The 111,297-nt window shown below is 72.3% G+C and carries 112 protein-coding genes and 2 pseudogenes (1 of these 114 only partly in view); 57 read left to right on the top strand and 57 right to left on the bottom strand.

Going from position 1 to position 111,297, the window contains the following annotated elements:
* The 4 genes and pseudogenes from AB0J69_RS25015 to AB0J69_RS25000 all read left to right on the top strand — a co-directional run.
* Positions 1-1,115, top strand: partial view of a glycoside hydrolase family 2 TIM barrel-domain containing protein gene (locus tag AB0J69_RS25015; protein ID WP_364121607.1) — the 3' portion only. The gene continues 1,300 nt to the left of window position 1, outside the view; only the last 1,115 of its 2,415 coding nucleotides appear in the window; the start codon falls outside the window, past its left edge; its stop codon occupies positions 1,113-1,115.
* A 457-nt stretch (positions 1,116-1,572) separates the two neighbouring features.
* Positions 1,573-2,829 (top strand): hypothetical protein, encoded by a 1,257-nt coding sequence (locus AB0J69_RS25010; RefSeq protein WP_364121604.1) that lies wholly within the window; start codon positions 1,573-1,575, stop codon positions 2,827-2,829.
* 4 nt (positions 2,830-2,833) lie between these two features.
* A pseudogene (locus AB0J69_RS25005) lies at positions 2,834-3,022 on the top strand (site-specific recombinase); the annotation flags it as partial.
* A 118-nt stretch (positions 3,023-3,140) separates the two neighbouring features.
* Positions 3,141-4,133 (top strand): GNAT family N-acetyltransferase, encoded by a 993-nt coding sequence (locus AB0J69_RS25000; protein WP_364121603.1) that lies wholly within the window; start codon positions 3,141-3,143, stop codon positions 4,131-4,133.
* A gap of 817 nt (positions 4,134-4,950) precedes the next feature.
* On the opposite strand, the gene AB0J69_RS24995 is transcribed toward AB0J69_RS25000, so the two are convergent.
* Both AB0J69_RS24995 and AB0J69_RS24990 read right to left on the bottom strand, forming a co-directional pair.
* Complete coding sequence (locus AB0J69_RS24995) at positions 4,951-5,310, bottom strand: hypothetical protein (RefSeq protein WP_364121600.1); 360 nt, start codon at positions 5,308-5,310, stop codon at positions 4,951-4,953.
* The gene (locus AB0J69_RS24990; protein WP_364121721.1) at positions 5,307-5,471 is read right to left on the bottom strand and encodes a hypothetical protein; all 165 of its coding nucleotides are present in this window, start codon (positions 5,469-5,471) and stop codon (positions 5,307-5,309) included. Before AB0J69_RS24990 ends, AB0J69_RS24995 begins: the two co-directional genes overlap by 4 nt.
* A 1,766-nt stretch (positions 5,472-7,237) precedes the next feature.
* Between AB0J69_RS24990 and AB0J69_RS24985 the strand changes: the two genes are divergently transcribed.
* The 6 genes from AB0J69_RS24985 (at position 7,238) to AB0J69_RS24960 (ending at position 11,992) form a co-directional block, all read left to right on the top strand.
* Complete coding sequence (locus AB0J69_RS24985) at positions 7,238-7,630, top strand: hypothetical protein (protein WP_364121597.1); 393 nt, start codon at positions 7,238-7,240, stop codon at positions 7,628-7,630.
* Between the two features lie 550 nt (positions 7,631-8,180).
* Positions 8,181-8,330, top strand: a complete 150-nt coding sequence (locus AB0J69_RS24980) for a hypothetical protein (protein WP_364121595.1) — start codon at positions 8,181-8,183, stop codon at positions 8,328-8,330.
* A gap of 104 nt (positions 8,331-8,434) precedes the next feature.
* Positions 8,435-9,112, top strand: a complete 678-nt coding sequence (locus tag AB0J69_RS24975) for a heparinase II/III family protein (RefSeq protein WP_364121592.1) — start codon at positions 8,435-8,437, stop codon at positions 9,110-9,112.
* 14 nt (positions 9,113-9,126) lie between these two features.
* A complete protein-coding gene (locus AB0J69_RS24970) occupies positions 9,127-9,864 on the top strand; it encodes an amidohydrolase family protein (protein WP_364121589.1) in 738 nt (245 codons plus the stop codon).
* On the top strand, positions 9,861-10,667 hold the full coding sequence (locus tag AB0J69_RS24965; RefSeq protein ID WP_364121586.1) for an amidohydrolase family protein: 807 nt from the start codon (positions 9,861-9,863) through the stop codon (positions 10,665-10,667). The genes AB0J69_RS24970 and AB0J69_RS24965 overlap by 4 nt, the downstream gene beginning before the upstream one ends.
* Before the next feature lie 8 nt (positions 10,668-10,675).
* The gene (locus AB0J69_RS24960; RefSeq protein WP_364121583.1) at positions 10,676-11,992 is read left to right on the top strand and encodes a transcriptional regulator; all 1,317 of its coding nucleotides are present in this window, start codon (positions 10,676-10,678) and stop codon (positions 11,990-11,992) included.
* An 18-nt stretch (positions 11,993-12,010) separates the two neighbouring features.
* Here the strand turns inward: AB0J69_RS24960 and AB0J69_RS24955 are convergent, their stop codons facing one another.
* Genes AB0J69_RS24955 through AB0J69_RS24935 form a run of 5 tightly spaced genes read right to left on the bottom strand, consistent with a single transcriptional unit; the run spans position 12,011 to position 16,896 of the window.
* The gene (locus tag AB0J69_RS24955) at positions 12,011-12,787 is read right to left on the bottom strand and encodes an SIS domain-containing protein (RefSeq protein WP_364121580.1); all 777 of its coding nucleotides are present in this window, start codon (positions 12,785-12,787) and stop codon (positions 12,011-12,013) included.
* A complete protein-coding gene (locus AB0J69_RS24950) occupies positions 12,784-14,019 on the bottom strand; it encodes a hypothetical protein (RefSeq protein ID WP_364121577.1) in 1,236 nt (411 codons plus the stop codon). The genes AB0J69_RS24955 and AB0J69_RS24950 overlap by 4 nt, the downstream gene beginning before the upstream one ends.
* Positions 14,016-14,948, bottom strand: a complete 933-nt coding sequence (locus tag AB0J69_RS24945) for a BadF/BadG/BcrA/BcrD ATPase family protein (protein WP_364121574.1) — start codon at positions 14,946-14,948, stop codon at positions 14,016-14,018. The genes AB0J69_RS24950 and AB0J69_RS24945 overlap by 4 nt, the downstream gene beginning before the upstream one ends.
* A gap of 10 nt (positions 14,949-14,958) precedes the next feature.
* Positions 14,959-16,038, bottom strand: coding sequence for an AraC family transcriptional regulator (locus AB0J69_RS24940; protein WP_364121571.1), 1,080 nt, complete (start codon positions 16,036-16,038; stop codon positions 14,959-14,961).
* Positions 16,039-16,047: 9 nt separating this feature from the next.
* On the bottom strand, positions 16,048-16,896 hold the full coding sequence (locus tag AB0J69_RS24935) for a fumarylacetoacetate hydrolase family protein (protein ID WP_364121568.1): 849 nt from the start codon (positions 16,894-16,896) through the stop codon (positions 16,048-16,050).
* Between the two features lie 115 nt (positions 16,897-17,011).
* Here AB0J69_RS24935 and AB0J69_RS24930 point away from each other — a divergent pair, with 115 nt between their 5' ends.
* A complete protein-coding gene (locus AB0J69_RS24930; RefSeq protein ID WP_364121565.1) occupies positions 17,012-17,560 on the top strand; it encodes an aminotransferase class III-fold pyridoxal phosphate-dependent enzyme in 549 nt (182 codons plus the stop codon).
* Positions 17,470-18,306 (top strand): aminotransferase class III-fold pyridoxal phosphate-dependent enzyme, encoded by an 837-nt coding sequence (locus AB0J69_RS24925; protein ID WP_364121562.1) that lies wholly within the window; start codon positions 17,470-17,472, stop codon positions 18,304-18,306. Before AB0J69_RS24930 ends, AB0J69_RS24925 begins: the two co-directional genes overlap by 91 nt.
* Positions 18,307-18,784: 478 nt before the next feature.
* On the opposite strand, the gene AB0J69_RS24920 is transcribed toward AB0J69_RS24925, so the two are convergent.
* Positions 18,785-19,708: an AEC family transporter gene (locus tag AB0J69_RS24920; RefSeq protein ID WP_364121560.1), complete on the bottom strand. Its 924-nt coding sequence runs from the start codon at positions 19,706-19,708 to the stop codon at positions 18,785-18,787.
* A gap of 349 nt (positions 19,709-20,057) precedes the next feature.
* Here AB0J69_RS24920 and ctaD point away from each other — a divergent pair, with 349 nt between their 5' ends.
* From ctaD to AB0J69_RS24895, 5 genes are all read left to right on the top strand, one after another.
* Positions 20,058-21,698 carry a cytochrome c oxidase subunit I gene (ctaD, locus tag AB0J69_RS24915; protein WP_364121718.1) on the top strand — a complete coding sequence of 547 codons (1,641 nt, stop codon included), beginning with the start codon at positions 20,058-20,060 and terminating at the stop codon, positions 21,696-21,698.
* Between the two features lie 5 nt (positions 21,699-21,703).
* A complete protein-coding gene (locus AB0J69_RS24910) occupies positions 21,704-21,961 on the top strand; it encodes a hypothetical protein (protein ID WP_364121557.1) in 258 nt (85 codons plus the stop codon).
* Between the two features lie 51 nt (positions 21,962-22,012).
* Positions 22,013-23,098: a protein kinase family protein gene (locus tag AB0J69_RS24905; RefSeq protein WP_364121554.1), complete on the top strand. Its 1,086-nt coding sequence runs from the start codon at positions 22,013-22,015 to the stop codon at positions 23,096-23,098.
* A gap of 289 nt (positions 23,099-23,387) precedes the next feature.
* Positions 23,388-23,525, top strand: coding sequence for a hypothetical protein (locus AB0J69_RS24900; protein WP_364121551.1), 138 nt, complete (start codon positions 23,388-23,390; stop codon positions 23,523-23,525).
* A 59-nt stretch (positions 23,526-23,584) separates the two neighbouring features.
* Positions 23,585-23,917 (top strand): YnfA family protein, encoded by a 333-nt coding sequence (locus AB0J69_RS24895; protein WP_364121548.1) that lies wholly within the window; start codon positions 23,585-23,587, stop codon positions 23,915-23,917.
* A gap of 33 nt (positions 23,918-23,950) precedes the next feature.
* Here the strand turns inward: AB0J69_RS24895 and AB0J69_RS24890 are convergent, their stop codons facing one another.
* Entirely contained in the window at positions 23,951-25,006 is a 1,056-nt protein-coding gene (locus tag AB0J69_RS24890; RefSeq protein ID WP_364121545.1) for a LacI family DNA-binding transcriptional regulator, read from the bottom strand.
* 150 nt (positions 25,007-25,156) lie between these two features.
* Here AB0J69_RS24890 and AB0J69_RS24885 point away from each other — a divergent pair, with 150 nt between their 5' ends.
* The 7 genes from AB0J69_RS24885 (at position 25,157) to AB0J69_RS24855 (ending at position 37,156) form a co-directional block, all read left to right on the top strand.
* Positions 25,157-26,794 carry an FAD-dependent oxidoreductase gene (locus AB0J69_RS24885; RefSeq protein ID WP_364121543.1) on the top strand — a complete coding sequence of 546 codons (1,638 nt, stop codon included), beginning with the start codon at positions 25,157-25,159 and terminating at the stop codon, positions 26,792-26,794.
* Entirely contained in the window at positions 26,791-28,308 is a 1,518-nt protein-coding gene (locus tag AB0J69_RS24880) for an FAD-dependent oxidoreductase (protein WP_364121541.1), read from the top strand. The genes AB0J69_RS24885 and AB0J69_RS24880 overlap by 4 nt, the downstream gene beginning before the upstream one ends.
* The gene (locus AB0J69_RS24875; RefSeq protein WP_364121538.1) at positions 28,305-31,592 is read left to right on the top strand and encodes a hypothetical protein; all 3,288 of its coding nucleotides are present in this window, start codon (positions 28,305-28,307) and stop codon (positions 31,590-31,592) included. The genes AB0J69_RS24880 and AB0J69_RS24875 overlap by 4 nt, the downstream gene beginning before the upstream one ends.
* Positions 31,593-31,658: 66 nt before the next feature.
* Entirely contained in the window at positions 31,659-33,257 is a 1,599-nt protein-coding gene (locus AB0J69_RS24870; protein ID WP_364121535.1) for an extracellular solute-binding protein, read from the top strand.
* Positions 33,258-33,272: 15 nt separating this feature from the next.
* Entirely contained in the window at positions 33,273-34,226 is a 954-nt protein-coding gene (locus AB0J69_RS24865) for an ABC transporter permease subunit (protein ID WP_364121533.1), read from the top strand.
* Entirely contained in the window at positions 34,223-35,077 is an 855-nt protein-coding gene (locus tag AB0J69_RS24860; protein WP_364121530.1) for a carbohydrate ABC transporter permease, read from the top strand. Before AB0J69_RS24865 ends, AB0J69_RS24860 begins: the two co-directional genes overlap by 4 nt.
* Positions 35,078-35,080: 3 nt before the next feature.
* On the top strand, positions 35,081-37,156 hold the full coding sequence (locus AB0J69_RS24855) for a hypothetical protein (RefSeq protein ID WP_364121527.1): 2,076 nt from the start codon (positions 35,081-35,083) through the stop codon (positions 37,154-37,156).
* A 52-nt stretch (positions 37,157-37,208) separates the two neighbouring features.
* On the opposite strand, the gene AB0J69_RS24850 is transcribed toward AB0J69_RS24855, so the two are convergent.
* Positions 37,209-37,973 carry a PIG-L family deacetylase gene (locus AB0J69_RS24850; RefSeq protein ID WP_364121525.1) on the bottom strand — a complete coding sequence of 255 codons (765 nt, stop codon included), beginning with the start codon at positions 37,971-37,973 and terminating at the stop codon, positions 37,209-37,211.
* Between the two features lie 70 nt (positions 37,974-38,043).
* Between AB0J69_RS24850 and AB0J69_RS24845 the strand changes: the two genes are divergently transcribed.
* A complete protein-coding gene (locus tag AB0J69_RS24845) occupies positions 38,044-38,625 on the top strand; it encodes a GNAT family N-acetyltransferase (protein ID WP_364121522.1) in 582 nt (193 codons plus the stop codon).
* A gap of 139 nt (positions 38,626-38,764) precedes the next feature.
* On the opposite strand, the gene AB0J69_RS24840 is transcribed toward AB0J69_RS24845, so the two are convergent.
* Both AB0J69_RS24840 and AB0J69_RS24835 read right to left on the bottom strand, forming a co-directional pair.
* Positions 38,765-39,994 (bottom strand): epoxide hydrolase family protein, encoded by a 1,230-nt coding sequence (locus tag AB0J69_RS24840; protein ID WP_364121520.1) that lies wholly within the window; start codon positions 39,992-39,994, stop codon positions 38,765-38,767.
* 32 nt (positions 39,995-40,026) lie between these two features.
* Positions 40,027-40,479, bottom strand: a complete 453-nt coding sequence (locus tag AB0J69_RS24835; RefSeq protein WP_364121517.1) for a MarR family transcriptional regulator — start codon at positions 40,477-40,479, stop codon at positions 40,027-40,029.
* 127 nt (positions 40,480-40,606) lie between these two features.
* On the opposite strand from AB0J69_RS24835, the gene AB0J69_RS24830 reads away from it, so the two are divergent.
* Positions 40,607-41,170, top strand: coding sequence for a dihydrofolate reductase family protein (locus tag AB0J69_RS24830; protein ID WP_364121514.1), 564 nt, complete (start codon positions 40,607-40,609; stop codon positions 41,168-41,170).
* Positions 41,171-41,174: 4 nt separating this feature from the next.
* On the opposite strand, the gene AB0J69_RS24825 is transcribed toward AB0J69_RS24830, so the two are convergent.
* Entirely contained in the window at positions 41,175-41,546 is a 372-nt protein-coding gene (locus tag AB0J69_RS24825) for a helix-turn-helix domain-containing protein (RefSeq protein ID WP_364121512.1), read from the bottom strand.
* A gap of 255 nt (positions 41,547-41,801) precedes the next feature.
* Between AB0J69_RS24825 and AB0J69_RS24820 the strand changes: the two genes are divergently transcribed.
* From AB0J69_RS24820 to AB0J69_RS24805, 4 genes are all read left to right on the top strand, one after another.
* Entirely contained in the window at positions 41,802-42,026 is a 225-nt protein-coding gene (locus tag AB0J69_RS24820) for a hypothetical protein (RefSeq protein ID WP_364121509.1), read from the top strand.
* Between the two features lie 378 nt (positions 42,027-42,404).
* On the top strand, positions 42,405-43,376 hold the full coding sequence (locus tag AB0J69_RS24815) for a hypothetical protein (RefSeq protein ID WP_364121507.1): 972 nt from the start codon (positions 42,405-42,407) through the stop codon (positions 43,374-43,376).
* Between the two features lie 40 nt (positions 43,377-43,416).
* On the top strand, positions 43,417-44,271 hold the full coding sequence (locus AB0J69_RS24810) for a sulfite exporter TauE/SafE family protein (RefSeq protein WP_364121504.1): 855 nt from the start codon (positions 43,417-43,419) through the stop codon (positions 44,269-44,271).
* A 174-nt stretch (positions 44,272-44,445) separates the two neighbouring features.
* On the top strand, positions 44,446-47,604 hold the full coding sequence (locus tag AB0J69_RS24805) for a BTAD domain-containing putative transcriptional regulator (protein WP_364121501.1): 3,159 nt from the start codon (positions 44,446-44,448) through the stop codon (positions 47,602-47,604).
* Between the two features lie 3 nt (positions 47,605-47,607).
* Here the strand turns inward: AB0J69_RS24805 and AB0J69_RS24800 are convergent, their stop codons facing one another.
* From AB0J69_RS24800 to AB0J69_RS24755, 10 genes are all read right to left on the bottom strand, one after another.
* Complete coding sequence (locus tag AB0J69_RS24800) at positions 47,608-48,057, bottom strand: SRPBCC domain-containing protein (RefSeq protein WP_364121499.1); 450 nt, start codon at positions 48,055-48,057, stop codon at positions 47,608-47,610.
* Between the two features lie 182 nt (positions 48,058-48,239).
* Positions 48,240-49,046: a LysR family transcriptional regulator gene (locus AB0J69_RS24795; RefSeq protein WP_364121716.1), complete on the bottom strand. Its 807-nt coding sequence runs from the start codon at positions 49,044-49,046 to the stop codon at positions 48,240-48,242.
* 300 nt (positions 49,047-49,346) lie between these two features.
* A complete protein-coding gene (locus AB0J69_RS24790; protein ID WP_364121496.1) occupies positions 49,347-49,607 on the bottom strand; it encodes a sigma factor in 261 nt (86 codons plus the stop codon).
* Between the two features lie 101 nt (positions 49,608-49,708).
* Entirely contained in the window at positions 49,709-50,299 is a 591-nt protein-coding gene (locus AB0J69_RS24785; protein WP_364121493.1) for a helix-turn-helix domain-containing protein, read from the bottom strand.
* Positions 50,300-50,358: 59 nt separating this feature from the next.
* Positions 50,359-51,225: an aldo/keto reductase gene (locus tag AB0J69_RS24780; protein ID WP_364121490.1), complete on the bottom strand. Its 867-nt coding sequence runs from the start codon at positions 51,223-51,225 to the stop codon at positions 50,359-50,361.
* Between the two features lie 108 nt (positions 51,226-51,333).
* Positions 51,334-53,814 (bottom strand): FtsX-like permease family protein, encoded by a 2,481-nt coding sequence (locus tag AB0J69_RS24775; RefSeq protein ID WP_364121488.1) that lies wholly within the window; start codon positions 53,812-53,814, stop codon positions 51,334-51,336.
* Positions 53,811-54,581 carry an ABC transporter ATP-binding protein gene (locus tag AB0J69_RS24770; RefSeq protein ID WP_364121486.1) on the bottom strand — a complete coding sequence of 257 codons (771 nt, stop codon included), beginning with the start codon at positions 54,579-54,581 and terminating at the stop codon, positions 53,811-53,813. Before AB0J69_RS24770 ends, AB0J69_RS24775 begins: the two co-directional genes overlap by 4 nt.
* 149 nt (positions 54,582-54,730) lie before the next feature.
* Entirely contained in the window at positions 54,731-55,396 is a 666-nt protein-coding gene (locus tag AB0J69_RS24765) for a response regulator transcription factor (protein WP_364121478.1), read from the bottom strand.
* On the bottom strand, positions 55,393-56,613 hold the full coding sequence (locus AB0J69_RS24760; RefSeq protein WP_364121475.1) for a histidine kinase: 1,221 nt from the start codon (positions 56,611-56,613) through the stop codon (positions 55,393-55,395). Before AB0J69_RS24760 ends, AB0J69_RS24765 begins: the two co-directional genes overlap by 4 nt.
* A 131-nt stretch (positions 56,614-56,744) precedes the next feature.
* Positions 56,745-57,131, bottom strand: a complete 387-nt coding sequence (locus tag AB0J69_RS24755) for a helix-turn-helix domain-containing protein (RefSeq protein WP_364121472.1) — start codon at positions 57,129-57,131, stop codon at positions 56,745-56,747.
* 158 nt (positions 57,132-57,289) lie between these two features.
* Here AB0J69_RS24755 and AB0J69_RS24750 point away from each other — a divergent pair, with 158 nt between their 5' ends.
* The 5 genes from AB0J69_RS24750 to AB0J69_RS24730 all read left to right on the top strand — a co-directional run bounded on the left by AB0J69_RS24750 (position 57,290) and on the right by AB0J69_RS24730 (position 61,568).
* On the top strand, positions 57,290-58,249 hold the full coding sequence (locus AB0J69_RS24750; RefSeq protein WP_364121469.1) for an NADP-dependent oxidoreductase: 960 nt from the start codon (positions 57,290-57,292) through the stop codon (positions 58,247-58,249).
* Between the two features lie 35 nt (positions 58,250-58,284).
* A complete protein-coding gene (locus AB0J69_RS24745; protein ID WP_364121466.1) occupies positions 58,285-59,049 on the top strand; it encodes an SDR family oxidoreductase in 765 nt (254 codons plus the stop codon).
* Between the two features lie 69 nt (positions 59,050-59,118).
* Positions 59,119-59,577, top strand: a complete 459-nt coding sequence (locus AB0J69_RS24740; RefSeq protein ID WP_364121463.1) for a nuclear transport factor 2 family protein — start codon at positions 59,119-59,121, stop codon at positions 59,575-59,577.
* A gap of 72 nt (positions 59,578-59,649) precedes the next feature.
* Complete coding sequence (locus AB0J69_RS24735; protein WP_364121460.1) at positions 59,650-60,195, top strand: PadR family transcriptional regulator; 546 nt, start codon at positions 59,650-59,652, stop codon at positions 60,193-60,195.
* 50 nt (positions 60,196-60,245) lie between these two features.
* On the top strand, positions 60,246-61,568 hold the full coding sequence (locus AB0J69_RS24730) for an NAD(P)/FAD-dependent oxidoreductase (RefSeq protein WP_364121457.1): 1,323 nt from the start codon (positions 60,246-60,248) through the stop codon (positions 61,566-61,568).
* 207 nt (positions 61,569-61,775) lie between these two features.
* On the opposite strand, the gene AB0J69_RS24725 is transcribed toward AB0J69_RS24730, so the two are convergent.
* Positions 61,776-62,597 carry an SAM-dependent methyltransferase gene (locus AB0J69_RS24725; protein WP_364121455.1) on the bottom strand — a complete coding sequence of 274 codons (822 nt, stop codon included), beginning with the start codon at positions 62,595-62,597 and terminating at the stop codon, positions 61,776-61,778.
* A gap of 99 nt (positions 62,598-62,696) precedes the next feature.
* Positions 62,697-63,215 (bottom strand): hypothetical protein, encoded by a 519-nt coding sequence (locus tag AB0J69_RS24720; RefSeq protein WP_364121452.1) that lies wholly within the window; start codon positions 63,213-63,215, stop codon positions 62,697-62,699.
* A 57-nt stretch (positions 63,216-63,272) separates the two neighbouring features.
* Here AB0J69_RS24720 and AB0J69_RS24715 point away from each other — a divergent pair, with 57 nt between their 5' ends.
* The 3 genes from AB0J69_RS24715 to AB0J69_RS24705 all read left to right on the top strand — a co-directional run bounded on the left by AB0J69_RS24715 (position 63,273) and on the right by AB0J69_RS24705 (position 64,751).
* On the top strand, positions 63,273-63,842 hold the full coding sequence (locus AB0J69_RS24715) for a TetR/AcrR family transcriptional regulator (RefSeq protein WP_364121450.1): 570 nt from the start codon (positions 63,273-63,275) through the stop codon (positions 63,840-63,842).
* A 1-nt stretch (position 63,843) separates the two neighbouring features.
* Positions 63,844-64,233, top strand: coding sequence for a tautomerase family protein (locus AB0J69_RS24710; protein WP_364121447.1), 390 nt, complete (start codon positions 63,844-63,846; stop codon positions 64,231-64,233).
* Positions 64,234-64,307: 74 nt separating this feature from the next.
* Positions 64,308-64,751, top strand: a complete 444-nt coding sequence (locus AB0J69_RS24705; protein WP_364121445.1) for a hypothetical protein — start codon at positions 64,308-64,310, stop codon at positions 64,749-64,751.
* On the opposite strand, the gene AB0J69_RS24700 is transcribed toward AB0J69_RS24705, so the two are convergent.
* The 6 genes from AB0J69_RS24700 to AB0J69_RS24675 are packed head-to-tail and all read right to left on the bottom strand — an operon-like array spanning position 64,729 to position 69,017.
* A complete protein-coding gene (locus AB0J69_RS24700; RefSeq protein WP_364121443.1) occupies positions 64,729-66,651 on the bottom strand; it encodes a S9 family peptidase in 1,923 nt (640 codons plus the stop codon). The two genes, AB0J69_RS24705 and AB0J69_RS24700, sit on opposite strands and share 23 nt — an antisense overlap.
* Entirely contained in the window at positions 66,648-67,151 is a 504-nt protein-coding gene (locus AB0J69_RS24695) for a hemerythrin domain-containing protein (protein WP_364121440.1), read from the bottom strand. Before AB0J69_RS24695 ends, AB0J69_RS24700 begins: the two co-directional genes overlap by 4 nt.
* On the bottom strand, positions 67,148-67,705 hold the full coding sequence (locus tag AB0J69_RS24690) for a hypothetical protein (protein WP_364121437.1): 558 nt from the start codon (positions 67,703-67,705) through the stop codon (positions 67,148-67,150). The genes AB0J69_RS24695 and AB0J69_RS24690 overlap by 4 nt, the downstream gene beginning before the upstream one ends.
* Entirely contained in the window at positions 67,702-68,148 is a 447-nt protein-coding gene (locus AB0J69_RS24685; RefSeq protein ID WP_364121434.1) for a DUF6010 family protein, read from the bottom strand. The genes AB0J69_RS24690 and AB0J69_RS24685 overlap by 4 nt, the downstream gene beginning before the upstream one ends.
* A 45-nt stretch (positions 68,149-68,193) precedes the next feature.
* On the bottom strand, positions 68,194-68,493 hold the full coding sequence (locus AB0J69_RS24680) for a hypothetical protein (protein WP_364121431.1): 300 nt from the start codon (positions 68,491-68,493) through the stop codon (positions 68,194-68,196).
* Between the two features lie 2 nt (positions 68,494-68,495).
* Complete coding sequence (locus AB0J69_RS24675; protein WP_364121429.1) at positions 68,496-69,017, bottom strand: hypothetical protein; 522 nt, start codon at positions 69,015-69,017, stop codon at positions 68,496-68,498.
* Between the two features lie 289 nt (positions 69,018-69,306).
* Here AB0J69_RS24675 and AB0J69_RS24670 point away from each other — a divergent pair, with 289 nt between their 5' ends.
* The gene (locus AB0J69_RS24670; RefSeq protein WP_364121427.1) at positions 69,307-70,281 is read left to right on the top strand and encodes a helix-turn-helix domain-containing protein; all 975 of its coding nucleotides are present in this window, start codon (positions 69,307-69,309) and stop codon (positions 70,279-70,281) included.
* Between the two features lie 39 nt (positions 70,282-70,320).
* On the opposite strand, the gene AB0J69_RS24665 is transcribed toward AB0J69_RS24670, so the two are convergent.
* Positions 70,321-71,040 carry a helix-turn-helix transcriptional regulator gene (locus AB0J69_RS24665; protein ID WP_364121425.1) on the bottom strand — a complete coding sequence of 240 codons (720 nt, stop codon included), beginning with the start codon at positions 71,038-71,040 and terminating at the stop codon, positions 70,321-70,323.
* A 64-nt stretch (positions 71,041-71,104) separates the two neighbouring features.
* Between AB0J69_RS24665 and AB0J69_RS24660 the strand changes: the two genes are divergently transcribed.
* The gene (locus AB0J69_RS24660) at positions 71,105-72,472 is read left to right on the top strand and encodes a DHA2 family efflux MFS transporter permease subunit (protein ID WP_364121422.1); all 1,368 of its coding nucleotides are present in this window, start codon (positions 71,105-71,107) and stop codon (positions 72,470-72,472) included.
* Between the two features lie 223 nt (positions 72,473-72,695).
* On the opposite strand, the gene AB0J69_RS24655 is transcribed toward AB0J69_RS24660, so the two are convergent.
* The 3 genes from AB0J69_RS24655 to AB0J69_RS24645 all read right to left on the bottom strand — a co-directional run bounded on the left by AB0J69_RS24655 (position 72,696) and on the right by AB0J69_RS24645 (position 75,235).
* Complete coding sequence (locus tag AB0J69_RS24655; RefSeq protein ID WP_364121419.1) at positions 72,696-73,277, bottom strand: helix-turn-helix transcriptional regulator; 582 nt, start codon at positions 73,275-73,277, stop codon at positions 72,696-72,698.
* Positions 73,278-73,331: 54 nt separating this feature from the next.
* Entirely contained in the window at positions 73,332-74,393 is a 1,062-nt protein-coding gene (gene pstS / locus AB0J69_RS24650) for a phosphate ABC transporter substrate-binding protein PstS (RefSeq protein WP_364121416.1), read from the bottom strand.
* 200 nt (positions 74,394-74,593) lie between these two features.
* Entirely contained in the window at positions 74,594-75,235 is a 642-nt protein-coding gene (locus AB0J69_RS24645; protein ID WP_364121414.1) for a TetR/AcrR family transcriptional regulator, read from the bottom strand.
* A 243-nt stretch (positions 75,236-75,478) separates the two neighbouring features.
* On the opposite strand from AB0J69_RS24645, the gene AB0J69_RS24640 reads away from it, so the two are divergent.
* The 3 genes from AB0J69_RS24640 (at position 75,479) to AB0J69_RS24630 (ending at position 77,492) form a co-directional block, all read left to right on the top strand.
* Positions 75,479-75,925: a DUF2690 domain-containing protein gene (locus tag AB0J69_RS24640; protein WP_364121411.1), complete on the top strand. Its 447-nt coding sequence runs from the start codon at positions 75,479-75,481 to the stop codon at positions 75,923-75,925.
* A 140-nt stretch (positions 75,926-76,065) separates the two neighbouring features.
* Positions 76,066-76,659: a TetR/AcrR family transcriptional regulator gene (locus AB0J69_RS24635; RefSeq protein ID WP_364121409.1), complete on the top strand. Its 594-nt coding sequence runs from the start codon at positions 76,066-76,068 to the stop codon at positions 76,657-76,659.
* Complete coding sequence (locus AB0J69_RS24630) at positions 76,656-77,492, top strand: alpha/beta hydrolase (protein ID WP_364121406.1); 837 nt, start codon at positions 76,656-76,658, stop codon at positions 77,490-77,492. The genes AB0J69_RS24635 and AB0J69_RS24630 overlap by 4 nt, the downstream gene beginning before the upstream one ends.
* 19 nt (positions 77,493-77,511) lie before the next feature.
* On the opposite strand, the gene AB0J69_RS24625 is transcribed toward AB0J69_RS24630, so the two are convergent.
* On the bottom strand, positions 77,512-78,114 hold the full coding sequence (locus AB0J69_RS24625) for a TetR family transcriptional regulator (RefSeq protein ID WP_364121403.1): 603 nt from the start codon (positions 78,112-78,114) through the stop codon (positions 77,512-77,514).
* Positions 78,115-78,224: 110 nt separating this feature from the next.
* On the opposite strand from AB0J69_RS24625, the gene AB0J69_RS24620 reads away from it, so the two are divergent.
* Positions 78,225-78,911 (top strand): SDR family oxidoreductase, encoded by a 687-nt coding sequence (locus AB0J69_RS24620; protein WP_364121400.1) that lies wholly within the window; start codon positions 78,225-78,227, stop codon positions 78,909-78,911.
* 29 nt (positions 78,912-78,940) lie between these two features.
* Here the strand turns inward: AB0J69_RS24620 and AB0J69_RS24615 are convergent, their stop codons facing one another.
* On the bottom strand, positions 78,941-79,789 hold the full coding sequence (locus tag AB0J69_RS24615; RefSeq protein ID WP_364121713.1) for a helix-turn-helix domain-containing protein: 849 nt from the start codon (positions 79,787-79,789) through the stop codon (positions 78,941-78,943).
* 27 nt (positions 79,790-79,816) lie between these two features.
* Here AB0J69_RS24615 and AB0J69_RS24610 point away from each other — a divergent pair, with 27 nt between their 5' ends.
* Entirely contained in the window at positions 79,817-80,377 is a 561-nt protein-coding gene (locus AB0J69_RS24610) for a zinc-binding dehydrogenase (protein WP_364121710.1), read from the top strand.
* On the opposite strand, the gene AB0J69_RS24605 is transcribed toward AB0J69_RS24610, so the two are convergent.
* From AB0J69_RS24605 to AB0J69_RS24595, 3 genes are all read right to left on the bottom strand, one after another.
* Positions 80,364-81,413 (bottom strand): methyltransferase, encoded by a 1,050-nt coding sequence (locus AB0J69_RS24605; protein ID WP_364121397.1) that lies wholly within the window; start codon positions 81,411-81,413, stop codon positions 80,364-80,366. The two genes, AB0J69_RS24610 and AB0J69_RS24605, sit on opposite strands and share 14 nt — an antisense overlap.
* A gap of 36 nt (positions 81,414-81,449) precedes the next feature.
* Entirely contained in the window at positions 81,450-82,586 is a 1,137-nt protein-coding gene (locus tag AB0J69_RS24600; RefSeq protein WP_364121394.1) for an FAD-dependent monooxygenase, read from the bottom strand.
* A 67-nt stretch (positions 82,587-82,653) separates the two neighbouring features.
* On the bottom strand, positions 82,654-83,661 hold the full coding sequence (locus AB0J69_RS24595) for a WYL domain-containing protein (RefSeq protein WP_364121391.1): 1,008 nt from the start codon (positions 83,659-83,661) through the stop codon (positions 82,654-82,656).
* A 112-nt stretch (positions 83,662-83,773) separates the two neighbouring features.
* Here AB0J69_RS24595 and AB0J69_RS24590 point away from each other — a divergent pair, with 112 nt between their 5' ends.
* The 3 genes from AB0J69_RS24590 to AB0J69_RS24580 all read left to right on the top strand — a co-directional run bounded on the left by AB0J69_RS24590 (position 83,774) and on the right by AB0J69_RS24580 (position 85,949).
* Entirely contained in the window at positions 83,774-84,196 is a 423-nt protein-coding gene (locus AB0J69_RS24590; protein ID WP_364121388.1) for a VOC family protein, read from the top strand.
* Between the two features lie 68 nt (positions 84,197-84,264).
* Positions 84,265-84,852 (top strand): aldo/keto reductase, encoded by a 588-nt coding sequence (locus tag AB0J69_RS24585; protein ID WP_364121707.1) that lies wholly within the window; start codon positions 84,265-84,267, stop codon positions 84,850-84,852.
* The gene (locus tag AB0J69_RS24580) at positions 84,849-85,949 is read left to right on the top strand and encodes a winged helix DNA-binding domain-containing protein (RefSeq protein WP_364121386.1); all 1,101 of its coding nucleotides are present in this window, start codon (positions 84,849-84,851) and stop codon (positions 85,947-85,949) included. The genes AB0J69_RS24585 and AB0J69_RS24580 overlap by 4 nt, the downstream gene beginning before the upstream one ends.
* A 27-nt stretch (positions 85,950-85,976) precedes the next feature.
* Here AB0J69_RS24580 and AB0J69_RS24575 read toward each other — a convergent pair whose 3' ends face one another.
* The 3 genes from AB0J69_RS24575 to AB0J69_RS24565 form a co-directional block, all read right to left on the bottom strand.
* Positions 85,977-86,600 (bottom strand): peptide deformylase, encoded by a 624-nt coding sequence (locus AB0J69_RS24575; protein ID WP_364121383.1) that lies wholly within the window; start codon positions 86,598-86,600, stop codon positions 85,977-85,979.
* A gap of 306 nt (positions 86,601-86,906) precedes the next feature.
* Positions 86,907-87,800, bottom strand: coding sequence for an alpha/beta fold hydrolase (locus tag AB0J69_RS24570; protein ID WP_364121380.1), 894 nt, complete (start codon positions 87,798-87,800; stop codon positions 86,907-86,909).
* Between the two features lie 136 nt (positions 87,801-87,936).
* Entirely contained in the window at positions 87,937-89,052 is a 1,116-nt protein-coding gene (locus tag AB0J69_RS24565) for a hypothetical protein (RefSeq protein ID WP_364121377.1), read from the bottom strand.
* Between the two features lie 155 nt (positions 89,053-89,207).
* Between AB0J69_RS24565 and AB0J69_RS24560 the strand changes: the two genes are divergently transcribed.
* Entirely contained in the window at positions 89,208-90,083 is an 876-nt protein-coding gene (locus tag AB0J69_RS24560) for an oxaloacetate decarboxylase (RefSeq protein ID WP_364121374.1), read from the top strand.
* 313 nt (positions 90,084-90,396) lie between these two features.
* A complete protein-coding gene (locus AB0J69_RS24555; protein WP_364121371.1) occupies positions 90,397-91,758 on the top strand; it encodes an FAD-linked oxidase C-terminal domain-containing protein in 1,362 nt (453 codons plus the stop codon).
* 62 nt (positions 91,759-91,820) lie between these two features.
* Here the strand turns inward: AB0J69_RS24555 and AB0J69_RS24550 are convergent, their stop codons facing one another.
* The 3 genes from AB0J69_RS24550 to AB0J69_RS24540 form a co-directional block, all read right to left on the bottom strand.
* A complete protein-coding gene (locus tag AB0J69_RS24550; protein WP_364121368.1) occupies positions 91,821-92,237 on the bottom strand; it encodes a nuclear transport factor 2 family protein in 417 nt (138 codons plus the stop codon).
* A gap of 131 nt (positions 92,238-92,368) precedes the next feature.
* On the bottom strand, positions 92,369-92,674 hold the full coding sequence (locus AB0J69_RS24545; RefSeq protein WP_364121366.1) for a hypothetical protein: 306 nt from the start codon (positions 92,672-92,674) through the stop codon (positions 92,369-92,371).
* A gap of 144 nt (positions 92,675-92,818) precedes the next feature.
* Entirely contained in the window at positions 92,819-93,889 is a 1,071-nt protein-coding gene (locus tag AB0J69_RS24540; RefSeq protein WP_364121363.1) for a helix-turn-helix transcriptional regulator, read from the bottom strand.
* Between the two features lie 172 nt (positions 93,890-94,061).
* Here AB0J69_RS24540 and AB0J69_RS24535 point away from each other — a divergent pair, with 172 nt between their 5' ends.
* Together AB0J69_RS24535 and AB0J69_RS24530 are read left to right on the top strand one after the other, a co-directional pair.
* Positions 94,062-95,483 (top strand): FAD/NAD(P)-binding protein, encoded by a 1,422-nt coding sequence (locus AB0J69_RS24535; RefSeq protein ID WP_364121360.1) that lies wholly within the window; start codon positions 94,062-94,064, stop codon positions 95,481-95,483.
* A gap of 216 nt (positions 95,484-95,699) precedes the next feature.
* Positions 95,700-97,658: a WD40 repeat domain-containing protein gene (locus tag AB0J69_RS24530; protein WP_364121357.1), complete on the top strand. Its 1,959-nt coding sequence runs from the start codon at positions 95,700-95,702 to the stop codon at positions 97,656-97,658.
* On the opposite strand, the gene AB0J69_RS24525 is transcribed toward AB0J69_RS24530, so the two are convergent.
* Positions 97,643-99,661, bottom strand: coding sequence for a hypothetical protein (locus tag AB0J69_RS24525; RefSeq protein WP_364121354.1), 2,019 nt, complete (start codon positions 99,659-99,661; stop codon positions 97,643-97,645). The two genes, AB0J69_RS24530 and AB0J69_RS24525, sit on opposite strands and share 16 nt — an antisense overlap.
* Positions 99,662-99,858: 197 nt before the next feature.
* A complete protein-coding gene (locus AB0J69_RS24520) occupies positions 99,859-100,389 on the bottom strand; it encodes a YceI family protein (protein ID WP_364121351.1) in 531 nt (176 codons plus the stop codon).
* A 163-nt stretch (positions 100,390-100,552) separates the two neighbouring features.
* Between AB0J69_RS24520 and sigJ the strand changes: the two genes are divergently transcribed.
* Positions 100,553-101,473: an RNA polymerase sigma factor SigJ gene (gene sigJ / locus AB0J69_RS24515; protein ID WP_364121348.1), complete on the top strand. Its 921-nt coding sequence runs from the start codon at positions 100,553-100,555 to the stop codon at positions 101,471-101,473.
* A 296-nt stretch (positions 101,474-101,769) separates the two neighbouring features.
* On the opposite strand, the gene AB0J69_RS24510 is transcribed toward sigJ, so the two are convergent.
* A complete protein-coding gene (locus tag AB0J69_RS24510) occupies positions 101,770-102,495 on the bottom strand; it encodes an alpha/beta hydrolase (protein ID WP_364121345.1) in 726 nt (241 codons plus the stop codon).
* A gap of 134 nt (positions 102,496-102,629) precedes the next feature.
* Between AB0J69_RS24510 and AB0J69_RS24505 the strand changes: the two genes are divergently transcribed.
* Complete coding sequence (locus tag AB0J69_RS24505) at positions 102,630-103,484, top strand: helix-turn-helix transcriptional regulator (RefSeq protein WP_364121342.1); 855 nt, start codon at positions 102,630-102,632, stop codon at positions 103,482-103,484.
* On the opposite strand, the gene AB0J69_RS24500 is transcribed toward AB0J69_RS24505, so the two are convergent.
* The 6 genes from AB0J69_RS24500 to AB0J69_RS24475 form a co-directional block, all read right to left on the bottom strand.
* Positions 103,485-103,862 (bottom strand): EamA family transporter, encoded by a 378-nt coding sequence (locus tag AB0J69_RS24500; RefSeq protein WP_364121339.1) that lies wholly within the window; start codon positions 103,860-103,862, stop codon positions 103,485-103,487.
* Positions 103,859-104,416: an EamA family transporter gene (locus AB0J69_RS24495; protein ID WP_364121336.1), complete on the bottom strand. Its 558-nt coding sequence runs from the start codon at positions 104,414-104,416 to the stop codon at positions 103,859-103,861. Before AB0J69_RS24495 ends, AB0J69_RS24500 begins: the two co-directional genes overlap by 4 nt.
* 98 nt (positions 104,417-104,514) lie before the next feature.
* The gene (locus AB0J69_RS24490; RefSeq protein ID WP_364121333.1) at positions 104,515-105,360 is read right to left on the bottom strand and encodes an ABC transporter permease; all 846 of its coding nucleotides are present in this window, start codon (positions 105,358-105,360) and stop codon (positions 104,515-104,517) included.
* Positions 105,357-106,259, bottom strand: a complete 903-nt coding sequence (locus AB0J69_RS24485; RefSeq protein WP_364121330.1) for an ABC transporter ATP-binding protein — start codon at positions 106,257-106,259, stop codon at positions 105,357-105,359. Before AB0J69_RS24485 ends, AB0J69_RS24490 begins: the two co-directional genes overlap by 4 nt.
* 145 nt (positions 106,260-106,404) lie before the next feature.
* Positions 106,405-106,884, bottom strand: coding sequence for a Clp protease N-terminal domain-containing protein (locus tag AB0J69_RS24480; protein WP_364121327.1), 480 nt, complete (start codon positions 106,882-106,884; stop codon positions 106,405-106,407).
* The gene (locus AB0J69_RS24475) at positions 106,881-107,114 is read right to left on the bottom strand and encodes a hypothetical protein (RefSeq protein WP_364121324.1); all 234 of its coding nucleotides are present in this window, start codon (positions 107,112-107,114) and stop codon (positions 106,881-106,883) included. Before AB0J69_RS24475 ends, AB0J69_RS24480 begins: the two co-directional genes overlap by 4 nt.
* Before the next feature lie 114 nt (positions 107,115-107,228).
* On the opposite strand from AB0J69_RS24475, the gene AB0J69_RS24470 reads away from it, so the two are divergent.
* Positions 107,229-107,564, top strand: coding sequence for a hypothetical protein (locus tag AB0J69_RS24470; protein WP_364121322.1), 336 nt, complete (start codon positions 107,229-107,231; stop codon positions 107,562-107,564).
* Positions 107,565-107,943: 379 nt separating this feature from the next.
* Positions 107,944-109,026 carry a beta-eliminating lyase-related protein gene (locus AB0J69_RS24465; protein WP_364121319.1) on the top strand — a complete coding sequence of 361 codons (1,083 nt, stop codon included), beginning with the start codon at positions 107,944-107,946 and terminating at the stop codon, positions 109,024-109,026.
* 90 nt (positions 109,027-109,116) lie between these two features.
* On the opposite strand, the gene AB0J69_RS24460 is transcribed toward AB0J69_RS24465, so the two are convergent.
* Positions 109,117-109,854: a peptidase E gene (locus AB0J69_RS24460; RefSeq protein WP_364121316.1), complete on the bottom strand. Its 738-nt coding sequence runs from the start codon at positions 109,852-109,854 to the stop codon at positions 109,117-109,119.
* A gap of 304 nt (positions 109,855-110,158) precedes the next feature.
* Here AB0J69_RS24460 and AB0J69_RS24455 point away from each other — a divergent pair, with 304 nt between their 5' ends.
* On the top strand, positions 110,159-111,013 hold the full coding sequence (locus AB0J69_RS24455) for an STAS domain-containing protein (RefSeq protein WP_364121314.1): 855 nt from the start codon (positions 110,159-110,161) through the stop codon (positions 111,011-111,013).
* 41 nt (positions 111,014-111,054) lie between these two features.
* Here the strand turns inward: AB0J69_RS24455 and AB0J69_RS24450 are convergent.
* Positions 111,055-111,297: pseudogene (locus AB0J69_RS24450) on the bottom strand (ATP-dependent Clp protease ATP-binding subunit ClpC); the annotation flags it as partial.

The raw sequence follows: 111,297 nt of genomic DNA, 5'->3' as shown, positions 1-111,297 counted from the left end.
AGGAAGGCGACGACACCGGGATCAACACCCTGATGGCCGACAGCGGCTTCGACGTGAACGCCGTCGCCGCCTCCGACCTGGTGACCACCCGCACCGCCGAGTCCTACAGCCTGCTCGACGTGGCCGGGATGAACTACTCCGAGATCCGCTACGAGAGCGACCGCACACTGTTCCCGAACCGGATCATCCTCGGCACCGAGACCTTCCCGACCCGCATCGACGACAACTGGCGACTGGTCGAACAGCACAACCACGTCATCGGCGATTTCACCTGGACCGGCTGGGACTACCTGGGCGAGGCCGGTATCGGCCGGCCACAGTACGTCACACCGGATACCCCCCGCCCCACGTTCACCGCGCCGTATCCGTACCTGCTGGCCGGCTGCGGGGACATCGACATCACCGGCCACCGGCTTCCCGTCTCCTACTACCGGGAGATCGTCTTCGGCCTGCGCGACCAGCCCTACCTCGCTGTCCAGCGGCCACAACACCACGGCAAGACCGTCATCAGCAGCCGATGGGCCTGGAGCGACACCATCGCCGGCTGGACCTGGCCCGGCCACGAAAGCGCCCCGATCATCGTCGAGGTGTACGGCGACGCGGACGAGGTCGAACTCCTCGTCAACGGCCGCTCCCTGGGACGCAGACCGGTCGGCGAGCACCACAGGTTCCGCGCCGAGTTCGAGACCACCTACGAACCAGGCGAGCTGCTCGCGATCGCCTACCGCGACGGCGTCGAATCCGGCCGCGACGTCCTGCGCACCGCGACCGGACCCATCGTGCTGCACGCCGAACCCGAACGACCGGTCATCACGGCCGACGTCGGCGACCTGGCCTACATCGCCTTCACCCTGGTCGACGCGGCCGGGACACCGCACCCCGCAGCCGACCGGCCCGTGCGGGTGAACGTCGCCGGTGACGGAACGCTGATCGGCTTCGGCAGCGCCGACCCGGCGAACAAGGAACGCTTCGACTCGACAGAGCACCGCACCTACCAGGGCCGCGCCCTCGCCGTGGTGAAGCCGACCGCGCCCGGCACCATCCGCCTGACCGCCGTCGCCCCAGACTGCGACCCGGTCGAAGTGCTGGTCACGGTCGGAAAGCCGGACCGGTAACGGCAGAGCAGTTCCGCGCCGCCGTCGCCCCGGCAAGACGCCCTCATCCAGGGCGGAGGTCAGCTCCTCTCGCCGCTCGACATCTGGAGGGCGGTCCAACTGAGAGCGTCGGCGAGCCGACAGTGTCGTGGGTGGCCGTCCGGCGTACAGCCGGAACAGTGTCGGCCGTCGGGGATCCCTTTCCGGCCTTCGGGCACCTCCAGCAGCATCTCCAGCCGGCTCGACGCCGACGAGCAGGACCGGCTCTTCGGCCCCGCTCCCGTCCAACCTCCGACCTCGTGGACAGGGCTCGATCCCGGGCGGATCGGATGAGGATCAGTTCCAGTGTGTCCCGGGCGGTGCGGCGGGGCGCCGCGGGCCCTCCCGGAGTGCGCCCGCGAAGGCCTGCCCGCGCATCATCCGGGAATCGGCGATGCCCCGAAGAGAACCCCGGTGCGGCCGGATGCGTCGTAGAGGTGTGATCCGCTCGAGGTGGCGTGCGCTCGGTCCGGCGATGGCGGCGGCGCTGCTGCTGATCGCCTTCGGTTGCCGGCTGCCGGCCGCGCCGCCGTACGACGCGCCACCGGATGCCGCCGCCTCGATCGAGCAGGTCGCCGACCGGCTGCGTGGCCACCTCGACGACGGCAGCCTGATCGAGGGACGGTGGGTCGCCTGGCACATGCACTCCCCGCTGTTCTGGACGTGCCGGGGAGAGGGCAGCGTGCCCCCGCTCGGCGTGCCCGCCTACGCCGCGGTGCTGCGGGTGGCCGAGCTCCCCTCGTCGCTGAGGGTGAGGTTCTGGGTCCTGACGCCGGACGGGGCGGTCGCGGCGGCGCGGGCTGCGCGGGGGGTGGCCGACCAGTGCGTGGCCGGCCCGTCCGACGCCGTCGCGCTGCCCTTCAGCCGGGCGGGCTGGTCCGGGACGCGGCTGATGAACACCGAGGTGGAGATCACCGAGGACGGGGCCGAGTTCACCACGGCCGACATCGTGGCCGCCCGCGGCCACCTCCTGGTCGAGGTGTGGTGGTCGTGGCCCGTCGAGCAGGGCGGGCAGCGGGACCCGTACTGGATCGGGCAGGGCATGGCCGCGGTCACCGGCGTGCTGACCGCGGTCGGGGGCCGGCGGGCCGACATCACGCCCGTGCCCGAGCCGCAGCCCGGCGTGAGCGTGCTGGCCGCGGCGCTGCCGCCGCCCACGGCGTACGGCGCGGACGTCAAGCTCTGGGCCGGGCTCCCGGAACAACTCGATCTGGCGTGCACGTACACGGTCGACAAGCCGTTGCCCGCCACGGTGCCCACGGTCAGCCGGATCCTCGCAGGCCGCGTCTCGGTACGCGAGGACATCCTGCACCTGCCCGGCGCCGCCACGGCGGAGCAGACCCGCCGGATGCTGATCACGGCCGACAGCGGACGCGCGAACACCCTCGGCGAGCCCGGCCGCCAGCCCTGCGACAAGTCCGACGTGGCGGAACCGGTCCGGATCCCCTACCGGAAGGAGCCCTTGACCAGGGGTGGCTGGCACGGAGAGCTGGAGAGCTTCGCGGTACGACGGGCGAGGTTGCCCGCCGTACCGACGCACTGGGACTCGGTCGCGCACGTCGCGCTGGCCGTGCGGCGCGGGGCGGTCGTCGTCCGGCTCGTATGGCAAGGGCCGGCGGAAACCGACCTGGCCGGCACCCTGCGCGCGGGCCGGGCCGCGCTGATGCGCACGCTCGACCGGCTCCCGGCCACCTGAGGGCATTGCAGTAGGTACCAGCCCGCTGGCCAACCCCGACATCACTGAACCGGAAGACCTCGCGGACGCGCCCGGGCGGACGCTGCACGACCTACGGCACTCCGCCCTCACCCACGCCGCCGAGAACGGCGCCGACACCGGCACCCTCCTGGCCTACTCGGGCCACGCCTCCGTCGCCGGCCTGGCCCGCTACACCCGCGTCTCACCCGATGCCCCCGGGGATGTCGCTCGGCCACCTCCGGAAAAACGGGTTCTTCCGGCCCGCAGGCACGGCCTACTCTGGGGGAAGACGATCACGGGGAGGCCCCGACGTGGATGCGAGCGGCGCAGGCGGCTTCGCGGAGCGGCCACTCGGGTACGTCTTCCGGCCCCACCGGCGGGGCGAGGCGGACCACGAGGCGATGGCCGCGGTACGGCTGGGGTGCGCGGAGCGGGACCGGATGGACCCCGGGTCGGTCGTGGAGGGGATTCCCACGGCGGCCGAGCTCGCGCAGTCCTGCCGGACGCTCGACGACCCCGCCGAGGACCAGCTCCTGGTGGAGCGGGACGGCCGCGTCGTCGGTCACGCGACGGTCAGGTGGTGGCAGGAACGGGACGGCACGTGGGTCTACCTGCACCGTGGTCACCTGCTGCCCGGACACCGCGCCCGGGGCGTCGGCTCGGCCATGCTCGGCTGGGCCGAGGACCGCGTCCGCCGGCTCGTCCGCCGGCACGGAACCGCCCGGTCGGCCGTGTTCGGCGCCAACGCCATGGACGGCGAGCACGACGCGACGGCGCTGCTGCTCCAGGCCGGTTACCGGCGCGTCTTCAGCCTGGTGGAGCTGGAACTGGCGGACCTGCGCCGGCTCCCCGCCGTCGAACGGCTGCCCCCCGGCATCCGCCTGGGCGCCATCGGGCCGGACGCCTTCCGCGCGGCATGGGAGACGGTCGTCGACTCGTACGCGGACGTGGCCTTCATCGAGGAGTGGCCCTTCGAGAGCTTCCTCGACGCGGCCGACCCCACCTGCTGGCGGGCGGCCCGGCAGGGCGAGCGCCTGGTCGGTGCCGTGCTGTGCGTCATCCGCCGGCGGGACCGTACCGTGGGCGAGGTCGAGGAGCTGAGCGTCCGGGCAGAGTGGAGACGCCGCGGCCTTGGCCGGGCGCTGCTGCTGGACGGGCTGCGATGCCTGCGCGAGCACGGAGCGCGGAGCGCCCGGCTCTGCACGGGCAGCGCGAACCCCTATCGGTCCTATGACCTCTACGAGAGCGTGGGGTTCCGGCGGCGGAACGAGCACGTCCGTTACCGCAAGCCGATGGACCTCTGACCGCCCGGCCGCACCAGCCGAGAGTGACGCGCACGGGCGGGACGAGACCACATCGAGGCGGCGGTCGGGTAAGACGCGGCTCGGCGCGCGGGCCGGGCAGGCGAGGTTCATCGCCCGGTTCCTCCGCGACCAGCGGCGCTCTGGTGTATCCACGCACCGGACGGATCATGAACCCGAGCCTGGCCGAGTACCACGTCCCCGTGCACGCCTGACATCCCACCGATCGACGTCCACTACCTGGAGGAGCCCGACCCGACCATGCCGCTCGGGCTGCTGGGCCTGGGCGAGATCGGCGTCACGAGTGTGGCCGCCCGCAGTCGCCAACGCCGTCCACCGCGCCACCGGCAATCGCGTCCACGATCTGCCGATCACCCTGGACAAGCGTCTTTGACCGCACCATGTCTCTCCAGAGGACGGAGCCAGCGGCTGAAGGCGCCGGCATCGGCCTGGAGATCCCTACCAGGGTGGGGCGCCACCACGCCGATGGCCTCTCGACGGCCTGCTTCTACTCGGGCAACGTCATGACGAACTTCGCCTCCGACACCACCAGCCCGATCATGCGTACCATCCGTTTCTTCGGCACCAATCCGGTGATCCGGAACATCCTGCTGTCCACGCCCGAGCGGACCAGGTCGTGCGGCTCGCCGAAGGCACACCGGGAAAGGACCGGCGGTCAGGGGCCCACTCGTCGATCGCACCCGCAGGCTGTGGGAACGCTCCGAGGAACTCCTCGCGGGGCGACTGCCCGCGTCGGCGTGACGAGCACGGCGAGGGCGCCCCTTGAGCAACTGTCGATACCTGTGGATCGGGTGGGTGGTCAGTCTCGGTAGCGGGGGTATCCGCCGTGGTCGGGGAGTTCGTCTTCATAGTCGCAGGCAGCGACTGCGTCATGGCCTGCCTGCCAGGCGTGGCCGAGGATCTTGGACACCGTCTCGATGACCTGGTGGCTGGTGGCGTTCCCTCTTTCGATCTCCATCTTGATCGGCCAGTGGAGGAAGTCGGCACCATCGAGAGTGCAGTTGTCATTGCGCCGGATTTCGATCTCCATGGTGCCGACGCACAGCAGGCAGCCATCACGTGTCGCGCCGGTGGCGCGGGCGGTCAGCTCGATCGCAGCCTCTTGGCTTGCGCCGCGTAGGTAGAGCCCGCAGTAGTCGTAGCGGTCGGGGGTGGTCATGCGGCGTCTCTCCTCGTGACGTTCCAGCAGAACACCGCGTTCCAAGCGGGCTCCCTGGCCTGCGGAATGCGTTGCAGGCCGAGGTGGACGCCTACGTCGCCGCCTTCGCCGCCGAGCGCGACGAGAACGGCCGCCGCCTGGTCGTGCGTAACGGCTACCACACCCCCGTGAGATCCTCACCGCGGACCCCGTATGTTGGCCAGCCACGGCCAGGCGATCGTGAGGGCGGTATCTGTGCGATGGAGTCACGGGTAGAGCCCATGAGCGAGATCAATTCCCGTCTGCCAGCTCCGGTGCGTAGTACTGAGGCAAGGGCTCCGGTCCGCTGTAGCGCCGACACGGACATCGATCCTCAGTCCACTCATAGGGGGTCCCAGACTTGCGCCAGGCGACAGGCTTTGTGACCACGGCATGGCACTCGCCCGTCTTGGCGTCGTGGAATGCGACGTTGTGTTTGCATCCACAGCGAGGGCGTCTTCGATGGGAAGAGCGCATCAGCCGAGAGAGCCTGCCGACCGCGATGCCCGCGGCGAAGACGGCCGCCCCAGCGAGCAAGGAGAAGGGGTCCATCAGGCGCACCTGTCCAGGTTGGAATCCGTTGCTGCCATTCTGCGCTGTTTTCAGTTGATCTGAAAAGAAGCGATCCTGATCGCTCTACAGCCGATGGTCTGAGCAGAGACGTCCGACGACAATTCCAGATCGGCCGGAGTGGAGAGCCGACGTCGATCCAAAGGGCGCTGTGGGCGCCGAAGCGGTCAGGCCCGATGCTCGGAGCGCTCCTCCTTTGCATGGCGGCCGTGGTGGCGGCCACGTGCCAGCCCACTTTCCAAGCCACGTCCGCCACGAAAGCCGGTCGGTCCAATGTCCGGTAAGTGTCCGGTTGCTGCCCTCGTCCGGTTTCTTGCCGGAGGCGAAGCTTAAGTCAGCCTGGCCTTCGGGTCAGCAGAAGCGGACATGAGTCTGCGCTGTTAGATCGGAAGAAGGAGACGACCATGCGTACGAAAATCATGCGGATTGGGCAAGTGGCCATCGCCGCAGCCGCGACGACTCTGGCCATGACCGCACCCGCACAAGCTCACACGGTCAGAGTGGGAAACAGTTGGGGCTTCGCGGAGATCAACTCCGGTCACACGGAGCTGACTGTCTGCAGGATCCTCGGCAGCTACCCCGATTCCGACGTCTGGGGCACGGTGAGGTACAGCGGCGGCACTCTCATCCGGTATGACGCGCCGACGCTCAGCGGCTTGTGCTGGGTCCACCCCCTACGGTCCAACCCCGCCGATATCAGATTCTGCTGGCGTCCTTCAGGAACGAACAACCAGTGCACGACGTGGAGATCCGTCTGACCGCTCCTGCGGTTCTCGTTCCGTAGTCCGTGAGCCTGCGGCCCTTGACCCCGCTCGCGCCACCTTGCCTCCCAGTCACCGGCCGAACATGGTCAGGACTAGCCGCGCAAACGCGAAAAGCGCCCCGCTTCTCCACAAGGGAGACACTGTTGGCGAAGTAGATGGGACAGAAGCGGCCCCGTGCTCATCAAGGTGATCACGGGGCCGTACCACATGTTGGGAGGCGTATGCCTGGTCACTTTCACTGCTGAGAACGACAACGCGCCTGCGAGGGCGGGGATGGGGACCCGGTCAGGAATGAGCGGCGGGCAGCCCCTTCTACTGGACTTTGTGGAAAATGTCGGGCCCAGCTCAAACGATACGCGCGAGTTTTGACCCCCTACCAGACAAGCAACAACAACACCCGCGATGGTCGCGGCCGCTGCCCCGATCATGCAGCAAAGCCCCTGGTATTGAGCGCGAAACCGTATTTCCGAACGGGACAGGGCCAGTGTTCCCGCCGTCGCCGACATCGTGAGGTTGCCTGTTTGCACTAGGTATCACTCCCTTCCCGGACGGTCCGATGGAGCTACGATCAAGTTGTGGACTCGGAACCGCGCGCCGTATCTGCTGCCGAAGATTGGCAACGCCAGACCCGTATCGAGAGACGCCGCACTCAGCGGAAGATGCTCTGGTATGCCGGCGTATCCGCAGGCAGCCTGTTTGTCATATACGGCCTCGCGGGTCGGCTGGAGCAGCACTTCAGTCCCGTGCTATTTCTCGCCTTGTGCGTGGGCGCCACCGCGGTGTTTTCGTTCCTGATTCACTGGATGTGGTTCCGGGACGATGCCAAGGCGAAAGAAGGGCAGCACCGTCGCCCACTTGGTGCGCACCCTCGCCAGCCGAACTGGAAGACCGTAATGTTGCTGTCTGCCCTGGTCGGGGCGATCGTTGCTTGGCCGATCAGCAAGCTGTTGGACGTGATCTTCAAGTAGCCGGCGGAATCATATGCCCGGGTCGCCGGTACAACTCGAAGTCGGCGAGACAGGGGCGCGTTCTGCACGCGTACCCCTTCTCCCGGCTGTTGTGAAGTCGATGGGCGCAACGATGCCAAGGACACCACTTAACCGCGACGGAGTGCGATCGAATCGCGAGCAGGCTTGAAGTAGTCGTTGAGCGTCCGAACCCCCGGTCAGGCGAGAGGTGCCAATGTGGCCGCCACCTGGTGGTGCCTCATTCGTGGATTGGCCTCTCAGTCCGGACCGCCGAGTGATTCGGCGGGTGTTGGGCAGGGCGCCATCGGCGCAAGCCGCCGCCTATGCCCCTAGAACTCGCCGCCGCCACACGAGTGACCCGCAGCGCAATGAACTCCCCGATGGAGTTGGTACTTGCCGGCGTGCGCAGCGCAGATGGCGTATCTGCTGTGGGGTGCCTCTCCAAGAATCCGGACAAGATCGGCTCATGGATTCCCAGCTGTAAGGCTTGTACCGCTTCAAATTCACAACGCAGGCATCAGATTTCAGGCCGTGGATTCAAGCTTGGTGAGTGCCCATCGCAAGCCGGGCGATCTCGGCCCGTGCCCGTGAGCACCTCCAGCAGGCACGGGCCGAACTCGGCGCGCATGGCGAAGACAAGTATGGGCTCGTCAAGGGCGGCCTTGAGCGGCTGCCCGAACGGTCGGGTGTGGCAGGCTGACTGCACCCGGGGAATCCTCTGCCCAACCGTTGATCTTTTTCATGGATACATCGAGCCGGGGCCGGGCCGGGATGACGGCGGCTCGGCCGCTAACGGCGGCGGGCGTGCCAGTTCAGGTCGGCGACGGAGCTCAGGTCGCCGCCGCCTGCGAGCTGCTGCACACCGCCAGGATCTTCGCCGACCTGCCCGAATCGGCCGACTGGGCCGCCGTCGCGACGGCCCGCATCCTGGAGCACCTGGAGCACGACGTACGGGCCGACGGCGGCCACCACGAGCGCTCGCCCGGCTACCACAGCATGTGCCTCGAAGGGCTCGCCCGGGCCGCGGCCGTCGAACCCGAGCTCGACGCGCACCCCCGCTACCAGGCCATGCGCCGCTGGCTGACGATCCTGTCGACGCCCGCCGGCTGGGTGCCGCACCTCCAGGACAGCGGCGTCGTCTGGCTCGACGGCGACCGGCCCGCCGAGGGCTCTCACAACCTGGCGGCCAGTGGCTACGCGACCTTCCGGCACGACCACTTCCACACGGTGATCAACTACGGTCCGTACGTCGGCCACGAGCTGGAGCCGCACAGCCACCACGCCGCGCTCGACTTCGTGTTGTCCGGCTGGGGCGTGCCGCTGGCCTGGGAAGGCGGCGGCCCGCCGTCCTACGACGACCCCGGGTACTACGACTGGTACCACCGAGTACGGCGAGATCCACTCGATCGGCCTGCGCCGCCGCGACGGCCGCTTCACGGTGGGCGTGTTCCCCTACCGCGACGAGCCGCCCACGATCCCTGACAGTTGGACGGTCCATGCTCATTGACGCTGACGCCATGCTCGGCCGCCACCCCCGCAGGGACACCGGCCCGGGCACGGTCACGCGGGCACTGGCGGGGATGGACCGCTTCGGCATCGCCGAGGCCGTGGTGAGCCACACACTGTCGTGGCTGCACGACCCCGGGACGGGCAACAGGGAACTGCTCGGCCTGGTCGCGAACGAGCCCAGGCTCCACCCGTGCTGGGTGATGCTGCCCGACACCTGCGGGGAGACGGGCACGCCCGCCCAGTTCGTCGCCGCCGCCCTCGACGGGGGCGTCCGCGCCGTCCGCGCCTATCCCGCCGACCACGGCTACGACCTGGTGGGCAAGGACGCGGCGCCGATGCTCGATGCGATCGCCGAGGCGGGGCTGCCGCTGCTGGTGGACGCGCCGCAGATCGGCTGGGCCGCCGCGGAGGCGATCGCGGCCGCGCACCCGAGCCTGCCGATCGTGGTCGGCTCGCTCGGCTACCGCCTGCTCAGGCAGGCGGCCGGCGTGCTGTCGCGCACCGGCAACGTCCACCTCGGGCTGGCCAACCTGTCCTCGCACCGCGGGCTCGAATGGCTCGCCGAGCGGTACGGCGCGTACCGCCTCGTCTTCGGCACCGGCGCCCCGCTGCGCGACCCTGCCGAGGCCGTGACCCGGCTGCTCTGGGCCGAACTCGACGACGAGGCCGTGGCCGCCATCGGCTCCGGCACCCTGCTGGGACTGCTGAAGGCGGAGGCCGCGTGAACCCGCTCGTGTCCGCGCTGCGGGAGCGGCGCCCTCAGACCGCGGTCCGGATCGTCGACGCGCACGCGCACGCCGGCCCGTACAGCCTGTTCTTCATCCCCGACGCGGGACCGGAGGCGATGGTCAGGGTCATGGACCGGTGCGGTGTGTCGCACGCCGTCCTCTCCAGTCACCTGGTGATCCAGCTCGACGCCGCCGCCGGCAACGCCGCCACCGCCGCGGCGGTGGACCTCGCGCCCGGCCGCTTCACCGGCTACCTGACCGTCAACCCCTGGCAGGACCCGGTGGGGGAGCTGGAGAAGTGGGGCGGCGACGAGCGCTTCGGCGGCATCAAGCTCCACCCCGACCTGCACGACTACCCGCTCACCGGCCCGCGCTACGCCCCCGTGTGGGAGTTCGCCCAGCGGACCGGCTGCCCCGTGCTCACCCACACCTACGACGGCTCGGCGTACAACGACCTGCCCATGGTGGACCAGGTGGCGGCGCAACACCCCGGCGCGGTGATCCTCGCCGGACATGCCGGGGCCACTCCGCTCGGCTTCGAGCACGCGATCGAGGTCGCGCTCCGGCGCCCCGGGGTGATACTGGAGATCTGCGGCTCCTTCAACACCGGCGCCGACATCTCCAGGATGGTGCGCGAGGTGGGTGCGGACCAGGTGGTGTACGGGTCCGACTTCCCGTTCATCGATCTCCGGATGTCGCTCGGCCGGGTAATCTTCAGTGACCTTGCCGAGCAGGATCGGGCGGCGGTGCTCGGCGGAACGATGACCCGTCTGCTTCGATGGCGTTCGGGAGTGGGGTGATCAGGAACATGGATCGGTTGCGTCCCGAGACACGGTCCAGGGTGGGGATCGGGGTGGTGGGCCCGCACGACCTCGTCGAGCAGATCGTGATGGTGGCCGCCGACCTGCCCGCCGCCGCCGACTGGCGGCTGGTGGGCGCCCCGCACGCCGGGGAGCACGAGACGTACGAGAAGTTCTCCCGGATCGCCGACAGCATCGACGTCGTCCTGTTCACCGGTCCGCTCCAGCACGACCTCGCCAGGCAGGCGGGGGAGCTGCCCGTGCCCGCCACGCACATCCCGATGAGCGGCGCCGCCCTCTACGCCAGCCTGCTGCGCGGGGCGCTCATCCACGGCATCGACCCGGCCAGGGTGAGCATCGACTCGCTGCCCGCCGCCGACGTGGACGAGGCCTATGGTGAGATCGGGGTCGGCACCGCGGGCGTCCACCTGTCGGAGTACGACGAGCCGGAGTCCGTCCGCGGCTTCATCGGCTTCCATGAGCAGCTCTACCGGCAGGGTGCCACCACCGCGGCGCTGACCACGATAAGGAGCGTCGCCAAGGCGCTGACCACCGCCGGGGTGCCCGCCCTGCGGATGATGCCGACCACGCACACCCTGCGCCTGGCCCTCAACACCGCCGCGCTGCTCGGCACCGGCAGCAGGCTGGAGGAGGCGCAGATCGCCATTGTCGTGGTCGAGCTCGCGACCTCCGCTCGGCCCGGCTACTCGGGGCCCGGCAACTACTGGCACCAGGAGCTCAAGCTCAAACTGCACCAGGCGCTGCTGGCCGACGCCCGGCTCATGGGGGCGACCGTGGCCCCCCGTGACGAGAACAGCTACGTCGTCACCGCCACCCTCGGCGCGCTCGGCCAGGCCACCGACGGGCTGCGGGCAGCGCCGTTCATGGACCGGATCCGCTCCGAGGCCGGCGTCGAGGTCGAGGTCGGCATCGGCCTGGGCGGCACCGCCAGGGACGCCGACGCCAACGCCATGGTGGCGGTCGAGAAGGCGCGCAACGCGGGCGGGGCGGCCGCCTACCTGGTGGGCGTCGACGGCGCCGTGCTGTCCCTGCCGGTACGCCGGCGCAGGCGTGCCGAGGCCGAGCCCGCCGTCACCACCAAGGCGGCCCAACTGCTCGAACGGCTGATCCAAGGGCTCGACGACGGGCCGGACGCGATGGTGGTGGACGCCGAGATCGTCGCCGACGTGCTGTCCATCGCGCCACGCAGCGCCCGCCGGGTGCTGCAGAGCCTCGCGGAGGAGGGGCTGGCCTGGCCGGTGCCCCCCGTCAAGGGCGCCCAGGCGGGGCGGCCGCGCCAGCCGTACCGGCTGGTGCGTGCCTGACCTCCCGGGCGGCATCCGTCACGCGTCTCCCAGCCGTACCCGGTCGCCGTACCCGGCGAGCAGTTGCTCGTTGTGCGCGTCGCCGCCGGGGGTGTTGGCGGACCTGTAGACGGGCGGTTCCTGCCCGGCGGCCAGGAACCTGCCGGCCACTTCGGCCACCAGGAGCTGGGCGATCAGGATGCCGGTCACGTTCGACACCGGGCAGACGGCGCCGCCACCGGGCAACGGCACGGCCGCGTCCCCGTACGGCGCCCCGTTGTCGATGACCACGTCGGCCAGCCCGTCCAGCCGCACCCGCCCACCGCCGGAGCCGCTGCCGGCGGCTCGCTCGCGGGCGGCGGCCTCGGCCGCGTGGGCCCGCGAGGTGATCGCGATCACCGGATGCCCGCGCTCGCCCGCCAGACGGGTCATTTCGACGATCGCCGCGTTGCCGCCGGAGTTCGAGATGATCACGAAGACGTCGGCGGGCTCGATGTGGGCCAGTTCCCAGATGCGCAGTGCCAGGCCCGGTTGCCGCTCGATCTTCGGGTCGAGGATGCCCTGGAGCGAGGCGTCGCCGTAGTAGGCGAGGTCGCGAATGCCCAGCTGGTTCGCCGGGACCAGCCCACCGGCCCGCCCGACCAGCTCCAGCGCGACCGCTCTGGAGTGCCCCGTGCCGTACGCCTGCACCACCCCACCGGCCCGCAACCCGTCGTAGATCAGCTGCCCGGCCCGTTCGATCGCCGCCCCCTCCGCGCCGAGCACTCGCTCCACGGCAGCCCTGGCGACGTTCGCGTACGTGCTCTGGTCGATCACATGTCCTCCAGCAGTTGTCGCGCGGCGCCGGCCAGCATCTCGGCGCTGCCCGGGGCCACCTGGCTCACCAGCACTTCGTACTCGGCCCGTCCGTACGCCTCGGCGGTCGGCAGGTAGCCGGGATACCCGTTGACGTAGCCCAGCACCATGACCGGTCCCTCCGAGGTGATGCTCTCGGCCACGGCAAGGAACGGCTCACCGGGCAGGCCCGCCACGGACAACTGCCCGATGCGGGCGGTGTGCACGTGCACGCCGATCGGGTTCGCGCGGGCGGAGCGCGCCCGGACGCCCTCCAGCCTGCTGCGGGCCATCCGGACGGCGACCGGATCGCCGCTCTCCTCGGCCGCACGCAGGCCGCGGACCAGCTCCGCCGGATCCGCGGCCACGGCCCCCTCACCGGGTCCTGCCGGATCGAGCACCAGCCGCCGCGCCGCCCACGCGACCCGGGAGCCCGCCGCCCACGCACGGTCGGGAGGCTCCCGCAGCAGCTCCAGGCAGCGGTCGGCGACCATCCCGGCGAGGCGGTCCAACTCGGCCGCGTCCTGACCGCGCCGGGTGTGGCGAGTGCTGATGTCCCCCGCGGCACCGGTGGCGACCACCGCCCACACGCCTGGGCCGAGCCTCGCCCGCAGCGCCCGCCGCACCGCCCCGACCAGGTCGGCACTGACCAGCCGGCTGGTGGCCGGCAACACCGTGGGATGAACGGGCAGCACCACCAGCACCCCCGCGACCCGCTCGCCCTTCTCCGATCTCTCGTGAACAGCGATCACGGTGAGCGGGACCACCGCCGGGGCGGACGGTTGGCTGCGGTCGGCGCCGACGCCGTGGAGCTCGCCACGGCGCGCCTCACCGTCGCACGGGCACTCGTTGTCGATCGCCCGTCGTACGGCCACTCCCACCACCTCACTGAGCCGGTCGAGCCACGCGCCGGGCGTGGGCCCTCCGCCGGGCACGCAGCCGGTTTCCGGCCCCGAGTGCGTGTGGGTGGCCGCCAGCCACAGCTCGCAGCCGAGCGACCGGGCCTCCGATCTGACCCGGTGGGCCAGGTCCTCGTTCACGCAGATGATGTCGGCGGTCGCGAGCGCGAAGCGGCGTTCGCCGTCGAACCAGGTGATGGCCTCCACCGACAGCGGGTCCAGCAAGCCCGCCGACGGGCCGGGACGGTCGAGGTAGCCGCCCATCGGCGTGCCGTCGGGAACGGGCAGGTCGGCGCTGCCGTGGCCCACTCTCATCGCTTTACCGTCCTGATCATCGCTTCGTAGGGTCCCGGTTCCGCGGCGGCGGCCAGCCGGGCGGCGCCCGCAAGGCTGTCGCCGTCCGGCGGACGCAGGCGGGCCTGGGGGAGGAGGCGGGTCAGCTCCGCCTCGAACGTGGCCCGCAGCGCCGGGTCGCGTAACAGCCTGCCGGTCCACGCCACGGGCACCTCCGCGTCGCCGGGCAGGGCGCGAGCGGCCGCGGCAACCGTGGCCGCCAACTCCCGTGCGGCCTCCCCGACAATGGCGCGGGCCGTGTCGTCCCCGGCCGAGTCGTCGCCGGTCCGGCCGCCGTGAGCCATTTCGAGAACGTGGAGGGCGAATCGCGCTACCTGCGCCACGCCGTCCGGGGAAAGGTAGAGCTTGGCGGGCAGTTCGGACAGGTCGCCGAAGACGTCGTGGGCGCGCCGGGTGAGCGGGCCGTTCGGGGCCCGGCCGTCGAAGCCCCGGGCGGCCGCCTCCAGCCCGCGCCGCCCGATCCAGTAGCCGCCGCCCGCGTCGCCGTACAGGAATCCCCATCCGTCCACCTGGCGGACGACGGCAGGCCGGGAACCGATGCCGGCGCTCACGCCCAGGGCGATCGCGCCCGTGCCCGCGGCCAGCACGACGCCCGGCCCGCCCGAGAACGCGCCCACGTGCGAGGTGACCACGTCCGTGGTGATCAGCACCCGCCGGGCCGTCCCGAGCAGCCGCGCGGCCAACTGCTCCGGGTCGTCGAGGATGGTGGTCAGGCCGAGGCAGACGGTGTCGAGCTCACCCCAGCCGTCGCCGATCCGTGACAGCACCGCCGCCACCGGCGAGCCCTCGGCGTAGGACAGGCCGGGCCTCTCGTGCACCTCCCGGATTCGGCCGCCGCTCGCCAGGCCGAGGCGCAGCCCCGTCTGGCCGCCGTCGATCGCCAGGTCCATGCGCCCTCCATCACGAGCCGGGCCGGAGGCCGGCCCTGCGGTATTCGGTCGGGGAACAGCCGACGTGCCGCCGGAACGCACCGCGCAGCGCTTTCGCGCTCAGGTAGCCGGTGTGGGTGGCGATGACGTCGATGGGCAGCGGTGAGGTGGTCAGCAGCCGGCGCGCGTGCTGCAGCCGCAGGCCGGTGAGGTGGCGCAGGAAGGTGGTGCGGCGCTCCTCGGCGAACAGGTGCGAGATGTAGAACGGGCTCGCGCTCACCGCCTCCGCCACCGTCGCCAGGCGCAGCCCCGGATCGGTGTAGTGCTCGGCGAGGTACGCCTCGGCCAGCGCGAGCACGTCCCGGCGCGGAGGCGGCGGCATGAGCCGGCCGAGCGTCTCGCGCAACCAGATGTGCAGGTAGGAGCGCTCGTGGATGCCGCCGACCGAGACGATGTCCTCGATCGGCAGCCGGGCGCACGCCTCCACCCAGTCGGTCGAGCCATCGGTCAGCCTGGCCCGGTTGGCCACATCCACCACGAACAGCAGTTGCCCGATGAGCCAGTTGCGCAGCGTCCGGGGGTCCACGTCCCGCTCGCGGGCGCACCGGTCCACCCATCCCGCGAGCAGGCCCGCCGCACCGTTGTGGTCGCCGGCGCGTACCCGCCTGGAGAGCTCCTGCTCGATGCGGACGGGAGGCGCGAGCGGCGCCCGCGCCGGCGACGGCGGGGCGATCACCCGGTCGCCACCGAGCACGAGTTTGTAGTCGTTGGCCAGCCTGGCGTCGTGCTCGGCCGTCCCACCGCCCGCCAGGCTCGGCGGGCCGAGGCTGACGGTGGCGGTCCACGCCGTCTCGCGCACCAGGCACGCGCGCACCTCCTCCGCCAGCGCCACCGCGTCGCTCATGAGGGCATCGGGGTCGGCTCCGGTCAGCAGGACGAGCCACTCCTCGGGCGGCTGCGGCCGGCAGGTGGCCCCGGGACGGCTGCGGGTGGCCGCCCGCACCACCTGGTCGGCGTGCTGGATCTGGCGGCGCGCCCACGGCCTTCCCCGAGCCTGCTCGGAGGCCACGTAGTCGTCGATGTCCACCAGGGCAGCCACAGCGTAGTCCATGCCTCTACTTTAGGCTGACCGAAATTTGACCGTATTTACCAGCGTGCCGACTCCCGCCACCGTCGCCCGCATGGTGTCGCCGTCCTTGAGCGGGGCGATTCCGGCCACGGTTCCGGTCGCGATCAGGTCGCCGGGCATCAGGGTCATCCCGTCGGACAGGTCCTCGATCAGCCGGGGGAGGTCGAAGACCATCTGCTTGGTGTTCGCCTGCTGCCTGACCTCGCCGTCGACCTCCAGGACCAGCTCCAGCGCCTGCGGATCCGGCACCTCGTCCACCGTCGCGAGGAACGGGCCGACCGGTGCGAAGGTGTCGAACCCCTTCGACTGGTCCCAGGGAGCGTTCCTGGCGATGTTGGCGAGCTGCAGGTCGCGGGCCGTCATGTCGTTGATCACGGTGTAGCCGGCCACGGCCTCCTGCCACCGGTCCGCGGGCAGGTCCCTGGTGACCTGACCGATGACGACCGCCAGCTCCACCTCGTGCTCCAGATGGCGGGTACGGGCGGGCGCCACGACCGGCCGGTTGTGACCGGTGAGCGCGGACGGCGGCTTGAAGAACAGCACCGGCTCGGAGGGCACCTCCATGCCGCTCTCCTCCGCGTGCGCGCGGTAGTTCAGGGCCAGACAGCAGATCTTCGTGCAGGTCGCCACCGGCGGCTCGAAGAGCACCGCGCTCTGGTCCAGCAGAGGCCCTGACGAACGCTCGTCCACCAACTCGGTGAGCCGGTCGAGTCCGTACGCGCGCAGGGCGGCCACCGGGTCGTCACCCAGGTCGGCCAGGCTGAGCAGGCCACCGTCCGAGTGCAGGGCCACCAGCTCGACCGGGCCGGAGGAGGTCCGCCGAATACGTCCAAGGAACATGACCGCAACCCCATCAAGGGCCCGCGACCACCACAAGCACCGAAAATTGCGCTGACAACCTGCTTCTTGCCCTCTTTCTTGTGGCCCGGCGACGTCTCACCGTTTGATGGTCGGCATGACCCGGACACTGGACGTCAGTCGCGGCCTGTACATCACCGCCCAGCGCCACATCGCCGGCGGCGTTTCCAGCGACGCCCGCCGCATGGCCGGCGTCCCGCTCTACGTGGACCGGGCGGCGGGCGCGCGGCTCTGGGACGTCGACGGCAACACCTACCTCGACTACGTGCTCGGCCAGGGGCCGGCGCTGCTCGGCCACTGCCCGCCCGCGGTGGTCGAGGCCGTCACCGCGCAGGTGTCCCGGGGCATCGTCTACTCCGCCCAGCACGCGGCGGAGGCCCGCGTGGCCGAACGGCTCTGCGCCATGGTGCCCTGGGCCGAGCACGTCAGGTTCAACACCGTGGGCTCGGAGGCCGTGCACGCCGCCTGGCGGCTGGCGCGCGGCTTCACCGGGCGGCCCAAGATCCTCAAGTTCGAGGGGCATTACCACGGCTGGCTGGACCCGTTTCCCACCGCGTGCATCCGCCGCTGGAGGCCGCGGGCCCCGCCGAGCGCCCGGCCGCCGTTCCCGGTACGGCGGGTCAGCCGGAGGCCGCCGACCTGGTGATCTGTCCTTGGAACGACCTCGAAGCCCTGTCCCGGCTGATGGATGAGCACGCGGGGCAGATCGCCGCCGTGGTCACCGAGCCGGTGTTGTGCAACACCGGCGCCATCGAGCCGGACCCCGGCTACCTCCAGGCCGTGCGCGAGCTCTGCGACCGTCACGGCAGCCTGCTCGTCTTCGACGAGATCATCACCGGGTTCCGGCTCGCTCCCGGCGGCGCCCAGGAGTACCTCGGCGTCTCCCCGGACCTGTCCGTGTTCGGCAAGGCGATGGCGGGCGGGATGCAGGTCTCGGCGCTCGCCGGACGCGCCTTCGTCATGGATGCCATCTCCTCCGGCAAGGTCGCGCACGCGGGCACGTTCAACTCCCAGCCCATCGGCATCGCCGCCGCCGAGGCGACCCTGTGCATCCTCGACGAGCAGCGCGACGAGGTGTACGGCACCCTGTACGCGCGCGGCCGGGAGCTGATGCGCGGCCTGTCGGAGGCGGCGGCCAAGGCGGGGGTCCCGATGCTGGTCGACGGGCCGGGACCGGTCATCCAGACCTACTTCACCGAGGCGCCCGCCGTGCGCGACTACCGCGACTTCGCGGCGACGGATCGGGCCATGATGGGCCGCCTGCACGCCGCACTGCTCGATCGCGGGGTCAACATGGTGCCGCGCGGCCTGTGGTTCCTGTCCACCGCGCACACCGAGGAGGACGTCGCCGCCACCGTCGAGGCGTTCTCGGCGGCGCTGAACTCGCTCTGACCGTCACGACGTACCAGCCGAGTCAGCTGTTCGCGCACTGGCGTTCGGGATCACCGCCATGCCCGCCGTCTGGCGACCAGGGTGGCAGTTTGCGTACGGATCTGTGGGAGCCGGGAGGTGAGATCCCTCCCGGCTGCCCGACTCTTGTCGGGCCGGGTGTCGCGCTATGGAGAGTCGGGGCGAGCGGCTGGGCTACTCGGGCGCGGCCCTGGTGTCGAATCGCCTTCTTCGATGCGGGTTGGGCCAGCCTGCAGTCCGATCTGCAGAACTAGGCTGGTGGGCGTGCGCGATGTGCCGGCCCGCGTGCTCCAGATCACCGGCGTGTGGCTCGCATCGCACATCCACACCACCATGGAAGCGGCCATGGCCAGTCTCCTGAGTGATCAGCTCTGCGCGCAGGAACCCGCCCGAAGATCTTCATCGGGAAGAAGATCGCCGAGGCCGGAGACGTGCGCCGTCACACTCGATCAGCTCCGCATCACCCCAGCGTGGCACCGATCGCGGTCATGATGGGGATGGACAGGCCCGTGGTCAGCAGGACCGCGCCGCGCGCCAGGCGTCTGCCGGTGTCGTAGGTGACGGCGTACACGTAGATGTTCTGGGCGGTGGGCAGTGCCGCGAACAGGGTGGCGGCCAGCAGGTGCGTGCCGTCCAGGCCCAGGAGGAAGCGGGCGGTGACGTACGCGACCGCGGGCTGGACGAACGCCTTGAGCGTGGCCGCCAGGAAGATGTCCTTGCCGACGCCGTTCTCCTCGGGAGCGGTCGTCGTGCGGCGCGAGCCGTACAGGCTCAGGCCGTAGGCCAGCAGCGCGACGGGTACGGCCGCGCCGCCGAGCAGGTCGATCGGCCGCATGACCGTGACCGGCAGCGAGATCCCGCTCAGCGCGAACGCGAGCCCGAGCAGCGAGGCCACCGTGAGCGGGTTGCGCAGCGGGAGCAGCAGCGCCGCCCGTGGCGAGCGGGAGCCCTTGTCGAGGATCAGGAACGAGAGCGGGGTGAGCACCAGCAACTGGAAGAGCAGCACGGGGGCGACGAGCGCGGCGTCCCCGAGCACGTAGAGCGAGATGGGCACGCCGAGGTTGCCGGCGTTGACGTAGGAGGAGGCGAGCGCGCCGATCGTGGCCTCCCCCGTGGTGCGCCGCCACGCCAGCTTCGCCACCAGGACGAACACGAGCTGCGTGAACGCCACCGCGATGACCTCGGTGAGCAGCACCGGCGACAGCAGCGCGCCGAGGTCGGCCTTGGACACGGTGGCGAACATCAGCGCCGGCGTCGCCACGAAGAACGCCAGCCGGGACAGCACCAGCTCGTCGCTGGCCCGCAGCAGCCCGATGACACCGATGACGTAGCCGAGCACGGCGACCGACACCAGAGCGGCGAACGCCGCGACAACCCCCGACACCCAATACCTCCCAAACTGGACGTTCAGGAGCGTATCGGAGACCTCTCGTGTGGCCTGGTAGAGCACCTGTGCCGGGGCTCACCAGTGGCGCGGGCGGTGTGCGTGCTCGACGGGGTCGGGGGACGGGTGCGCGGCGGGGCGGAGGGCCGGTCCGGGGTCAAGGAGTGCGGAGGGTCGCGTACAGAGAATCCCCAGAAACGGTACGGCCCGGATAGTGCTCACGGGAGGGGGTAAAGCCCGTCGTACGACCCTGACCTGGGAAACAAGCTGCCGGGCCGGGCGTCGCAGGCATCACGGGGCAAATGGGGGATCTCCGGTGACCATCGACGAACCGCGCACTGACGAGCCGTTGACGTCCGCCCTGACGCCGGTCGCGGTCACGTCCAAGGGACGACTGCTGGCGAGCTGGCTGGCGACCACGGACCACAAGGTCATCGGCTACATGTACCTGATCGCCTCCTTCATGTTCTTCGCGTTCGCGGGCGTGATGGCCCTGCTCATCCGGGCCGAGCTGATCCACCCGAACCTGCAGCTGATGACCAACGAGCAGTACAACCAGCTGTTCACCATGCACGGCACGATCATGATGCTGCTCTTCGCCACCCCGCTGTTCGCCGGGTTCGCCAACGTCGTCATGCCCCTGCAGATCGGCGCCCCCGACGTGGCCTTCCCCCGGCTGAACGCGGTCAGCTTCTGGCTGTTCCTGTTCGGCGGGCTGATCGCGGTCAGCGGTTTCATGACTCCCTCGGGAGCGGCCAGCTTCGGCTGGTTCGCCTACACGCCGCTGTCGGACGCGATCTATTCACCCGGCGCCGGCGGGGACCTGTGGGTCATGGGGCTGAGCCTGGCCGGCCTGGGTACGATCCTCGGCGCGGTCAACTTCATCACCACGATCATCTGCATGCGGGCTCCGGGCATGACCATGTTCCGGATGTCGATCTTCACCTGGAACGTGCTGCTGACCAGCATGCTCGTGCTGATGGCGTTCCCCGTGCTGGCCGCCGCCCTGCTCGCGCTGGAGGCCGACCGCAAGCTCGGCACGCACGTCTACGACCCCACCAACGGCGGCGCGATGTTGTGGCAGCACCTGTTCTGGTTCTTCGGCCACCCCGAGGTGTACATCATCGCCCTGCCGTTCTTCGGGATCATCACCGAGGTGCTGCCCGTCTTCAGCCGCAAGCCCGTCTTCGGCTACATCGGCCTGGTCGGCGCGACCATCGCCATCGCCGGCCTGTCGATGACCGTCTGGGCGCACCACATGTTCCCGACCGGGCAGGTGCTGCTGCCGTTCTTCTCCTTCTTCACCTTCCTCATCGCCGTCCCGACCGGGGTGAAGTTCTTCAACTGGACCGGCACGATGTGGCGCGGGCACCTGACGTTCGAGTCGCCGATGTTGTTCGCGGTCGGGTTCCTCATCACGTTCCTGCTGGGCGGCCTGACCGGGGTGATCCTCGGCTCGCCGCCGCTGGACTTCCACATCACCGACACCTACTTCGTCGTGGCCCACTTCCACTACGTGGTCTTCGGCACCGTCGTGTTCGCCATGTTCGCCGGGTTCTACTTCTGGTGGCCGAAGATGACCGGCCGGATGTTGCACGACGGGATGGGCAAGCTGCACTTCTGGTTGCTGTTCATCGGCTTCCACACCACGTTCCTCGTCCAGCACTGGCTGGGCGTGGCCGGCATGCCGCGCCGCTACGCCGACTACAGCGCCGCCGACGGCTTCACCGACCTGCACATGATCTCCTCGATCGGCGCGTTCATCTTGGGCGCCTCGACGCTGCCGTTCCTCTACAACGTCTGGTACACCGCGCGGCACGGGAAGAAGGTCGTCGTCGACGACCCCTGGGGCTTCGGCAACTCACTGGAATGGGCCACCTCCTGCCCGCCGCCCCGGCACAACTTCAGCTCCATCCCGCGCATCCGCTCCGAACGACCGGCCTTCGACCTGCACCATCCGCACTTCGGCCGCGCGGCCGAAGTGGAGTGAGCGCCATGGACAGCCTGTCGCCGCAAGAGCGGCTGATCCTGGCGGAGATCGAGCTTGAGCTGCTGCACGGCGGAGCCCGGCTGGCCGGCCGGTTCGAGGAGTTCAACGCCCGGGCCTGCCGGGAGGGCCCGCAGCGCTTCGCCCCGCACGTCAGCCGGTGGGAGGTGGTCGCGATCCTGGCCATTGTGCTGGCCGTGACCGCCGTCCTGACCCTGGTGATCCTCTCCTGCGGGACTGGTCCGGCGGCCGGGTCGCTAGGCTGATCATCGCCCGGGCCGGGCCGGACGGGCGCGGCGGGCCGGATCGGAGGACCGGTGTCGCAGGAAACTTCCAGGTCGCGTCAGGCGCGGCTGACCTCGTACGCGGCCGTCTCCACGTCGCTGGCCCTGCTCGGCGACGACGAGCTGGCCCGGCTGCTGGACGAGGCGGCCGTCCCGCTCGGCACCGGCATCGGCGGGACGTCGGCGCGGCTGGAGGTCGAGGGAACGCCGGTCTTCGTCAAGCGGGTGACCCTCACCGACCTGGAACGGCAGCCCGGCAACGTGCGCTCCACGGCCAACCTGTTCGGAATGCCGCCCTTCTGCCAGTACGGCATCGGCTTGATCGGCTCGCCGGGCTTCGGCGCCTGGCGGGAGCTCGCGGCGCACACGATGACCACCGACTGGGTGCTGGCGGACCAGTTCGCGGGATTCCCGCTGATGTACCACTGGCGCGTGCTCCCGCACCCGGCGCCCGCCCTGGTCGAGCAGCTGGCCGACGTGGACCGGGCGGTCGCCTACTGGGGAGGCGGGGCGGAGGTGCGCCGCCGCATCGAGGCGCTCCGCACGTCGTCGGCGAGCCTCACGCTGTTCCTGGAGCACCTCCCGCAGAACCTGCACCAGTGGCTGAACACCCAGGTGGAGGCGGGCGACGAGGCCGCCGTCCGGGCCTGCGCCGTCGCGGACCGGCGCCTGCGCGAAGGGGTGTCCTTCATGAACTCCCGCGGGCTCATGCACTTCGACACGCACTTCGGGAACATCATGACCGACGGGCGGCGCCTCTACTTCACCGACTTCGGGCTGGCCACCTCCTCCCGGTTCGCCCTGTCGCCGGAGGAGCGCGACTTCCTGCGCCTGCACCGCACCTACGACGAGACCTACACGATGTCCTATCTGGTGCACTGGCTGGTCGCCGCGCTCTACCGGCCCGACCGGGACAAGCGGCGCGCGCTGGTGCGGGCCTGGGCCGGGGGCGAGCGGCCCACCGGGGTTCCCGGGGAGATCGCCGAGCTGCTCTCCCGCTACAGCCCGCTCACCGGCGTGATGTGGGACTTCTACGGGAAGTTGATGGACGAGAGCAGGAAGACGCCGTACCCGGTGGAGGAGGTCCGCCGGGTCGCCGAGCAGCCGGCCACCGGCTGACCGGTCCCCGAGCTGACCGGTCAGCTCGGGGGACCGGGCAGGAGGCGGCAGCGGCCGGCGCGGCAGTCGGCCAGGCCCTCGACGGCGGCGCGGTGGCGCGGCGGGCGCGGGCCAGCTCGGCCATCTTGGCGTCCATCCGGATCCGCTCCACCACCGAGGGGCCGAAGACGCGGTAGCCCGACGGCCTGCGCCGGGCGGGGGCAGCACGCCGCGGCGCTCGTAGAAGCGTGCGGTGTCCACGCTGACCCTTGCTGTGCGTTCTTCGCCTTCGACATCACCGTCGAGGGCGGTGAGGTCGCTGTGGGACTGCGCGGTGAGCGACGACGAGGTCGCCCGGGCGCTGCTGGAGGAGCTCCACCAGCTGCCCGACACCATCGGCGGCGATCCGGCCGGGGTGCTCGACCGCCTGACCGGCCGGGCTGCTTGACCGCCTGACCGGCCGGGACCTGCGCATCACCGGAGCCACGGGCGCCTAAGGTGATCGGCATGGCCGTGCTGCGCTCCATCGCCCTGTTCGTCCTGGCCGCCGTCGCCGAGATCGGCGGCGCGTGGCTGGTCTGGCAGGGCTGTCGGGAGCAGCGCGGCCTGCTGTGGATCGGCGCGGGAGTGCTGGCGCTGGGCGCGTACGGGTTCGTCGCCACCTTCCAGCCGGACCCGAACTTCGGCCGCATCCTGGCCGCCTACGGCGGCGTCTTCGTCGCCGGCTCGCTGGCCTGGGGCATGGTGATGGACGGGTTCCGCCCCGATCGGTGGGACGTGATCGGGGCGTTGATCTGCCTGGTGGGCGTCGCGGTGATCATGTACGCTCCGCGCGGCTGACCTCGCGGGCCGCGAAGGGGTGCGTCCGCGCCGTCAGGGGGAGGGGCGCGCAGGCGCCACCGTGCCGTCGAGCGTGTGGGTGCACGGCAGCAGGATCTGGCGCTCGTAGTCGCCGGCCGGGTCGGTGATCTGCGAGGTCAGGAGGTTCACCGCGCGGCGGCCCATGGCGTTGCGGGGGATGCGGAGGGTGGCGAGCGGGTCCAGCCCGGACTCGCCGCCGGGGTCGTCGACGAGCAGGACCAGCGACAGGTCGCCGGGGATCTCCAGGCCGCGCAGCCGGGCCATGGCGACCAGCACCCGGATCAGGCTGACCGCCTCGACGAGGACGGCGGTGGCGCCGTCGCGGACGGTCTGGTCCAGCCACTGGGCGGTCAGGTCGTCGGGACGGGCGAAAACGGGTTCGGGCACCGGCAGCCCGAAGCGCTCCAGGGCGGCGCGGAAGCCCTCCCACCGGTCGGTCTGCGGCTCGTCGCGCTTGGCCTCGCCGAGGTAGGCGAAGGTGCGGTGGCCCAGGCCGACGAGGTCGTCCACGATCCGGCCGGTGGCGGCGCGGTAGTCGCCGCCGACGTAGGAGATCTCCGTGCCGGGGACCTCGCGGTGGCCGATGTAGACGAACGGGTGCCGGTCGGCGGCCAGCCGTGTCAGGTCCTCGCGGTGCGTGTGGTGGCCGAGCAGCAGGCTGCCGTTGGCCTGGCGCAGCCCGTTCGTGGAGCCGCTGTAGATGCGGCGTACGCCGTCCTCGTTCGGGGCCGCGGTGAACAGGACGAGGTTGCAGCCCTCGATCCCGGCCTGCTCCTCGATGCCCTGCAGGAACTCGAAGTAGTAGTCCCGGGCGCTGGTCGGGAAGATCGGCTCGAACGTGTGCACGCCGAGCAGCAGCGGCGCCTGCCGGCCGCCGCCCGCCGCGCGTTGCTGGCCCGCGGATACGTATTTGAGCTGCCGGGCGGCCCTGAGCACCTTGCGCTGTGTCTCGGCCGAGATGCGGCCGAGGTCGCCCGAGCCGGTCAGCACCATCGAGACGGTCGACTGCGACACGCCCGCCTCCCGTGCGATGTCCGCCTGGCTGGGCCCTCCCCTTGATCGCGACATGTCCCGATTGTGCATTAGCAATAACCAGGTTGTCCACTGCTGATATTTGCAGTGCTATCAGCTATTGACATGCGCATTTGGCCGAGGCTTAACATGTGCGAAACCTGATGGCCTGGCGCAGAGAAAGCAAATAAATTAGCAATGACTGACATGAAGGTTGATCTGCTGGTGGTGGGTGGCGGGCTCGGGGGAGTGGCGGCCGCGCTGACGGCGGCCCGCCTGGGCCACCACGTGGTGCTGACCGAGGAGACGGACTGGCTGGGCGGTCAGCTGACCTCGCAGGCCGTGCCGTCCGACGAACATCCGTGGATAGAGACCCCGCACGTCTCCTCCGGCTACCGGGAGTTGCGCGACCGCATCCGTGACTATTACCGGCGCAACTATCCGCTGCTCCCCGAGGTGGCGGCGCAGCAGGTGCTCAACCCCGGTTTGGGCAACGTGAGCAAGCTGTGCGTCGAGCCGCGGGTGGCGCTGGCGGCCCTGGAGGAGATGCTCATGCCGTACGTCTCCGCGGGCCGCATCACCGTCCTGCTCGACACCGTCCCCGTACGGGCCGAGACCGACGGCGACCGGGTGACCTCCGTGACCGTGCGCAGCTCCCGCACCGGCGAGCTCACCACGGTCGTCGCGCCCCTGGTGGCCGACGCCACCGAGCTGGGCGACCTGCTGGAGCTCACCGGCACCGAGCACGTGATCGGCGCCGAGTCCCAGGAAGAGACCGGCGAGCCGTACGCCTCCCCGGTGGCCGACCCCACGGACCAGCAGGCGATCTCCTGGTGCTTCCCGCTGGAGTACCGGCCCGGCGAGGAGCACGTCATCGACAAGCCCGCCTCGTACGACCACTGGAAGACCCACGTCGACCCCTTCTGGCCGGGCCCGCAGCTCTCCTGGGAGAAGATCGACATCCACACCATGAAGGGCCGGGTCAACCGGATCTTCGAGGGCGACATGGACGCCGTGAGCCTGGCCGACCTGTGGCACTTCCGCCGCATCCGGGCCCGCACCCAGTTCGACCGCGCGGTCATCGACACCGACATCACGCTGGTGAACTGGCCGAACATCGACTACTGGGAGGCGCCGCTGCTCGGCCCCGGCGCCGACCGGGAGAAGGCGCTGCAGCGGTGCAAGGAGCTGTCGCTGTCGTACCTGCACTGGATGCAGACCGAGGCGCCGCGGCCGGACGGCGGCCAGGGCTACCCGGGCCTGCGGCTGCGACCCGACCTGACGGGCACGGCCGACGGGATGGCGAAGGCGGCCTACATCCGCGAGTCCCGCCGGATCCGGGCCCGGTTCACGGTGCTGGAGCAGCACATCGCGGTCGTGGACCGCCCCGAGGGCGCCGGGGCCGAGCGGTTCGCCGACTCGGTGGGCGTCGGCCACTACAACATCGACCTGCACCCGAGCACGGCCGGGATCAACTACGTCAACCTGGAGGTCTACCCGTTCCAGCTCCCGCTGGGCGCGCTGGTCCCGGTCCGGATGCGCAACCTGCTGCCGGCCAACAAGAACATCGGCACCACCCACATCACCAACGGCAGCTACCGGCTGCACCCGGTCGAGTGGAGCATCGGCGAGGCCGTCGGCGCGCTGTCGGCGCTCTGCCTGAGCCGCGGCACCGAGCCGCACGCCGTGGCCGACTCCACCGACCTGACCGAGGAGCTGCAGCGCCTGCTCACCGGCACCCTCGGCGTGCCGGTCGCCTGGCCGGAGGACATCGCCGTCATGCGCCCCTCGCAGGCCCGCAAGAACGCCACCCCCACCTACGTCCTGCCCGAGCGGCGCGCATGAGCCCGGCCACCGACGAGCCCGACGTCGTCATCTACGGTGCCACGCTCGCCGGCATCATGGCCGCGCTGCGGCTGCGCCTGCGCGGGCTCAGCAGCCTGATCCTGGAGCCGACCGGGCACGTGGGCGGCATCGTCGCCGGCGGCCTGGTCAAGAGCGACCCGCCGAACATCCTCGCGGCCCTGGCCGGGCTGACCCGCGACCGCTTCTTCGGCGGCATCGGCCGCGAGTACGGCTTCACCGAGCCGCAGTACCGCTTCGAGCCGAAAGTCGCCGAACGCGTCGCCCGGCGGTTGCTCGCCGAGGCGGGCGCCCAGGTCGTGACCGGCGCCCGCGTCCACGGCCCGGCGGACGTCGAGACGCGGGGCCGCCGGATCCTGGCCGTGCTGGGCCGGCGCGCCCGGTTCTTCATCGACGCCTCCTACGAGGGCGACCTGATGGCCGCCGCCGGGGTGCCGTACACCTACGGGCGCGAGCCGCGCTCCCGCTACGACGAGCCGTTCGCCGGCGTGCTCCCGCACCGGGCGCTGCGCCGCAGCGAGTTCTCGCCCAACAGCGGCTACCCGGTGGGCCCGCCCCCGGTCGAGCCGCCGGGCGAGGGCGACGCGAAGACGCAGGCGTACAACTTCCGCGGCGTGCTGTCCAAGGCGCCCGACCGGCTGCCCTTCACCGAACCGGACGGGTACGACCCGCGCCTGTACAGCCTGCTCGGCCAGCTCGTCCGGCGGCGCGGCCTCGCGGGCCTGTCGGACATCGTCACGCACACCGCCCTGCTGCCGCCCGGCGACAAGTACCAGACCAACCAGGCGTTGTTCATCGGCTTCGACCTGCCGGGCGCGTCGTGGGACTACCCGGACGGCACCTGGGCGCGGCGCGAGGAGGTCATCGCCGAGCACGTACGCTGGCACCAGGGCATGCTCTACTGGCTGAGCCACGACCCGTCGCTGCCGGAGTCGTTCCGCGCCGACACGCGCACGTTCGGGCTGCCGGCCGACGAGTTCACCGACAGCCCGTACGGCGCCGGCTTCCCGCACGCCCTCTACGTACGCGAGGGCCGCCGCATGATCGGCCAGTACGTCCTCACCCAGCATGACCTGCGCATCCCCGGCAACACGAAGGCGACCCCGGTGTGCTGCTGGAAGTACGGCATCGACTGCCACATCGTCCAGCTCTACCCGGAGGGTCAGGACACGATCGCGGGGGAGGGCCCGCCCAGCGGCACCGAGTACAACGAGCCGGCCGACCTCTACCAGATTCCCGCCGAGTGCCTGTTCCCCGCCCGTGGCGGCATCGAGAACGTGGCCGTCCCCGTCTGCTTCTCCGTCAGCCACGTCGCCTGCCTGTCGGCCCGCATGGAGCCCAACTACGGCATGCTCGGCGAGGCCGCGGGCGAGCTGGCCGCCCAGTCCCTGCGGACCGGGCAGGCCGTGCAGGACTACCGCTACCCCGACCTGGCCGCCGCCCTCGAGGAGCACGGAAGCGTGCTCTCCCTGCCCGAGCTGGAACTCCGGACATGATCCCCGACCCGCCCTTCCAGCCCGGCCCCCTCGACGCCGCCGCCGGGTGGCGACCGCACCGGATCGAGGTGCCGCTGCACGTGGGCGAGGCCCGCGACCGGTGGGCGCTGCGGCTGGAGTTCACGGCCGGGCACGGGCCCTGCCCCGACCTGGAGATCGAGATCGACGGCGAGCACCGCGGGCTCATCCACCCCGAGGTGCGGCGCGAGGACCGTGCCGAGGTGTACCGGCACGGCCCCATCGCGGGCGAGGTGCTGGCGGAGGTGCCGATCCCCGGCTCGATGCTGCCGCCGGGCGAGCACGTCCTGGCGATCACCACGACACTGGACCCCGAGGCCGCGACCGGCCCGGTCACGATCCCCGACGGGCAACCGCACCGGCACCGCGAGCAGTTCGGGCACCATTTCGGCAGCGGCATCACCTGGCGCTCGATCACGCTGGCTCCCGCGACCGGGCCGCCGCCCGCCCCCACGCTGCGGGTCACGCCGCTCTACCTGCACGACGGGCAGGAGCTGGTCGAGCTCACCGCGCCCCTGCCCGCCCGCCGGGCGGAGGTCCGGCTCGCCGGCCGCACGTACGTCTTCGACCTGCCCGGACGCGACCTCGGCCAGGCCCGCGTACGCTTCCCCGTCCCGGAAGCCCGCGGCCCGGCCGAGGTGTCGGTGGACGGCGGCGAACCCGTGACGTTCACCCTCACCCCGGCCCGCAGGTGGACGCTGCACCTCATCCCGCACGTGCACCTCGACGTCGGCTACACCGACAGCCAGGGCAAGGTGCTGGAACTGCACAGCCGCAACCTCGACCGGGCCCTGGCGGCGCTGGACCGCGACCCCGGCTTCGCCTTCTCCGTGGACGGCTCACTGGTCCTGGCCCAGTACCTGGCCACCCGCTCGGAGAAGAGCGCCGGTCGCGTGCTCCAGGCGCTGCGGGACGGCCGTATCGCGGTCAACGCCTTCCACAGCCTCTTCCTGTCGGGGGTGGCCTCGCTGGAGGAGATCTACCGGGCGGCCTACCTGGCGGCGCGGTTGCGTGACGAGCACGGCGTGCCCGTCACGTACGCCAACCTCACCGACGTGCCCTCCTACAGCGCCGCCGTGCCGTCCATCCTGGCCGCGCTCGGCATCGACGGCTTCGTCGGCATCGAGAACCACCACCGCGGCGGCAACGCCGACAGCGACCTGCAGCACCTGCTGAGCCCGGTCATGTGGGAAGGCGTCGACGGCTCGCGCGTGCTCACCCACTTCTCCGACACCTACTCCCAGCTGCGGTTCATGGTGGGCGACCCGCAGACGGTCGAAGGCGGCGCCCACGCGCTGTGCCGCCTGCTGGCCCGCTACGAACGGCCCGACTACCTGCCCCAAGACCTGGCCGTCATCGGCACCCACGCCGACAACGAGGACCTCGCCGACGGCGACGCCGGCTTCGCCGCCCGGTGGAACGCCGTGTACGCCCACCCCCGCATCGTCGTCTCCACGATGGCCGGCTACCTGGACGCGGTCCGGCCGCTGGCCGACCGGCTGCCGGTGTGGCGCGGCGACGGCGGCAGCTACTGGGAGGACGGCGTCGGCACCGGCGCCACGGTGGTGGCCGAGCACCGGCGGGCCCAGAGCGCGCTGCCCGCCACCGAAGGGCTGGCCGCCCTGGTGGCGCGGGCGGAGCCGGCCTACCGGCCCAACCGGCAGGCGCTCGACACCGCCTGGGAGGGCGCGCTGTTCGGCGCCGAGCACACCTGGACCTGGTCGCACGCCCTGGCCCACCCGCACGGCGAGCAGGTCGGCGACCAGCTCGACTGGAAGCGCCACCAGGTCCACACCGCCCTGCGCACCGCCGTGGACGAGGGCCGCCGGGCGCTGAGCCAGCTCGGCGAGCTGGTCACCACCCAGGGTCCGACGCTGCTCGTGCACAACCCGCTGAGCTGGGCCAGGGACGTGGAGGTCGAGTACGAGTCCACCGCGCCGCCGCCGCTGCCCGCCGAGGTCCTGTCCGACTGCGCCGGGCTGCGCCGCTACCGGACGACCGTCGCCGCGGTGCCCGCCTTCGGCTACCGCACGATCCCGCTCGCCGACCCTGCCGAGCTCGCACCGGGGGAGGAGGACGGCCGCGGCGCCTCCTCGGGCGATCACGACGAGGGCTGGCAGGAGGTGCCGCCCCGGCTGGTCACCGATCTGTGGGAGGCCGACCTCGACCCCGCGACCGGTGCCGTGCTCGGGCTCACCCACCGGCCCACCGGCCGGCGGTTGCTCGACGGGCCCCTCGGTCAGGTGCTGTACGTCCGCAACGGCCCGTCCACCCGCATCGCGGCCGGGCACAGCGGCGAGCCGCACCACCACCCGCCCGCGCCCCGCACCTCGCTGAACGGCCGCCGCCCGCACGCCGACCCCCCGGAACTGGACGTCTTCCCGGCGGCCATGCGGCCGGTCGGGCTGCGCCGCACGTACGACGGCTGGCGGCTGCGGGCGGTGGGCAGCGCGCCGAGCCTGCCGTACGTCGAGGTGGACGTCCTGCTCAGGGACGCCGACGACCGCGTGGACGTGCTGGTGCGCCTGGAGAAGGAGCGCGAGCCGGCCAAGGAGGCGGTGTACGTGACCTTTCCCTTCGCGGCCGAACGCCCCCGCTTCCACTACGACCGCCAGCAGGGCTGGATCGACCCCGCCGCCGACCACGCCCCCGGCGCCTGCCAGGAGTGGTTCACCACCCAGCACGGCGTCGTCGTCGCCTCGCCGGCCGGCGCCGTGGCGTGGACCTCGGCCGACGCCCCGCTGTTCACCGCCGGGGACATCGTGCGCGGCGCCTGGCCCGAGCGCTTCGCCCCCGCGAGCGGCACCATCCACTCGTGGGTCATGAACAACTACTGGCCCACCAACACCCCGCCCGAGCAGGACGGCACGCTGACCCTGCGCTACGCCTTCCGGCCCCTTCCCGCGTTCGATCCGGTGGCGGCCGGGCGGCTGGGCCGGGAGGTGCGGGCGGCGCCCATGGTGTCGGAGGTGAGCAGGCTCGACAAGTTCGACACCGGGCCGCGCCCGCTCGCCGCGCCCGCCGGCAGCCTGCTCGACCTCGGCCTGCCCGGCTGGGTCGCCGCGACCGTGGCCGAGCCGCGCGACCGTACGGGGCTGCTCGTCCGCCTCCAGGACCTGTCGGGTCACGGCGGCGAGGTGCGGTTGCGCCACCCCGGCCGGATCGTGTGCTGCCGGGCCGACGAGACGGAGCTCGGCGAGCCGCGCGAGCTCGGCGGCACCGTCCGGCTGGCTCCCTGGCAAGTGATCACCCTGAAGCTCCGATAGGCCCCGACCGGACCTCCCCGACGACCTCCCCGACCCCCCGACGACCCCCCGACGAAAGGAAAGGCCATGTCTGACGCGCGTCACAGCAGGCGCCAGTTCCTCCAGCTCACCGGGAGCACCGCTCTGCTGGCCGCCTCGGGCGGCCTGCTGACAGCGTGCGGCTCGCCGTCACCCCAGGCGAGCCCGCAGGGCGGAACGCGCAAGGCGGTCTTCCCCGCCTACGTCCCGTCCGGCGTTGTCAAACCCGACCTGCCGGCCACCGCCGACGGCGTGCTGGCCGCCTACTACACCTACCCGGCCAAGCCCGTCACCGCCTTCACCGACAAGCCGGGCGAGGGGCTGGGCGAGGTCAACGTGCTGACCAACATGTTCAACCCGGTGCCCCCCGGCCCGGACGCCAACCGGTTCTGGCAGGAGCTGAACACCCGGCTCGGCACCACGCTGAACATCACGATGGCGCCCGCCGTCGACTACGTGAGCAAGCTGTCCACCGTCGTCGCCAGCGGCGACCTGCCCGACATCCTCATGCTGTCGGCCAGCCTGGCCAACCGCTCGCAGATCCTCACCCGCCTGTGCGCCGACCTCAGCGACCTGGTCTCCGGCGACGCCGTCAAGAACTACCCGTTCCTGGCCAACATCCCGCGTGACTCCTGGCTGACCACCGCCTACCAGGGCGGCGTCTACGCCATCCCGATCCCGCGCGCCATCGTCGGCACGATCATGTTCGCCCGCTCCGACCTCATCGCCGAGCGCGGCCTGAGCGGCGAGCCCAAGAGCTACGACGACTTCCTCGCCCTGGCCAAGGGCCTGACCGACCCGGCGAAGAACCGGTGGGCCTTCGGCAGCGCCAAGGGTGTCATCATGTACGTCGGCACCATGCTCGGCGTGCCCAACACGTGGCTGGAGGAGGGCGGCAGGTTCACCTCCGAGCACGAGGTCGAGGGCCGCAAGGAGGCCATCGCCAGGACCGCCGAGATGGTCAAGGCGGGCCTGTTCCACCCCGACGCCATCGGCGCCAAGCTCAACCTGCGCGACCTGTTCGGCAACGGCACCATCGCCCTCAACTCCGACGGCTACGCCGCCTGGGACATCCTCGCCGACACCTACAAGGTGGACGTCGGCGCGGTGGTCTCCCCGGGCCCCGCCCGCGCGGGGCAGGCGAACTTCGCCATCACCGCGTTCAAGAAGACCGACCCCGACCGCCTGGCCAAGCTGCTGCGCATCTGCGACTGGCTGAGCGCGCCGCTCGGCACGAGCGAGTACATGTTCCGCAAGTTCGGCGTCGAGGGCACCCACTACACGATGAAGGACGGCGCGCCCGAGCCGACGAGCCTCGGCAAGGCCGAGGTCAAGCTGCCCCTGGAGTACGTCGCCGACGCTCCCCACGTGCTGGGCCCGCGCCCCCGCGAACGGGTAGACGCCCAGCGCGCCTACCAGGAGCGCGTCGTGCCCGGCATCGTCCGCAACCCGGCCGCCGCCCTCTACTCCGAGACCGCCGTCAACAAGGGCGGCACCCTCATCAAGATCATCGATCAGGCCGAGCTCGACATCGTCTTCGGCCGCAAGCCCGTCAGCCACTGGGACGACGTCGTCAAGCAGTGGCGCAGCCAGGGCGGCGACCAGATCCGCCGCGACTACGAGACCGCGCTGGCCAAGGGCGACTGAGCGATGGCGCTGGACGTGAAATCCCCACCGGCCCGCCCGGCCGCCCCGCCGCGGCGCGCGACCCCGAAGGCCTCCCGGCTGCGCAGGGACGGGCTGCTGCTCCTGCTCGGCGTGCCGGGCCTGCTCGTGATCCTGCTGTTCCACTACGTGCCGATGCTCGGCAACGTGATCGCCTTCAAGGACTATCAGCCCTTCCTGGGCATCTGGGAGGCGCCGTGGGTCGGTTTCGAGAACTTCCGGGTGATCTTCAACGGTGACCCGGCGTTCCTCAACGCGCTGGTCAACACGCTGCTCATCTCGCTCGTGCAGATCGTCTTCGTCTTCCCCGTGCCGATCGGGCTGGCGTTGCTGCTCAACTCGCTGGCCGGTGCGCGGGTCAAGCGGCTGGCCCAGTCGATCCTCTACCTGCCGCACTTCATGTCGTGGGTGGTCGTCGTCGCGATCTTCCAGCACATGCTGGGCAACGCGGGTCTGCTGAACACGTTCCTGCGCTCGCACGACCTGGCGACGCTGCCGCTCCTGGGCAACCCCGACCTGTTCCTGGCCCTGATCACCTCGCAGGTGATCTGGAAGGACGCCGGCTGGGGCACGATCATCTTCCTGGCCGCGCTCTCCCGCGTCGATCCCGAGCTGTACGAGGCCAGCGCCATGGACGGCGCCTCCAGGACCCGCCAGCTCTGGCACGTGACACTGCCCGGCATCCGCGGCGTGATCGTGCTGATGCTCATCCTCAAGCTCGGCGACGTGCTCACCGTCGGGTTCGAGCAGATCATCCTGCAGCAGGCCATGGTCGGCACCGAGGTGTCGGAGGTGCTGGACACCTACGTCTACACCTACGGCGTGGTCGGCGGCAACTGGGGCGTGGCCGCCGCGGTCGGCCTGGTCAAGGGGCTGGTCGGGCTGGTGCTCGTGCTCGGCGCCAACAAGGTCGCGCACCTGCTGGGCGAGAGGGGGCTGTACTCCAAATGATCATTCGTACCGTCAAGGGCTTGGTCGTGGCCGCCTGCTGCGCGCTGGTGATCCTGCCGTTCCTCGCGGTCTTCTCCACCAGCCTGGCCGACCAGGCGCAGGTCACCGCCACCGGCGGCTATGTCCTGTGGCCGGACCGGCCCAACCTCGACGCCTACCGGGCCATCCTGGCCGGCGGGGTCGTCACCCGGGCGCTGGTGGTGTCCGTCGGCGTCACGGTCGTCGGGACGCTGCTGTCGCTGACGTGCATCACGCTGCTGGCGTACTCGCTGAGCCGGCCGGGCTCGCTGCTGCACCGGCCGATCCTGCTGGCCGTGCTGTTCACCTTGCTGTTCGCGCCCGGCATGATCCCGATGTACCTGACGATCAAGCAGCTCGGGCTGCTGGACTCCTACTGGTCGCTCATCCTGCCGGGGCTGGCCAGCGGGTTCCAGATCATCATCATGCGGGCCTTCTTCCAGGAGATCCCGGGCGAGCTGATCGACGCCGCCCGCATCGACGGCGCCAGTGAGCTGCGCATCCTGCTGCGGGTCGTGCTGCCGCTGTCGAAGGCGGTCATCGCCGTCGTCGGGCTGTTCAGCGCGGTGGCGTACTGGAACGCGTTCTTCAACGCCATGCTCTATCTCAACGACACCGAGAAATGGCCGTTGCAGCTGGTCCTGCGCACGTACGTGGTCGACAACAGCGCGCTCGGCGTCGACGCGGCGGACCTGTCGGGCGGCTTCCTGCCCCCTCCCCAGTCCATGCAGATGGCGATCCTGGTGCTGAGCCTGGTCCCCATCGCGATCGTCTACCCGTTCCTCCAGAAGCACTTTGCCAAGGGCATCCTCATCGGCGCGGTGAAAGGCTGACACATGAAGATCAACGAGGACCGCCGTCGGATTCTGTCGGTGTTAGGCGCGGGCGGCGCGGCCGCCATGGCGCTGAGCGCCACCCCCGCGCAGGCCGCCAAGCGCGACGTCCGGCAGATCGCCGGCGTCACCGACCTGCGCAACACCCCCGGCCAGCCGGGGGAGCAGATCTACCTGCTGGGCTACCACCAGGCCGGGCCCGGCGTGACGCCCACGCCGGGCCGCGGCGGCGGCGACCTGTACTGGGACGAGACGAGCACCGCGCCCGACGACGGCGGCACCGTCTTCGCCGTCGCGGGCGTGGCCACCGGCCGGTGGAAGCGGCCCGTCGCCGCCACCGTGGACCTGGCCTGGTACGGCTGGCGCGGCACCGGCGCCGACGACGACACCCAGCGCCTGCAGAGCGCCGTCGACGCCCTGCCCGCCGGCGGCACCATCGAGATCGGCCCCGGCAAGGTGCTCGTCAAGAAGACGATCTCGGTCAAGCGCGTGCCCATCACCTTCGACGGCGCCGGCCACACCGACAGCCTGGACCACGGCACCCAGATCCTGCTCGACACCGGCGCCGCCGACGGGTTCGTGCTGACCGGCGTGCACGGCGGCGGCTTCCGCAACCTGCAGATCCGCGGCCTCGGCCTGAGCGGCGGCGCGATGATCCGCACCGAGCGGGCCGGGGCGGCCAAGGAGGACGGCAACTACATGCTGGCCTTCACCAACGCCCGCTTCCGCGACGGACACAACGGCCTCGTGCTGCGGGCCTGCAACACGGTCAGGTTCCAGAACTGCGTCTGGAACACCTTCACCGGCGACCAGGTCATCCTGCTCAACGGCGTCGCCGACGACCAGCGCGCCGACCCGGTCGAGTTCGTGCAGTGCGGCATCGCCGCCGGCAGCGGAAACAAGGTCACCGACAACGTGGTCATCGACGGGCTCGGCGGATCGATCAAGTTCATCGCGACCGCCATCCTGTTCGGGCGGCACGGGCTGTGGATGCGCAACACCACCGGCAGCACGGCGCTGCCGAAGTTCGTCTACTTCGAGGGTGGCGGCTTCGAGAACGGCCACGGCGTGCCCGTCCTGCTGGAGGCGGGGGCGCAGGCCCAGTTCGCCAACACCTACATCTCCGCCGACGGCGAATTCGACAACGTCCGGGTCGGTCCCAAGTTCGTCGGCGGGGTCACCTTCACCGGCTGTGTCATCCGCGGCGCCGGCCGCAACGGCATCGACGTCGCCTCCGCCCGTACCACCGTGACCGGCTGCCTGATCGGCAACAACGGCCGGATGGCGCACCCCGACTTCGCCCGGCAGATCAGCTCCGTGGCCGGGAACGGCTCGGGCGGCGTCCGCGTCACCACCTCCGCCCCGCACGGCTGGGAGAGCGACGACCGCGTCACCGTCACCGGGATCACCGGCCTGGACGGCGCGTGGACGATCCAGGTGGTCAGCGCGACGGCCTTCGACCTCAAGGGCGCCGAACCCGGCACGTACACGGGCAGCGGCCAGGTCTACCGGCACGGCGCCGGCATCAACATCCGTGCGGAGGCCACCCGCGTGGTCGTCACCGGCAACGCCATCGGCGGCTTCGTCGGCGACGGCGTCAACCGGCAGGACTACGGCATCGTCAGCGCCTCGCCCGACGTGCTCATCACCGGCAACGACCTCAACGGCAACCACGCCGGCGCGTACGCCCTGACCGGCGCGCAGACCGCGCAGACCCGCGCCACCGGCAACAAGGGCGTCCAGCAGATCGACGGCTGGCTGACCGCGCGCATCGACGGCGCCGTCACCGACGGCCTGCACGACCTGTCCAACCTGCTGTACGCCGACGGCCAGCGGCTGCGCATCGTCCGGGTCTCCAGGAAACTGGGCGCGGGCGCCTGCCAGGTGCGGCTGGACGCCGACGGCGACAGCGCCGGCGGGACGGCGACGGGCGCGACCACCACGTTGCAGTCCACGACGCTCACCTCGCCGTACGTGGTGGACGGCACGTCGGTCGCCAGACGGCTGCAACTGCGCGTGCTCGGCAGCACCGGCGCCAGCGGGCTGGTGGTGCAGTTCGGCTACCAGGTGATCGCCTGACCGGACGGCCCTGGGCGCAGCGCGTACCCGCACTCAGGTACGCGCTGCGCCGTCAGCCGCGCAGGGTCGTGGTCCGGCTCCCGCCGGCGTAGGCCACCCGGCGGTACCACTCGTTGGCCAGCAGCTGGGCGCGGGCCTGCTCCGGCAGCGAGGTCAGCAGCGTCATCGAGGCCCCGCGCCCGACCTCCGACTCGTGCGCGTGCATCGCCGCCCACTTGCGCTCCGCCCACGGCCCGACGTCCAGGTGGGCGGCGATCTGGTCGTCGGGGACCCCCGGCAGCGTCTGGCCCGGGTCCGGGGGCGCCCCGAAGACCGCCTGCCAGTGCGACACGACGACGGAGCGCGGGATCGTGGCCAGGTAGACCGCTCGGGGCCGCCACGGCTCGCCCGTGCCGGGGTAGAGCTGGTCGTATCCGGCCGCCTCGACCGCGGCCAGGGTGGCCCGGTGGGCGTGCACGTGGTCGGGGTGGCCGTAGCTGCCGTAGCCGTCGTAGGTGAGCACGACGTCGGGCCGGACGTCCCTGATGTGCCCGACCAGCCGCTCGACCGTCTCCTCCAGCGGCACGTCCACGAAGCGCGGGGCGCCGGGGGCGGACTCGGGCTTGCGGGCGTCGGCGTAGCCGAGCAGTCTCGGGCTGCCGGCGCCGAGGAGGTCGAGGGAGCGTTCCAGCTCTCCGGCCCGCCCCGTCCCCTCCGCCCAGGTGCAGGTCACCACCGCGGTCCGGGCGCCCTCGTCGGCGTATCTGGCCAGGGTCCCGCCCGTCCAGATCGCCTCGTCGTCCGGGTGGGCATGTACACACAGGAGCCCGAAATCCACCGTTGTCCCCCTGTAAGGCATGATCGAGGTCGTTCATCGTAGCGGCCCATGCGAAACCGGAGGAACCCGTATGCCCCAGCTCCTGCCGCCGGTCGTCGCGCGCGGCTCGTTCGGCAAGGCGCCGCAGCCCGTCCTCACGTCGGAGCGGAACCTGCTGCTGAGGCCCTGGGCCGCGGCGGACGCCCCCATGATCGTGGACGCTTTCAGCGACCCGGCCACCCGGTACTGGCACGGCCGCTCCGTGGAGTCCATCGCCGAGGCCGGCGACCTCATCGACGACTACACCCGCGGCTGGAGCGAGGAGACCAGCGCGAACTGGGCGGTGGTCACGGACGAGGGCGAGGTGCTCGGCCGGGTCGCGCTGCGCACCATCGACCTGGAGCAGGGAGAGGCCGAGGTGGCGTACTGGATGCGGGCCGCGGCGCGCGGGCGGGGCGCGGCGCCGGCCGGCGTCCGCACGCTGAGCGCCTGGGCCTTCGGCATCGGGCTGCACCGCCTGTTCCTCAACCACTCCGTCCGCAACCCGGCCTCCTGCCGGGTGGCGGAGAAGGCCGAGTTCGCCCTCGAGGGCACCAGGCGCAGCGCCTACCTGCACTCCGACGGCTGGCACGACGTGCACCTGCACGCCTTGGTCGGTCCGGAACCCGGGTAGGTCCCGGAGCATGCCGGCCTCGGCGATGCGCCGCTCGGTGCGCGCCCCGGTCGGTCGTGCGGGCCATGCCCGGCGGCGGCGTGGAGCCCGGCGGGCCGATCCGGCCGGGGTGGTGAGCCGGAACGGGCGTCCCGCTCGGTCAGCGGCGGCCGCGGAAGGTGCGGCGCAGGTCCTCGACCCACTCCCCGGGGATCTCCCACGGGATGAAGTGCCCGCCCCGGTCGTGCACGGTGATGTTGACGTGGTTGTACCAGGCGGCCCGGTCGCCGTCGAGGAAGCCGCGCACCCGCTGCTCGCCGGTCGTCACGCCCGGCGGGTTCTCGTAACCGACGAACGTGATGCCCGTGGGCGCCTCGACCACCGGCCGGCGGTCGTGCGACGGCGTCCACGGGTAGCGGTTGTTGTTGGCGTAGGTGCGGATCGAGGTGTCGATCGCGTCGCCGGCCCAGAAGATCGTCGCGTGGGTGAGCAGGTCGTCCTTGGTGAACACGCTCTCCAGGTCCCCGCCGTTGTCGGACCAGCGGGCCCAGCGCTCCAGGATCCAGGCCAGCATGCCGGCGGGGGAGTCGGCCAGCCCGTAGCCCAGCGTGGAGGGGGCCAGCACGTGCGCCGCCAGGTGCACCGCGAAGCGCCGGTCCAGCTCCAGGATCCGGGCGCGCACGTCGGCGGGCAGGCCCTCCGGGACGGGCATCCCGCCGCTGAGGTCCCAGGCGCGGTCGCCGTTGAACATGGTGAGCTTCTGCGCCGAGCCGATGTGGATGCCATGCAGCTCGCCGGCGTACTTGTGGCCGAGCTGACCGGTGACCAGCGCGCCGACGTCGCAGCCCGCGGCGGCGTACCGGTCGTGTCCGAGCACGCCGGTCATCAGCTCGTGCCAGACCTCGGCGATCTTCCAGAAGTTCATGTCCGGGTGGTGCGGCAGCGGGGTCGAGAACCCGAACCCCGGCAGCGACGGCACGATCACGTCGAACGCCTCCGCCGGGTCGCCGCCGTGGGCGGCCGGGTCGGCGAGCGGGTCGATGACCTTCGACCAGTGCCAGAACGTCCACGGCCAGCCGTGGCTGAGGATCAGCGGCACCGGGTCCGGGCCGACGCCGGGCCTGCGCATGAAGTGCACCGGTACGCCCCCGACGTCCACGCGGTAGTGCTCGTAGGCGTTGATCGCCCGCTCGGCCGCGCGCCAGTCGAACCCGTCCGCCCAGTACGCCACCAGCTCCCGCAGGTAGTCGGCGCGCACCCCGTAATAGCCGTCGTCGTTGCCCGCGTCCAGCGGCCACTTCGTCCTGGCCAGCCTGTGGCGCAGGTCGTCGAGCACCTCGTCCGGCACGTGCAGCGGCACCGGACGGAGGGGGAACGGTCGGGTCGGCATGGAAACTCTCCTCCTGGCCCTTCGGGGGCGCGTCAGTCTTCGAGGCGGGCGGCGATCTCGGTCAGGCGGGCCAGGACGCGCGCCGAGCCGGCCAGTGCCACGCGCTCCTCGTCGCTCAGGTGGTCCACCAGGCGGGACAGCCTGGCCACCCGGTCCGCGTGACGGGAGCGGACGACGTCCCTGCCCTCCGGGGTGAGGTCCAGCAGGACGGCGCGCCCGTCGCGGGGGTCGGGGCGGCGTGACACCAGCCCGTCCCGCGCGAGGTTGGCCACCAGGCTCGTGAGCGCGGGCTGCTTGAGCTGCTCGGTCGCCGTCAGATCGGTCAGGCGCAGCGGGCCCCTGCGATCGAGCGTGTGCAGCACGGACAGGGCCGAGAAGCTGAACCGCCGGACCGAGGGCAGCCGGATGAAGTACGCGTTGAAGTCCTCGATCACGGTGGCCAGCCCGTCGAGGTCGACCACAGGGCGGTCCGGCGAAGGCGTCACGTCGTATTCATATCAAAGTTCGATGTAATTCTGACCGGAAGGATGCCGTAAACAATCCGTAAGCGATCTCCGCGAAGCTGAAGGCACATCAGGGCACCACCACGGAAACACCGGAAGGACGAACCCCATGCGTACGTTCAAGCTCCAGGTCCAGACCACCGTCGACGGCTACATGGCCGGCCCTAACGGGGAGATGGACTGGATGAAGATGCCGTGGAGCGACGACATCAACACCTACATCGACGCGCTCACCGAGCCGGTCGACTGCATCGTGCTCGGCCGCAAGCTCGCCGAGGGCTTCATCCCGGCCTGGGCCTCCGAGCCCGAGCACGAGTCCAAGGAGTCCATCGACTGGATGAACAACACGCCCAAGGTCGTGGTCTCCAACACCCTCACCGAGTCGCCCTGGGCGAACGCCACCGTCGCGGGCGGCGACCTGACCGAGATCGTGAACCGGCTCAAGGCCCAGCCCGGCGGCGACCTGATCGCCTACGGCGGCGGCACCTTCGTCTCGAACCTGATCGCCAAGGGCCTGCTCGACGAGCTGCACCTGTTCGTCAACCCGACCGCGATCGGCGCCGGGATGCCGGTCTTCCCCAAGCTCGACACCAACCAGCGGCTCCGCCTCGTCACCGCCCGCGCCTTCGAGTGCGGGATCACCGCGCTGCACTACGAGCCGGAGCGCTCCTGAGCCGTCAGCTGCGGCTGTCGTAGTCCCGCCTCGCCGCGACCAGCGACGGGATGGCGCGGCGGGCCCACTGCGCCAATGCCTCCAGGGGCTCGCGGATGTCCTCGGCCAGTGGCGTGACGGCATATTCGACGCTCGGCGGCGAGTCGGGGCGGACGGTACGGGTGATCAGGCCGTTGCGTTCGAGGTTGCGCAGGTTGAGCGTCAGCATGCGGCGGCTGATGCCCTCGATCGCCCGCTCGAGCCGGCTGAACCGGCGCGGCCCAAGGCCCAGCTCGACCAGGATCTGGATGCACCACTTGTCGCCGATCAACGCCAGCACCTGGGGGAGCGGGCATTCGTCGACCTGGTCCGTTACCGCGGTGTTCCGTCGCGACAAGAAAGTGCCTCCTTCTCAACGGGTCGAGCATGCCGCAGGATGGGTGCCGTACGCGCTGGAGCGCCGCGCCCGCTACGTCACCGCCGTCCTGGACGACCTCGGCCTCGACCGCGCCGCCTTCTGGGGGGTACTCGCTGGGCGCCATGACCGGCTACGCGGTGGCCGCGAACGCGCCCGAGCGGCTGACCCGGCTGGTGGCCGGCGGCTTCGACCCGGACGGCCGGCGACCCGGCCGCGCACCGAGCCACCTACGACATGTTCTCGCGCGAGCCCGGCCTGGGCGGCGAGCTGGCGGCCTCCGGGGTGCCGACGCTGATGTACGCGGGCACGGCCGATCCGTGGCACGACCCGATGCGGGACTACGCGCGGGCCCACGGCGTGGGGTTCTTCCCGGTCCCCGACGCCGACCACGGCGGGGCCCTGCGGCGGACGGCCGAGGTGCTGCCGCGCGTGCTGCCGTTCCTGGGGGCCGCTCCGTGAGAAGATCGAGATCATGATTGGACTGCCTGGCTCCAGCCGCCCGGGCGCTCACGCCCGCGCGACGGCCACCGACGCCTCTGTTGCCGCTGTGAGGGTGGGTACGGTCGAGTGCTGAGCATGCCCCGAATCGACGACGCCTCCGGACCGGCCGCGAGCCTGCGGGCCGCGTTCTTAGGCGGACCCGAGGGCCCGGGCCGCGACCCGCGCCCGGCTGCGCCGACTCCGGCCACGGCGGCCCCGGCCACGGCGGCCCCGGCCACGGCGACTCCGGCCACGGCGACTCCGGCTACGGCGGTCCCGGCCGTAGCCCGCCCGGCCGAGGCGGCAGCGGGACCGGGCGAGACGGTAACGGGACCGGTTGCGGCGGGCCGAGCGGAGATGGGCCCAGCGGAGCCGGGCGGTCCGAGGATCGGCGGTCTCGACGCGGGCGGTCCTGAGGCGGGCGGGTCCGAGGCGGGCGGGTCCGAGGCGGCCGGGGTCGGGGCGATCGGCGGGTTGCGGCCGCGCCACCGTCCCGGTGACGGCGGAGACGTGCCCGCCGCCGACGTCGGCCTCGTGGAGGCCCTGGCCCCGCGGGTCCGCCGCACGGTCGCCGCCTGGCTGCTGGACGGGCCGTCCCCGGCCACCCGCCAGACCCGCCTGCAGGTCCTGGCCGCGTTCCTGCGCTGGCTGCACGCCGTGGAGCCGGACCTCGACCCCCTCGCGGTCACCGGGGCCCACCTGGACGCCTACTGCGCCGGCGCGCTCGCCGGCACCCTCACCATCGGCGTACGCACCCCCGGCAGGCCCCTCGCCCCGGCCACCGTGGCCAGGAAACGCGCCGTGCTGTCGTCCTTCTACACCCACGCCTGGCGCAGCGGCGCCGTCCGCCACGACTCCGTGCCCGGCGAGACCCGGACGCTGACCCGGGAGGACCGGCGGCAGCTGCGCCGGGGCATCGCCCGGCTGGCCGCCGACGGCCGCCCCGCCGAGGCGGCTGCCGTGGCGCTGCTGGAGGCCACCGGCGCCACCGCCGACGCCCTGGCCGGCCTGACCCTGCAGGACCTGCGGGCGGTGAACGCCGGCGAGCCCGCCATCGTGACCGTGCACGACGGCCGTGGCGACCTCGTCGCCTTCCCGGTGCCGGAGCCGGTCCGCCCGCTGCTGCGCGCCCTGTCGTCGGCCCGGACCCCCGGGGAGCCGCTGCTCCGGCGGGCCGACGGGCAGGCCGTGGACGTGCGGTGGCTCAGGGCCGCGCTCACCGACGCCGCGCTGGCCGGCGGCATGCCGAGGGCACGGGCCGAGCTGCTGGACCCGTACCTGATGCGCGCCACGACCGTGACCGAGCTCCTGCGCGGCCGGGCCACCTGACCGGACGACCACCGCGCACGTCATGCCCCCGGGAGGCGAAATGGGAGCATCCGGCGGAGAATCGGGCGGGATCCGCTCGTCGCCGGTGGTGTTCGCCGCGGGGGCGGCCGTGGGCACGCTGGGCGGGATGATCGGCCTGGGCGGCGCGGAGTTCCGGCTGCCGCTGCTCATCGGCCTGTTCGGGTTCGCCGCGCTGGCGGCGGTCATCGTGAACAAGGCCATGAGCCTGGTCGTGGTGGTCACCGCGCTGCCCGCCCGGCTGGCGGCCGTCCCGCTCGCCGAGCTGGGGGCCTACTGGACGGTCGCGGTGAACCTGCTGGCCGGGAGCCTGGTGGGGGCGTGGGCGGGCGCGTCCTGGGCGGTGCGGATGCGGACCGCCACCCTGTACCGCGTGCTGGCCGGGCTGCTGGTGCTCATGGCCGCGGCCCTGGTCCTCACCCACGTCACCGTCCTGGGCGCGGTGGCGCTGCCCGGCCCGGTGCGGGTGGTGGCGGGGATCGCGGCCGGGTTCGGCATCGGCGTGGTGGCCGCCATCATGGGTGTGGCCGGCGGGGAGCTGCTGATCCCGACGATCGTGCTGCTGTACGCCGTGGAGATCAAGGTCGCGGGCAGCCTGTCGCTGCTGGTGTCGCTGCCCACGATGCTGGTGGCCTTCGCCCGCTACAGCCGCGACAGCAGCTTCGCCGTCCTGGGCGCCAACCTGCGCTTCACCGCGATCATGGCGGCCGGCTCCGTCGCGGGGGCGCTGCTGGGCGGCCTGCTGCTGGGCGTGCTGCCGGACGCGGTCCTCATCCCGGGCCTGGCCGTCATCCTGCTGGTCTCGGCGGTCAAGCTGGCCCGCCAGGCCGTGCCGGAACCCGGCGGGAAGATCGCTGGGAGCGGTACGGCCGGGTGATGGCATCACCCCTGGGGAAGGCCGTCCTGCCGGTCGCCGTGATCGCGGTGCCGGCAGGGTGCGGGCGGCTGCCGAGCGGGGAGCCGGTCGATCGACGCAGTCGCCCCCCGCCGTGCTGCAGGGGTCGTCAAATGTTCTTTTCGTGCGTTTACGGCCGCACATAAGGTGACGAGCATGCGTTTTGGAGTCTTGGGACCGCTGGCCGTGTGGACCGACGCGGGGGATGCCGTCACCATCCCCGGTCTCAAGGTTCGGGCCGTCCTCGTGGACCTGCTCGTCCACGAGGGCCGTCCGGTGTCCGTGGACCAGCTGGTCGACGACCTGTGGGGGAACGAGCCGCCGGGCAATCCCGTGGGGACGCTCCAGGCGCGCGTCTCACAACTGCGCAAGGCCCTGGAGGACGCCGAGCCCGGCGGGAAGAACCTGGTCGTCTCCCGCGCCCCCGGCTACCAACTGCGCCCCGACGACGGGGCCGTCGACGCCACCCGCTTCACCGCGCTGCTGGCGCGGGCCGAGGCCGCCGACAGCCCCAGGACCAAGGCGGGGCTCCTGGCCGATGCGCTGGCGTTGTGGCGGGGCTCGGCGTTCGCGGACTTCGCGGACGAGGAGTACACCAGGTCGGCGATCCTCCGGCTGGAGGAGCAGCGGTTGTCGGCGTTGGAGCAGCACGCCGAAGCGCGGCTGGAGCTTGGCGAGCACGGGCTGCTGGTGGGCGAGCTGGGCGACCTGGTGGCCCGGCATCCGCTCAGGGAGCGGCTGCGTGCCGTGCACATGCGGGCCCTCTACCGCGCCGGACGCCAGAGCGAGGCCCTGGCGGGGTACGGCGAGCTGCGCGACCGGCTGGCCAAGGAGCTCGGGCTGGACCCCGGCCCCGAGCTGGTGGCGCTGCACCAGGCGATCCTCGGGCAGGACCCGGCGCTGAGCGTGCCCGCCGAACGGCCCGTGACGAACCTGCCCGCCTCCGTCAGCAAGCTGATCGGCAGGGACGAGGCCCTGGCGGAGCTGTGCGCGCTGGTCGGGGACGAACGGCTGGTGACGCTCACCGGCACCGGCGGGGTCGGCAAGACCCGGCTGGCGCTGGAGGCCGCGAACCGGCTGGTGGACGGCTTCCCGGACGGGGCCTGGCTGGTCGCGCTGGACCAGGGGTTACGCTTCCCGGCCGAGGCCGTCATGGCGGCCCTGGACATCCGTGAGGACGCCGCTCCCAAGGCCACGGGCGTCGGGGATGAGGCCGGCAGGGCGCTGGCGCATCAGCTGGCCGCCGCGCTCAGGCCCCGGCGGATGCTGCTGGTGCTGGACAACTGCGAGCACGTGGTCGACCAGGTCGCCGAGCTGGCCGAGGTGCTCCTGCGGGCCTGCCCTGACCTGCGGATCCTGGCGACGAGCCGGGAACCGCTGGCCGTGGCCGGCGAGGTGTTGTGGAGCGTGCCGCCGCTTGACGTCCCCACCGCCGCCGACCTGGCGACCATGGCCAGGTCCGACGCTGTCAGGTTGTTCGTGATCCGGGCCGCCGCCTCCACCCGCGGCTTCGCCCTCGACGCGGGCAACGCGGCGGCCGTCGCGCAGTTGTGCAGGCGGCTCGACGGCATCCCGCTGGCGCTGGAGCTGGCCGCGACGCGGGTGCGGGCGCTCGGCGTGCAGGGCGTGGTGGCCCGGCTGGACGACAGGTTCCGGCTGCTGGCCTGCGGGCGGCGCGGCGCCCCGGCCCGCCAGCAGACGCTGACCGCGGTGATCGACTGGAGCTGGGACCTGCTGTCCGAGGACGAGCGCGTGGTGCTGCGCCGCCTGGCCGTACACGCCGACGGGTGCACGTTGGAGGCCGCGGAATCCGTCTGCGCGGAAGCCGGTCTCGATGTGCTCGACCTGCTCGTACGCCTGGTCGACCGCTCGCTCGTGGTCGTCGCGGACGCCCCGGCCGGAGTCAGGTACCGGCTGCTCGAATCGGTGTCGGCGTACTGCGTGGCCAGGTTGTCCGACGCCGGCGAGCTCGACCGGGTACGCCTCGCCCACCTGCGCCACTACCTGGCCCTGGCCGTAGAGGCAGAACCGGGACTGTACGGGCACGCTCAGCGCGACTGGCTGCTGCGCCTGGACGCCGAGGCCGCCAACATGCGGGCGGCACTCGACACGGCCGTCGCCCACCGGGACGGCGAGAGCGCAGCGCGGCTGGTGAACGCGCTGGCCTGGTACTGGGTCCTGCGCGGCAGGCTGGCCGAGGGCAGGCGGTCCCTGGCGACCGCGCTCGCCATCAAGGGGGAGACCGCTCCCGGCCGGGCCAGGGCGGCGGCCTGGGAGGCCGGGTTCGCGGTCATGCTGGGCGAGGACGTCGCGTGGGAGGCGGCGGTCGAAGCAGTAGAGGACCCGGGCGAGAGGGCCAGGGCCCAGCTGTTCGTCGCCCTGCACATCAGGGACATGGCGACCGGGCAGGAGCTGGCGCGCAGGGCGCTGGCCACATTCAGGGCCGTCGGGGACCGGTGGGGCATCGCCGTCGTGCTCAGCAGGCAGGCCAGGGACGCGTTCACGCAGCGGGACGTCGTGGCGCTGGAGCGCGACGGCGAGGAGAGCGCGCGGCTGTTCACCGAGCTGGGCGACCGCTGGGGCCTGCTGCGCGCCACGGAGTGGCTCGGCGGGCTGGCCGAGATGGCCGGCGACTCCGAGCGAGCCAACCGGCTGTTCGGCGAGGGACTGCGCATGGCCGAGGACCTGGGGTTGTGGCCGGAGGTCGCCAAACGCATCGCCTGGCTGGGCTGGATGGCCATGCAGACCACCGACTACGACCGTGCCATCGAGTTCTGCGAACGCGCCATGAAGCTGGCCATCGGGCAGGGTTACAAGGAGGGTGAGACCATGGCCGAGATGGGCCTCGCCTTCTCCGCGCGCCGGGCCGGGCGGCTGGACCTGGCCGAGACGCACCTGCGCCACCTGCTCGAAGGGGTGCCGCGCGACCCGGGCATCGAGCCGGACCTGCACCTGCCGACCACGCTCATCGAGCTGGGCCACCTCACCGAGCTGCGTGGCGACCCGGCCGCGGCCATGGAGCTGCACAGGGAGGCGCTGGCCGCCGCCCGGAAGATCGGCGACCCCAGGACGGCGGCGTGGGCCGTGGAGGCCGCGGCCCACGCCTCTGGTCCGACCGAGCAGGCCGCCAGGCTGCTGGGACTGGCGGCAGCGGCCAGGGAACACAACCAGACTCCCGGGAGCCCGTCGGAGCTGAGCGAGATCGAGCGCGTCGCGGCCGTGGTGCGCGACGCGCTGGGGGAGGAGACGTTCGACGCGGCCTACGAGCAGGGTGCCACTCACAAGCTCGACGAGGCGCACGAGCTGATGACGTGATCTCTAGTCCACCTGCTCGGCCAGGCGGTCGAAGAACTCGATCCAGCCCTCCTTGGCCTGCTCGGCGTGCTCCTGGTCGGTGTTGACGCCGTACTGGTGGAAGCGCATCTCCGTCCGCTCGCCGCCGTCCACCGCCGTGAAGTCGATCGTCACCACGGACGCCGGCCCCTCGCCGGGATTGTCGGGGTCGCCGGTGGTGAAGACGAGCCGCCCTGGCCCCTCCACCTCCCGGTACGTCCCGCCGAGCGTCACCTCGAATCCCTCGTCTCCCACCAGCGCGACATGCCAGCTCCCGCCGGGCCGGGTGCCCAGAGTGATCCGGTCCACCGGAGTGGCCAGCATCCGGGGGCCGAACCACCGCGAGAAGCGCTCGGGCTCGGTCCAGGCGGCCCAGACCAGCTCGCGGGGGGCGTTGAAGAGGCGAGTGATCTCGTATTCGGCGGTCTGGGTCATCGTTCTGCCTTCCGTGCTCGGTTTCGATGACTCCAAGGTGCCGGGCCACGCTTAAGATCCCCTTCTTGTGGGCTTACGCCCGTGACAGGGTGGGCGATGATCACGTGACTGCGCGGTCGTCCACCTGCTGTTCGGCACGGGCTGCGCGGCTCAGAACGGGTCGCCGCCATCGGACGGAGCCGTCAGGGTGCGGGTGTGGCCGGAGGTTCCGTTTCGAGGAACGCCCGGGCTTGCGCGGTGATGTGGTCGCGGCGCCAGATCAGCGTCAGAGGACGGCCCAGGGTGGGGTGGCGCAAGGGGAGGGCGACCAGTCGCGGGCCCAGGCGCCGGGCGGCCGAGCGCGGCATGAGGGCGATGCCGAAGCCGTGCTCGACCAGTTCGGCCAGCAGGGCCAGGTCGTCGGTCTCGGCGCGTACGTCGGGGGTCAGGCCTGCTTCGGCGCAGGCATGCTCCAGCGCGGCACGCAGCCCGGTACCGGGAGTGAGCGTGACGAGGGGCTGCTCGTGCAGGTCGCTGAGAGCGGCGTCGGCGCCGGCGGCGAGCGGGTGGCCGGCGGCGACGGCGATCACGAGAGGCTCATGGCCGAACTCACGGGCGGCCAGCGTCGCAGGCAGTCGCTGCCCGGCGGGACCGGCGGGCAGGCGAGGGCCCGCGGTGCCGATGAGGGCGGTGTCGAGGTCGCCGGCGACCACCTGCTGGACGAGTTGCTCCGGGTCGCCGGTGCGTACGGTGAAGCGTACGCGGGGGTGGCGGCGCCGGAAGTGGCCGAGCCGGTCGAGCAGCGTCGCCGGGGGCGCCGGGACGGTGCCTATGGCCAGGTGTCCCGCCAGGACGCCCCGCAGCGCGCTGACCGCGTCCCGGCCGGTGGCGGCCGCCTGGAGGGCGGCACGGGCGTGGGGCAGGAAGGCCTGCCCGGCAGCGGTCAGCCGGACCTGGCGCTCGGTCCGGTCGAAGAGCTTCTCGCCGAGTTCGCGTTCGAGCTGGGCGATCTGCTGGCTGATGGCGGGCTGGGCGACGTGGACGCGGGCCGCCGCGCGGGTTGCCGCGGTCCTTCGTGTCGAACGCGGCCACCGTCCGGCCGTCCGGCGCGACCTCGCTGAAATTGATGAACACGCCGTCGAAGCGCACCGGCTTGCCGCCCCACCGTGGCCCGCCTCCGGCGCCGGTGACCGGCGATGGCCACATCGGCCAGGTGCACCAGGGGAGCCTCGGTGGCGAGGTCGCCCAGCGCCTCACGCAACCTCGTCATCGCGCCACCTCTTCGATCTGGGGGTCGGACAGCAGATGGATCAGCTCCGGAGCGATCGTGCGCAGGCGGGCCAGCGCGTGGTGCGTCTGGCTCTTGACGTTGCCGACCGGGCAGCCTTGCGGGTGTAGGCCTCGGGGCTGCCGCCCCTGGACAGCCTGCCCCACTGCCCGACAACCTTGACCAGCACACTCTGCAGCAGGTCCTCGGCGAGATGGGCGTCTCCCGTGAGCAGGTACGCGGTCCGCATCAGAGCTTGCTGGCGGGCCGGCACGAACTCGCGGAAGCCGTCGTGACGGTCCAATGTGTTCTCCTCTCGCCCGTTCCCAACGCCATCCGGCGGGCGAAAGGTTGCACCCCGGCCCGCGGCGGATCCCGCCGCGCGTGCCGGTGGTCGCGAACCGTTCAGCGGTAGAGGTCGATCGCGCGCCGCATGGCGTCGCGGACCTGCTCGGGAGAGTCTCCCTGGCGCAGGCTGGTGAGGGCGGCGCCGCCGACCGCGCCGCACATGCCGCCGACCAGGGCCGCCGCGCCCACCCGGTCGAGCTCCTCGGGGCAGGCCCGGAGCAGCGCGTCGGTCAGCTCGGCGTGCGCGGCCAGGAAGCGCTGCAGCAGCCGGCCCTGCGCCGCGGGCGAGGAGGCCAGCACGTCGGCCCGCAGCCGCGCGGGCCCGCCGGCCAGGTCGGCCTCCCAGGTGCGGGCGATCATCTCCTCGATCGCCCGCGCCAGGAGTGCGGCGGGCTCCTCGCCGGGGCGCCGCCCGGCGAGCGCGGCCAGCCCGAGGTCCATCCGGACCTCGGTGTTGGCCAGCAGCACGTCCTCCTTCGTGGGGAAGTGCAGGAAGAAGGTGCGGGTGGACACGTCGGCCGCCGCGGCGATCTCGGCGACCGTGGTCCCGTCGTATCCCTGCCGCTCGAACAGCCTCAACGCCTCGGCGATGAGCGCTTCCCGCGTGCGCTGCTTCTTGCGTTCCCGGCGCCCCGGTTCCTCCACCATAGGGATCCCGATGCTAGTCGCATCGGCCCCCTGGGACGCCGCAAGAGGCGATCAAGGAACTAGCCGAGGCGGGCGAGCTCCTCCGCGCTGAGCTCCAGCGTGGCGGCGGCGACGGAGTCGAGGATGGTCTCGGGGCGGCTGGCGCCGGGGATCGGGATGACCACCGGGCTGCGGGCCAGCTCCCAGGCCAGGCAGACCTGCTGCGGCGAGACGCCGTGCGCGGCGGCGATCTCGGTGAAGGCGGCGTTGCGCTCGCGCAGTTCCCCGGTGCGGCCGATGCCGCCGAGCGGGGACCACGGCAGGAAGGCCAGCCCGAGCTCGGCGCACACGTCGATCTCGGGTTCGCTGGAGCGGAACCGCGGCGAGTACTCGTTCTGGACGCTGACCAGGCGGTCACCCAGGATGTCGTGGGCGAGCCTGATCTGCTCCGGGTCGGCGTTCGAGATGCCGGCCCGCTGGATCTTGCCGGCGTCGTGCAGCTCCTTCAGCGCGCCGATCGTCTCGGCGTACGGGACCTTCGGGTCGGGACGGTGGTGCTGGTAGAGCCCGATGCTGTCCACACCGAGGGCCTTCAGCGAGCGGTCGCACGCCTCCTTCAGGTACGACGGGCTGCCGTCGACGTCCCAGCCCCCCGGGGTGCGGGTGTGGCCGCCCTTGGTCGCGACGAGCACGGTGCCGGCGTCCCCGCCCCACATGGACAGGGCCCGGGCCACCAGGCGTTCGTTGTGGCCGACGTCCTCGTGGGAGGGCGTGTAGGCGTCGGCGGTGTCGATCAGGGTGACACCGGCGTCCAGGGCCGCGAGGAGGGTACGGATCGACTGCGCCTCGTCGGGCATGTGACCGGCCACCGACATGGGCATGGCCCCGAGCCCGATGACCCCGACCTGGAGGTTTCCGATGGCGCGCGTTGGCATGGCGTTGTGCATGGCAACACCTTGTCTGCTGGAGCGCACTCCAGGTCAAGCCGGCCGGGGACACGTTCGGCGAGCGGAGCGCCGATCGCGAGCGGTTCGCCCCGGTCGCGGCCCGCCCTGTCACGTCTCGGCGAGAGCGTCCACCGGCGTCGCCCGGGCCGCCCGCCGGCCGGGCAGGACCGAAGCGAGGACACCGGCGACGGCGGCCACGACGGTGACCCCGAGCGTCTGCGGCACCGACATGGCGAACTGGATGTTCTCGAGGTTCAGCTGGCCGCTGACCGCGTGGGCGCCGATCCAGCCGAAGAACGTCCCGGCGGCGATGCCGACGGCGGCGCCGGCGAGACTGAGCAGGGCCGCCTCGATGGCGAGCATCCAGCGCAGCTGCCGGCGTTGCAGTCCGAGGGCGCGCAGGAGCGCGGACTCGCGGGTACGTTCGAGCACCGACAGGCCGAGGGTGTTGCCGACGCCGACGAGCGCGATCAGGACCGCCACCGCGAGCAGCATGGTGGTCAGCGCCAGCAGCCGGTCCAGGGCCGTGTGGTAGACGGCCTTCGCCGACAGCCCACCGCCGACCTCCGCGCCGGTGAGGGGTTCGACGACGGTACGCAGCTGCGACCGCAGCTCGGTGATGTCGGCCCCCGGCCGGGCTTTCGCCCACACCGTTCCGACCGGGGCGCCGCCGTCGAGGGTCGAGAGGACGCGGGGCGCGACGATCAGCGCGTCGGCGGGTGCGAGGTGGTCGGCCTCGACCGGTAGGGTGACCGACCCGGACCGGCCGGTGACGGTGACCGGACTGCCGGCCCGGATGCCGGCGTCGGAGAGCAGGTACGGGTCGGCGAGGATGACCCCGGCGGTGATCGGCGGGTGCGGGACCGACACCAGGGCCATCGCGTCGGCGTCGGGACCCAGCGCCCGGACGCGCTTCGGTTTCCCGCCGCCTTCGAAGGTGACCCGCGCCGACCGTACCCCCGTGACGTCGGCGATCCCGGCGACCGCGGCGATGTCGTCGGCTGCGCGCGCCGGCAGCGGCCCGTCGAACATCGACACGGTGACGTCGACCGGGAAGCGGGCGTCGAGGTTGCTGTCGGCCGTCGCCTTCATGCTCGCCGCGCCGACCTGGAGGGCGACGACCAGCCCGACGGCGAGCATCAGCGCGGCACCGGTCGCGGCCGCCCGGCCGGGATTGCGCAGCGTGTTGTCGATGGCCAGCCGCGCGGTCGGGCCGGTACGACGCAGGGTCCAGCCCAGGCCGCGCAGCAGCGCGGGCAGGTACAACCCGACGGCGGAGAGCAGCCCGACGGCGCACACGAACGACCCGGCGACGGAGTACAGCAGCGCGAAGGCGGTGTCGGTGAAGCCGAGGCCGATCGCGGCCAGCCCGAGGACGACCATGGCGAGGGAACCGGTGCGGCGGACGAGTGACGTCCGGCGTCCGGTGGCGTCGCCGGCGACGGTGCGGAGCGCCTCCAGCGGTGCGATCATGGCCGCCCGTCGCGCCGGCACCAGTACCGACAGCACCGCGATCGCGACCCCGACGACGGCGACGGCGGTCACCTGCCCGGCCGGCACGGTGAGCGGCCCGCCCAGCACGACCGCGACCACGGCCGAGAGCGCCACGCCGAGCCCGACGCCGAGCAGCGCCCCGGTGGCGCCGATCGCGGTCGCCTCGACGAGCAGTCCGCGCCGGATATGGCCGCGTTGGGCGCCGACCGCCCGTAGCAGCCCGATCTGCCGGCGCCGCTGTGCGACCAGGATCAGGAACGTGTTCACGATCATGATGCCCCCGACCAGCAGGGCGACCGCGCCGAACACCAGCAGCAGGAGCTGGAAGAGGAACACGCCCTGGGTCTTCTCGGCCATCTTGCGCTGGGTGAACCCCGAGGACGTCTCCACCCGGTCGCCTCCGGCCACCGCCTTGACGTCTTCGGCGAGCCGGTCCTGCGGGACCGTGCCGTCGCCGATGACGAGGATCTCGGTCTGCAGCGACGTGTGGATCGAGTCCGCGGCGGAGTAGAACGACGGCGCGACGAAGGAGAACTGCGCCAGTCCGGCCAGCAGCTGGTTGCCCTCGTGGGTGAGGCCGGTGACGGTCAGCGTCGCCGAGGAGTTGCTGTCGTTGATCGTGATCCGGTCGCCGACGCCGAGGTTGAGCTGCCGCGCGGTGAGGGTGGTGAGGACGATCTCGTCGGGCGTCCCGGGCCAGCGCCCCTCGGTCAGGTCGGTCCAGCGCAGCTTCGGGTTGGCCGGCACCGACTGCTGCTGCACGTACTCGGAGGAGCCGGTCACCCGTCCGCGGGAGAGGAAGCTGAGGTCGGCCGAGGCGACCCCGGCCACGTCCGTGATCCGGGCGACCAGGCCGGCGTGCGCGGCCGGGTCGCCCGTGCCGACGGTGACCACGACGTCCGTCCCGGCGGTCCGGGCGATGACGCTCCGCTCGAACGCCGCCGTCTCACCGGCGAGGACGGTGACGGAGGCGGTGAGGTAACCGACGCTGATCATGATCGCGACGACGACGGCGATCACGCGGCGCGGGTTGTGGCGCAACTCGGCGAGCGCTGTGCGGGCCATGGGGAAGCGGGTCTGACGGCCGGTGGTCATGCGGCGAGCCTCCGCATCGCTCCCAGGACCGCGTCCGCGGTGGGGTCGTTCAGCTCGTCCACGATCCGGCCGTCGCTGAGCAGCAGCGCCCGGTCGGCGTACGACGCGGCGATCGGGTCGTGGGTCACCATCACGATCGTCTGGCCCAGCTCACGGCAGGAGCGGCGCAGGAAGCCCAGCAAGGTCGCCGCGGTCTGCGAGTCCAGGGCGCCGGTCGGCTCGTCGGCGAAGACCACCTCCGGTCCGGTCACCAGGGCACGCGCGATCGCGACCCGCTGCTGCTGCCCACCGGACAGCTCGGCGGGACGGTGGTCCAGACGGTCGCCGAGACCCAGCGAGTCCACGACGGCGGCGAGCCGGGCGGGGTCCGCCGGACGGCCCGCGAGATCCAGCGGCAGCAGGATGTTCTGCACCGCCGTCAACGTCGGGAGCAGGTTGAACGACTGGAACACGAACCCGATCCGGTCCCGCCGGACCCGGGTCAGCTGCCGGTCGTCGAGCGCGGAGATGTCCTGGCCGCCGATGTAGGCCTGGCCGCCGGTGGGCCGGTCCAGCCCGGCCAGGCAGTGCATGAACGTGGACTTGCCGGAGCCGGACGGGCCCATGACGGCGGTGAACGTCCCGCGCCCGAAGGCGGCCGTGACGCCACGCAGCGCGGGTACGGCCGTGTCGCCGGTGCCGTAGGTCTTGGTGAGGTCCCGTGCGGCGGCCGCGGATGTCGTGTCCTGCGGCTCTCTGCGGTCCACGGCGGAGCTGTGTGCGGTCATGAAAACCCCGTCTGTCGCTGCTGATTCCGTTGCGTGCCAACGTAGGCAGCCGCGGGCAGGAACAGATCGGTCCACGGTCCGGACCTCGGCACGGCGTCTACGACCGTGGTCGTAGGACCGTCGGGGTCGTGGGATGACGTGGCCGGGGGTTACCGGCGGTCCACTGTGGCCACGCCGGCCTCGAACGCGAAGAGCACCAAGGCGACCCGGTCGCGGCACTGCAGCTTCGACAGCAGGTTGCCGATGTGGGTCTTCACCGTGCCTTCGGCCATGTGCAGCCGGGCCGCGATCTCGGCGTTGGTGGCGCCGGACGCGACCGCGTCGAGCACCTCGACCTCCCGGGGAGTGATCAGCCCGAGGCGCTCGTCGGGGGCGGCCGGCCCGCCCGGCAACCGGTCGACGAAGTGAGCGATCAGCCGCCGGGTCGCGGACGGCGCGACGACCGAGCCGCCGGCGGCAACGCCGCGGACCGCCGCCAGCAGCTCCTCCTGGCGGGCGTCCTTGAGCAGGAACCCGGCCGCGCCGGCGCGCAGCGCCGCGAACACGTACTCGTCCAGATCGAACGTGGTCAGGATGAGCACTCGCGCCGGATGCCCGAGCCGGGTCAACCGCCTGGTCGCCTCGACGCCGTCCATGACCGGCATCCGGACGTCCATCAGTACCACGTCGGCGTCGACGCCTTGCAGCTTCGTGACGGCTTCCCGGCCGTCACCGGCCTCACCCACCACGGTCAGGTCGTCCTGCGTCTCGATCATCATCCGCAGCCCGGCGCGGACCAGCCGCTGGTCGTCGACGAGGAACAGGCCGAGCGTCATCCGCCCGCCGATCCCGTCGCACGGTGCGCCGGCAGGACCGCGTGCACTTCGAAGCCGCCGCCGGCGCGAGGGCCGGCGGTCAGGGTGCCGTCGTGCATCTGGACCCGCTCCCGCATCGCCGCCAGGCCCGTGCCCCGGCCGTCGGTGGCCGACGCCGCGCCGTACCCGTCGTCGCGGACGACGAGGTCGATCGCCCGCTCGCCGATGTCGAGCCGTACGTCGACCGCGGCGTCAGGCCCGGCATGCCGCAGCACGTTGGTCAGACTCTCCTGGACCAGGCGGTAGACCGTCATCCCGGCCACCGGGCCGACGTGCCGCCGGTTGCCGACGACCCGCAGCCGGACCCGGCCGTCGAGCCGGGACACCAGCTCGTCGATGTCGCCGATCCCGGGCGCCGGCCGGTAACTGGCTTCCGGTCGGTCGGCCGCCGCCGGTCCGTCGCCGCGCAGCATCGCGACCAGCTCCCGCAGGTCGTCGAGGGCCTCCCGGGCCGTCTCAGCGATGGTCTCCAGGATCTCCGGGGCACGCTGCGGGTGCCGCGCCGTCAGCGCCCGGCCGCCCTCGGCCTGGACCGCGATGACCGACAGCGAGTGCGCGACGATGTCGTGGACCTCCCGGGCCACCGCAGTGCGCTCCTCGGCCGCCGCCGCCTGGCCGGCACGTTCGTGCTCGGCCAGCGCCAACCGCTGCCGTTCGGCGCGTTCCCACTCCTGCCGCGCCCGAAGCTCCTCCCGCTCGCGGGTCCGCCGGCCGGCGACGAACGCGGCGACGACGACGGCGCCGCTGCCGGCGATCGCGGTCACCCAGTCCCTCAGGGTCGGCAATTCGGGACGGCTGGTCAGCCACCGGGCCGGCCCGACCACCGCCCCGGTCAGCGCCACCGCCAGAGCGGCCCGGGCCGGCCAGATCCTCGACCAGCGGGCCAGGCTGTGCACCACGACCGGCACCGCCACGACCGACAGCGTCGGATCGGCCAGCACCACGACGTGGACCACGGCCGCGACGGTCGACGCGGCCAGCGCCGCCCACGGGTGGGCCCGGCGCAGCACCAGCGGGGCGCACATCGCCACGACGAGCACCGTGTTGGGCAGGTGCGGGTAGACGGCGATACCGGCCGCGGCCAACCCGACGGCGAGCCGGGCGTCGAGGAGCAGGAGGCCGGCGGGGTGGGCGTCGAGGAGCAGCCGGCCGGCGGCGGAGCGGTGCGGAGAAGGCATGGCGCACACCACCGTAGACGAGATCGGACCCGCCGCCATCCGACCACGGTCGCAGTCAGCCGGCTGCGACGTATCCGCAGATCGCTGCGGGCCCAGCCCTTCGATCGCCTGGTTGGTGGGGTGCGCCCGGATCAGCGGGCGTCGAAGGCGGTCCTCGAGTCCAGGATGCCGGCGGCGTTGTCCTCCGCCCAGCCGGCCAGGGCGCGGACGACCTCCAGCAGGCTGAACCCGCGCGGGGTCAGCGCGTAGTCGACTCGCGGCGGCTTGGTGTCGTGGACCGTCCGTGTCACCAGGCCGTCCCGCTCCAGCCCCCGCAGTGTCGCGCTGAGCATGCGTTGGGTGATGGGCTCGCTCATCCGGCGCAGCTCGTTGAACCGCCGGGTGGTGTCGCCCAGCTGGCAGATGACGACCACCGACCACTTGTCACCGATCCGTTCGAGAACGTCGCGAACCAGGTCGCGGCCCTGCTCGCACAGATCGGCGGCGGTGTCGTCCAGCTCCGTGATCGGATGCGCCATGTCGCCCAGTATACGAGAGATACCTGGTTCCGCACAGGGTGGTTCTTTCGGGGATACCTGGGCACGTTGAAGTGCTCTCTTGTCACGTTCGCCGCAGCGCTGTCAAGGTACGAAATGCGAACCAGGTATACAAAGAGAACCATCTTGGAGCTGCGACTATGCGAGCAATCGGATTGTATGAGTTCGGCGGGCCCGACGTGCTGCGGGTCGTCGACCTGCCGGAGCCGCATGCCGGGCCCGGTGAGGTACGGGTGCGGGTGCGCGCGGCCGCGGTGAATCCGGCGGACACGCTGCTGCGCTCCGGCGTGCACGCGCGGGCCCTTGCCGGGGTGCCGGCTCCGTACGTGCCCGGGATGGACATCGCCGGCGTGATCGACGAGATCGGCCCGGGGGCGGAGACCGAGCTGTCCCCGGGCGAGCCGGTGATGGCCATGGTGATGCCGCTCGGCCCGGCCGCAGGCGGCTACGCCGAGTACGTGGTGCTGCCGGCCGGCTGGGTCGTCCCCGCGCCCGCGGGCACCGATCACGCGGCGGCGGCGACGCTGCCGATGAACGGGCTCACCGCGCAGTTGACGCTCGACCGGCTGGCGCTCGCCCCCGGCTCGGTCCTGGCCGTGATCGGGGCCGCCGGGACGCTCGGCGGGTACCTGGTCCAGCTGGGCAGGCACGCGGGGCTGACCGTGGTCGCCGATGCCGCGCCCGCCGACGAGTCCCTGGTCCGCCTGTCCGGCGCGGCCGACGTGGTGCCCCGGGGGTCCGATGTCGCCGGACGCATCCGGGACCGGTATCCCGACGGCGTGGCCGCGATCGCCGACACCGCGCTGGTCGGGCCGCGACTCCTCGACGCCGTACGTGACGGTGGCACGTACGCCCGGTTCCGTAGCAGCGGGGAGCCCGGCGCCCACGAGGTCGACGGCAACGGCCGGATCACGGTGCGGACGCCGTTCGTCCCCGACTACGCGGGCCGGACCGACAAGCTGCACCAGATCCGCCGGCTGGCCGAGGCCGGCGTGCTCACCCCGCGCATCGCGGCGACCCTCCCCGCCGCCGAGGCGCCCGCCGCGCACCGGCGCCTGGAGGCCGGCGGGCTGCGCGGCCGGCTCGTGCTCACCTTCTGACATCACTCACCATCACTGACAAGGAGTTAGCAGTCATGTCCGCACGTTTCGCAGGGAAAGTCATCCTGATCACCGGCGCCACCTCCGGCATGGGCCGTGCCGCCGCCGAGCGGATCGCGGCCGAGGGCGGGCGAGTCGTCCTGGCCGCACGCGGCAAGGACGCCGGCGACGCGCTGGCCGCCGAGCTGCGTTCCGCCGGAGGCGAGGCCACCTTCGTACCCGCCGATGTGACGGTGGAGGCGGAGGCGGCGGCGCTGGTCCGGCAGGCGGTCGAGCGGTACGGCCGGCTCGACGGCGCCTTCAACAACGTCGGCGCCGCCACCGCGATCGGCCCGGTGACCGACATCGGGGGCGACGCCTGGCAGGCCGACCTGGCGCTCAACCTCAGCAGCGTCTTCTTCGGCCTGAAGCACCAGATCCCCGCGCTGCGGGCCGCCGGCGGCGGCGCGATCGTGAACAACGCTTCCGTCCTCGGCGTCACCGGAGCGGCGGGCATGGCCTCCTACAGCGCCGCCAAGCACGGCGTGGTCGGGCTCACCCGCTCGGCGGCGCTCGACGTGGCCACGGCCGGCGTACGGATCAACGCCCTGGTCACCGGCGGCGTCGACACCCCGCTGACGCGGGCCAACCTGGGCCCGACGCCGGAGGAATCCCTGCGCGCGGCCGCGGCGATGCACCCGCTCGGCCGGATCGCCCAGCCGGACGAGATCGCGGCGTTCGTGGCGTTCCTGCTGAGCGACGAAGCCAGGTTCATCACCGGGGCCGCGCTCGCGATCGACGGCGGGATGACCGCCGCCTGACGAGCGGCGGCGAACGATCGAATTCATGCTCCGTGACTCCGTCACGGCAACCGCAGGAGGGTTCACCACATGAACGCGACAGGCAACGACGACGCGTTGCGGCGCCTTGTCGACATCGAAGAGATCAAGCAGCTCAAGGCGCGCTACTTCCGGTTCCATGACACCAAGGACTGGGACGGATGGCTCAGGCTGTTCACACCGGAGATCCACCTCGAAGTCGACGGGACGGTGCTCCGCGATCCCGCCGAGCTGGTCCGCATCACCAGCGGCTGGAACGGGAACGCGATCGCGGTCCACCGGGGCTTCATGCCCGAGATCGACATCACCGGTCCCGACACCGCCACCGGTGTCTGGAGTATGGACGACTATCTCGAATGGCCCGAGAAGGACGGCCTGCCGCAGGGAATGCGGGGCTACGGGCACTACCACGAGGAATACCGGAAGATCGATGGCAAGTGGCTGATCAGCCGCTTGCGCCTGGATCGCCTGAAGCTCGAGGTCTTCGAGGGCGGCCTGCCTCCCGTGTGAGGTCGATCCAAAATGCCGGTCTTTTGAGCGTTCTCCTTGCGCGACCGGAGGTACTCGTGTTTGAGTACTCATATGCGAGCAACCCGTCTGTTCATCCTCGGCGCCCTGGCCGACGGCGGCCCCATGCACGGGCACCGGATCCGGGCCGCCGCGCAGGTGGACCGGGTCGAGCTGTGGGCGGACGTCAAGCCCGGGTCGCTGTACGGCGCGTTGCGCCGGATGGCCGACGAAGGCGTGGTGGAGGTGGTCCGCACCGAGCAGGAAGGCAACCTGCCAGCCCGCACGGTGTACGGCATCACCGGCAAGGGCCGGGCGGAGCTGGTCTCGCTGATCAGATCCGTCCTCGCCGACACGAAACTCCGGCCGGATCCGATCCAGCTGGTGCTCCTGCACGGCGGCGAGATCGGCCCCGACGAGCTGCGCGCCGCCGTCCAGCGGCGGCGCGACGCCTACGCCACCCAGCTCGGCTTCTGGCGCAACCTGCGCACCGAGGCCGAGCCGTACCTGACCAGGCTGGAGGCCGTCGCCTTCGACTACACCCTGATGCGCCTGGAGACGGAGCTGGCCTGGCACGACCGGCTGCTCGCGGAGCTCACGGACACGACCGGACAGCCCTGACGGCTTCGGGCGCGCCTCGAAGCCGCGCCCTCTACCAGGAGGCGGGAACCATGTCCCTTCGGCGCCTGAACGTCGCCGTGATCGGCGGCGGGATCGGCGGGCTCTGCCTGGCGCAGGGCCTGAGACGCGCCGGCGTGCCGGTCACCGTGTACGAACGCGACCGCACCGCCGACTCACGGCTCCAGGGCTTCCGGCTGAACATCGATCCGGCCGGGAGCCTCGCCCTGCACGCCTGCCTGCCACCCGCCCTGTGGGAGCTGCTGGTGGCCACCGCCGGCGATCCGGGCCCCGGCATCAGCTTCCTCGACGAACGGATGCGGCCACTCGTGCGCATCGGCCGGAACGACCGCGAACCAGACCCGCTGGACCCCACGACCGGCCGGCACGCGGTCAGCCGCGTCACCCTGCGCAGGCTGCTGCTGGCCGGCCTGGACGACGTCGTCCGCTTCGGCAAGGAGTGCACCGGCTTCACCCCGACGGACGACGGGACGGTCACGGCCACGTTCGCCGACGGCACCACCGCGACCGCCGACGTGCTCGTCGCGGCCGACGGTGCCGGCTCCCGGGTATGGGCGCAGCTCCACCCCGCGGCCGGCCGCGCCACCCTGCCCGCGACGGCCGTCGCCGGCAAGCTCTTCCTCACCGAGGACACCCGGCGATGGCTGCCGCAACGGCTGCTGGCCGGCATGAACGTCTTCTGGCCACCCCGCGACTTCCTGTTCACCGCGATCTTCCACAGGCGCGAGGCCCCGGCGTCGATCGCCGCCCGGCTCGGCGACCGGGTACGCGAGCTCGGCCTGGACCCCGACCGCCTGCTGGCCGACGCGCATGACGACGACTACGTGCTGTGGGCTTTCATCGCGCACCGCGACTCCCTGCCCGCGGACTTCACGCCCAAGGCCCAGGCCGATCCGGCCGCGGTGCGCGAACTGCTGGCCCGGCGGACGGCCGGCTGGCATCCCGACCTGCGCCGGCTGCTCGCCGACTCGACCCCGGACACCCTCTACCAGACCGAGTTCAGCGCGGCCGTCCCCCTCCGGCCGTGGCAGACGGGCAACGTCACCGGGCTCGGGGACGCCGTGCACCACATGCCCCCGGTCGGCGGGCTCGGCGGCAACACGGCGCTGCGCGACGCGCACCGGCTCTGCGCCGCGCTCACCGCCGCCGACCGCGGCGACATGCCGCTGCGGCAGGCGTTGCACGCGTACGAGGCGGAGATGCTGCGCCACGGGTTCCGGACCGTCCGCGAGGTCGTCCGCAACACCGGCGCCGCGATCGCCCGCAGCCCCGTCAGACGGTCGGCGAGCCGGTGGTTCTTCCGCGCCTGCGGAGCCGTCCCGCCCCTCGGCCGGGCGGTGTTCGGGGAGCACTGACGTCGCCGCCCGCGCGGGAGAGAACGACTCCGGCGATCGCGAGGCCGCCGCCCGCGATTGTTCCAGCCGACCGGGTTCGAGCCGACCGGCTCGGCCGGCCGCACCGCGCCGGGGGACGTCGACCGCACGGGGACCCCAGGAGCGCCGCCGCGGCGTGCTCCGTTCCGCCGGCCTTCCGGCCCGCCCGCCGGCTCGACGACGTGATCGTCAGGGGCGGACGCGGGCGACGCCCGCCAGCACCCCGCCCTTGGCCAGGCCCGGCGGCACGTACGGGTCGTCGTTGCGCCAGTCCTGGACGGGTACGACCCCGGGCTCCAGCAGCTCCAGCCCGTCGAAATAGCCTCGTACGGTCTCGCGGTCGCGCCAGGCGATGGACCCCGACGCGGAGCGCCGGTAGACGCCCTGGGCCTCGGCCATCTTGTCGGCCTCACCGGCCTCCGGCTCGATGTAGCTGTGCGAGATCACCAGGTGGCCACCGGGCACCAGGGCGTCGCGCAGGGTGGCGACGATCGCGGCGACCTCGTCGTCGTCCTGGAAGAAGTGGAAGACGGCGGCCACGACGATCGCGACCGGGCGGCTGAAGTCGAGGTGGGCCGCCGCGGCCTTCAGGATGTCCGCGGGCCGGTGCAGGTCGCCGTCGAGCACGAAGGTGTCGGGGTTGTCGGCGAGCAGGGCCTGGGCGTGGGTCAGCACGATCGGGTCGTTGTCGACGTACACGACCTTCGAGCCGGGTGCGGCGCGCCGCGCCACCTGGTGCACGTTGTCCTGCGTGGGCAGGCCCGTGCCGATGTCGAGGAACTGCCGCACTCCGGACTCGGCGATGTGCCGTACGGCGCGAATGAGGAAGCCCCGGTTGGCGCGGGCCATCTCGCGCACGTCGGCGCCGCTCTCGCGGGCGAGCCCGACGATCTGCTCGGCCGCCTCCCGATCGGCGTGGAAGTTGTCCTTCCCGCCCAGGTAGTAGTCGTACATCCGCGCGACACTGGGAATCGTGGGGTCGATGCCCGGTGGAGCCTGCTCGTCCGCCATTGCCCTGCCTTCCTCGCCTGCACGGGATCATACGAGGAAACCCGGCCTTCTTGTGATCTTCCACCGCAGAATCCGCGCCGTTCACCGGATCGCCCGCGCTCAGGCGCGCGCCCAGGCGAGCACCTGAGCCGCCAGGTCCCCGCCCGACTCGAGCCCCGACTCGCACCCCGACTCGAACACGGTCGGGATCAGCGCGCGCCCCTGAGTGGCGTCCGCCACCGCGTCGTCGATCCACTCCGGTGGCGCGCCGCGCTCCCGCAACCGGCGTACGCGCTCGTCGTCGTGGCAGTCGAGCAGCGCCCAGCGCACCGGCCCCACCCACCGCGCCCCCGGCGCGGCCTCGGCGGCGTCGGGGATCGGGCACAGCAGCAGCACGGGGTGCCCGGCCCGGCGCACCATGGTCACGATGCGCCGCCACATCCGGTCGTAGGCCGGCCACACGGGCGCGGCCGCCGGCTCGGCGATGGGCACCCCGATCAGCTCGCCGTCCTCGAGCAGCTCGTCCATGTCCATCACGGCCAGGCCGCCGGCGGCCCTGAGCAGGTGGGGGAGCAGGGTCGTCTTGCCCGCGCCGGGGGCGCCCGCGAGGAGGCGGAGAGGTGCGAGATGATCGTCCATCCGGCCGATCGTACCGGCCCGGACGCGTTGTACCTACTGGTATGTATGCTCGTCGTCATGGACACGAGGGAACGGCTCATTCAGAGCACCCGCGAGCTGCTGTGGGAGCGCGGCTACACGGGCACCAGCCCGAAGGCGATCCAGGAGCGGTCCGGCGCCGGCCAGGGGAGCATGTACCACCACTTCCACGGCAAGCCCGACCTGGCGCTGGCCGCGATCGGCCGCAGCGCCGAGGAGCTGAGGGACAGGGCGGAGGCCGCGTTCGCCGGCCCCGGCACCGTGGTCGAGCGGGTCGCGGCCTACCTGCGGCGGGAACGGGACGCGCTGAAGGGTTGCCCGGTCGGCCGCCTCACCCAGGACCACGCCGTGATGGCGGACCCGGACCTGCGCCGGCCGATCGAGGAGACCTTCGCCTGGCTGACCGACCGGCTGGCCGGGCTGCTGGCGCGGGGCCGCGCAAGCGGCGAGCTCGACGCCGGGCTCGACCCCGTGGCCACGGCCACCGCGCTCGTCGCGGTGCTGCAGGGCGGCTACGTGCTGGCTCGCGCCGCCGGCTCGGCCGACGTGTACGCCCAGGCGGTCGAGGGCGCCCTCGGCCTGCTCACCCTCCGGAAGGAGAACGCCTGACATGCCCTTCGTCCGCATAGACGCATTGACCGCCGACATCGACCGGCTCGACGCGCTCGGCCGCGCCGTGCACGACGCCCTCGTCGAGACCGTCGGCATCCCGCCCGACGACCGCTTCCAGGTCCTGACCGGCCACGACGGCAGGACCAGCACGCTGCGGTACGACGACTTCCCCGGCGTGCACCGCGACGACGGGCTCGTGTACGTCGCGATCACGCTGCGCTCCGGCCGCACGCCCGCGCAGAAGCAGGCGCTCTACCGGCGGATCGCCGAGCTCGCCCACGACTACGCGGGCACGGAGCCGCGCAACGTGTTCGTCACCCTGACCGAGAACGAGTCCGCCGACTGGTCCTTCGGCCACGGGGTGGCGCAGTACATCGAGCCGTCCTGAGGCGGACGGCCGTCGCCGCGCGCACCCTGAGGTGTGTTCCGTGGAGCTCGCAGGCCCGTGCGTAGAATGCCCGGATGCAGACGCCGCTCAGGTACGCCGCCGCCGGCTCCGTGCTGGCCGCGCTCCTCGTCGGTGTCGGACCCGCCCGGGCCGAGCCGCCCACCTGGCACGACCTGTTCCCCGGGCTGCCCCGCGACCTTCCCCACCAGGCCGGAGGGCCCGTCATCACCGACGGCCGCCACCTGCCCGGTACGGTGCCGCCCGGCGTGTACCTGGCCTCGGCCGGCCACTGCCGTTTCACCTTTGAGCTGACCCGCGAGGCGCGGCAGGGGAACCGGATCACGCTGTCGGCGGACACCTCCGGACCGGAGCCGCGCGGCCCGAAGCACCTCATCGTCCACGAAGAGGGCGAGGACGGCATCATCGCCGCGTACGTCCTCTCCGGCGGGTGCGAGTGGAGGCGGGTCGGCGGCGTCGAGGACGCGCGGCGGTGGTTCAGCGAGTACGCCGGCTCCTGACGGGCCGGTCAGCGGTGCGGCCGTGACCCGGGGCCGGCTCGCCGAGCCACCGGTCGAACCACGCACGCGTACGCCGGAGCACGTCGAGCCGGTGGCCGCGCTCCCTGAACGCGTGCCCCTCTCGCGGGTAGACCACGAACTCGTGCTCGACGCCGAAGCGCAGCAGCGCCCGGTGGAAGAACGTCGCCTGGCCGAGGGGCACGTTCGTGTCGTTCTCGCCGTGCAGGATCAGCACCGGCGTACGGACCTTCGAGGCGTACGAGATCGGGCTGAGCTCGTCATGGCGGTGCGGCCCCGGCCCCTCCCAGCCGACGCTGCCGCCCAGCCCCGCCTCCAGCGTGCCGAGCTCCCCGGTCGCCGCCTGCATTCCCCAGTCGCTGATCCCGGCGCCCATGATCGCCGCCCTGAACCGATCGGTCTGCCCCACCGCCCAGGCCGCCATGAAGCCGCCGTGGCTCCACCCGCCGATCCCGAGCCGATCCGGATCCGCGACCCCGGCGTCGATCAGCGTGTCGATCCCGCTGCTGATGTCGGACCATTCGTCCAGGCCGACCCGGCCCGCCACCGCCGCCGCGAACGCGTGGCCATGGCCCTCACCGCCACGGGGATTGGGCAGGAAGACCGCGTACCCGGCGGTCGCGAGCCACTGCCCCGGGGGGAACGAGCCACCGCCGAACTCGTCGGCGTGCCGCGCGTACGGGCCGCCGTGCACCAGGGTGACCAGCGGGAAGGGGCCGTCCTGGCGGCGCCGGCCCGGCGGCAGGATCAGCAGCCCGTCGAGGCCGAGCCCGTCACCGGCCCGGTAGGACAGGCGTTCCTGCGCTCCCCACCTGATCCGGCGCAGCTCCGGCGTGGTGTCGCCGAGCCGGATCAGCGGGCCGGCGGGCGGTCCGGAGTGGACGCTGCGCGGAGCGTGGGCGGTGCTCGCCACCACCGCGATCGCCGCACCCGAGCGGCTCGCGGTGAGCGAGTCGAGCCGGCCGGCCCTGGTGGACACGCGCTCGAAGCGCCGCGAACCGGGGTCCAGCCGGTATACGGCGGTGTCGAGCCCGTCGGCGAACAGCGCCAGCGCGGAGCCGGACGCGGTCTGTGCCAGCTCGGCGGGGCAGACGTTCATGTCCGAGGTCAGGTTGCGATGCTCACCCGCCGGGCCGGAGACCGCGACGTCGAACACGGCGCAGCCGCCGACCGGACCGGGCGGGGTCACCGCCAGATAGGCCACGTGCCAGCCGTCCCGCGCGAGCCACCAGCAGGGCGAGCGGGCCTCGAGCTCGACCCCGCCGAGACCGCGGACCGCCCCGGTCCCGGGATCCACCACGTGGAGCTCGGCGGTGTACGTGCCGGGATCGACCTCCGGGCACGCCCAGCTGATCACCGCCAGCGGGCCGCCGTCCGGTCGCTGGACCGCCTCGACGACGTGCCGGTCGCCGAGCCCGTCCACCGCCCGCAGCTCGCGCGTGCCGAGATCGAGCAGGCGCAACCGGTCGTTGCGCCCGCTCTTCCCCCACACCAGCGCGTCGCCACACCCGTCCGCGTCGTCGGGCTCGTCCGTGGCGATCACGGCGACCGTCCGGCCGTCGGCGAGCGGCTCGTGGCCGGAGATCCTGCCCCGCCAGGTGGTCAGGGGCTCGGACGCGCCGCCGTCGAGGCGTACCCGGTGCAGTTGCCCGTCCGACCGGAAGAAGATCGACATCGAGTCCGGCGCCCACCTCGGAGCGCCCTCGCACCCCGTGCCGCAGGGCAGCCGCGCGGGAGGCGAGCCTGCCGACGCCACCCACAGCTCGCCGGCCGGGGCCGGCACGTACGCGACCCGGGAGCCGTCCGGGGAGATCACCGGGGACCGTGGCAGGGCGGCGTCGACGAACAGCTCGGCGGTGACCTGCGGCGTGCGGTCGGTCACGCCGGGGACCGGTCCGTTCGCAGGAAGTCGGGGGCCGCGCCGTTCCAGGCGGGGGCGTTCAGCGTGTTCAGGGCCGTGACGATCTTCCGCTCCTCGTAGGTGAAGTGTGACTCCAGCAGCGCGGCCAGGCCGTCCAGCTCGGCCCGTACGTCCCGGGGCCGTGCCGCCGCGTCCGTGTCCAGGGTGTCGAGCAGCTCTTGCAGCTTGCGGAGGATCTCGCTGACCTGGTGGTGGTCGCGGGTCAGCTCCTCCAGCACGGGGCGCAGCTCGGGGAACTGCTCGGCGAGGGTGGGAAACGCGGCGGCGTCCTCGCCCGTGTGATGGCGCTCCAGGGCGGAGCAGAAGGCCAGGCAGTGAGCCCGGAGGTCGCGGGGGCGTCCGGCGTGGCCCGCCAGGTGGGCGTCGATGCCCTCGCGGAGCCCGGCCAGCTCGTCGCGGAGCCAGGAGTGCACGCTGATCAGCTGATCGCCGAAGGCCTTGAGCCGGTGGTCGGGGGTCACGCGTGTCCCACACGCCAGACGACGTCGTCGAGGAAGCTCTCGATGGCCGTGGTCACCCGCCCGAGCGCCTCGGTGCTCTCGTGCAGGGGGCCCGGCAGCATCAGGCCGTGGTCGCCGCCGTCGATCTCCAGCACGTACGGCGTGAGCTCCCGCGCCACCGCCCCGTCCCAGGAGGGGTCCGCCGTGCCGCCGATCAGCAGGAACGGCGCCGTGGCCCGGCGCAGCGCGTCCAGGCAGGCGGGCCGGGTGATCAGCGGTGTCAGCCACACCGCCGGCAGGCCGCGATCCGCCGCCACGGCCGCGCCGAACGAGCCGAGCGACTTGCCGATCAGCAGCGGCCCGGGCAGCGGCTCCACGACGGGTTCGACCTGCCCATGGACCCAGGACGGCCACTCCTCCAGGGGATGGTCCTCCGGCGCGGCCCAGCGGATCAGTTCGAGGCGGGCACCACGACGGGCGGCCGCCTGGCCCGCGTAGAAGAGCATGCCCACCTGCGGTCCGTAGTTCCGGCCGGGGATCACGACGGCGTGCCGGTCCTGCCGTGCTTGGCTCATGAGCGAACGCTATCGGCCTCCCGCACCGGCACTCCAGCCCCGGGCCGGCGGGACAGGCGGGCGCGGACCCAGCCGGTGATCGACGGCCCGCCCGCGAAGCACCACAGCGCGATCACCGGGTCGCAGATCGCGCAGCCGAAGGAGGAGTGCTCGGCGAAGGGCAGGATGGGGCTGCCCTTCAGGTGGTGCACCACGTCCCAGGCGGTGTGCAGCAGCCAGCCGATGCCGATGAAGGTCCAGCTCTCCAGCCCCCGGTACGCCACGTAACTCATGACGACCGGCAGGACGAACTCCCAGTAGCCGAGCCCGCCGCCGCTGAGATAGGCCGCGCCCGCGCCGCCCACCACGACGGCATTGAGGCGGCGCCGGTGCGGCTCGGGGACCAGGGACATGCAGCAGACGGCGATGAGGCCGATCACGATCGGCATGATGAAGGACAGCATGGGAAGCGACATTCCGTTCTGCGAGCAGGTGTGATGGGGGCGTCGTCAGCGGGGGCGGACCTGGTCGGCTCGCTCCGCCGTCGCGGCCGGCCGCCGGACGGCCAGCCGCCGCACGGCCAGCAGCCCGCCGATTCCCGGCAGCAGCGCCAGGCCGGTCGTGGCCAGGGTGCGCCGCGGGTCGCGGGCGGCGGCGATGACGGTGAACAGGTACGCGCAGCCGTGGAGGGGGCCCATGAGGGAGGAGACAGCGGGCAGGTGCGCGGTGGCGAGGTTGCCCAGCAGGATGACGAGCGAGCCGAGCTCGACCGCGGCGGCGATGCGCAGGGGCTGTCCGGTACGGCTCACGCTCACACTCCCGTCGTGGAGCCGGGGCGGACGATCATCAGGACCGTCACGATGGCCCAGAGCAGGTTGAAGACGCCGGTGAGCATGCCCAGGCGGGCCGTGGCGGCCCGTACCGTCGAGGTGCCGGTGCCGGTGCCGGTGCCGGTGCCGGTGCCGGTGCCGGTGTCGGTGTCGGTGCCGGTGTCGGCCAGGTCGGTGAGGAGGCGCTCCTGGCCGGGGAGGACGAGCAGCGCGAGGACGCCGGCCGCCGCGGCGGTGAGCACGATCGAGGTGATCAGCCACGCGTCGGTGAGGACCCCGAGACTGCCGGCAGTGGCGAAGCCGAAGACCGGCACGGCCAGCCCGACGACGGAGTAGACGCGGCAGATGCGGTGCAGCAGCCGCGCGGAGGCGAGGGCGGGCGAGACCGGCCCGTCCTCCTGGGCGCGGCGCACCGCCGTCGGGAACATGCTGGCCGCCACGGTCACCGGACCGATGGCGATGATGGCGGCCAGGACGTGTACGGAGAGGAAGAGCTTCGTCATCGGCCGGCCCCGGACCCCCTCTGCCCGGTCACCTTGGTGGCGTTCCGGACGACGTCCATCGGGTCGGAACCATCGAACAGAACCGCTTGAGCACGCATACGTGCAGCTCCAATCTCCGTGTGGCGGAATCGTGCGGAGCAAGGCTAGAACGGCCGTCCGTCGGCGCCCCATGGGCTGAATCGACAATTTCCAACGGGTTCTCGCCACCCGGCACGGCCTGGAAAATTTGGCCAGGCAACTGCCTGACCTGCTCTTTCGTGGATGGCGAGTTCTCGCCTACCGTGTCCCCATGCACACGGTGGCGGTCCTGGCTCTGGACCATGTGGTGGCGGCCGACATGGCGACCCCGATCGAGGCGTTCGGGCGTGCCCGGCTGGCCGACGGGCGCCGCCCGTACCGCGTCCTGGTCTGCGCGGCCACGCCGCAGGTGGTCACCGACACCTTCACGATCATCGCCCCGCACGGCCTCGAGGCGCTCCGGGAGGCCGACACGATCATGGTGCCGGGCTGCTCCGAGCAGGGCTCGCCGCCCGGGCCCGAGGTGCGCGACGCCCTGCGCGCCGCGGCGGCCGCCGGCACCCGGATCGCCTCCATCTGCGCGGGAGCGTTCACCCTGGCCGAGGCCGGGCTGCTGGACGGGCTGAGCGCGACCACGCACTGGGTGGCCGCCCACCGGCTGGCCGAGCGGTTCCCGCTGGTGGACGTGCGGCCCGACGTGCTGTACGTCGACAACGGGCAGATCCTGACCTCCGCCGGGGCCGCCGCCGGTCTGGACCTGTGCCTGCACATCATCCGGCGGGACCTCGGCTCGGCGGTGGCCGCCGACTCGGCCCGGCTGTCGGTGATGCCTCTGGAGCGGGAGGGCGGGCAGGCGCAGTTCATCGTGCACGCCCAGCCGCCCGTGCCGCAGGGGTCGCTGCTGGAGCCGGTGCTGTCCTGGATCGAGGACAACCTCGCTCAGGAGGTCACCCTCGCGGACATGGCCGTGCGCGGCGGGCTCAGCGAGCGTACGTTCAGCCGGCGGTTCCGGGAGCACACCGGCACCACGCCGCTGCAGTGGCTGCTGCGGGCCCGCGTACGCCGGGCGCAGTTCCTGCTGGAGACCACCGACCACGGCGTCGAGCGCATCGCGGCGCAGGCCGGGTTCGGCTCGGCGACCGCCTTCCGCGAGCGGTTCAAGCGCGTTGTCGGCGTCACCCCGCAGTCCTACCGCGCCTCCTTCCGCGCCGCGCCGGATCCGGGCGGCAGGGTGAGCCGGCCTTGACCGTGTCCCGGTCCCGGGAGGCGATGGCCGGGAAGGGGGTCAGCGGGTGGCCGGCGGGTCCTCCCAGTCGAGGGGGACGCCGAAGGTCTCGTGCAGGCCGGTGCGGCCCGCGTCCGTGAGCTTGACCACCCGCCGGGCCCGTCCCCGGCGCAGCCAATCCAGCGCGAACAGCCGGTTCGCCAGGGCCGCGCCGAGCGCCCCCGCGAGGTGGTGGCGGTTCTCGCCCCAGTCGACGCAGTACCGGATCGCCGGCCGCCGCCGCGAGAACTCCTCGGTGGTGATCCCGAACGCGCCCAGCTCGACGAGACCGGCGGGGGTGATCCGGTAGCTCCCGTCGGTGCCGGCCAGCACGCCCCCATCGACCAGCGCGGCCAGCAGCGCCACCCCGAGCCGCCCGGCCAGGTGGTCGTAGCACAGCCGGGCACGCAGCAGCGCGTGGGCGCGCACGCTCTCGCCCAGCGACCGGACCGGCAGCGGCCGGGCGATCCTGGCCAGCTCCTCCAGCGCCCGCGCCACGTCGGTGCTGGCCAGGCGGTAGTAGCGGTGGCGGCCGTCATGCTCGACGGTGAGCAGCTTCGCCTCGCGCAGCCGCGCCAGGTGACCGCTGATGGTGGACACGCTCACCCCGGCCTCCGCGGCCAGCGCTCCGGCCGGCAGCACCCCGCCGTCGGCCAGCGCGCGCAGCACCTTGGTCCGTGACGGATCGCCGATGGCCGCCGCCACCTCGGCGATGTCGGTCTCCGATGCCGAGTCCCACATCCCGCCAGTGTAGGACGACGACATTTCGGCGTTCACCGTAGTACTTCAGTCCAAGACTGGAACCATGACAGCCACCACCCGCGAACCCACCCCGTCCCGCCCGGACGCCGGCCGGCTGCCGCTCGTCGCGATCTGCCTCGGCTATTTCCTGGTCATCCTGGACGTCACCGTGGTCACGGTCGCGATCCCCGTGATCGGCACCGACCTGCACGCCGGGCTGAGCGCGCTGCAGTGGGTCGCCGACGGTTACACGCTCGCCTTCGCCGGGCTGCTGCTGTTCTGCGGCGGGCTCAACGACCGGCTCGGCGGGAAGCCGGTCTTCCTCGCCGGACTGGTGGTGTTCACCCTCGCCTCGGCCTGTTGCGGGCTGGCCCCGTCGGCCGGTGCGCTGATCGGCGCGCGGCTGGTGCAGGGCGCCGGCGCCGCGCTGATGGTGCCGGCCTCGCTCGCGTTGCTGCGCAACGCCTATCCCGACCGGCGGGCGCGGGCCCGTGCCTTCGGCGCGTGGGGGATGGTCGCCGGGATCGCCGCGGCCGCCGGCCCGGTGCTCGGGGGCGTGCTGGTGGACGCCGCCGGCTGGCGGTGGGCGTTCTTCGCCAACCTCCCGTTCGGGGTGCTCGGCTTCCTGCTGACCAGGAGGTACGTGCCCGCCCCCGCCCCGGTCGGCCCCCGGTCCGGCCTGGACGTGCCGGCCCAGGTGGCGGGCGCGCTGTGCCTCGCCGGGCTGACCTCGGCGCTGATCGAGGCCGGGGCGCGCGGCTGGGCGTCCCCGCTGGTGCTGGGCGGCCTCGGCCTGTCCGCGCTCGCGCTGCCGGCCTTCGTCCTGCTCGAACGCGGGTCGCGGGCGCCGATGCTGCCGCTGGAGCTGTTCGGCGGCCGGCGGTTTTCGGCGTCGGCGGTCGTCGGGGTGCTGCTCAACCTCGGGTTCTACGGGCTGCTGTTCGCCGCGCCGCTGTTCTTCGAGCGCGTCCGGCACCTGGGCGCCCTGATGACGGGGCTGGCCCTGCTGCCGATGGCGTTGATGCCCGTGATCTCCTCGCCGCTGAGCGGCCAGGTCGCCGCGCGTACGGGGCCGCACGTGCCGATGGCGCTCGGGCTCGTCATGGGCGGGGCCGGGCTGCTCGGCCACCTGCTGGCCGGCCCGGACACGAGCTACGGGTCGCTGGTGGCGCCGATGATGCTCACCGGCTTCGGGACCGGCTTCACGATGCCGGCCGCCACCTCGGCGATCATGGAGGCGGCGCCGGCCGAGCTCGGCGGCGCGGCGTCCGCGGTGTTCAACGCCGCCCGCCAGACCGGCAGCGCGATCGGGGTGGCCCTGGCCGGCACGCTGGTCGCGGGCGGCGGGCTGGTGGGCGGCCTGCACGCCACCGCCGTCGTCGGCGGCCTCGGCTTCCTGGCCGCCGCCGCGCTCACCCTCCTCGCCTTCTGAACCGCCGGCCGCCGCCAGACGAGGCCGGCCTCGTAGGCCGCGATGGCCAGGTGCACGCGGGCGCGGGCGCCGGGCCGGCGATCGGCGGTGGCACGCTCATGATCGATGGTGGCCACGCTGCTCGGGCTGTCGTTCGGGGTGATCCTGCGTAAGGCGGCGGTGGCCGACCGCAGCCCTGGTGGCGCTCGTTCTTGCCGATCGTGAGAGGCGCTGGACGGCGGCGTCAGGGCGCCGGAGCCTCGTCCAGGTGGATGCGCCCCCCGCTGTGGTCCAGGATGGTGAGGAGCTCCACGGGACCCTCGTGGGCGCCGATCGAATGCGGCGTCATGGTGGAGAACTCCGCCGCGTCGCCCGCCTCGACCAGGATCGTGCGCTCGCCCAGGTGCAGCCGGGCGGTCCCGGACAGCACGGTGAACCACTCGTGGCCGGGGTGCACCTTCAGGTGCTCGGCGCCGGCGGGCCGGTCGGGGGTGATGCGCAGCTTCGCCACGGTCACCCCGTGGAGGGAGCGCTCGCGCGACAGGAGCCAGCTCGTCAGCCCGGGCGTGTGACAGGGCTGCGGCCGGATCACCACGTCCTGGTCGTCGGCGGACTCCACGAGCTGGTCGAGCGTGGTGTCCAGGGCCCGGGCGATGGGGACGAGCTGGTCGAGCGCGATCCTGCGGCGCCCGGTCTCGATGCGGCTCAGGTTGGACGGGCTGATGTGGCAGCGGGCCGCGAGCACGTCCAGCGACCAGCCGCGCGCCAGCCGCAGGCCGCGGATGCGCTGCCTGATCACGCTGTCCAGGTCGAAGTCTTGCGTCATGGGCAAGAGTGTATGCCCCTCGGGCATGGGCCCGCTGGAGCCCTCGTGGACCGGTCAACTGGTGACCCCGAGGCGGGCGCGTACCTTGGCGAGGAGGTCGTGCGGGAGCGGGGCGTAGCCGTACAGGGAGAGGTTGGACTGGCCGGCGTCGCCGGCGGTGTAGCGCAGGAAGGCCCGCACCAGCGGGTCGGTGTTCTGCGAGCAGGCGATCTCGTAGGTGACCAGGACGATCGGGTAGGCGGCCCGGACCTTGGTCCGGTAGTCGAAGCGCACCACCAGGTCGTCGTCCCTGCCGACGATCTTGGCGCCTTCCAGGGCCTTGGAGGCGCTCTGGGGCGAGAGCGCGACGAACTGGCCGGAGGCGTTGCGGACCCGGGCGGTCTGCAAGCGGGCCTCGCTGGCGAAGCCGTACTCCACGTATCCGATGGAGTTCACGGTGTGCTGGACGGCCTTGGTGATCCCGGTGGAGCCGGTGACGCTCTGCCCGGCACCGTTCCACTTCCTGGACGGCCGGTGCGGCCAGTGGCCCGTCGCCTTGAGGTAACTGGTGAAGTTGTGGGTCGTGCCCGAGTCGTCGGCGCGGTGGAAGACCCGGATGTCGGTGCGCGGCAGGCGCCTGCCGGGGTTGTCGGCGACGATCTGCGGGGCGTCCCACCTGGTGATCCGCCCGTTGAAGATGCCGGTCGTGGTGGTCGGTGAGAGCTTGAGATCCGGTACGGACGGCACGTTGTAGGCCAGCGCGATGGGCCCCACGACCATGGGCAGGTGTACGGCGCGGTTGCCGCAGCGCCGGTCGGCCCGCACCTGCTCGCAGGGCCGCATCGCGACGTCGGAGCCGGCGAACGCGGTGGTGCCCGCGACGAAGTCACGGATCCCGGCCCCCGATCCGTTGTCCTGGTAGTGCACGCGCAGCCCGGGGTGGTCCCGGTGGAACTCGGCCCGCCAGGCGTCCATCGCGCCCTTCTGCGCGCTGGATCCGGAGGCGTAGATCGACTTCATGACGGGCGGGCTCTGCGGCACGTCCTCGCGGGTGAGTATCACGGCCCCGCTCAGACCGGCCGCGCAGGCGGCCATGGTCAGAGCGACGATTCCCGCGATCCATGTCAGCTTTGCCATTCGGCCGACGCTATGAAGTGGTCATGTCCGCCCGGTGAATCGGCCGTCAAGCTTCCTGCCGGAAAGGGTCATTTCCGCGTCAAATGCCATATTTCGCCAGATTGCACGCCTTTGTCCTGCCGGTGGCCGCGCTGAGCCTCGGCGCCGGGGTGTCCGCGGACGTCAGGTGGGTCTGGCGCTCCGGTGGCTCGTGACCGCCGTCAGGCGAGGTAGCCGTGCAGGAAGGCGCGGACGCCGGAGGTGACCATCTCGTCCACCTCCCGCTCGTCGGGAGCGGCTCCGAGATATGGCGGGGTGCCCGCGGCGATCAGCAGCATGAGGTGGAGGGTGGCCCGGTCGGGGTCGTCGGTGCGCAGCAGCCCCTGCTCCACCCACCGCCGCAGGTGGCCGGCGAGCTCGCGGCGGACCCGTAGCGGCCCGGTCTCCTGCCAGGCGTCGATGACGGCCTGGGGGACGTGCCCGGCCTCGGCGTTGATCTGCCGTACGAGTGCGAAGTGCTCCGCGTGCTCGGCGGTCATCGGCCGGGCGAAGTCGCGGCCGAACTCCACGAGGTCGGACTCCAGATTGGTGATCTTGCGCAGGTGGCGGTCGATGACGGCGATCTGCGCCTCGGCGGCCCGCCCGGCGCTCTCCTGGATGACGGTGCGGAACAGCTCGGTCTTGTCGGTGAAGTGGTTGTAGATGGTACGGGTGGAGACGCCCGCGGTGGAGGCGATGGCGTCGATGCTGGCCCGGGTGTAGCCGTCACGGGCGAACACCGTGAGCGCCCCGGCGAGGATCGCCCGGCGCTTGTCGGCCTGCCCGCCGCGTGGCCGTGACGTCGTGCTGTTCGTCCTGGTCATAGCCCGGGCTCTCCACATCTCTTACAACGATCGTTTTATCTATTACCATGCACGTTGTACTTTACCGCATGTCCCGCATCTTGCCCTCCGAGATTGTCCAACGGCGTCTCTGGACAATGTTCGGACGAATATCCGCCGATTGTTTCTTGCTGCCCGGGCGAAAGGCCGATTGCATTCCTGGCGGAGAGATCAGGCCCGGCTGGAACATGATCTGACCTTCCCTCGGAAAGGAGTCGGTTCGACATGAGGATCCGCGTAGCAGCGGTGGCGGTGTCCGTGACGGCGATCGCGTCGCTCGGGATGGCCGCGGGACCCGCGAGCGCTCACCCGTACGACGGAAAGGACCCGTACCGGAGCGGGTGCGCCAACAGCAAGGTGAACACCGGGAAGAAGGCCGCGCTGAAGAACGAGATCGGCGACGTCCTGGGCACCATCCGGCTGTACTACTCCCGCCGCTGCGGCACCAACTGGGGCGAGGTTACGGTCCCCAAGAGCGCTTCCGGCAGCATCACCGTGTTCACCAGCAGGACGAGCAGATCCTTCAGCTACCGCCCGGGGAACGGCGGGCACCACTGGGGCGACATGGTCTACGCCCCCAGCGGTGTCTGCGCCAAGGCTTCGGGGACCGTGACGGCCGGGATCGGCCGGGTCAACAGGGGCAGCGGCACCACGCCGAAGGCCTGCGACTAGCCCGCGTGCCGGCAGATGGCCCGGCTCAACATCGGCTGAGCCGGGCCGCCGCCTTCCCGGGCGAGGGTGCGTCCGCCGGAAATCGAGTTTCCATCCTAGGGGCTCTAGGATATAACTAGAGGCCCTAGGAGGGAGAGCGCATGGTGCGGGCGGGGCTGACGGTGGAGCGGGTGACGATCGCGGGCGCCGAGCTGGCGGACGAGGTCGGGTTCGAGCAGGTGACCATGTCGGAGGTGGCGCGGCGGCTGGGCGTGAAGGACGCGAGCCTCTACACCCACGTCCGCAACGTGGAGGACCTGCGCGGGCGGATCGCGCTGCTGGCCGCGGACGAGAAGACCGTCCGCATCGCGGAGGCGACCGCCGGCCGCGCGGGCAGGGACGCGCTGGTCGCGTTCGCGAACGCCTGGCGCGACTACGCCCGCGAGCATCCGGGCCGCTACACGGCGACGCAGACCCCGATCCAGATCGACCCGGAGCTGGTCGCGAAGGCGCCGGGGCCGCGGCGCGCGGTCGAGCTGACCTACAGCATGCTGCGCGCCTACGGGCTGGCCGAGCCCGACCTCACCGACGCGGTGCGCGTGCTGCGCAGCACGTTCCACGGGTTCGTCGCGCTGGAGGCGGCGGGCGGGTTCGCCCACGAGCGCTCGCCGCAGCAGACCTGGGTCCGTGCCCTCGACGCCCTGCACACCCTTCTGGAGCATTGGCCCCCGTCCCGAGAAGGAGACCCGAAATGACCACCCCGACGGCCGGCAGCCTGCGCGTGAGCGGCGCCACCCTGCACTACGAGGTACGCGGCGCAGGCCCGCTGCTGCTGCTGATCCCCGGAGGGTCGGGCGGTGCGGCGTCCTTCGACGGCGTCGCCGGCGACCTGGCCGCCGACTACACGGTCGTGACCTACGACCCGCGCGGCATGTCCCGCAGCGCGCTGGACGATCCGGACGCCGAGCAGCACGTGGCCGAGCACGCCGACGACGCGTATCGGCTGCTGGAGCTGCTGTCGCCGGGCGAGCCCGCCCGCGTGTTCGGCGCCAGCTCGGGCGCGATCGTCTCCCTCCACCTGCTCGCCACCCGCCCCGAGCGCCTCGAACGCGTCGTCGCGCACGAGCCGCCGGTGGTGGAGGTCCTGCCGGACGCCGACGAGCATCGTGCCCTCATCGCCCGCGTACGCGAGACGTTCCGCGCGGAGGGGCTCATGCCGGCGATGGCCGTGTTCGCGGCGGGGCTGAAGAAGGACGGGGACGGTGGCGAGCCCGAGGCCGAGGTCAGGCTTCCGCCGCAGGCGGCGGCACGGGCCGAGCAGACGATGGCCAACCTGCCCTACTTCGTCGGGCGCATCGTGCCCGCCTTCATGTCCTACACCCCGGACGTCGACCGGCTGGAGCGGCTCTCGGACCGGCTGGTGCTGGCGTGCGGCCAGGACTCGGCCGGCGAGCTGCCCTACCGTCCGGCGGCGTTCCTGGCCGAGCACTTCGGCACGGAGCTCGTGCACTTCCCCGGCGGGCACACCGGCCTGACCACGCATCCCGCCGAGTTCGCCGAGCTCCTCCGGAAGGTCTTCCACGCCTGACCGCGCCCTGCCACCGGGGTCAGGCGTCGAAGAGGATGTGCCGCAACGTCCGGGTGAGGTGCCCGGTGAGCTGCTCGGGCGGCATCGAGGCCAGCGGTTCGGTGCGCGCGATGTACCGGCTGAAGGTGATCCCGATCAGATGTGACCCCAGGAACGCGACACGCGTGTCCACGTCGTCGCCGGACATGTCGGAGAGCACGGACCGGTAGACGGTGCGGCTGCTCTCCTGCATCGCGGCCAGGAGGTGGGCGGCGGTGCGCTCGTCGGACGCCGCGCTGCGCAGCAGGGCGACGAGCGGGTCGTTGGCGGCGTCGGTCTCCATCCGCCGGACGAAGCCGCGGGCGATCCGCTCGGGCAGCGTCGCCGGATCCCCGGCCGCCAGCCGCTCCAGGTCGCGATTGCCCGGCACCGCCGCGAGAAAGAGCCGCTCCTTGGACGAGAAGTGCCGGGTGATCAGGCCGTGGGTGACGCCGGCCCGCTGGGCGATGTCGCGGAGGGTCGTACGGGCGTAGCCGCGTTCGGCGAAGGACTGGCGGGCCGCCTCGAGGATGGCCGCCCGGTGCCCCTCGGGGTCCCGCCGGTGCTTGCGCCGCGGTTTCCCCGGCGCCTCCTGGTCGTTCACGCCGCCTTCTCCATGCGATCACTGTACTGCCGGCCGCCGTGCCCTCCGCCGGCTGCTGTACCCTTAGTATCCAATTGGACATTAAGGATTTCACGGAGGGACGACCTCACATGACCAGCACCATCATCATCGGCGGCAGCGGCGGGCTGGGCCGCGTGATCGCGCAGCGTTTCGCCGGCCGCGGTGACGACGTCATCATCACCAGCCGGGACAAGGCGCGGGCCGAGACCGTCGCCGCCGAGATCGGCGCCGGCACCCGCGGGCTGGCGCTCGATCTTGCCCGGCCTGAGACGATCGGTGCCTCGCTGGCCGAGGTGCGCGGCGTCGACAATCTCGTCATCACCGCGGCCGGCCAGGCGGCGAACACTCTGGAGCGGTTCGACCTCACCGATGCGATCACGGCCGTGACCATGAAACTCGTCGGTTACACCGAGGCCGTCCGCGTGCTGCGCGACCGGTTCGGCCCGGGCGCTTCCGTCGTGCTGTTCGGGGGCCTCGCCAAGGAACGCCCGTACCCTGGCTCGACCGTCGTCACCACCTTCAACGCCGGGATCACCGGCCTGGTCAGGACGCTCGCGGTCGAGATCGCCCCGCACCGCGTCAACGCCCTGCACCCGGGCCTGATCGGCGACAGCCCCAAATGGCGGCACGTCCCAAATCCGCCGCATTCGACGCGGACGCCGATCGGCCGGCTGGTGACGATGGCCGAGATCGCCGACGCCACGGACTTCCTGCTCCGCAACACCGGGATCAACGCCCATGACCTGCACATGGACGGCGGCCTGCTGGCCACCTGAGGGGGCTCGGCGGGCGTGCCTGAGCGGGCTCAGCGGCCGTCGGCCGACCGGTCACGGGACGCGTCCGCGCCCCAGCTCGCCAGCAGGCGCAGCGCCTCCTCCGACGCCGAACCGGGCTCGGCGTGGTAGGTCGACACCGACTGCTCCTGATCGCCGGGAAGCGTGAAGTCCTCGTAGCGGAGCGTCAGCTCACCCGCCAGCGGGTGCCTGATCCGTACGCTGCCGTACGCCTTCCTCCTGACGTCGTGGGCCGCCCACAGCCCGCGGAAGTCCGCGCTCTTCATGGACAGCTCCCCGATCAGCGCCGCGAGCAGCGGATCGTCCGCGTGCAGCCCGGCGTCCAGCCGCAGGTTCCCCACCACGTCGGAAGCCTTGGCCTCCCAGTCGGCGAAGAGCCGCCGGGCCGCCGGGTCGAGGAAGGCGATCCTGGCCCAGTTCCGCTCCTGCGGGGCCCGCGCCGCCCAGTCGCCGAAGAGCGCCGAGGCAGTGCGGTTCCACGCCAGCACGTCGGTGCGGCGGCCCCACACGTACGAGGGCACGCCCTCCATCGCCGTCAGCAGGTCCAGCAACGCGGGCCGCACCCGCCGGCGCCGCGGCGCGGGCCGCCGCCTGCGCTCCTTCGGCCTGGCGAGGTGCAGCAGGTGGGCGTGCTCGGCGTCGGAGAGCCTGAGCGCACCGGAGATCGCGTCCAGCACCTCGGCCGAGACGTTGCGGGCGTTGCCCTGTTCGAGGCGGGTGTAATAGGCCACCGAGATCCCGGCGAGCTGGGCCAGCTCCTCCCGCCTCAGGCCCGGCACCCGGCGCGACCGGCCGTGCCCGGCCAGCCCCACGTCGCCCGGCTGCAGCCTGGCCCGTCGGGTACGCAGGAACGCGCTCAGCTCGGCGCGCGGGTCCAGGTGCCGCTCATGCCACGGTTCCGGGCCGGGGTCTGCGGGATCACTCCCACCTCGCGGGTCGCGGTCATCGGCGCGGGCGGTGTCGGCGCGCTGGCGATCCGGTACGCCGTCGCCATGGGAGCCCGCGTGGCCGTCATCGGCCGGTCGAACCGGAGCGAGGCGGCGGCGAGGGAGATGGGCGCCGAGCGGTTCATCGCCACCCAGGACACCGACCCGGCCGAGGCCCTCAGCGCCTGGGACGGTGGCGCGGATCTGATCCTCAACACCTCCCCGTCCACCTCGGCCGCCTCGGCGACGCTCACGGGCCTGGCCCCCGACGGCACGCTCGTGCTGTGCGGGTACGGCCCCGAGCCGCTGATCCTGCCCACCCAGCCGATGGCGCTCAACCGGCTGCACACCATGATCAATCCGTCCGGCTCCCCGCACGACGCGCGTGACACCCTCGCGTTCTCAGTGGCGCACGGCATCCTGCCCGAGTTCACCCCGATCGGCCTGCGCGACGCCAACACGGCGCTCGACGCCATGGCCAAGGGGCACTCCGGCAGACGGTCGGTCATCAGCTTCGGCTGACCAGGGGGACGCAGTCGAGGAGGAGGTGGCCGAGCGAGGTGCTGCGGACCCCGGCGAGGTGGAGCCCGGCCTCGGCGGTGATGGCGGCGTAGTCGTCGGCGGTGCGCTCGCGTCCGCCGTTGAGCACCAGCATGCGCAGGCTCATCTCGGCGAACATGGCCGAGTCGGCACTGCCCGGTGTGTCGATCACCACGACCCGTCCGTGCGGCCCGGCCGCCTCGGCGCACCGGCGCAGGATCAGTACGGCCTCGTCGTCGCCCCAGTCGTGCACCACCCGCCTGAGCACGTACACGTCGCCCCCGGCGGGCAGCGGATCGAAGAAGCTCTGGCCGGCGAACTCGCACCGCGCCTCCAGCCCGCTCTCGGCCAGCTGCCGCCGGCCCCGCTCCACGGTGTCCGGCAGGTCCACGAGCGTGGCCCGCAGATCCGGGTCGGCGCGCAGCAGGCCGGCGAGCAGGGCCCCGGTGCCGCCGCCGACGTCGACCACGTGCCGCACGCCGGACCAGTCGTACGCCTGCACCGCGTCGGCGACCTCGTCGGCCACGGAGGCCATCATCGCGTCGAAGGACGCGCCCATCTGCGGGTTCGTGGCGAGATAGCGCCAGATCGGGGCGCCGAAGACCGTCTCCCACGCCGGCTGCCCCGTGCGGACCGTGTGCAGCAGGCCGGTGAAGGCCAGGTCCATCTGCCCGCCGAAGCCGCCCAGGTCGAGCTGCTCCCGCATGCCGGACGGGTGGCCGGACGCCAGCAGCGCGGCGGGTCCGTTGACGGCGAACCTGCCCGGCTCCCGTTCGGTGAACACGCCCCGGCAGACCAGGAGCCGCAGCAGCCGGGCCAGCGCGTCGGCGTCGGTGCCGGACCGGCGGGCCAGCTCCTCGACGGGCACCGCGTCGCCGGCCATCAGATCGGTGAGCCCCAGCGAGGCCGCGACCCGCACCGCCATCGGCGTGACCAGGTCTGTCACGGGTGCCAGCACTTCCCAGGCCGCGTGCCAGGCCGACGACCGGCCGTCATGATCGTCTTCCGTTGCGGTCACGTCACGACTCCCTCTTCCCGCGGGACGGGCCCGAGCTTACCCCTGTGTCACTCGCCCCGGGAGCTCGGAGAGGCGGTTGCTGAAGCGGGCCAGCATGGCGGTCTGCATCGTCTCGGGGAACAGCCGGGCGATCATCGGCGGGATGCGCCAGTTGGCGGGATTGCGCTTGGCCAGCCGGGAGACCAGGGAGATGCGCGGGTAGCGGGCCCTTTCGTAGGCGCGCAGCCGTACCGACGGGTCACCGCCCTTGGCGAGCTCGCGCCCGAGCACCCACGCGTCCTCGAGCGTCTGGTTGGCGCCCTGCCCCAGGGTGGGCGGCATCGTGTGGGCGGCGTCGCCGGCCAGCGTGACGCGGCCCTCGCCCCAGACCTTGCGGACCCTGTTCCAGTGGTGGCCGAAGAACTCGAGGTCCTCCTCGGTGGCGGCGGCGAGCACCTCGGGGACGGGCGAGGCCCAGTGGCCGAACCGGCGCCTGAGCTCGGCCAGCGGCGCGGCCGGCCGCGGGTCGGCGGGCGACCAGCGGACGTCGAACCACCACTGCAGCAGGCCCTTCCCGGCCGGCATGAGCCCGCAGGCGCCCTCCCGGCCCGAGATCATGAGGTGCCGGGTCGTGTCGGTGATGTCGATCCCGATCGGGCTCAGCCCCTGCCACGTGCCGAACGTGGCCGGCCGGACGGTGCCGTCGCCCCACAGCTGTCGCCGTACGACCGAGTGGTGGCCGTCGGCCCCGATGAGCAGGTCTCCCGTGGCGGTCGATCCGTCGGTGAAGGTCGCGGTGACCCGGTCGCCGTCCTGGGTGACGTCCCGGCAGGCGACGCCGTAGCGGACGAGGTCGCCGGGCAGCCCGTCGGTGAGGCGGTCCTGCAGGAGGCGGCGGGGGACGGCCTGGGTGGGGAAGCCGTACCGGCCGGTCGCGTGCGCGATGTCCATGGTGGTACGCAGCCGGCCGTCGGAGGCCAGCCCGTCGATCCGGTCGATCCGGGCTCCGGCGCCCGCCAGGCTCACGCCCAGATCATCGAGCACGGCGTTGCCGTTGCTCCAGACGAGTAAGGCCTTACCGCCCGTCCGGGGGGCTAGGGCCTGCTCGAAGACCCGCACCTCGTGACCGGCCGCCAGCAGCACGCGGGCCACGGCCAGGCCGCCGACGCCGGCGCCTATGACAAGGACGTCCATATCCCCTCCGCTTCGGAGTATCTTCAAATCGAAGATACAGCCGGGGGTGGCCGGTCCCGAAAGCGGCTCACGGGCTCGCGGGCGGCGGGGCGGGTGCGCCGGTCGCGGCGGCGGCGTAGCGGCGGGCCAGGAGCGCGAAGGCGTCCTTGAGCTCGCCCGGCCCGACGACCTCGATGTCGGCGTCGAACCTGCCGACGGCGGCGGCCAGGCCGGGCCAGGACCACGAGCCCAGGACGAGCCGGCAGCGATCCGGGCCGAGCGCCTCGACGACGCCGTCGCGGGTGTGGCCGGACACCATGTCGGCGGGCAGGTCGAGGATGACCTCGCCGCGGCAGGGCCAGTCGCCCGAGCCGTCGGAGCCGCGGAACCGGCCGCTCACGAAGCCGGCCACGTCACCTCCGGGCAACTCGCGCGGGGTGAAGCGGGGCCCGGTGGGCGTGCGCGGGGTGATCCGATCGGCGCGGAAGGTGCGCCAGTCCTCGCGGTCGAGGTCCCAGGCGACGAGGTACCAGCGCGCGCCCCAGGTGACGAGGTGGTGCGGCTGCACCCGGCGCGGCGGGGCCTGCCCGCCGCCGTCGTCGGCTCCCGGCTGGGCGTAGTCGAAGCGCAGCACCTCGCGGGCGTGGACGGCGGCGCCGAGCGCGGTGAGCACGCCGCCGTCGACCGGCGGCTCCGGCCGGGTCGCGGGCGGCTCGACGGCGGTGACCCGGAGGGTGTCGATCCGGTGGCGCAGCCGTGCGGGCATGACCTGGCGGACGGTGTTCAGCGCGCGCGACGCGGCCTCCTCGATGCCGGCCCCGGACGTGGCCGCGATCTGGAGCGCGACGGCCAGGGCGACGGCCTGCTCGTCGTCGAACAGCAACGGGGGCAGCTCCGCGCCGGCCTCCAGCCGGTATCCGCCGTCCGGCCCCTTGAAGGTCATGATCGGATAGCCGAGCTCGCGCAGGCGGTCGACGTCGCGGCGCACGGTGCGCGGGCTGATGTCCAGCCGCTCGGCCAGCAGCGCTCCCGGCCAGTCCCGGCGCGTCTGGAGCAGCGAGAGCAACGCCAGCAGCCGCGCTGAAGTCTTCGGCATGTCCCCCATATTGCCGCAAGTAGCGGCCACATCCTGACCGCTACTCCTGCGACTGTTTGTCCCGCGCCGGACGACGGCGTGCACGACGAATGATCGAAGTCAGGAGCCAGGAATGTCCGTCAAGTCCGTCACTCACCTGAACTTCCGGGGCGACGCCCGCGCGGCGCTCGAGTTCTACCAGTCCGTGTTCGGCGGTCACCTCGCCGTCGTCACGTACAAGGACGCCGGGAACGTCGAGGACCCCGCCGCGGCGGACCAGGTGATGTGGGGCCAGGTGGCCGCGGACAGCGGTTTTCACGTGATGGCGTACGACGTGCCCGCGGGGATGCCGTGGGACCAGGGTGAGAACGCGTTCTTCGTCTCCCTGCGCGGCGACACCGCGGAGGAGGTCACCGCGTACTGGGGGAAGCTCTCCGCCGGGGCGACCGTCGTGCGGGCGCTGGAGCCCGCGCAGTGGTCCCCGCTCTACGGGATGCTCAGGGACCGCTTCGGCGTCGTCTGGGTCGTGGACGTCGCGAGCGAATACAACGGCTGAGCGTCCGGCGTGGTGCGGGGCACCGCACCACGCCCCCAGAGGAAGATCGAAGGGACAACCACATGAGAATGCGGCCTTTGGGACGCACCGGAATACAGGTCAGCCCCTACTGCCTGGGCACCATGCTGTTCGGCCAGGTCGGCAACCCTGACCACGACGACTGCGCCCGCATCATCCACCGGGCCGTCGACGCCGGGATCAACTTCATCGACACCGCCGACGTCTACTCCTGCAGCGAGACCGAGGAGATCGTCGGCAGGGCGCTGAAGGGCCGCCGCGACGACATCGTCCTGGCCACCAAGGTGAGCGGCCCGATGGGCGACGACCCCAACCGGGCCGGCAACTCCCGGCGCTGGATCGTCACCGAGGTCGAGCACTCGCTGCGCCGCCTGCGTACCGACCACATCGACCTCTACCAGATCCACCGCGCCCACCCGGGGGTCACCTCGGCGATCATCGGGCCGCGCACCATGGAGCAGCTCGACGACCTGCTGGCCGGCGCCGGCACCGTCCTCGGCGACGACCTCCTCGACAGGATCGACGAGATCGTGCCTCCCGGCACCGACATCGGCCCGCTCGACGTCGCCTACCGGCCGCCGGCCCTGACCCGGGCGGCGCTGCGGCGGCGGCCGGCCGGCGAGCGCGCCGCGGCATGACCGTTCTCGGAACCCGGGCGCTCAACCGCGCGACGCTCGCCCGGCAACTGCTGCTCGACCGGTCCGACATGCCGGCCCTGGACGCCGTCGCGCACCTCGGCGGACTGCAGGCGCAGGAACCGCAGGAACCGTTCGTCGGGCTCTGGTCGCGGCTGCGCGCGTTCCACCCGGCGGTGCTCTCCGACCTGCTGACCGGGCGGCGCGTGGTGCGTACCCACCTCATGCGGCGCACCGTCCACCTCCTCACCGCCGACGACGTCCTGGCCTGGCGGGCCCGCCACGACGCCATGCTGCGTCAGCGGGTGCTGGGGACCTACCGCCGCGAGCTCGCCGGGGTGGACCTCGGCGAACTCGCCGCGGCGGGCCGGGCGGTGATGGCCGACGGCGAGCCCCGCTCGATGGGCGAGCTCGCCCGGGCGCTGGCCGGGCGCTGGCCGGAGCCGGGGCCGCGGGCCCTGGGGGAGATGCTGGTGGCCGCGCTCCTGCCGATGGTGCAGCTGCCGCCGCGCGGGTTGTGGCGGGCGCGGGCGGGAGTGCGCAACGCGCTGCTCTCGTCCTGGCTGGGGCGCGAGATCGACCCCCTGTCCCCGGACGGCGGCGACCCCGTGGGCCAGGCGCTCGTACGGCGCTACCTGGCCGCGTTCGGCCCCGCCGCCACGGCCGACCTGCGCGCCTGGTGCGGCCTGGCCGGGCTGCCGGGCGCGGTGGCCGCGATGCGCGGGGAGCTGGTCGCCTTCCGCGACGAGCGGGGCCGCGAGCTGCTGGACCTGCCCGGCGCGCCGCGCCCCGACCCCGACACCCCCGCCCCGGTACGGTTCCTGCCGGCCTTCGACAACGCGATTCTCGGCTACCACGACCGGAGCCGGATCATCGACGACGCCCACCGCGGCCTGTCGGTCGCCGGCGCCCGCGTCGTCCTCGTCGACGGCCGGGTCGCCGCGACCTGGAGCGCCGAGGCCGGCACCGTGACCGTCCTTCCGCTGCGCTCCTTCTCCCCGGCCGACCGCGAGGCCGTGGCCGAGCAGGGGCGGGCGCTGGCGGCGTTCCTGTCCGACGGCGACGGCGACCGCGTACTTATCGCCGCGTCTCCTCCTTGAGCGGCCGGTGGATCGCCGGGCCGGTCGTCAGCCCTGGGCCTGCGGGGGAGCCCAGAAGCGCTCGTAGTTGGCGGTGGTCGACAGGGAACGCGGCTCCGCGCGGTCGAGGTAGAGCATGCCCTTGAGGTGGTCGGTCTCGTGCTGGGCGATCCGGGCCGGCCAGCCGGACAGCTCCAGCTCGTACGCGTGCCCGTTCCCGTCGAGCGCCGACAGCCGCACCTCCGCGTGGCGCGGGACGACGGCGGTCAGCCCTTCGACGCTGAGGCATCCCTCGTAGAAGGCGTGATATCGGGACCCCAAGGGGGTGACGACGGGGTTGACGAGCTCCAGCGGCGGCTGGCGCACGCGCTCGCGCTCCGCGGCGATCTCCGGCGGCACGTCGGCGGGGTCCTCGATGACGGCCAGCGCCAGCGGGATGCCCACCTGCGGCGCGGCGAGCCCCACCCCGACGCCCGGCAGGTGCAGGAACATCGCGTCGAGCAGCTTGCGCAGCAGGCCGTCGGGGAGCTGGCCGTCGTACGGCTGGGCCGGGCGGCGCAGCACGGGGTCGCCCACCTGGGTGACCGACCAGGGCCGGGGCGCCGCCAGCAGGGCGTGCACCCGCTCGACCAGCTCGTCGCCGCCGGTGGCGGGCTTGTGCTCGATACGCAAGGGGGGTCCTTTCCGATCAGCGGTCGCTCAGCAGACGATAGAGCACGTCAAGGTCGCGTACGGAGCGTTCCGGGCACCGGCGGCCAGGACGCTGCGCGCCACCGGCAGGGATGCGACCTCCGCCCACCAGCTTGCGGGACGTCCTGCACAGCGTGCGAACCGGAAACCGGCTCGACGGCGCCCCGCCCGAGCGGATGCCGACGACCCGCGACGCCGGTCCGCTCTAGCCCGCTCCGTCAGGTCCCCGCGGGCTCCTCGGTTCGGGGACGGGCGGCGTGCTGCCGTGTCGGTGGTGCCTCGACCGTGTCACGAATGGCGGCCGGTGTGGGCGGTGATGGCCGTGGCGAGGGGCGGTACGACCGCGCGGGGCAGGGCGTGGCCGAGGCCGGGCACGGTGACGAGGGTGGCGGTGGGGATGGCGCGGGCCAGCCGGGCGGCGTGCGGCGGCGGGGTGATGGGGTCCTCAGGCGCGTCGATCACCAGGGTGGGCACCGTGACGTGCGCGAGCTCGGCCCCGCGGGCCATGCCCGACTGGTCGGCCAGGGCATGGGCGACGGGGCCGCGCCAGGTGCCGCTGTGGGCGGCGATCCGGCGTTCGAGGCCGGCGAACTCCTCGGCGTCGAACGGCAGGACGTCGCCGTTCAGCACCCGCCAGTGCTCGACGCGCCAGTGCAGCTCCGCCTCCTGGTCGCGCTCCTGACCGAGCTCCGCCCACAGGTCGAGCAGCCGGGGGTCCGGCCCGGGCAGGTCGTCGTCGGCGATGGCCGGGTCGGGGGCCGCGCCGCCGAGCAGGGCGGAGCCGAAGATCGTGGCGCTCAGCAGCCGGTCCGGGTGGTCCAGGAGCAGCAACTGCACCAGCGTGCCGCCCAGGGACATCCCGACCACGTGGGCACGTGCGATCCGCAGCGCGTCCAGGACCGCGATCGCGTCGTCCGCCAGCGCCCGGATCGGGTAGGGGCGCTCGTCGAAGGCATGGGTGGAGCGTCCGGTGTCGCGGTGGTCGTAGCGGACGACGAAGTGGTCCCGGGCCAGCAGCTCGACCAGCTCGTCGGGCCAGCCGAGCCCGCTCGCGTTGGCGCCCATCACCAGCAACAGGGCGGGACGCTCCGGGGCACCGGCCGTCTCCACCCACAGGCGGTTGCCGTCCGCCACCTCCACGAAGGTCTCGTCGCGTCGTAGCGGGTCGGTCAATCGGGGCATGGCGTCGTCCTCATCGGTTCGGGTTCAGATGGGCTTCACCCTAACACGAGACGGTACGTCTCGTCTCGCATGGGTACGTACGGACTGCCCGGCCGTCCCGCCGTTGCCGGTCCGGGCGAGCGTCGGTGCGGACGACCTAGGAAGCGAGCAGGTCGAGAGCGAAGCCGTAGACGAACAGGAACAGGCCGAACCACCGCAGCGGGTGGGCCGGGCGTTCGCGGTCGAGCAGCCTGGCGAGCCCCTCGGTGACGACCCTCGCGGGCAGGTGGACGGCGTGCAGCCAGCGCTCGTAGAGCCTGCCCTCGCCCTGGGACAACGCCACCACGGTGGCCACCGCGATCACGCCGGACGCCAGGGTGAACCAGTCACCCAGGTACACCTGGGCGTAGGCCGACAACAGCACCGCTCCGATGAAGAGGAAGAACCCGGCGACCAGGGCTGTGCGTCCCATCGACCGCCATCGGCGTGCCCGGTGCAGCCGTGCGGCCTCCCCGGCGGTGAGGCGCTCGGCCATGAGCTCCCACACCATGGCGTACAGCCGCTTCTCGTCCTCGGGGGTGATCGCCCGCCCACCGACCTCGCCGCTGAACCGGGCATGGAGGACGCGGTGGTCGAGCAGGCTGAACGGCGCCTCGTCCGGCACGTCCACCACGCTCTCGGCGTCGACCAGGACGGGGTCACCGTGTTGCGCGTGCTGGACGCCACCGATGGGCGGCCCCAGCAGCAGCGGGCGGGTGACGATGTGCTCGTGCAGCCAGGTGGCCATCCGGAGGTTGGTGTCGGTGCTCCGGAGCCCGGCGATCCTCGGGTTGATGCCGCGCTGCCGGAGCCGGGCCCGCTTGCCCGCCGCGCGCAGTTTGTCCGGGTCGGCAAGGTCGATCAGGACGACCAGACCGGCGGCGAACTGCAGCCCTTTGCCGATCCGTCCCCACCACAGCATGGTGGTGAACCCCAGCCGGACCTCCTCGGTGCTCCCGCCGTTCCCCCACTGCGCCAGGACGGATCCCAGGCCGTTGACCGTCGCCCAGCCGACGCTGAGCAGGATCACGACCGCGTACAGCGTTCGCCGCCGGCGCTTGCGTCCACCGGCGCTCAGCCGCCGGCCCCACCTCGACCAGAGCACGGCCACCGTCACGCACGCGGCAGCGGCGACGATCGTGGCGAGCACGCCCATCGCCAGGCCGCGCTCCAGCTTGGCCAGCGTCGCCGTGACGACGATCACCAGGAGGAGCCAGAATCCGACGACGCGCATGGTTCACACCGAAGCGTCTGTGCGCGGGGCCGTCCAGTGGATTCCTCGTATCGCCGTGGCGGGGTTCCGGGGCGGCATCCGGGGCTCATCGGGGCTCAGGTGACCGGTGGGGGTCGCCGGGTAGGGGCGGGACGAGGGGACGGGGGACAGGGCACATGACACGACACACGACCAGGTTGCGGGAGCTGGTCAGCGCTCCCGAGATCCTGGTGGCGCCCGGCGCGTACGACGGGACCGGCGCCCGGCTGGCCCAGGAGCTGGGCTTCCGGGCGATCTACCTCAGCGGTTTCCAGACCTCGGCCAGCGTGCTGGGCCGGCCCGACGTCGGCTACCTGACGCTGACGCAGATGGTGGCGCGGGTCGCCGCCTTCGCCGAGGCCGTGGACCTGCCGCTGATCGCCGACGCCGACACCGGCTACGGCAACCCGCTCAACGTACGTCGCGCGGTACGCGAGTACGAGACGGCCGGCGCGGCGGCGATGCACATCGAGGACCAGACCTTCCCCAAGCGCTGCGGGCACATGCTGGGCCGCCATGTCATCGCCAAGGAGGACATGATCCAGAAGATCAGGGCGGCGGTGGACGCGCGGCGCGACCCCGACTTCGTGATCATCGCCCGCACCGACGCGCGTACCACGATGGGCCTGGACGAGGCGCTGGAGCGCGGCGCGGCCTATCACGAGGCGGGCGCCGACCTGCTGTTCGTCGAGTCCCCCGAGAGCGAGGACGAGATGCGGCGCGTCTGCGACACCTTCCGCGGTGTCGTTCCCGTGCTCAGCAACCAGATCGAGGGCGGCCGGACCCCGCTGGTGAACGTGCGCGGGCTGCAGGAGATGGGCTACGCGCTCGTGATCTTCTCCGTCGGCGCGGCGTTCGCGGCGGCCAAGGGCATGCGGGACTACCTGGAGACGCTCGCCACGCGGGGCGAGACTGGCCCGGACGTCCAGAACATGATCACCTTCGACGCGTTCAACCGGCTGATCGGGCTCGACGAGCACGCCGCGCTCGAGGAGCGGTACCGGACGCGCTGAGCGCGGCGGCGGCTCAGGGCCGGGACCTGGCGGCGGTCCAGGCCGCCCCGCCTCACGGTGGTCAGGTGGCCGTCGAGCAGGAACTCCACCGTGCCGTTCGCGCCTGGCCGCGCCCACGATGATCACCTCGCTGGGCCGTACCTCCCGGGCCGCCCGCCCCGGTGCTGCGCCACCTCCTCCAGGCGATCACCGGCACGGACCGCTCTGACGACCGCCCCCGGCGAACCGGTGGAGCGTCCGCACCCGACGACCCGGAAACGGTGGAGGGCTCCCACCTCACCACGGCCGCGCCGCGGTTGTTACGGTGCTGCCCGTGCAGTTCCTCGACGCCCTGACCGCCGCCCTGCCGCCGGGCCGGATCGTCCTCGACCCCGACGTGGTGGCCGCCCACTCCCGCGACCAGGCCGCCTGGGCGCCGCAGGGCAAGGCCGCCGCGCTGGTCAGACCCGAGGACGCCGAGCAGGTGCGCCGGGTCGTGGCGGTCTGCGCCGAGCACCGGGTGCCGGTCGTGCCGCGCGGTGCGGGCACCGGCCTGTCCGGCGGGGCGAACGCCGTGGACGGCTGCGTGCTGCTGGCACTCGACGGCATGGACCGAATCCTGGAGATCGATCCCGGCGAGCAGCTCGCGGTCGTCCAGCCGGGGGTGGTCAACGACCGGCTGCGGGCCGTGGCGGCCGAGCACGGCCTGTGGTACCCGCCCGACCCGGCCAGTTCCCCGTGGTCCACGATCGGCGGGAACGCGGCCACCAACGCGGGCGGCGTCTGCTGCGTGAAATACGGCGTGACCCGCGACTACGTGCTCGGCCTGCAGGTCGTCACCGGAACCGGCGACCTGGTGCGGGTCGGCCGCAGGACCAGGAAGGGCGTGGCCGGGTACGACCTGGCCGGGCTGTTCGTCGGCTCCGAGGGCACGCTGGGCGTGATCACCGAGATCACCGTACGGCTGCTGCGGCTGCCCGGGAGCCCGCCGAAGACGATCGTGGGCGCGTTCGGCTCGCTGGTGGCCGCGGGACGGGCCGTTGCCGCCGCGGCCGCGTCCGGCATCACGCCGAGCGCGCTGGAGCTGGTCGACCGCTACTGCCTGCGGGCCGTGGACGACTGGAAGAACATGGGCCTGGCCGACCTGGGCGACGTGCTGCTGCTCGGCCGCGTCGACACCGGGGACGAGGCGGAGGCGGCCGCGCTGCAGGCGTGCTTCGACGAGGCGGGCGCCGTCTTCAGCACCCGCTCGACGGACGCGGAGGAGGCGGAGGCGCTGTTCTCCGCCCGCCGGCTGGCCTACCCGGCGCTGGAACGGCTGGGGCCGGTGCTGACCGAGGACGTGTGCGTGCCGCGCGGGCTGGTGCCGGAGATGCTGGCCCGGATCGAGGGGCATGCCCGTACGCATGACGTACACATCGCCAACATCGCGCACGCGGGCGACGGCAACCTGCACCCGCTGATCGTCGTCCCCGCCGGGGACGAGGAGGCGCGTGCCCGGGCGCAGTCGGCGTTCGAGGCGATCCTGGACGACGCGATCGCGCTCGGCGGCACCGTCACCGGCGAGCACGGCGTGGGCCTGCTGAAGAAGCGCGGCATGCATGCCGAGCTGGGCGAGGACGTGCTGGCACTGCACCGCGCGATCAAGTCGGCCCTGGACCCGGCCGGGGTACTCAACCCCGGAAAGGTCATCTGAGGAGAGCGTGGCACATGCCCCGCCGAGGCCCACGGTCGCCACGTCGAGACGTCCGCTGACCTTCAGAAGGCCGGGATCTCATCAGGGACGAGGTTCGCCTGGCGAAAGAGACCGTACAAGTCGGTCTCGCCCCAGAACTCGACAATCTTGCCACTTCGAAGTCGGTATGACTTGATCCCCGTCATGGTCAAGTCCCTCCCCGTGCGGTCGTGCGTGTAGGTCAGCGTGAAGGCCACGGTCACCCGGTCCTCGGCCGCGAAGAGATCGTCGATGCGTACGCGGCAGTTCGACAATCCGGGGGTCAGAATCGCCCCTTCGGGGTGATGCCGTCCTCGCACGTGCCGGCCGGCGCCGTGGATGAGCACATCCTCCGCTACCAGATCCTCAAGGTCGGCCACCTGGCGTGTCTCGAAGATCCGGAGATAGCGACGGACTACCTCGGCATTGCGCCGGGCGCTCGAATCGGTTGCGTCAGGCATGTGACTACCCTATTCATCCGGCGTGGGAAAGGGCCGCGGGACGGCAGGGACTGGGTGGCGTCACACCGGCGGACGGCAGCGGCGGGCGCCGGTGACTCCACCGGTTCCCGGCGGGTCCCGGCGCTGCCTGGCTAGGCCGCGTCCACGCAGCGGACCGTGACCACCGCGAAGAACACCAGCGTGCGCGGATCCTGGGAGACCACCGACTCGAACACGTCGCACTCGGTGAACCCGTGCTTCAGCGCGTTCAGCCTGGCGGAGCTCTCGGCGTCGGCGAGCGCGGCGTCCTCGTCGAGGTTCTCGGCGAACCCGTTGAACAGGGCGCCGGCCTGCACGGTCGCGCCGGCGGAGGCGGGCAGCGCGGCGACGGCGGCGCCGGCACCGGTCAGCGTCACCGCCGCCAGCGCGACCAGCAGCTTCTTCATCCGGTAGGTCATGGGATCTCCTCGTGGCTCGATCAGTGGGCCTACATCCCATGGGCGTGCCATCCCGTTCCACCGCCGTGCCCGCGGATCCGGATCAGCTCCGTGCGCGCCGTCCCACGGACCCGCCGCCGGCGGATCGACCGTGATGATCCGGACCTACCGCTCGGCGAACAGCCGCGCGACGAGCTCGCCCCGGCTGGAGACCCCCGTCTTGCCGAAGACGGCCTTGAGGTGACCGCGGACGGTGTGCGGGGAGAGGAACAGCGCCGCGGCGATCTCGGCGGTGGGCAGCCCTTGCGCGACGAGCCGGGCGATCTCGAGCTCGCGCGGCGTCAGCCCGTACGCCTGGGTGACGATGACCGCCAGGTCAGCGGGGGCCGCCGGCTCGATGACGAGCGCCGCCGGGCCCGGCCGCCCACCCGGGCCGGTGAGGCAGGAGGCGTGGCAGGTCAGCCACTGGCCGTCGACGGTGCGGATGCGTACCCGGGCGGTGCCGCGATCGCGGCCGCGGGAGATGGCCCGCGCCTGCAGGGCCGTGCCGACCACCCAGATGGGCAGGCTCAGCCCCAGCGCCGACGGCACGGACGGGCCGTCCGGCAGCAGCGCGAGATAGTGGCGCGCCTCCTCGTTGATGGACGTGGCCTCGCCGTACTCGTCGAACAGCAGCAGCCCGGGAGCCGACGCGCGGGTCGCGCCGCCCGGCGCGGCGGGACGGGCGAACCGGCGCAGCCGGTCGGCCAGCGGCGCGGACAGACCGGCGAGCAGCGCGACCTCGTCCGGGCCGAACGCCGCGCCCGGCCGTATCCGGAAGAGGCTGACCACACCCCACGGCCGGTCACCGGTCCGCAGCACGGCACGCAGCTCGTCGTCCACGCCCTGGGCCCCCAGCAGGCGGCGGAAGCGGGCACTGCGCGCGGGCAGGTCGCCGGTGGCCGCGCGCAGACCGGCCGCGGGGACGGCGGCCCGCGCCAGGTCCCGGAACGCCAGGACGTTCTCCTCCAAGAGCTCGCTCTCCCAGTAGGCGCCGCAGCGTTCGCGGGAGCCGAGGTTGTCCACCAGCATGGGCGCGGTGACGAGGCCGGTCTCGGGGTCCGTGGCGGTCCACACGGCCGCGTCGTACGGAATGAGCCGCCGCAGCCTGTCCGAGGCGCGGCTGAACAGCTCCAGCGCGTCGCCGGCGCGCTCGGCGGCGGACATCACCTCGGCATGGCGGCGCCGCTCGGTCACCAGGGCTCCCTCCTGTGCTTCGTAGACCGGTGAGCCTGCCCGATCTTCCGCCCGGCGCCAACCCCCCGTTTGAGGGGGATCACCGCCCGGCGATCGCCCGATGCGGGGGATGGGGATCGGCCGCGGTGATCGGAAGGCTCAAGACCTCAGGACACGCTACGAGAGGATAGACATGGACATCGCCATCGTCGGCGGGGGCGCCGCCGCCGTCGCGCTGCTGGACCGGCTGGCCGCCACCGCCCCGGGGTCCGGTGGCGTCACCGTGTTCGAGCCGTCGGCGCACCTGTGGCGAGGCCGCCCGTACGCGCCCGACCTGGACTCGGTACTGGTCAACTCCCCGCCCGCCCTCATGTCGATCCGCCCGGCGGACTTCGGCCACTACGCGGCCTGGCTGGGCGAGCGTGGCCCGGCCCACCTCGACGCCCTGCTGGGACAGCCGCTGGTCCCCCGCGCGGTCTACGGCGGCTACCTGGCGCGGACCGCCGAGACGGCCCTGGCCACGCTGCGCGGCCGCGGGTGGCACGTGGACGTGGTCCCCGCCCGCGTCACGGCGCTGGCCGGCTGGGGGGAGCGGGCGGCGCTGCGCACCGAGGACGGGCAGGCGCGCGAAGCCGATCACGTGGTCCTGTGCGTGGGCGCCGGGACACCCCGGGACCTCTACGATCTCGGCGGCGTCCCCGGTTTCGTGGCCGATCCGTACCCGCTGGCGCGCACGCTGGAGCGGGTGGCCGCGGGGAGCGCCGTGGCGGTCGTCGGCAGCGGGCTGACCGCGGTCGACATCGTCGTCTCGCTCGCCGCGCGCGGCCACACGGGCCCGATCAGGCTGGTGTCGCGCAGCGGCCTGCTGCCGTACGTCTGGCAGCGTCCCCTCGGCCACCAGCCGCGGCACGTGACCGCCGAGCGGGTGGCGGCGCTGCACCGCGAACACGGCGCCGTCACGCTGGACGACCTCGTCCGGCTGCTGCGCGCCGAGCTGGCCGAGGCGGGTGAGGACTTCGACGACTTCGCGGCCGGCGTGCTGGCGGCCCCGTCCGAGGATCCCGTCCGGCGGTTGCGGCGGGAGCTCGCCGCCGTCGGCGATCCCGACATCGGCCGCCGCGTCCTGCAGTCGGCCGCGCACAGTGTCGGCCCGTACGCCTGGCGGCTGCTGCCCGAGGCCGACCGCGTCCGGCTGCGGCGCCACTTCCGGCCGGCGACCAGCCTGGCCTCGCCGATGGTGCCGGTGAACGCCTCCATCCTGATGAGGTTGTTCGACAGCGGGCAGCTCACCATGGCCAGGGGCGTGCGCGAGATCGAAGCGGCGCGGGGGCGGTTCCGGGTGCGCTGCGACGACGGTACGTGGGACGCGGACGTCGTCGTCAACGCCGTGAACCCGCCGCCCGGGTCGGTGCCGCCCGCGGCCGCGTCCCTGGCCGGCTCCCTGGTGGCGGGTGGCCTGGCGGCGCCGCACCCCGCCGGCGGGCTGGTGCCGGCCGATCCGCGCCTGCACGTGGTCGGCGACCTGGCCGGCGGCGGCTCGTTCATCACCGCGAGCATCCCGGGCGTCGCCGCCCAGGCAGCCCTGGCCGCTCAAGCCGCACTCGCGCCCCGCTGAGCCACCTGCGAGGGACCCAGGAGGGCACGCACCGAGAGACCTTCTCGTCCGGGTCGCCGGCAGGCGGGGGACGGTCTCGATCGACGCATCGGCTGAGCGGGTCGGCGCGGCAGGGCGGTGACGAGCCGCCGGGCGAGGCGAGCGGGGACACCCTCTTGCCAGGATCCTCTGCGCGAATTACGGTCGGGTCCGTTATCTACAAGTGCGGAGGTCTCCATGCGTGTCATCCTGGTAGCGCTACTCGTCGCCTTATCCATCTCATCTCCGGCCCGGGCCGAATCGACAGCGTCCCCACCCACGGGATGCGGCTTCCAGACCCTCGGCACGCTGCCCCTCACCGGCGCCACCACCGCGGGCACCGCCCTGGACGCCCGGTACCCGCAGGGCCCGCGCGTCTACTCCGTCACCTCCAGCGCCTCCGGCCCGGCGCTGCTGGGGATCAGGGACGCGCGGGACGGCCGCTTGATCGGCGAGCGGCCGCTGCCCCTGGCGCTGGGCTCGTGGGCCGTGACCGTGGCCCCCGACCACTCCGTCTACGTGGGGAGCTACAACGCCACAGCCGGGGCCATGGGCCGTCTCTTCCGCTACAGCCCGGCCACCGACCAGGTGAGCGAGCTGGGCATTCCCATCGCGACCGAGACGTTCGTCTGGACGGTGGCCGCCACCCCCGACGGATCCGCCGTCTACGGCGGCACCTCGCCGTCGGGCAAGCTCTTCCGGTACGACACCGCGACCGGCCGGAGCACCGACCTGGGCAGCCCCGTCCCCGGCGACCAGTTCGTGAGAGACCTCGCCGTCGGCGAGGACGGCACCGTGTACGCCGGCGTCGGCGCGCTCAGCATGAAGGTCGCGGTGCTGACCCGCGAGGGGACGGTCGAGCGGGTGATCGACCCGCCCGTCCAGGGCAACGGCTACGCGTACGACGTGGACGTGGCGGGCCGTTACCTGCTGGTCCGCTTCGTCACCTCCACGGGCGCCAACCCGATGGGCGTGTACGACCTGGTCACGAGCAGATGGAAGGACGTCGTCGAGGACGTCGACAGCCTGACCGTCGGAGGCGGCCGCCTCGGCGCCGACCTCTACCTGTTCCAGAACGACGAGCTCGTCAAGTACGACCTCAGGTCCGGAAAGATCACGAAGCTGGGCTTCAAGGACTATGGTGACGGCGCGGCCCGCCCCCTCGGCTGGGTCGGTCACACGCTCGTCGGCACCAGCTCGACGGGCCGCATCTGGCACTTCGACCGCAAGAAGGGCCAGGGCGAGCTGCTCGACGCGACCCTGACCGGCCAGCACGTCAGCATCCGTTCCCTGGGCACGGGGCCGGACGGCCGCGTCTACGCCGGCGGCTTCTTCGCCGGCGGCCTGGCGGCCTACGATCCCGCCGACGGGCAGACGCAGAACTGGCCGGACGTCGGCCAGAGCGAGGGCATCGTCACCCACAAGGGCAAGCTCTACCTGGGCGTCTATCCGGGAGCCCGCATCTACGAGTTCGACGGGAACGCGCCCCGGCTGCTGCTCGACCTCGGCGGGCAGGAACAGGACCGCCCGTTCGCGATGATCTCGGCCGGCGACTGGCTCGCCTTCGGCACGGTGCCCAAGTCGGGCACGCTGGGCGGCGCGCTCGGCCTGCTCGATCCCGCCACCGGCCGGTCGGTGATCAGGCGGAACATCGTCCCCGGCCACAGTGTCGTGGGCCTGGCCTACCGCGACGGCGTGATCTACGGCGCCACCTCCGCCTTCGGCGGCACCGCCACTCCGCAGGGCGAGGCGGCGGCGTTCGCGTACGACGTCGCCACGGACTCCGTGCTGTGGCGGACCACCCCGGTCGCCGGCGACCTGGCACTCGGCTCGATCGCCTTCGACGGCGCGGGGCGGCTGTGGGGGCTGACCCCGGACACGTTGTTCGAGCTCGACCCGGCGACCGGGCGGACGGTCCGGTCGGTCAAGCACCAGACCTACCCGTGGGCCACCGCCACGCAGGTCTGGCTCGACACCAACCTGGTGTTCCACCAGGGGTTCCTCTGGGGCAAGGTGCAGGGGAAGGCGTACCGGATAGATCCGGGGACGATGGCGCTCACGCTCATCGCCCGCCCGATCTCCAACCTCCTCCTCGGCCCTGACGGCCACCTCTACCTGTCACGCTTCGAGAACTTCTACACCTACCGGATCTGCTGACGGGTCAGCCGGAACAGGCGTGGCCCCTCGGCGAAGTAGACGTCTCCGGACCCGTGCACCGCGAGCTGGTGCACGGGTCCCTCTTTCACCACGGCGTGCCGTCCGGTCAGCGGGTTCAGGGAGAAGACGTATTGGCCGGCGTGCGCTCCGTACAGGGTCAGGTCGCGCCGGTTGAAGGTGAGCTGTCCGCTCGCACTCTTGCTGTCCGACAGCGTGACGCGCCGGGTCACCTTGCGGGCCGTCGTGCTGATGGAGAACACCTCGCCACCCGCGATGCCCCACAGCCGGCCCAGCGCGTCGAACGTCAGCGCCGGGACGGCCGGCTTGCCGGGGGCGGGGACGAGCTCCCACAGCAGCCGGTTCTCCTTCACCGACCAGGCGAACACCTTGGCTTCCGGCTGCGTGGGCGGCGTGGCGGACTGGCCGCTGTAGATGGAGGTGCCGCCGTACAGCACGCCGTCGCGGTAGGCGAGCGAGACGATGCTCTGGTCCTTGACCACGTTACGCTCGGCGTGCTTGAGCGCCCCCGTACGCGGGTCCCAGATCGCCAGCACGCCACCCAGATGCCCCAGGTCGGGCATGGTGCCGGCGGCGAGGTAGCGGCCCGCCGAGGCCAGCGCCCGCGGGCGGATCTGGTGGTCGGAGGCGAGGTCGAACAGCCGGGCGGGGTTCGGCGCAGGGCCGGGCTCCGGGCTGGGGGAGTACTCGGTGCTGTGCCACGGCAGCTCGGGGTCGTACGCGTAGACCCTGGCCTCCGGGTAGGCGCCGACGTAGAGCTTGCCGTCGTGCGCGGTCATGTCCTCGCTCTGGGAGAACGTGTGGAACTCGGCCCGCTCGCCGGTCGCCGGGTCCAGCGCGGCGAAGCCGCCGTTGAGGAACCCTCCGGCGTACATGCGCCGGTCGGGGCCCTCCGCGAGGGCGGTCACGTCAATGGGCTCACCCCTGACGCCCGTCTGCACGAACGACTTGGCCCCGGTCTGCGGGTTGTAGCGGAACATCAGGCCGCGCCAGAGCAGGCCGACGACGCTCTTGCCCGGATAGTCCGGCAGGCCCAGCTCCGCCCAGCCGATGCCGCGCGTGTTGGCGACGCGGCCCGTGATCGGCACCCCCGTCCCCGTGGTGGTCTTCGTCCTCGCGTCGTAGCGGACGAGCTCGCCGTCCCTGACCAGGTAGACGGCGCCGTCCTGGTCGGGGGGCGAGACGTCCAGGCCGTGCGCGGACTCCAGGACGTCGCTCCACCGTCCGGCGGCGATGTCCCACACGTGCAGCGGCCCGGGGGACGCGCCGCCGTAGCGCACGTAGAGATGACCGGCGGCCACGTTCACGTCGTAGGCCCACTTGCCCGCGGGATCCAGGCCGTCGGGCACGGGGAGTTGCCGGGCCGCGCCGGAGACCGCGTCGATCTCGAAGACGGCGGCCGGGGCCTCGGTACCCGCGTAGATCTTCCCGTCGGCATAGGCGACACTGCGGACGTAGGCGTGGGACGACGAGAGCCGGCCGTAGTCGCGCACCCCCGTCGCGGGGTCGTAGGCGAACAGGCGGCCGCCGGGCGAGGTGCCCCCGTAGACCGTGGCGCCTTCGCCCGCGGCCACGGACCAGATGAAGTTCTCCGAGGCCAGGGGCCGGCCGAGGTCCGTGACCCCGCCGCCGTCCGTCCAGCGGTAGAGGCGGCCGTCTCCGTACGTGCCCGCGTACACGCTGCCGTCAGGGGTGGCCTCCAGGGCCCACGAACCGCCTGCGCCCGGCAGGTCGTACCTGGCCTTCTCGGCGCCTGTGGCGGGGTCGACGGCGTTGAGGTGAGCGGGATCGCCGGAGGAGGCGCCCCACAGGACGGTCTCGCCGCCCGGCCCCGCCGCCACGACGCCGCCGATCAGCAGCACGTCCTCGAGGGGGATGCCCAGGTCCTCGATCCGGCGGGCGGACGCGTCCGCCGGAGCCGCGACGGTGAACGCGGCGAGCACGGCAGCCAGCCCGGCCGCTAACGATCGTTCGATTAAGGTCATGACCGAAATCTTGAAACGCGCGCCATGTCGCGTCAAGAGGGCATTACGGTAAAGGCCGAAACGAAAGGTCGTTCGCGCCGGACGGCCGCCTCGTCGTGACCTTCGGCGGCACCCCGTGACGATCCCGCCGTAACCGGTCCCGCCGTAACCGGTCCCGCCGCGTCCGTCTGGACGCGGCGGGGAACCGGCGGGCCGGGTCAGGAACGCCGGATCGCGACGACGTCGAGCTCCAGCCTCACCTCGGGGCCGACCATGACCGCGGTCGCCGCGTTCCAGTTCACGCCCCAGTCCATGCGGTTGACCGTGACGCCGCCCCGGAAGGCGACCTGGTCGCCCCGCGCGCCGGTCAGCTCGAAGTCGACGGTGACCGGCCTGGTCACGCCGCGGATGGTCAGGTCACCGGTCATCCTGAAGCGGGTGTCGCCGGCCCGCTCCACCCCGGCCGAGACGAAGGTCACGGTCGGGTGGTCGTCCAGGCCCAGGAACCGGCGGCGCAGGTGCTCGTCGCGCCGCCGGTTGCGCGTCTGGATGCTCCTCGCCCGCACCGTCAGCTCGGCGCTCGACCTCGACGGGTCGTCGCCGTCCAGATGGACGTGGCCCTCGAACGCGTCGAAGTGCCCGCGCACCCTGGTGGCCATCGTGTGCCGGGCGACGAAGCCGATCCGGGTGCGGGCGGTGTCGAGGACGTAGTCGCCGGTCAGTGCGCTGAGAGGGGTCGTGGTCGTCATGGCTCGCTCGCTCCTGGAAGGGAAGGGGTTACGCGGTCCCGCTGCCAGTACGACGACGTGACCCGGCAGAATGTCAGCTTCCCGCGTCGCATCACATTCCGGGTGGCTGTCTCGTCGGGTGTGATGAGGGCAGCCACGTGAAGAAGGAAGGCCGGCGACAAGCATGACCACGAGAACCGAGCCAGGAGACGGCCAGGTCGATCCGGCTCTGAGCGCGATCATGAGTGAGCGCCGGCAGCTGATCAACCTGGCGTACCGCCTCCTGGGCTCCCTGGCGGAGGCCGAGGACGTCGTGCAGGAGACGTACGCCCGCTGGTACGCCATGTCGCGGCAGCAGCAGGAGGCCATCGAGACCCCCGGCGCCTGGCTGACGACGGTCGCCAGCCGGATCTGCCTCGACCTGCTCGGCTCGGCCCGGGTCCGTCGGGAGCGCTACGTGGGCGAGTGGGTCCCGGAGCCGGTGCCGGATCGTACGGAGTGGACGAGACCCGAGGGAGACCCCGCAGACCGCGTCACCCTCGACGAGTCGATCAACATGGCCTTCCTGGTCGTGCTCGAATCGATGAACCCGGCCGAACGGGTCGCGTTCATCCTGCACGACGTCTTCCGCTACTCCTTCGCCGAGGTGTCCGAGATCGTCGGCCGCACGCCGGGCGCCTGCCGCCGGCTGGCCTCGGTGGCCCGCCGCCGCATCCGGGAGGCCCAGGCCCCCGCGACGCCGAACGCCCGGCAGGTCGGCATCGTCCGGGACTTCAAGCGGGCCTGGGAGAGCAGGGACATCGACGCCCTCGTCGGCCTGCTCGCCCCCGACGTCACGGGGATCGCCGACGGCGGCGGCGTGGGCGGGACCATTCGCCGCCCGATCGTCGGCGCTGCGCGGCTCGCGCGCTTCCTGGTCAAGGGCTTCGAGAAGGTGCCCGGCCTGGCGCTCCTGGAGCGCACGGTCAACGGCCAGCCCGGTCTGGTGGTCCAGCAGGACGGCGTCACCGTGGGGGTGATGGCCTTCGACCTCGCGGACGACCGCATCACGCACGTGTGGGCGGTGTCGAACCCCGACAAGCTCCGCCCCTGGACGGCTGACTGACCCGCGGGGCCCGAGGCCGTCACGGCCCTGCCAGGGGGATGATCCTGCGGAACTTGCCGTCGCCGCCGGACTGCCCGGTGGCTCCTCGGCGCGCTCCAGCGTGACGTGCTCGGTGAGCGCCCGGCCGGCTCGCTCTCGACCGCCTGCCAGACGCGGTCGGCGTCGGCCCCGGGGCGCAGGCGTACCCGCAGGGTGGCGGGGCGCCCGGATCGCGAGCAGGGGGCTGCCGCACGGGGTAGGGGTCGGGACGGAGCCCTCCCGGCAGGCCGCCGCCGGGGCCGGGGCCGGTGAGCGGGTCAGCCGAGCTTGCGCAGCAGGTCGGAGAGCTCGACCGGCATGGTGATCATGCAGTCGTGGCCGGTCTCCAGCTCCCACACCTGCGCCGGGCTGCCGTTCGGCTGGATCGGCGGGACGGGCCGCCGGGTGATGCCCTCCGGTACGCCGGCCACGCAGTGGATGTGCGTCCGCGGGATCGTGTTCGCCGCCGGGTTGTCCAGCCGGACCGGTTGCTGGAGGCAGCGCACCGGCTGATCCGACAACAGCGTGCGCAGCCAGGCGGCGTCCGCCGGGTCGGTGACCCCGAACAGGCCCACGGGCGGCGGCAACTCGGGCAGCGGCGGGATCCGCCAGCCGGCGCCGGATCCGGCGGCGCGGTCGATCAGGGCCTGCGTCATGGGCTGGACGTCGACCGCGGTCTCGCCGTCCTCCGGCACCATCGCGTCGAGGTAGACCAGGTGGGCGATGCGATCCGGGACCTGGTGGGCCACCGACGAGATCACGAGCCCGGCGTAGCTGTGTCCCACGAGGATCACGTCGGTGAGGTCTTCGCCGGTGATCAGCCCGACGATGTCGCCGACGTGCGTGTCGAGCCCGACGTCGGGGCCGAGCAGGTGGGCCTTGTCGCCGTAGCCGGTCAGCGACGGGGCGAGCACCCGATGCCCGGCCGACGCCAGCAGCGGGACCACCCGCTCCCAGCACTGTCCGCTGTGCCAGGCGCCGTGTACCAGCAAATATGTTGACATGGTGTAGCTCCTTGGTGGGGTAACTCGTGCTGAAGGTGAGGTTTCCGCTCACGTTCAGCCGGAGCCAGAGCCCCCGCGATCCTGGGGGTGACAGGACCAGGCACGTACGAAGTCGCGCAACCTACAGTGGAGACATGAGGGACGAATCCAACCTTTTGGGCGATTACGTACGCGCCCGCCGTGAGCTCGTCACCCCTGAACAGGCCGGAATCCCCGTTCTGGGAGCGCGGCGCGTGCCGGGCCTGCGCCGGGAAGAGGTCGCGATGCTCGCCGGCATCAGCGCCGACTACTACCTGCGCCTGGAGCAGGGCCGCGACCGCAACCCCTCCGCGCAGGTCCTCGAGTCCCTCGCCCGCGTGCTGCGGCTCGACGACGACGCGACGGCGTACCTGCTGCGGCTCGGCGCCGGCAGGCCACGGCGGCCGCGGCGCCGGCCCCGGAAGGAGACCGTCCCTCCCGGCACCGCCAAGCTCGTCGCCACGCTCCCGCTGCCCGCGTACGTCGAGGGCCGCTACTTCGACGTCCTGGCCGCCAACGCCCTGGCGACCGCGCTGTCCCCGCGCCTCGCGGTGGGGGGCAACCGCCTGCGGGACGTGTTCCTCGACCCCGCCGAACAGGCCCTCTTCCCGGACTGGGAGGACGCCGCAGCGGGCATGGTCGCGGGCTTCCGCGAGTCCGTCGGCACCGACACGGACGACCCCCGATTCATCGAGCTCGTCGGCGAGCTCTCCCTCGTCAGCCCCCGCTTCAGCCGGCTCTGGGCCCGCCACGACGTGAACACGTGCGAAGGCGCACCCAAGCACATCGACCACCCCCAGGTCGGCAGCCTGCGGCTGAACCGGGAGAGGCTGGGCGTCAACGGCACGGCCGGCCAGACGCTCGTCGTCCTCCACCCGGACCCCGGCACCGACACCGCCGACAAACTGGCCCTCCTCGCCTCCGTCACGCAGACGGCACCGGCCGCCGGCACCGCGCGCATCGACCGCTGATCAGGAGGCGGCGACGACCGGGCGGCGCGAGGCGGAGCGGGTGGCCGTCTGGGCCAGGAGCGCGCCGGACAGCAGGATCAACCCGCCGACGATCTGGAACCCGCTCAGCGTCTCCCCGACCAGCCCCCAGGCCACCAGCGCCCCGCCGACGACCTCCAGCGACGCCACGGTGGCCCCCACGGCGGCCGACAGCCGCCGCACGGCGTGCACCCCCAGGATGTACGCCACCACGGTCGCGATCAGCACCATCCACAGGTACGCCACCAGCACGGGCAACCGCCGGCCATCCGCGGCGGGGGCGACGGACACCGAGAACGCCTCCCACCGGATGTCCCAGGGCCGCGCGAACGGGATCAGCACCACGGCCGCCCCCGTCATCCCCCAGGCGATGAGCCCAGCGGGTCCACGTCGGCCCCGAAGCTATCGTTCATCAGGAAATATCCGGCCGAGCACGCCCCCGCCAGCAACCCCAGCACCAGACCCAGCGCGTCGAGCCGTACCTCCTGCCACACCTCGGCGACGATCCCGAGGCCCACGACCGCGACGACCGCCCCGACGTACGCGGCCGGCGCGAGCCGCACCTTGCGTACGAGCCGGACCCACGCCACCACCATCACCGGCGCCATGTACACCAGCAGCAACGCGATCCCCACCGGCAACCGCGTGATCGCCACGAAGTACAGCGACTGCACCCCGGCCACCGCCATCACCGCGTAGAGCCCGAAGAACGGCAACCTGGAGCGGGAGATCCGCAACGCCCGCGGCCTGGTCACGGCGAGCACGGCCACCAGCAGCAGCCCCGCCCCCGCCATCCGCGCCCACACGGCCTCGAACGGCGTCAGCCCGGCGGTGATGAGGTATTTGGCCATCGGCCCCGAGAACGCGAAACACGACGAAGACATGAACGCGAGCGCGAGCCCCGCATACCTCATCCCACACCACCTGCACCGTCATCACCGTCCAGCAGGTTTGACGCTGACATGTCCAACCTTCGGCACGCAACGGGATAAATCCGGCCGGAGTCGTGGCGTCACCCGATCCGCTGGAGGGCCCGCTCGCGGCGTGCCGCCACGCCGGAGCCGGACTCCCCGCGCGCCATCCGGCGCAGCAGCACCGGGGCGAGCAGGAGGCCGAGCACCGCCCAGGCGCCCAGCACGCCGACGGTCTCCAGGTGCCGCCAGGACTCGCCGATCTCGACCGCGGCCGCCGAGTCCGGGAGCAGGGCCGAGCGCACGCCGAGGCCCATCCAGTAGATCGGGAAGATCTGGGCGATCGCCTGCAGCCATTCGGGCAGGGCGGTGATCGGGTAGAAGATGCCGGAGATGCCGATCACGGCGAGGAACGGCAGCTGGATGAGCCCCTGGGCGCGTGCGCTGGCGAACGCCGAGCCCAGGACCGCGCCGAGGGGCAGGGTCGCGAGCAGGCCCAGCGCCAGCACCCAGGCCAGGGCCGGCCAGGAGCCCAGCCCGATCGCCAGCCCTTCGACGATGAGCAGGCCGGGCACGAGGAAGATGGCAAGATCGGCGACCAGGCCGCCGGAGACCGAGATCACCTTGCCCACGAGGTAGGCGGGCATGCCGTGCGGGGTCGCCTTGGCACGCAGCAGGGTGCCGTCCTCGCGGTCGGCGGTCAGCTGCTGGCTCATGCTGATCATGACGGTCGCGGCGTTCATGCCGAGGATGCTGGGCAGGGCCAGCGCGCCGAGCAGCAGCCCACTGGTTCCGAACGACATGTCGCGGATGAAGAACATGACGGCCAGCATCAGTCCCGGCCAGAGGAAGTGGGAGAACAGCTCGGCGCCGTTGGTGAACGACTGGCGCAGCTCGATCAGGCCGCGGGACCAGCCCGCGCGCAGTGTCGCCGTGGCGGGGTTCATCGGAGGGCGTCCTCGGGGGTCTCGGCCTGGCGGACCAGGGTGAGGTAGGTCTGTTCCAGGGAGGCCCGGTGGATCTCCAGCTCCTGGACGTCGTCGCCGAAGCGGGTGAACAGCTCCCGGGCGAAGCGGGTGGAGTCGCCGGTCGTCTCGACGAAGCGCTGACCGCCCCGCGACCAGCGCACCTCGTCCAGGCCGGCGATCCGCCGAGCCAGCTCGGCGGCGGTGCCGTCGGCGATGATCCGGCCGCCGTCGAGGACGAGGATGCGGTCGGCGAGCTTCTCGGCCTCGTCCAGGTCGTGGGTGGTGAGCAGGACGGTGGTCTGCCCGGCGCCCACCAGGCGGCGCATCAGGTCGTGGAACTCGCGTCTGGCCTGCGGGTCGAACGCCGCGGTCGGCTCGTCGAGGAACAGCAGCTCGGGCCGGCCCACGAGGCCGATCGCCACGTCCAGCCGGCGCCGCTGGCCGCCCGAGAGGGTCCTGAGCTTCTTCCCGGCGTGCTCGGTGAGGCCGACCGTCTCGATCAGCTCGTCCGGGTTCCAGGGCCGCGGGATCTCCGGGGTGGCATAGGGGGCGTAGTAGGTGCCGAGGTGGGCGAGGAACTCGCGTACGCGCCATTTGCCATGGTCGCGCCAGGACTGCAGCACGACTCCGAGCCGGGCCCGCCACCGCTCGTCCCCGTGCTCGGGGTCGGTGCCGAGCACCTCGACCCGGCCCTGCGAGCGGGTACGGAAGCCCTCCAGGATCTCGATCGTGGTGGTCTTGCCCGCTCCGTTCGGCCCGAGCAGGGCCAGCACCTCGCCATGGTGGGCCCGGAAGGTGACATCGTGCAGCACGTCGGCCGAGCCGTAGCGCATGCGCAGCCCGTCGACGTCGAGCGCGACCTGCTCGCTGCTCGTCATGAGATGACCTCTCTTCGTGATCGGACGCCCTCGCGAAGGGGAGACATGCCGGTGGGATCCGGCGCGAGGGCATGACATGTCGCCGCCCGGGGATCACATGGGGGACGGCGAGCGGGGGATCAGGCGCGGCTGCGGTGGGCCGGATTCACCAGCTGTCGTGGGCGAGCGTCCGCCGGGCGCGTGCCATGAGGTCCACGCGGTCGACACCGGCCAGGGCGAGCGCCCGCGGGACCGTGCCGTGCTCGGTGTCCAGGATGCCGAGCAGCAGATGCGCGGGGCGGAGGTCCTTCTTGCCGGTGGCGGCGGCGAATCCGCGTTCGATCGCGAGCCGGGCCGAGGCGCCGATCTTGGGTGGCTTGGGGTCGCGGCCGGGCGCCGGAAGGGTGAAGGACGAGAGGGACACGCCGACCGCGTTCAGGCTGTGCTCGAACTCCCGGGCGAGCGCGTCGCTGATCGCCTGCCGCCCGAGCCCCGCGCCGGCCAGCACGCGATGGGCGGCGGTGCCCTCGTGGGCGGCGATCGCCAGCAGAAGGTGGTGGGCCTCGGTCGCCGCGGAGCCGTCCTCCCGCGCCTGCGCCGCACCCTCCTCCAGGATCGCGTTGATGTAGTGGTCGATCGCGCTCACTGGCGCCTCCTCAGCGTGACGCCGGCGGCGATGAGCCGCTTGGCGTGCTTCTTGTGGACCGCCTGACGGGTGACGCCGAGGGACTCGGCGACGTCGGGCCAGCTCCAGCCCGCGCGCATGGCCTGCTCCACCGCCGCGTCCTCCAGCCGGTCGGCCAGGCGCCGCAACGCCACGACGGCCGCCAGCGCGTCGGCCGGGTCCTCGGGAACGGATGGGTCTTCTGCCGGCATGCAAGCAACCCTAGTTGACTAATTCCGGGATAGTCAACTCAAGTTGCTTACGGCGGCTCTCGGCGGTGAAGTGCCGTATGTCACAGTCCGAGGCGTCCGTCTCGTCCTTGGAGCATGAGTCATAACCGGAAAGGCGATCCCGCCCCCGCCGACGCGCACCCTCGAACCGGCCGGCCCGGCGACGGCGGCGGGAAGGTCAACGCCGCCCGCCGGCCCGTCCACGGCGCCGAACAGGTCGCCCGCTTCGTGCTCGGCCTCATGGGCAAGGCCGGACCCGGCCACGTCCTCACTCCGGTCGCCGTCAACGGCGTTCTCGGCGTGGCCGGCCATGTTCACGGCAGGCTCGACACGGTCGTCTCGTTCACGGTCGCCGGCGGGCTGGTCCATCGGATCGACTTCGTCCGCGCCCCGGACAAGCTGCGGCTCCGGCTTTGCCACTCAGAAAAGTAAAGCCTGGGCGATGTCCCTAAAATCGTGAAATCCGGGGAAGGATCGTTATACCCGCCTGGTTCCTCTACATATTGGCCTAATAAGAGGTCACTATTCATGGGAGGAACCATGATGATCAAGCAGTACCTCGGATTGCTGGGATTCCGGCAGCCGTACCCCGACCCCCGGTCGCCCAGTGGTGGTTCGGACAGCAGCCGCAGCTCGCGCCGACGGAGGCGTCGCCGCTGAGAGCTGTGAGCCGACCACAACCGAACAGTACGACGTGGCCAGAGGGCGGCGTGAGCGCAGTGTCTGAACGCTCGACGCCGCCCTCTGGCGTTCCCGTCCTGTAGGGTTCCGGCAGGTTACTGCGAACTACTTGCAACAGCAGAGGATGCGGATGCCGGACTCCACCTCGTCCATTCGGCGGTCGTTGTTCCTGCATGCGCCGATCCGGCGGGGCCCGCGCGTGGTGCTGCGGCAGATGCTCGAGCTCGTCGACGACGACACCCCACCGGACGGCCCGGACGGTCCCGTCGCCGTGCTGGAGCGGCGGCTGGCGCACCTGCTCGGCAAGCAGGCGGCGCTGTTCCTCCCCAGCGGGACGATGGCCCAGCAGGTGGCGCTGCGCGTACACGCCGACCGGCGGGGGCGCCGCGCCTTCGCCGCCCACCCGCAGTCGCATCTGGACGTGTGGGAGGAGCAGGGCTACAACGCCGTGCACGGGCTGTGGCTGCGCCGCACCGGCGACCCGCACGAGCTGATGACGGCCGGCGACCTCGCGGCAGCCGCCGGTGAGCCGCTCGCGGCGGCCGTCTGGGAGCTGCCGCAGCGCGACCTCGGCGGCCTGCTCCCCGATTGGGCGGAGCTGTGCGAGCAGGTCGGGCTCGTACGGGCCACCGGCGCCGCCGCGCACCTGGACGGCGCCCGGCTGTGGGAGGCCCAGACCTACTACCGGCGGCCCTTCGACGAGATCGCGGCCCTGTTCGACACGGTGTACGTCTCGCTCTACAAGAGCCTGCAGGGGGTGCGCGGTGCCGTGCTCGCCGCCGACACCGAGACCGTCCAGGCCGCTCAGGTGTGGCGCCAGCGGCTCGGCGGCGGCATCCGCGACGCCTGGCCGCTCGCCCTGGCCGCCCTGGTGCACCTCGACACCCTGGCCGAGCGCATGCCCGCCTACCGCGAGCACGCGATCGCCATCGCGGCCGCGATCAACGCCGACGGCGCCGCCCGCGTCCATCCCGACCCGCCGCAGACCCCGATGTTCCACATCCACCTGCCGGCCCCCAAGCGGGCCGTCGAGCGGGCCGGCGCGGAGCTCCTCGCCGAGCACGGCATCCAGCTGTGGGGCCGGGTGCGGACCGTCCCGGATCCCTCGCGGTGCAGCTTCGAGGTCAGCGTCGGCGAGAACGCCATGGAGTTCACCCCCGACGAGGTGGCCGCCCTCCTCCGCGACCTGCTGACCCGGGCCGGGCCAGGCTGACCGGCGGATCCTCCACCGCCCTGCACCGCCACCCGCCGAGGCGCGTCCTCCGCGGCCCCGGTCCCGTCGAGGACCCGGGGCCTCCCGGGGTCAGGTCGGCGGGGGCGTCCAGAGGCGGGCGGGCAGGGCCGTCTCGCGGTGCTTCCCGTCGCCGTCGGGCTCGACGAACCACGCGTTCCTGCCGGGCAGGACGGCGAGCGCCTCGTGGAAGCGGGTGCCGACGAAGTGGAGGGCGACGCCGTCCTCGGTGGCGTACCCGGCGGGGAGCGTCCCCTCGCCGACGAACCGGCGGAAACTGGCCCGCCGGGGCTGGTCGGCCAGGTCGTCGTGAACCCCGTTGCTGAACGGCAGGAAGCCCAGGCCGTCGTCGACGGCGTCGAGGTCGTCGCCGTAGGAGTCGCTCACCCCGCCCACGTGCCAGCACAGGCTGCCCGCGCTCTGACCGGCCAGCACCACACCCCTCTCCCAGCACTCACGCAGGATCGCGTCGAGCCGATGCGCGCGCCACACCGCCAGCAGGTTGATCACGCTGCCGCCGGACACGAAGATCACGTCCTGGGCCAGCAGGTGGGCCCGCACATCGGGAACGTTCGGCTGCGTGAACAGCCGCAGGTGGGACAGCTCCGCCTCGCCGAACGAGCCAGCCCGCGCGTACCAGCCCTCGATGAGCTCCCGCGAGTCACCGGCCGCCGTGGCGACGAGGCACACCCGGGGCCTGCGTACGTCGGCCAGCCGCATCGCCTGCCAGATCTGCACGCCCGGGTGCCGGAACCCTTCAGGGGGATACAGGACACCGGAGCAGGCCAGGATCTGAGGTTCTCTGATCATGGGCACCCATCCTCCGGCCCGGCGAGGCGCGGCCGCAAGGTCGCCGCGTACAGCCAAGATGATCAGTCAGGCCTGCTCCGGCCTCCGCCGAGCGCCAAAATGGCTCGGTGATTAGCGGAAGGCAACCTTACGCTCCGGACGTTTTCGAAACTCATTGCCGCACTTTGCGTTCCGGAGAAATGTCATTTCATAACCCGGGATTATCCTGGAGTTACCGAGGATATTTCGAGCGTTGGCTTTCAGGTCGGCGTCGCCCCCGGCGATAGACGATGGGCCCTGGAAGGGGCCGGGCAGGCCAACGATCATGAATCTTCTGACGAATCCCGCGCCGCTGAGCGCCGTTGGTGCACCGCCCGAGACCGACTCCCAGGTTCGCCTCTGGCTGGATCCTCTCGTTGACCGGCAGGGTGCCAGGGACGGGGTGTGGTGGCCGCACTCCTGCGACGCCGCCGCCGAGTTGCCGGGTCTCATCGCCGCGGTCGACCAGCGGTTGAGCCAGGTCGTGCTGCGCATCGGCCTGGATGCCGACACCTGGGCCGACATCCCGTACCGTGTTCCCGCCCGGGGCAGGGAGGTCGCGGTGGAGTGCTTGCTCGCCGCCGATCCTCACCTGGTCGTCCTGGCCTTCGCCGACGCCGAGCCCATCACGCTCCTGGTGGTGCCGCCCTGCATCGGGCCCGCGCGCTCGCACGACGCGAACGCGCCCGCCGAATCGGCCACCGGCACGCCCGAGGCCGACGCCTTCGCCGACTGGGAGAACGAGCGTGAACACCACATCGGGGTGAGCTCGCCGCTCGATCAGCCGGAACCCGCGTCCCTGCACCGATCCGAGAGCCGCACGATGGTCATCGACGCTTACCCGCTCGGCACAGCCGACCGGTCGAGGCCGACCACCGTCGGCCTGTCCGGCGAGATCGACATCTCCACCAGCCCGGCGCTGCGCTCGCGCCTGGAGGACGTCCTGAAGTCCAGCACGCCGCTGCTCGTCCTGAACCTGTCCGCGGTGTCCTTCTGCGACGCCTCCGGCTTGGGCGTCATCGTGAACATGCAGCGGCATGCCCGGCTCATGGGCATCACCGTGGCGCTGGCGGAACCCCGCCCGTTCATGACCAGGCTGCTGCACATCACCGGCCTGGACCGCAGCCTGCCCATGGTGTAGCCCGGTTGCCCAGGGGGCGCCTGATCGTGCCCGGCGCCCTCTCAGGCGGGGGCCGCGACGCCTTGGCGCAGGTCGCTGGGCGCGCTCTCGCTGGTGAAGACGAACCCGAGGCCGTCGACCGTGACCTTGGCGATCTGCCCCGGCCGGAGGTCACCGTAGAGGATCTTCTCCGACAGCGAGTCCTCCAGCTCGCGCTGGATGGTCCGGCGCAGCGGCCGGGCGCCCATGACGGGGTCGTAACCCCGGTCGGCCAGCAGCTGCTTGGCCTCGGGCGAGACCTCGAG

Source organism: Nonomuraea sp. NPDC049709 (genome assembly GCF_040674815.1).
Taxonomy (GTDB): domain Bacteria; phylum Actinomycetota; class Actinomycetes; order Streptosporangiales; family Streptosporangiaceae; genus Nonomuraea.
The sequence above is the reverse complement of the archived record's forward strand: the minus strand, read 5'-3'. Positions and strand labels throughout refer to the sequence as shown.

Coding starts and splice junctions, on each gene's coding strand:
- AB0J69_RS24670 (WP_364121427.1), top strand. CDS start 69,307: ATGCACACGGTGGCGGTCCTGGCTCTGGACCATGTGGTGGCGGCCGAC.
- AB0J69_RS24590 (WP_364121388.1), top strand. CDS start 83,774: ATGTCCGTCAAGTCCGTCACTCACCTGAACTTCCGGGGCGACGCCCGC.
- AB0J69_RS24840 (WP_364121520.1), bottom strand. CDS start 39,994: ATGCCGACCCGACCGTTCCCCCTCCGTCCGGTGCCGCTGCACGTGCCG.
- AB0J69_RS24950 (WP_364121577.1), bottom strand. CDS start 14,019: ATGAGAGTGGGCCACGGCAGCGCCGACCTGCCCGTTCCCGACGGCACG.
- AB0J69_RS24475 (WP_364121324.1), bottom strand. CDS start 107,114: ATGCCGGCAGAAGACCCATCCGTTCCCGAGGACCCGGCCGACGCGCTG.
- AB0J69_RS24585 (WP_364121707.1), top strand. CDS start 84,265: ATGCGGCCTTTGGGACGCACCGGAATACAGGTCAGCCCCTACTGCCTG.
- AB0J69_RS24995 (WP_364121600.1), bottom strand. CDS start 5,310: ATGACCACCCCCGACCGCTACGACTACTGCGGGCTCTACCTACGCGGC.
- AB0J69_RS24470 (WP_364121322.1), top strand. CDS start 107,229: ATGAGTCATAACCGGAAAGGCGATCCCGCCCCCGCCGACGCGCACCCT.
- AB0J69_RS24490 (WP_364121333.1), bottom strand. CDS start 105,360: ATGAACCCCGCCACGGCGACACTGCGCGCGGGCTGGTCCCGCGGCCTG.
- AB0J69_RS24535 (WP_364121360.1), top strand. CDS start 94,062: ATGGACATCGCCATCGTCGGCGGGGGCGCCGCCGCCGTCGCGCTGCTG.
- AB0J69_RS24810 (WP_364121504.1), top strand. CDS start 43,417: ATGGGAGCATCCGGCGGAGAATCGGGCGGGATCCGCTCGTCGCCGGTG.
- pstS (WP_364121416.1), bottom strand. CDS start 74,393: ATGGCAAAGCTGACATGGATCGCGGGAATCGTCGCTCTGACCATGGCC.
- AB0J69_RS24525 (WP_364121354.1), bottom strand. CDS start 99,661: ATGACCTTAATCGAACGATCGTTAGCGGCCGGGCTGGCTGCCGTGCTC.
- AB0J69_RS24495 (WP_364121336.1), bottom strand. CDS start 104,416: ATGAGGTATGCGGGGCTCGCGCTCGCGTTCATGTCTTCGTCGTGTTTC.
- AB0J69_RS24570 (WP_364121380.1), bottom strand. CDS start 87,800: ATGCCCCGATTGACCGACCCGCTACGACGCGACGAGACCTTCGTGGAG.
- AB0J69_RS24895 (WP_364121548.1), top strand. CDS start 23,585: ATGGCCGTGCTGCGCTCCATCGCCCTGTTCGTCCTGGCCGCCGTCGCC.
- AB0J69_RS24765 (WP_364121478.1), bottom strand. CDS start 55,396: ATGACGCTCGGCCTGTTCCTCGTCGACGACCAGCGGCTGGTCCGCGCC.
- AB0J69_RS24805 (WP_364121501.1), top strand. CDS start 44,446: ATGCGTTTTGGAGTCTTGGGACCGCTGGCCGTGTGGACCGACGCGGGG.
- AB0J69_RS24725 (WP_364121455.1), bottom strand. CDS start 62,597: ATGGCGGACGAGCAGGCTCCACCGGGCATCGACCCCACGATTCCCAGT.
- AB0J69_RS24940 (WP_364121571.1), bottom strand. CDS start 16,038: ATGGACTACGCTGTGGCTGCCCTGGTGGACATCGACGACTACGTGGCC.
- AB0J69_RS24620 (WP_364121400.1), top strand. CDS start 78,225: ATGACCAGCACCATCATCATCGGCGGCAGCGGCGGGCTGGGCCGCGTG.
- AB0J69_RS24775 (WP_364121488.1), bottom strand. CDS start 53,814: ATGACCACCGGCCGTCAGACCCGCTTCCCCATGGCCCGCACAGCGCTC.
- AB0J69_RS24855 (WP_364121527.1), top strand. CDS start 35,081: ATGAAGATCAACGAGGACCGCCGTCGGATTCTGTCGGTGTTAGGCGCG.
- AB0J69_RS24465 (WP_364121319.1), top strand. CDS start 107,944: ATGCCGGACTCCACCTCGTCCATTCGGCGGTCGTTGTTCCTGCATGCG.
- AB0J69_RS24675 (WP_364121429.1), bottom strand. CDS start 69,017: ATGACGAAGCTCTTCCTCTCCGTACACGTCCTGGCCGCCATCATCGCC.
- AB0J69_RS24560 (WP_364121374.1), top strand. CDS start 89,208: ATGACACGACACACGACCAGGTTGCGGGAGCTGGTCAGCGCTCCCGAG.
- AB0J69_RS24880 (WP_364121541.1), top strand. CDS start 26,791: ATGAGCCCGGCCACCGACGAGCCCGACGTCGTCATCTACGGTGCCACG.
- AB0J69_RS24755 (WP_364121472.1), bottom strand. CDS start 57,131: ATGGCGCATCCGATCACGGAGCTGGACGACACCGCCGCCGATCTGTGC.
- AB0J69_RS24730 (WP_364121457.1), top strand. CDS start 60,246: ATGTCCCTTCGGCGCCTGAACGTCGCCGTGATCGGCGGCGGGATCGGC.
- AB0J69_RS24785 (WP_364121493.1), bottom strand. CDS start 50,299: ATGGTGGAGGAACCGGGGCGCCGGGAACGCAAGAAGCAGCGCACGCGG.
- AB0J69_RS24505 (WP_364121342.1), top strand. CDS start 102,630: ATGAGGGACGAATCCAACCTTTTGGGCGATTACGTACGCGCCCGCCGT.
- AB0J69_RS24530 (WP_364121357.1), top strand. CDS start 95,700: ATGCGTGTCATCCTGGTAGCGCTACTCGTCGCCTTATCCATCTCATCT.
- AB0J69_RS24500 (WP_364121339.1), bottom strand. CDS start 103,862: ATGACGGGGGCGGCCGTGGTGCTGATCCCGTTCGCGCGGCCCTGGGAC.
- AB0J69_RS24690 (WP_364121437.1), bottom strand. CDS start 67,705: ATGAGCCAAGCACGGCAGGACCGGCACGCCGTCGTGATCCCCGGCCGG.
- AB0J69_RS24745 (WP_364121466.1), top strand. CDS start 58,285: ATGTCCGCACGTTTCGCAGGGAAAGTCATCCTGATCACCGGCGCCACC.
- AB0J69_RS24875 (WP_364121538.1), top strand. CDS start 28,305: ATGATCCCCGACCCGCCCTTCCAGCCCGGCCCCCTCGACGCCGCCGCC.
- AB0J69_RS24885 (WP_364121543.1), top strand. CDS start 25,157: ATGAAGGTTGATCTGCTGGTGGTGGGTGGCGGGCTCGGGGGAGTGGCG.
- AB0J69_RS24960 (WP_364121583.1), top strand. CDS start 10,676: ATGGATCGGTTGCGTCCCGAGACACGGTCCAGGGTGGGGATCGGGGTG.
- AB0J69_RS24580 (WP_364121386.1), top strand. CDS start 84,849: ATGACCGTTCTCGGAACCCGGGCGCTCAACCGCGCGACGCTCGCCCGG.
- AB0J69_RS24735 (WP_364121460.1), top strand. CDS start 59,650: ATGCGAGCAACCCGTCTGTTCATCCTCGGCGCCCTGGCCGACGGCGGC.
- AB0J69_RS24770 (WP_364121486.1), bottom strand. CDS start 54,581: ATGACCGCACACAGCTCCGCCGTGGACCGCAGAGAGCCGCAGGACACG.
- AB0J69_RS24815 (WP_364121507.1), top strand. CDS start 42,405: ATGGGCCCAGCGGAGCCGGGCGGTCCGAGGATCGGCGGTCTCGACGCG.
- AB0J69_RS24910 (WP_364121557.1), top strand. CDS start 21,704: ATGGACAGCCTGTCGCCGCAAGAGCGGCTGATCCTGGCGGAGATCGAG.
- AB0J69_RS24630 (WP_364121406.1), top strand. CDS start 76,656: ATGACCACCCCGACGGCCGGCAGCCTGCGCGTGAGCGGCGCCACCCTG.
- AB0J69_RS24750 (WP_364121469.1), top strand. CDS start 57,290: ATGCGAGCAATCGGATTGTATGAGTTCGGCGGGCCCGACGTGCTGCGG.
- AB0J69_RS24510 (WP_364121345.1), bottom strand. CDS start 102,495: ATGTCAACATATTTGCTGGTACACGGCGCCTGGCACAGCGGACAGTGC.
- AB0J69_RS24460 (WP_364121316.1), bottom strand. CDS start 109,854: ATGATCAGAGAACCTCAGATCCTGGCCTGCTCCGGTGTCCTGTATCCC.
- AB0J69_RS24970 (WP_364121589.1), top strand. CDS start 9,127: ATGCTCATTGACGCTGACGCCATGCTCGGCCGCCACCCCCGCAGGGAC.
- AB0J69_RS24860 (WP_364121530.1), top strand. CDS start 34,223: ATGATCATTCGTACCGTCAAGGGCTTGGTCGTGGCCGCCTGCTGCGCG.
- AB0J69_RS24665 (WP_364121425.1), bottom strand. CDS start 71,040: ATGTGGGACTCGGCATCGGAGACCGACATCGCCGAGGTGGCGGCGGCC.
- AB0J69_RS24935 (WP_364121568.1), bottom strand. CDS start 16,896: ATGTTCCTTGGACGTATTCGGCGGACCTCCTCCGGCCCGGTCGAGCTG.
- AB0J69_RS24485 (WP_364121330.1), bottom strand. CDS start 106,259: ATGACGAGCAGCGAGCAGGTCGCGCTCGACGTCGACGGGCTGCGCATG.
- AB0J69_RS24715 (WP_364121450.1), top strand. CDS start 63,273: ATGGACACGAGGGAACGGCTCATTCAGAGCACCCGCGAGCTGCTGTGG.
- AB0J69_RS24455 (WP_364121314.1), top strand. CDS start 110,159: ATGAATCTTCTGACGAATCCCGCGCCGCTGAGCGCCGTTGGTGCACCG.
- AB0J69_RS24565 (WP_364121377.1), bottom strand. CDS start 89,052: ATGCGCGTCGTCGGATTCTGGCTCCTCCTGGTGATCGTCGTCACGGCG.
- AB0J69_RS24545 (WP_364121366.1), bottom strand. CDS start 92,674: ATGACCTACCGGATGAAGAAGCTGCTGGTCGCGCTGGCGGCGGTGACG.
- AB0J69_RS24740 (WP_364121463.1), top strand. CDS start 59,119: ATGAACGCGACAGGCAACGACGACGCGTTGCGGCGCCTTGTCGACATC.
- AB0J69_RS24660 (WP_364121422.1), top strand. CDS start 71,105: ATGACAGCCACCACCCGCGAACCCACCCCGTCCCGCCCGGACGCCGGC.
- AB0J69_RS24640 (WP_364121411.1), top strand. CDS start 75,479: ATGAGGATCCGCGTAGCAGCGGTGGCGGTGTCCGTGACGGCGATCGCG.
- AB0J69_RS24845 (WP_364121522.1), top strand. CDS start 38,044: ATGCCCCAGCTCCTGCCGCCGGTCGTCGCGCGCGGCTCGTTCGGCAAG.
- AB0J69_RS24705 (WP_364121445.1), top strand. CDS start 64,308: ATGCAGACGCCGCTCAGGTACGCCGCCGCCGGCTCCGTGCTGGCCGCG.
- AB0J69_RS24685 (WP_364121434.1), bottom strand. CDS start 68,148: ATGCTGTCCTTCATCATGCCGATCGTGATCGGCCTCATCGCCGTCTGC.
- AB0J69_RS24520 (WP_364121351.1), bottom strand. CDS start 100,389: ATGACGACCACGACCCCTCTCAGCGCACTGACCGGCGACTACGTCCTC.
- AB0J69_RS24550 (WP_364121368.1), bottom strand. CDS start 92,237: ATGCCTGACGCAACCGATTCGAGCGCCCGGCGCAATGCCGAGGTAGTC.
- AB0J69_RS24655 (WP_364121419.1), bottom strand. CDS start 73,277: ATGACGCAAGACTTCGACCTGGACAGCGTGATCAGGCAGCGCATCCGC.
- AB0J69_RS24720 (WP_364121452.1), bottom strand. CDS start 63,215: ATGGACGATCATCTCGCACCTCTCCGCCTCCTCGCGGGCGCCCCCGGC.
- AB0J69_RS24820 (WP_364121509.1), top strand. CDS start 41,802: ATGTTCTCGCGCGAGCCCGGCCTGGGCGGCGAGCTGGCGGCCTCCGGG.
- AB0J69_RS24710 (WP_364121447.1), top strand. CDS start 63,844: ATGCCCTTCGTCCGCATAGACGCATTGACCGCCGACATCGACCGGCTC.
- AB0J69_RS24930 (WP_364121565.1), top strand. CDS start 17,012: ATGACCCGGACACTGGACGTCAGTCGCGGCCTGTACATCACCGCCCAG.
- AB0J69_RS24890 (WP_364121545.1), bottom strand. CDS start 25,006: ATGTCGCGATCAAGGGGAGGGCCCAGCCAGGCGGACATCGCACGGGAG.
- AB0J69_RS24760 (WP_364121475.1), bottom strand. CDS start 56,613: ATGCCTTCTCCGCACCGCTCCGCCGCCGGCCGGCTGCTCCTCGACGCC.
- AB0J69_RS24800 (WP_364121499.1), bottom strand. CDS start 48,057: ATGACCCAGACCGCCGAATACGAGATCACTCGCCTCTTCAACGCCCCC.
- AB0J69_RS24780 (WP_364121490.1), bottom strand. CDS start 51,225: ATGCACAACGCCATGCCAACGCGCGCCATCGGAAACCTCCAGGTCGGG.
- AB0J69_RS24945 (WP_364121574.1), bottom strand. CDS start 14,948: ATGGACCTGGCGATCGACGGCGGCCAGACGGGGCTGCGCCTCGGCCTG.
- AB0J69_RS24635 (WP_364121409.1), top strand. CDS start 76,066: ATGGTGCGGGCGGGGCTGACGGTGGAGCGGGTGACGATCGCGGGCGCC.
- AB0J69_RS24645 (WP_364121414.1), bottom strand. CDS start 75,235: ATGACCAGGACGAACAGCACGACGTCACGGCCACGCGGCGGGCAGGCC.
- AB0J69_RS24830 (WP_364121514.1), top strand. CDS start 40,607: ATGCGTACGTTCAAGCTCCAGGTCCAGACCACCGTCGACGGCTACATG.
- AB0J69_RS24610 (WP_364121710.1), top strand. CDS start 79,817: ATGCCACGGTTCCGGGCCGGGGTCTGCGGGATCACTCCCACCTCGCGG.
- AB0J69_RS24600 (WP_364121394.1), bottom strand. CDS start 82,586: ATGGACGTCCTTGTCATAGGCGCCGGCGTCGGCGGCCTGGCCGTGGCC.
- AB0J69_RS24595 (WP_364121391.1), bottom strand. CDS start 83,661: ATGCCGAAGACTTCAGCGCGGCTGCTGGCGTTGCTCTCGCTGCTCCAG.
- sigJ (WP_364121348.1), top strand. CDS start 100,553: ATGACCACGAGAACCGAGCCAGGAGACGGCCAGGTCGATCCGGCTCTG.
- AB0J69_RS24870 (WP_364121535.1), top strand. CDS start 31,659: ATGTCTGACGCGCGTCACAGCAGGCGCCAGTTCCTCCAGCTCACCGGG.